At 75.2% G+C, this 113123-nt stretch carries 101 protein-coding genes and 1 pseudogene (2 of these 102 running past the window's edge); 36 read left to right on the plus strand and 66 right to left on the minus strand.

The features are described from left to right. From CLV92_RS00305 to CLV92_RS00320, 4 genes are all read right to left on the minus strand, one after another. Nucleotides 1-1764, minus strand: partial view of a putative bifunctional diguanylate cyclase/phosphodiesterase gene (locus CLV92_RS00305; RefSeq protein WP_158257082.1) — the 5' portion only. Its footprint begins 516 nt before the window's first position; the window shows 1764 of its 2280 coding nt (coding positions 1-1764); its start codon is at nucleotides 1762-1764; its stop codon lies beyond the left edge, outside the window. A 218-nt stretch (nucleotides 1765-1982) separates the two neighbouring features. Beyond that, nucleotides 1983-4844, minus strand: coding sequence for an aconitate hydratase (locus CLV92_RS00310; protein WP_281256873.1), 2862 nt, complete (start codon nucleotides 4842-4844; stop codon nucleotides 1983-1985). Nucleotides 4845-5021: 177 nt separating this feature from the next. Beyond that, nucleotides 5022-6410 carry a class I SAM-dependent RNA methyltransferase gene (locus tag CLV92_RS00315; protein ID WP_104430811.1) on the minus strand — a complete coding sequence of 463 codons (1389 nt, stop codon included), beginning with the start codon at nucleotides 6408-6410 and terminating at the stop codon, nucleotides 5022-5024. Beyond that, nucleotides 6407-8461 (minus strand): APC family permease, encoded by a 2055-nt coding sequence (locus CLV92_RS00320; protein WP_245886266.1) that lies wholly within the window; start codon nucleotides 8459-8461, stop codon nucleotides 6407-6409. Before CLV92_RS00320 ends, CLV92_RS00315 begins: the two co-directional genes overlap by 4 nt. A 151-nt stretch (nucleotides 8462-8612) precedes the next feature. On the opposite strand from CLV92_RS00320, the gene CLV92_RS00325 reads away from it, so the two are divergent. Both CLV92_RS00325 and CLV92_RS00330 read left to right on the plus strand, forming a co-directional pair. After that, nucleotides 8613-9278 (plus strand): potassium channel family protein, encoded by a 666-nt coding sequence (locus CLV92_RS00325; RefSeq protein WP_104431217.1) that lies wholly within the window; start codon nucleotides 8613-8615, stop codon nucleotides 9276-9278. Further along, nucleotides 9278-9949 (plus strand): potassium channel family protein, encoded by a 672-nt coding sequence (locus CLV92_RS00330; RefSeq protein ID WP_104430812.1) that lies wholly within the window; start codon nucleotides 9278-9280, stop codon nucleotides 9947-9949. Before CLV92_RS00325 ends, CLV92_RS00330 begins: the two co-directional genes overlap by 1 nt. A gap of 75 nt (nucleotides 9950-10024) precedes the next feature. Here CLV92_RS00330 and CLV92_RS00335 read toward each other — a convergent pair whose 3' ends face one another. Genes CLV92_RS00335 through dut form a run of 4 tightly spaced genes read right to left on the minus strand, consistent with a single transcriptional unit; the run spans nucleotide 10025 to nucleotide 12561 of the window. After that, nucleotides 10025-10756 (minus strand): DUF3159 domain-containing protein, encoded by a 732-nt coding sequence (locus CLV92_RS00335; RefSeq protein WP_245886270.1) that lies wholly within the window; start codon nucleotides 10754-10756, stop codon nucleotides 10025-10027. Then, nucleotides 10753-11148, minus strand: a complete 396-nt coding sequence (locus CLV92_RS00340; protein ID WP_245886271.1) for an OB-fold nucleic acid binding domain-containing protein — start codon at nucleotides 11146-11148, stop codon at nucleotides 10753-10755. The genes CLV92_RS00335 and CLV92_RS00340 overlap by 4 nt, the downstream gene beginning before the upstream one ends. A 60-nt stretch (nucleotides 11149-11208) precedes the next feature. Further along, nucleotides 11209-12045 carry a DUF3710 domain-containing protein gene (locus CLV92_RS00345; protein WP_104430813.1) on the minus strand — a complete coding sequence of 279 codons (837 nt, stop codon included), beginning with the start codon at nucleotides 12043-12045 and terminating at the stop codon, nucleotides 11209-11211. Nucleotides 12046-12048: 3 nt separating this feature from the next. Beyond that, nucleotides 12049-12561, minus strand: coding sequence for a dUTP diphosphatase (dut, locus tag CLV92_RS00350; RefSeq protein ID WP_104431220.1), 513 nt, complete (start codon nucleotides 12559-12561; stop codon nucleotides 12049-12051). Nucleotides 12562-12659: 98 nt separating this feature from the next. Between dut and CLV92_RS00355 the strand changes: the two genes are divergently transcribed. Then, nucleotides 12660-13139 (plus strand): DUF3093 domain-containing protein, encoded by a 480-nt coding sequence (locus CLV92_RS00355; RefSeq protein ID WP_104430814.1) that lies wholly within the window; start codon nucleotides 12660-12662, stop codon nucleotides 13137-13139. 48 nt (nucleotides 13140-13187) lie between these two features. On the opposite strand, the gene CLV92_RS00360 is transcribed toward CLV92_RS00355, so the two are convergent. Next, nucleotides 13188-13487: a DUF4193 domain-containing protein gene (locus CLV92_RS00360; RefSeq protein WP_104430815.1), complete on the minus strand. Its 300-nt coding sequence runs from the start codon at nucleotides 13485-13487 to the stop codon at nucleotides 13188-13190. Nucleotides 13488-14044: 557 nt separating this feature from the next. Between CLV92_RS00360 and CLV92_RS00365 the strand changes: the two genes are divergently transcribed. Next, entirely contained in the window at nucleotides 14045-14341 is a 297-nt protein-coding gene (locus tag CLV92_RS00365) for a hypothetical protein (protein WP_104430816.1), read from the plus strand. A gap of 81 nt (nucleotides 14342-14422) precedes the next feature. Here CLV92_RS00365 and CLV92_RS00370 read toward each other — a convergent pair whose 3' ends face one another. Together CLV92_RS00370 and CLV92_RS00375 are read right to left on the minus strand one after the other, a co-directional pair. Beyond that, nucleotides 14423-15289 (minus strand): inositol monophosphatase family protein, encoded by an 867-nt coding sequence (locus CLV92_RS00370; protein ID WP_104430817.1) that lies wholly within the window; start codon nucleotides 15287-15289, stop codon nucleotides 14423-14425. Continuing rightward, nucleotides 15286-16425 carry a ferrochelatase gene (locus tag CLV92_RS00375; protein WP_104430818.1) on the minus strand — a complete coding sequence of 380 codons (1140 nt, stop codon included), beginning with the start codon at nucleotides 16423-16425 and terminating at the stop codon, nucleotides 15286-15288. The genes CLV92_RS00370 and CLV92_RS00375 overlap by 4 nt, the downstream gene beginning before the upstream one ends. A 203-nt stretch (nucleotides 16426-16628) precedes the next feature. Between CLV92_RS00375 and sepH the strand changes: the two genes are divergently transcribed. Next, nucleotides 16629-18170: a septation protein SepH gene (sepH, locus tag CLV92_RS22695; protein WP_104430819.1), complete on the plus strand. Its 1542-nt coding sequence runs from the start codon at nucleotides 16629-16631 to the stop codon at nucleotides 18168-18170. A 72-nt stretch (nucleotides 18171-18242) separates the two neighbouring features. Here sepH and CLV92_RS00385 read toward each other — a convergent pair whose 3' ends face one another. The 3 genes from CLV92_RS00385 to CLV92_RS00395 all read right to left on the minus strand — a co-directional run bounded on the left by CLV92_RS00385 (nucleotide 18243) and on the right by CLV92_RS00395 (nucleotide 22869). Continuing rightward, on the minus strand, nucleotides 18243-19454 hold the full coding sequence (locus tag CLV92_RS00385; protein WP_104430820.1) for an alkaline phosphatase family protein: 1212 nt from the start codon (nucleotides 19452-19454) through the stop codon (nucleotides 18243-18245). Further along, nucleotides 19451-20071, minus strand: coding sequence for a DUF5998 family protein (locus CLV92_RS00390; RefSeq protein WP_245886274.1), 621 nt, complete (start codon nucleotides 20069-20071; stop codon nucleotides 19451-19453). The genes CLV92_RS00385 and CLV92_RS00390 overlap by 4 nt, the downstream gene beginning before the upstream one ends. 68 nt (nucleotides 20072-20139) lie before the next feature. Further along, nucleotides 20140-22869, minus strand: a complete 2730-nt coding sequence (locus tag CLV92_RS00395; RefSeq protein WP_104430821.1) for a bifunctional acetate--CoA ligase family protein/GNAT family N-acetyltransferase — start codon at nucleotides 22867-22869, stop codon at nucleotides 20140-20142. A 246-nt stretch (nucleotides 22870-23115) separates the two neighbouring features. On the opposite strand from CLV92_RS00395, the gene CLV92_RS00400 reads away from it, so the two are divergent. Together CLV92_RS00400 and CLV92_RS00405 are read left to right on the plus strand one after the other, a co-directional pair. Continuing rightward, a complete protein-coding gene (locus CLV92_RS00400) occupies nucleotides 23116-23763 on the plus strand; it encodes a nitroreductase family protein (RefSeq protein WP_104430822.1) in 648 nt (215 codons plus the stop codon). Between the two features lie 72 nt (nucleotides 23764-23835). Further along, on the plus strand, nucleotides 23836-26352 hold the full coding sequence (locus tag CLV92_RS00405; RefSeq protein ID WP_104430823.1) for a DNA gyrase/topoisomerase IV subunit A: 2517 nt from the start codon (nucleotides 23836-23838) through the stop codon (nucleotides 26350-26352). Between the two features lie 12 nt (nucleotides 26353-26364). On the opposite strand, the gene CLV92_RS00410 is transcribed toward CLV92_RS00405, so the two are convergent. Beyond that, complete coding sequence (locus CLV92_RS00410) at nucleotides 26365-26715, minus strand: hypothetical protein (RefSeq protein ID WP_104430824.1); 351 nt, start codon at nucleotides 26713-26715, stop codon at nucleotides 26365-26367. 489 nt (nucleotides 26716-27204) lie between these two features. Continuing rightward, nucleotides 27205-27708, minus strand: a complete 504-nt coding sequence (locus tag CLV92_RS00415; protein ID WP_104430825.1) for a SigE family RNA polymerase sigma factor — start codon at nucleotides 27706-27708, stop codon at nucleotides 27205-27207. A 70-nt stretch (nucleotides 27709-27778) separates the two neighbouring features. On the opposite strand from CLV92_RS00415, the gene CLV92_RS00420 reads away from it, so the two are divergent. Further along, nucleotides 27779-28903 carry a hypothetical protein gene (locus CLV92_RS00420; RefSeq protein ID WP_104430826.1) on the plus strand — a complete coding sequence of 375 codons (1125 nt, stop codon included), beginning with the start codon at nucleotides 27779-27781 and terminating at the stop codon, nucleotides 28901-28903. Between the two features lie 40 nt (nucleotides 28904-28943). Here CLV92_RS00420 and CLV92_RS00425 read toward each other — a convergent pair whose 3' ends face one another. From CLV92_RS00425 to CLV92_RS00435, 3 genes are all read right to left on the minus strand, one after another. After that, nucleotides 28944-30551 (minus strand): histidine kinase N-terminal 7TM domain-containing diguanylate cyclase, encoded by a 1608-nt coding sequence (locus CLV92_RS00425; RefSeq protein ID WP_104430827.1) that lies wholly within the window; start codon nucleotides 30549-30551, stop codon nucleotides 28944-28946. A 103-nt stretch (nucleotides 30552-30654) separates the two neighbouring features. Further along, a complete protein-coding gene (locus CLV92_RS00430; protein ID WP_104430828.1) occupies nucleotides 30655-32229 on the minus strand; it encodes a histidine kinase N-terminal 7TM domain-containing diguanylate cyclase in 1575 nt (524 codons plus the stop codon). Nucleotides 32230-32323: 94 nt separating this feature from the next. Beyond that, complete coding sequence (locus tag CLV92_RS00435; RefSeq protein WP_104430829.1) at nucleotides 32324-33922, minus strand: diguanylate cyclase; 1599 nt, start codon at nucleotides 33920-33922, stop codon at nucleotides 32324-32326. A 188-nt stretch (nucleotides 33923-34110) separates the two neighbouring features. On the opposite strand from CLV92_RS00435, the gene CLV92_RS00440 reads away from it, so the two are divergent. Then, a complete protein-coding gene (locus tag CLV92_RS00440; RefSeq protein ID WP_104430830.1) occupies nucleotides 34111-35466 on the plus strand; it encodes a M20 family metallopeptidase in 1356 nt (451 codons plus the stop codon). Nucleotides 35467-35481: 15 nt separating this feature from the next. Here CLV92_RS00440 and CLV92_RS00445 read toward each other — a convergent pair whose 3' ends face one another. After that, nucleotides 35482-37629 (minus strand): DNA gyrase/topoisomerase IV subunit B, encoded by a 2148-nt coding sequence (locus CLV92_RS00445; protein ID WP_104430831.1) that lies wholly within the window; start codon nucleotides 37627-37629, stop codon nucleotides 35482-35484. Between the two features lie 235 nt (nucleotides 37630-37864). Here CLV92_RS00445 and CLV92_RS00450 point away from each other — a divergent pair, with 235 nt between their 5' ends. Further along, on the plus strand, nucleotides 37865-38092 hold the full coding sequence (locus tag CLV92_RS00450) for a DUF7455 domain-containing protein (protein ID WP_104430832.1): 228 nt from the start codon (nucleotides 37865-37867) through the stop codon (nucleotides 38090-38092). A gap of 45 nt (nucleotides 38093-38137) precedes the next feature. Next, complete coding sequence (locus CLV92_RS00455) at nucleotides 38138-38626, plus strand: DUF456 domain-containing protein (protein ID WP_211290735.1); 489 nt, start codon at nucleotides 38138-38140, stop codon at nucleotides 38624-38626. A gap of 212 nt (nucleotides 38627-38838) precedes the next feature. On the opposite strand, the gene CLV92_RS00460 is transcribed toward CLV92_RS00455, so the two are convergent. The 7 genes from CLV92_RS00460 to CLV92_RS00490 form a co-directional block, all read right to left on the minus strand. After that, nucleotides 38839-40410 (minus strand): hypothetical protein, encoded by a 1572-nt coding sequence (locus CLV92_RS00460; protein WP_104430833.1) that lies wholly within the window; start codon nucleotides 40408-40410, stop codon nucleotides 38839-38841. A gap of 248 nt (nucleotides 40411-40658) precedes the next feature. Then, nucleotides 40659-42233, minus strand: a complete 1575-nt coding sequence (locus tag CLV92_RS00465; RefSeq protein ID WP_104430834.1) for an RNA polymerase sigma factor — start codon at nucleotides 42231-42233, stop codon at nucleotides 40659-40661. Between the two features lie 210 nt (nucleotides 42234-42443). Next, nucleotides 42444-42842, minus strand: a complete 399-nt coding sequence (locus tag CLV92_RS00470; RefSeq protein ID WP_104430835.1) for a universal stress protein — start codon at nucleotides 42840-42842, stop codon at nucleotides 42444-42446. Nucleotides 42843-42989: 147 nt separating this feature from the next. Further along, nucleotides 42990-44138: a DUF4192 family protein gene (locus CLV92_RS00475; RefSeq protein WP_158257083.1), complete on the minus strand. Its 1149-nt coding sequence runs from the start codon at nucleotides 44136-44138 to the stop codon at nucleotides 42990-42992. 115 nt (nucleotides 44139-44253) lie between these two features. After that, nucleotides 44254-44700 carry a DUF1232 domain-containing protein gene (locus CLV92_RS00480; RefSeq protein ID WP_104430837.1) on the minus strand — a complete coding sequence of 149 codons (447 nt, stop codon included), beginning with the start codon at nucleotides 44698-44700 and terminating at the stop codon, nucleotides 44254-44256. Nucleotides 44701-44827: 127 nt separating this feature from the next. Continuing rightward, nucleotides 44828-45556: an EcsC family protein gene (locus tag CLV92_RS00485; protein WP_104430838.1), complete on the minus strand. Its 729-nt coding sequence runs from the start codon at nucleotides 45554-45556 to the stop codon at nucleotides 44828-44830. 205 nt (nucleotides 45557-45761) lie between these two features. Then, nucleotides 45762-45989 carry a hypothetical protein gene (locus tag CLV92_RS00490; protein ID WP_104430839.1) on the minus strand — a complete coding sequence of 76 codons (228 nt, stop codon included), beginning with the start codon at nucleotides 45987-45989 and terminating at the stop codon, nucleotides 45762-45764. A 97-nt stretch (nucleotides 45990-46086) separates the two neighbouring features. On the opposite strand from CLV92_RS00490, the gene CLV92_RS00495 reads away from it, so the two are divergent. Then, nucleotides 46087-46983 carry a spermidine synthase gene (locus CLV92_RS00495; RefSeq protein WP_104430840.1) on the plus strand — a complete coding sequence of 299 codons (897 nt, stop codon included), beginning with the start codon at nucleotides 46087-46089 and terminating at the stop codon, nucleotides 46981-46983. 160 nt (nucleotides 46984-47143) lie between these two features. On the opposite strand, the gene gndA is transcribed toward CLV92_RS00495, so the two are convergent. The 3 genes from gndA to CLV92_RS00510 all read right to left on the minus strand — a co-directional run bounded on the left by gndA (nucleotide 47144) and on the right by CLV92_RS00510 (nucleotide 50840). Further along, nucleotides 47144-48589, minus strand: a complete 1446-nt coding sequence (gene gndA / locus CLV92_RS00500; RefSeq protein ID WP_104431223.1) for an NADP-dependent phosphogluconate dehydrogenase — start codon at nucleotides 48587-48589, stop codon at nucleotides 47144-47146. 221 nt (nucleotides 48590-48810) lie between these two features. After that, on the minus strand, nucleotides 48811-50175 hold the full coding sequence (locus CLV92_RS00505; protein WP_104430841.1) for an MFS transporter: 1365 nt from the start codon (nucleotides 50173-50175) through the stop codon (nucleotides 48811-48813). Then, nucleotides 50172-50840, minus strand: a complete 669-nt coding sequence (locus tag CLV92_RS00510) for a GntR family transcriptional regulator (RefSeq protein ID WP_104430842.1) — start codon at nucleotides 50838-50840, stop codon at nucleotides 50172-50174. Before CLV92_RS00510 ends, CLV92_RS00505 begins: the two co-directional genes overlap by 4 nt. A gap of 88 nt (nucleotides 50841-50928) precedes the next feature. Here CLV92_RS00510 and CLV92_RS00515 point away from each other — a divergent pair, with 88 nt between their 5' ends. Next, nucleotides 50929-51576 (plus strand): UdgX family uracil-DNA binding protein, encoded by a 648-nt coding sequence (locus CLV92_RS00515; RefSeq protein WP_104430843.1) that lies wholly within the window; start codon nucleotides 50929-50931, stop codon nucleotides 51574-51576. Nucleotides 51577-51670: 94 nt separating this feature from the next. On the opposite strand, the gene CLV92_RS00520 is transcribed toward CLV92_RS00515, so the two are convergent. Together CLV92_RS00520 and CLV92_RS00525 are read right to left on the minus strand one after the other, a co-directional pair. Next, nucleotides 51671-52552 carry a carbohydrate kinase family protein gene (locus CLV92_RS00520; RefSeq protein ID WP_104430844.1) on the minus strand — a complete coding sequence of 294 codons (882 nt, stop codon included), beginning with the start codon at nucleotides 52550-52552 and terminating at the stop codon, nucleotides 51671-51673. Nucleotides 52553-52562: 10 nt separating this feature from the next. Further along, nucleotides 52563-53480, minus strand: coding sequence for a pseudouridine-5'-phosphate glycosidase (locus CLV92_RS00525; RefSeq protein ID WP_104430845.1), 918 nt, complete (start codon nucleotides 53478-53480; stop codon nucleotides 52563-52565). A gap of 101 nt (nucleotides 53481-53581) precedes the next feature. Between CLV92_RS00525 and CLV92_RS00530 the strand changes: the two genes are divergently transcribed. Together CLV92_RS00530 and CLV92_RS00535 are read left to right on the plus strand one after the other, a co-directional pair. Further along, nucleotides 53582-54121: a Uma2 family endonuclease gene (locus tag CLV92_RS00530; protein ID WP_158257084.1), complete on the plus strand. Its 540-nt coding sequence runs from the start codon at nucleotides 53582-53584 to the stop codon at nucleotides 54119-54121. 101 nt (nucleotides 54122-54222) lie between these two features. After that, nucleotides 54223-55257 carry an aldo/keto reductase gene (locus CLV92_RS00535; RefSeq protein WP_104430847.1) on the plus strand — a complete coding sequence of 345 codons (1035 nt, stop codon included), beginning with the start codon at nucleotides 54223-54225 and terminating at the stop codon, nucleotides 55255-55257. A 100-nt stretch (nucleotides 55258-55357) separates the two neighbouring features. On the opposite strand, the gene CLV92_RS00540 is transcribed toward CLV92_RS00535, so the two are convergent. The 6 genes from CLV92_RS00540 to CLV92_RS00565 form a co-directional block, all read right to left on the minus strand. Further along, nucleotides 55358-56500 (minus strand): glycoside hydrolase family 53 protein, encoded by a 1143-nt coding sequence (locus CLV92_RS00540; protein ID WP_104430848.1) that lies wholly within the window; start codon nucleotides 56498-56500, stop codon nucleotides 55358-55360. A 125-nt stretch (nucleotides 56501-56625) separates the two neighbouring features. Continuing rightward, nucleotides 56626-57807 carry a glycoside hydrolase family 53 protein gene (locus tag CLV92_RS00545; RefSeq protein WP_104430849.1) on the minus strand — a complete coding sequence of 394 codons (1182 nt, stop codon included), beginning with the start codon at nucleotides 57805-57807 and terminating at the stop codon, nucleotides 56626-56628. Nucleotides 57808-57933: 126 nt separating this feature from the next. Further along, nucleotides 57934-59034 (minus strand): LacI family DNA-binding transcriptional regulator, encoded by a 1101-nt coding sequence (locus CLV92_RS00550; protein WP_425433550.1) that lies wholly within the window; start codon nucleotides 59032-59034, stop codon nucleotides 57934-57936. Between the two features lie 53 nt (nucleotides 59035-59087). Then, nucleotides 59088-60005 carry a carbohydrate ABC transporter permease gene (locus CLV92_RS00555; protein WP_211290737.1) on the minus strand — a complete coding sequence of 306 codons (918 nt, stop codon included), beginning with the start codon at nucleotides 60003-60005 and terminating at the stop codon, nucleotides 59088-59090. Between the two features lie 5 nt (nucleotides 60006-60010). Next, nucleotides 60011-60994 (minus strand): carbohydrate ABC transporter permease, encoded by a 984-nt coding sequence (locus CLV92_RS00560; RefSeq protein ID WP_104430850.1) that lies wholly within the window; start codon nucleotides 60992-60994, stop codon nucleotides 60011-60013. Nucleotides 60995-61165: 171 nt separating this feature from the next. Continuing rightward, nucleotides 61166-62485 carry an ABC transporter substrate-binding protein gene (locus CLV92_RS00565; RefSeq protein ID WP_104430851.1) on the minus strand — a complete coding sequence of 440 codons (1320 nt, stop codon included), beginning with the start codon at nucleotides 62483-62485 and terminating at the stop codon, nucleotides 61166-61168. A gap of 330 nt (nucleotides 62486-62815) precedes the next feature. On the opposite strand from CLV92_RS00565, the gene CLV92_RS00570 reads away from it, so the two are divergent. Then, on the plus strand, nucleotides 62816-65107 hold the full coding sequence (locus tag CLV92_RS00570; protein ID WP_104431226.1) for a beta-galactosidase: 2292 nt from the start codon (nucleotides 62816-62818) through the stop codon (nucleotides 65105-65107). 54 nt (nucleotides 65108-65161) lie between these two features. Here the strand turns inward: CLV92_RS00570 and CLV92_RS00575 are convergent, their stop codons facing one another. From CLV92_RS00575 to CLV92_RS00590, 4 genes are read right to left on the minus strand one after another with little or no spacing between them, the layout of a single operon-like run. Then, the gene (locus tag CLV92_RS00575) at nucleotides 65162-66232 is read right to left on the minus strand and encodes a LacI family DNA-binding transcriptional regulator (protein WP_104430852.1); all 1071 of its coding nucleotides are present in this window, start codon (nucleotides 66230-66232) and stop codon (nucleotides 65162-65164) included. A gap of 49 nt (nucleotides 66233-66281) precedes the next feature. Further along, nucleotides 66282-66929 carry a hypothetical protein gene (locus CLV92_RS00580; protein WP_104430853.1) on the minus strand — a complete coding sequence of 216 codons (648 nt, stop codon included), beginning with the start codon at nucleotides 66927-66929 and terminating at the stop codon, nucleotides 66282-66284. Continuing rightward, the gene (locus CLV92_RS00585) at nucleotides 66926-67699 is read right to left on the minus strand and encodes an ABC transporter ATP-binding protein (RefSeq protein ID WP_158257085.1); all 774 of its coding nucleotides are present in this window, start codon (nucleotides 67697-67699) and stop codon (nucleotides 66926-66928) included. Before CLV92_RS00585 ends, CLV92_RS00580 begins: the two co-directional genes overlap by 4 nt. 32 nt (nucleotides 67700-67731) lie before the next feature. Continuing rightward, nucleotides 67732-69234, minus strand: coding sequence for a mannitol dehydrogenase family protein (locus CLV92_RS00590; protein ID WP_104430855.1), 1503 nt, complete (start codon nucleotides 69232-69234; stop codon nucleotides 67732-67734). A 213-nt stretch (nucleotides 69235-69447) separates the two neighbouring features. Between CLV92_RS00590 and CLV92_RS00595 the strand changes: the two are divergent. The 3 genes and pseudogenes from CLV92_RS00595 to CLV92_RS00605 all read left to right on the plus strand — a co-directional run. Next, nucleotides 69448-70542 (plus strand): annotated as a pseudogene (locus tag CLV92_RS00595) (CDP-glycerol glycerophosphotransferase family protein); the annotation flags it as partial. Nucleotides 70543-70729: 187 nt separating this feature from the next. After that, entirely contained in the window at nucleotides 70730-72229 is a 1500-nt protein-coding gene (locus CLV92_RS00600) for a mannitol dehydrogenase family protein (protein ID WP_245886278.1), read from the plus strand. Continuing rightward, nucleotides 72226-73044 (plus strand): HAD family hydrolase, encoded by an 819-nt coding sequence (locus tag CLV92_RS00605; RefSeq protein ID WP_104431228.1) that lies wholly within the window; start codon nucleotides 72226-72228, stop codon nucleotides 73042-73044. Before CLV92_RS00600 ends, CLV92_RS00605 begins: the two co-directional genes overlap by 4 nt. A gap of 51 nt (nucleotides 73045-73095) precedes the next feature. Here the strand turns inward: CLV92_RS00605 and CLV92_RS00610 are convergent, their stop codons facing one another. Both CLV92_RS00610 and CLV92_RS00615 read right to left on the minus strand, forming a co-directional pair. Continuing rightward, on the minus strand, nucleotides 73096-73425 hold the full coding sequence (locus CLV92_RS00610; RefSeq protein ID WP_104431229.1) for a 4a-hydroxytetrahydrobiopterin dehydratase: 330 nt from the start codon (nucleotides 73423-73425) through the stop codon (nucleotides 73096-73098). Between the two features lie 44 nt (nucleotides 73426-73469). After that, a complete protein-coding gene (locus CLV92_RS00615; RefSeq protein WP_104430857.1) occupies nucleotides 73470-77171 on the minus strand; it encodes an ABC transporter ATP-binding protein in 3702 nt (1233 codons plus the stop codon). Between the two features lie 100 nt (nucleotides 77172-77271). On the opposite strand from CLV92_RS00615, the gene CLV92_RS00620 reads away from it, so the two are divergent. Further along, nucleotides 77272-78315 carry an LLM class flavin-dependent oxidoreductase gene (locus CLV92_RS00620; RefSeq protein ID WP_104430858.1) on the plus strand — a complete coding sequence of 348 codons (1044 nt, stop codon included), beginning with the start codon at nucleotides 77272-77274 and terminating at the stop codon, nucleotides 78313-78315. Between the two features lie 21 nt (nucleotides 78316-78336). Here CLV92_RS00620 and CLV92_RS00625 read toward each other — a convergent pair whose 3' ends face one another. Next, nucleotides 78337-78630: a YciI family protein gene (locus CLV92_RS00625; RefSeq protein ID WP_104430859.1), complete on the minus strand. Its 294-nt coding sequence runs from the start codon at nucleotides 78628-78630 to the stop codon at nucleotides 78337-78339. A 135-nt stretch (nucleotides 78631-78765) separates the two neighbouring features. Here CLV92_RS00625 and CLV92_RS00630 point away from each other — a divergent pair, with 135 nt between their 5' ends. Continuing rightward, entirely contained in the window at nucleotides 78766-79572 is an 807-nt protein-coding gene (locus CLV92_RS00630; protein WP_104431230.1) for an SDR family NAD(P)-dependent oxidoreductase, read from the plus strand. 55 nt (nucleotides 79573-79627) lie between these two features. On the opposite strand, the gene CLV92_RS00635 is transcribed toward CLV92_RS00630, so the two are convergent. Further along, a complete protein-coding gene (locus CLV92_RS00635; protein ID WP_245886280.1) occupies nucleotides 79628-80161 on the minus strand; it encodes a MarR family winged helix-turn-helix transcriptional regulator in 534 nt (177 codons plus the stop codon). A gap of 83 nt (nucleotides 80162-80244) precedes the next feature. On the opposite strand from CLV92_RS00635, the gene CLV92_RS00640 reads away from it, so the two are divergent. Next, on the plus strand, nucleotides 80245-81270 hold the full coding sequence (locus CLV92_RS00640; RefSeq protein WP_104430860.1) for an EamA family transporter: 1026 nt from the start codon (nucleotides 80245-80247) through the stop codon (nucleotides 81268-81270). Here the strand turns inward: CLV92_RS00640 and CLV92_RS00645 are convergent. The 3 genes from CLV92_RS00645 to CLV92_RS00655 form a co-directional block, all read right to left on the minus strand. Beyond that, nucleotides 81191-81721 carry a YfcE family phosphodiesterase gene (locus CLV92_RS00645; protein ID WP_104431232.1) on the minus strand — a complete coding sequence of 177 codons (531 nt, stop codon included), beginning with the start codon at nucleotides 81719-81721 and terminating at the stop codon, nucleotides 81191-81193. The genes CLV92_RS00640 and CLV92_RS00645 overlap by 80 nt on opposite strands. A 47-nt stretch (nucleotides 81722-81768) precedes the next feature. After that, complete coding sequence (serA, locus tag CLV92_RS00650; RefSeq protein WP_245886284.1) at nucleotides 81769-83025, minus strand: phosphoglycerate dehydrogenase; 1257 nt, start codon at nucleotides 83023-83025, stop codon at nucleotides 81769-81771. A gap of 152 nt (nucleotides 83026-83177) precedes the next feature. Next, nucleotides 83178-83567 (minus strand): TraR/DksA family transcriptional regulator, encoded by a 390-nt coding sequence (locus CLV92_RS00655; protein WP_104430862.1) that lies wholly within the window; start codon nucleotides 83565-83567, stop codon nucleotides 83178-83180. Between the two features lie 203 nt (nucleotides 83568-83770). Between CLV92_RS00655 and CLV92_RS00660 the strand changes: the two genes are divergently transcribed. Continuing rightward, entirely contained in the window at nucleotides 83771-84238 is a 468-nt protein-coding gene (locus tag CLV92_RS00660) for a pilus assembly protein CpaE (RefSeq protein ID WP_104431233.1), read from the plus strand. 40 nt (nucleotides 84239-84278) lie between these two features. On the opposite strand, the gene CLV92_RS00665 is transcribed toward CLV92_RS00660, so the two are convergent. After that, nucleotides 84279-85217 carry a PAC2 family protein gene (locus CLV92_RS00665; protein ID WP_104430863.1) on the minus strand — a complete coding sequence of 313 codons (939 nt, stop codon included), beginning with the start codon at nucleotides 85215-85217 and terminating at the stop codon, nucleotides 84279-84281. 860 nt (nucleotides 85218-86077) lie between these two features. Here CLV92_RS00665 and CLV92_RS21220 point away from each other — a divergent pair. Next, complete coding sequence (locus CLV92_RS21220; protein ID WP_158257086.1) at nucleotides 86078-86488, plus strand: DUF3618 domain-containing protein; 411 nt, start codon at nucleotides 86078-86080, stop codon at nucleotides 86486-86488. A gap of 117 nt (nucleotides 86489-86605) precedes the next feature. On the opposite strand, the gene nrdR is transcribed toward CLV92_RS21220, so the two are convergent. Together nrdR and CLV92_RS20830 are read right to left on the minus strand one after the other, a co-directional pair. Continuing rightward, nucleotides 86606-87106 (minus strand): transcriptional regulator NrdR, encoded by a 501-nt coding sequence (gene nrdR / locus CLV92_RS00675; protein WP_104430865.1) that lies wholly within the window; start codon nucleotides 87104-87106, stop codon nucleotides 86606-86608. Nucleotides 87107-87330: 224 nt separating this feature from the next. Next, entirely contained in the window at nucleotides 87331-87900 is a 570-nt protein-coding gene (locus tag CLV92_RS20830) for a LysM peptidoglycan-binding domain-containing protein (RefSeq protein WP_146099364.1), read from the minus strand. A 184-nt stretch (nucleotides 87901-88084) separates the two neighbouring features. Between CLV92_RS20830 and lexA the strand changes: the two genes are divergently transcribed. Beyond that, nucleotides 88085-88822, plus strand: coding sequence for a transcriptional repressor LexA (lexA, locus tag CLV92_RS00685; protein ID WP_104430866.1), 738 nt, complete (start codon nucleotides 88085-88087; stop codon nucleotides 88820-88822). Nucleotides 88823-88874: 52 nt separating this feature from the next. On the opposite strand, the gene CLV92_RS00690 is transcribed toward lexA, so the two are convergent. Together CLV92_RS00690 and hflX are read right to left on the minus strand one after the other, a co-directional pair. Next, the gene (locus tag CLV92_RS00690) at nucleotides 88875-90911 is read right to left on the minus strand and encodes an ATP-dependent DNA helicase (protein ID WP_245886288.1); all 2037 of its coding nucleotides are present in this window, start codon (nucleotides 90909-90911) and stop codon (nucleotides 88875-88877) included. Nucleotides 90912-91064: 153 nt separating this feature from the next. Next, complete coding sequence (gene hflX / locus CLV92_RS00695) at nucleotides 91065-92654, minus strand: GTPase HflX (protein ID WP_104430867.1); 1590 nt, start codon at nucleotides 92652-92654, stop codon at nucleotides 91065-91067. A 186-nt stretch (nucleotides 92655-92840) separates the two neighbouring features. On the opposite strand from hflX, the gene CLV92_RS00700 reads away from it, so the two are divergent. After that, nucleotides 92841-93536: a class I SAM-dependent methyltransferase gene (locus CLV92_RS00700; protein ID WP_104430868.1), complete on the plus strand. Its 696-nt coding sequence runs from the start codon at nucleotides 92841-92843 to the stop codon at nucleotides 93534-93536. Here CLV92_RS00700 and CLV92_RS00705 read toward each other — a convergent pair. Then, complete coding sequence (locus CLV92_RS00705; protein WP_104430869.1) at nucleotides 93508-94437, minus strand: LysR family transcriptional regulator; 930 nt, start codon at nucleotides 94435-94437, stop codon at nucleotides 93508-93510. The genes CLV92_RS00700 and CLV92_RS00705 overlap by 29 nt on opposite strands. An 84-nt stretch (nucleotides 94438-94521) precedes the next feature. On the opposite strand from CLV92_RS00705, the gene CLV92_RS00710 reads away from it, so the two are divergent. Then, nucleotides 94522-95676 carry an aminotransferase class V-fold PLP-dependent enzyme gene (locus tag CLV92_RS00710; protein WP_104431236.1) on the plus strand — a complete coding sequence of 385 codons (1155 nt, stop codon included), beginning with the start codon at nucleotides 94522-94524 and terminating at the stop codon, nucleotides 95674-95676. Here CLV92_RS00710 and dapF read toward each other — a convergent pair. From dapF to miaB, 3 genes are all read right to left on the minus strand, one after another. Further along, nucleotides 95663-96637 carry a diaminopimelate epimerase gene (dapF, locus tag CLV92_RS00715; RefSeq protein WP_104430870.1) on the minus strand — a complete coding sequence of 325 codons (975 nt, stop codon included), beginning with the start codon at nucleotides 96635-96637 and terminating at the stop codon, nucleotides 95663-95665. The genes CLV92_RS00710 and dapF overlap by 14 nt on opposite strands. Beyond that, nucleotides 96634-97581, minus strand: a complete 948-nt coding sequence (gene miaA / locus CLV92_RS00720) for a tRNA (adenosine(37)-N6)-dimethylallyltransferase MiaA (protein WP_104431237.1) — start codon at nucleotides 97579-97581, stop codon at nucleotides 96634-96636. The genes dapF and miaA overlap by 4 nt, the downstream gene beginning before the upstream one ends. Nucleotides 97582-97958: 377 nt before the next feature. Then, nucleotides 97959-99530, minus strand: coding sequence for a tRNA (N6-isopentenyl adenosine(37)-C2)-methylthiotransferase MiaB (gene miaB / locus CLV92_RS00725; protein ID WP_104430871.1), 1572 nt, complete (start codon nucleotides 99528-99530; stop codon nucleotides 97959-97961). A gap of 132 nt (nucleotides 99531-99662) precedes the next feature. On the opposite strand from miaB, the gene CLV92_RS00730 reads away from it, so the two are divergent. From CLV92_RS00730 to CLV92_RS00745, 4 genes are all read left to right on the plus strand, one after another. Then, entirely contained in the window at nucleotides 99663-100436 is a 774-nt protein-coding gene (locus CLV92_RS00730) for an amino acid ABC transporter ATP-binding protein (RefSeq protein WP_104430872.1), read from the plus strand. Nucleotides 100437-100522: 86 nt separating this feature from the next. Continuing rightward, nucleotides 100523-101416, plus strand: a complete 894-nt coding sequence (locus CLV92_RS00735; protein ID WP_104430873.1) for a glutamate ABC transporter substrate-binding protein — start codon at nucleotides 100523-100525, stop codon at nucleotides 101414-101416. A gap of 97 nt (nucleotides 101417-101513) precedes the next feature. Beyond that, nucleotides 101514-102164: an amino acid ABC transporter permease gene (locus tag CLV92_RS00740; protein WP_104430874.1), complete on the plus strand. Its 651-nt coding sequence runs from the start codon at nucleotides 101514-101516 to the stop codon at nucleotides 102162-102164. After that, nucleotides 102161-103057: an amino acid ABC transporter permease gene (locus CLV92_RS00745; RefSeq protein ID WP_104430875.1), complete on the plus strand. Its 897-nt coding sequence runs from the start codon at nucleotides 102161-102163 to the stop codon at nucleotides 103055-103057. Before CLV92_RS00740 ends, CLV92_RS00745 begins: the two co-directional genes overlap by 4 nt. A gap of 101 nt (nucleotides 103058-103158) precedes the next feature. Here CLV92_RS00745 and CLV92_RS00750 read toward each other — a convergent pair whose 3' ends face one another. From CLV92_RS00750 to CLV92_RS00760, 3 genes are all read right to left on the minus strand, one after another. Next, nucleotides 103159-103656, minus strand: coding sequence for a regulatory protein RecX (locus tag CLV92_RS00750; protein WP_245886292.1), 498 nt, complete (start codon nucleotides 103654-103656; stop codon nucleotides 103159-103161). Between the two features lie 98 nt (nucleotides 103657-103754). Further along, on the minus strand, nucleotides 103755-104789 hold the full coding sequence (gene recA / locus CLV92_RS00755) for a recombinase RecA (protein ID WP_104430876.1): 1035 nt from the start codon (nucleotides 104787-104789) through the stop codon (nucleotides 103755-103757). 290 nt (nucleotides 104790-105079) lie between these two features. After that, nucleotides 105080-105559 (minus strand): VOC family protein, encoded by a 480-nt coding sequence (locus CLV92_RS00760; protein WP_104430877.1) that lies wholly within the window; start codon nucleotides 105557-105559, stop codon nucleotides 105080-105082. A 107-nt stretch (nucleotides 105560-105666) separates the two neighbouring features. On the opposite strand from CLV92_RS00760, the gene CLV92_RS00765 reads away from it, so the two are divergent. Next, a complete protein-coding gene (locus tag CLV92_RS00765; protein WP_158257087.1) occupies nucleotides 105667-106197 on the plus strand; it encodes a class I SAM-dependent methyltransferase in 531 nt (176 codons plus the stop codon). A gap of 65 nt (nucleotides 106198-106262) precedes the next feature. On the opposite strand, the gene CLV92_RS21225 is transcribed toward CLV92_RS00765, so the two are convergent. Beyond that, nucleotides 106263-106439 carry a hypothetical protein gene (locus tag CLV92_RS21225; RefSeq protein ID WP_158257088.1) on the minus strand — a complete coding sequence of 59 codons (177 nt, stop codon included), beginning with the start codon at nucleotides 106437-106439 and terminating at the stop codon, nucleotides 106263-106265. A gap of 211 nt (nucleotides 106440-106650) precedes the next feature. On the opposite strand from CLV92_RS21225, the gene CLV92_RS00770 reads away from it, so the two are divergent. Both CLV92_RS00770 and CLV92_RS00775 read left to right on the plus strand, forming a co-directional pair. After that, on the plus strand, nucleotides 106651-106887 hold the full coding sequence (locus tag CLV92_RS00770; protein ID WP_104430879.1) for an RNA polymerase subunit sigma-70: 237 nt from the start codon (nucleotides 106651-106653) through the stop codon (nucleotides 106885-106887). Next, nucleotides 106887-107456: a Clp protease N-terminal domain-containing protein gene (locus CLV92_RS00775; RefSeq protein ID WP_104430880.1), complete on the plus strand. Its 570-nt coding sequence runs from the start codon at nucleotides 106887-106889 to the stop codon at nucleotides 107454-107456. Before CLV92_RS00770 ends, CLV92_RS00775 begins: the two co-directional genes overlap by 1 nt. A 118-nt stretch (nucleotides 107457-107574) precedes the next feature. On the opposite strand, the gene yidD is transcribed toward CLV92_RS00775, so the two are convergent. Continuing rightward, the gene (yidD, locus tag CLV92_RS00780) at nucleotides 107575-108045 is read right to left on the minus strand and encodes a membrane protein insertion efficiency factor YidD (protein WP_104430881.1); all 471 of its coding nucleotides are present in this window, start codon (nucleotides 108043-108045) and stop codon (nucleotides 107575-107577) included. Nucleotides 108046-108104: 59 nt separating this feature from the next. Here yidD and CLV92_RS00785 point away from each other — a divergent pair, with 59 nt between their 5' ends. Further along, entirely contained in the window at nucleotides 108105-108638 is a 534-nt protein-coding gene (locus CLV92_RS00785) for a GNAT family N-acetyltransferase (RefSeq protein ID WP_104430882.1), read from the plus strand. 28 nt (nucleotides 108639-108666) lie between these two features. Here CLV92_RS00785 and CLV92_RS00790 read toward each other — a convergent pair whose 3' ends face one another. The 3 genes from CLV92_RS00790 to CLV92_RS00800 are packed head-to-tail and all read right to left on the minus strand — an operon-like array spanning nucleotide 108667 to nucleotide 111313. Next, nucleotides 108667-109497 (minus strand): ABC transporter permease, encoded by an 831-nt coding sequence (locus CLV92_RS00790; RefSeq protein ID WP_211290740.1) that lies wholly within the window; start codon nucleotides 109495-109497, stop codon nucleotides 108667-108669. Next, nucleotides 109494-110333, minus strand: coding sequence for an ABC transporter permease (locus CLV92_RS00795; protein ID WP_211290741.1), 840 nt, complete (start codon nucleotides 110331-110333; stop codon nucleotides 109494-109496). Before CLV92_RS00795 ends, CLV92_RS00790 begins: the two co-directional genes overlap by 4 nt. Continuing rightward, a complete protein-coding gene (locus CLV92_RS00800) occupies nucleotides 110333-111313 on the minus strand; it encodes an ABC transporter ATP-binding protein (protein ID WP_104430883.1) in 981 nt (326 codons plus the stop codon). The genes CLV92_RS00795 and CLV92_RS00800 overlap by 1 nt, the downstream gene beginning before the upstream one ends. 272 nt (nucleotides 111314-111585) lie before the next feature. Here CLV92_RS00800 and CLV92_RS00805 point away from each other — a divergent pair, with 272 nt between their 5' ends. Further along, nucleotides 111586-113123 carry the 5' portion of a glycoside hydrolase family 13 protein gene (locus CLV92_RS00805; RefSeq protein WP_211290742.1) on the plus strand. Its footprint extends 286 nt past the window's final position, so only the first 1538 of its 1824 coding nucleotides appear in the window; the start codon lies at nucleotides 111586-111588; the stop codon falls past the right edge of the window.

Here is a 113123-nt window from a genome sequence, read left to right on the forward strand (position 1 = left end):
GCCGAGCCGGCGCAGCTCCTCCAGCGCCTCCTTGCACGCGGCCGTGTCCGTGAGCACCGCGGTCTCGGTGATCTCCAGGCAGAGGTCGCGCACCTGCAGGCCGGCGGCCTCCACGGTCTCCTGCACGCGCCGGGCCAGACCCGGGACCGCGAGGCTCACCGCGGAGAAGTTGACCGCGACCGTCGCGGGGGCGCGCTCACCCAGGCGCTCCCGCCAGGCGGCGAGGTCGCGGCAGGCCACGTGCAGCACGTGGGCGTCGAGGGCGGGGACGAGGTTGTTCTGCTCCGCCAGCGGCACGAACACGGCAGGGGAGATCGCGCCGAGCTCCGGGTGGCGCCAGCGGCACAGCGCCTCCAGCGACACGATCTGGTCCTCACCGGCCTGCGGGTCACCGGTCAGCACGACGGGCTGGTAGACGACGTCGAGGGTGCGCTGGGCCAGGGCCTGGCGCAGGTCCGCGACCAGGCGCAGGGACCGGCGCGCCTCGGCCACGGCGTCGGCGTCGGCCACCGCGAAGCGGTCCTTGCCCGCCGACTTCGCCGAGTACATGGCGATGTCGGCGTCGCGCAGCACCTGCTCGGCGGTGACGTGGGTGGCGTCCAGCACGACGATCCCGATGCTGGCGGAGGGGCGCACCCGCACCCCCTGCACGTCGACCGGGATGGAGACCGCGTCGATGATGCGCTGGGCGGCCACCGACGCGCCGGTGGGCCCGTCGAGGCCCCGGCAGAGGAGCACGAACTCGTCGCCGCCGAGGCGGGCCACCACGTCGTCGCCGCGGACCACGGCGGAGAGGCGGTGCGCGACCTCGATGAGCAGGGAGTCCCCGCACTCGTGGCCGAGGCCGTCGTTGACGACCTTGAAGTCGTCGAGGTCGAGCAGGAGGACCGCCAGCTGCTCCTCGCGCCGGCGGGGCGCCGGGGCCAGCACGGCCGTGAGCGCCTCCGTCAGCGCCGCGCGGTTGGGCAGACCGGTGAGGAGGTCGTGGCGGGCCTGGTAGGCGAGGCGGTGCTCCTGCGCGAGGCGCTCGGTGACGTCCTCGACGGTGCCGACGAAACCGGCAGCCTGCCCGGGGCTGTTGGCGGGGGCCAGCGTCACGTGGGCCCAGCGGATGTGGCCGCTGCGCTGGCGCAGGCGCACGTCGGCCTCGGCGTGCTGGCCCTCCAGCGCGGTGGAGACGCAGTCCAGCAGTGCCGCGAGGTCGTCGGGGAGGACGTGCTCCAGCCATGCGGTGCCGCACAGCTCCTCGGCGGGGGCCTCCAGCAGCCTGGCGAAGGCGTCGTTGACGTGGGCGAGGCGGGCGCCGACGTCGGAGACGACCGTGGGCGCCGGGGAGCGGGTGGACAGTGCGGCGAAGCGGTCCTCGACGCGCTGGGTGCGCTCCCGGCCGACGGGGGCGGGGCTCTCGATGCGCACCGCCCACCACTGCTCGTCCGGGTGCAGACCGCGGGAGGCGCCGGGGGTGGGCGAGGCGATGGCGTCGACGCGCTGCGTGGAGCCGTCGGCGTGGCGGGCCTGCACCGGCCAGCGCACGGACCGCTCCCGGCGCAGCCGGTCGGAGGCGGCGATGCCGTCGGCGGGTTCGAGGATGCCGTCGAGCTGGGTGTGGACGAGCTGGCTGACCTCGCGGCCCAGCAGGGTCGCGGCCGCGCCGTTGGCCCAGCGGACGGCGGGGGCACCGCGCTCGGAAGTGGCCACGACGAGCAGCGGCAGGTCCACGGCGGAGGCGAGGTGCACGAGAGCGGACGCGACGACCTCGTCCACGCTCCCCACCCCCTCGAGCCGCACCGCACCGCTGTCTGCTCCAGCGGTGTCGTTCTCTCATCGGCATCCGGCGGCGGAAGTTGACTGCCGTACCACCGGAGGGCCCCGGGGGGCGGTCGGGGGTGTCCGCGCCGGGCGCACGCGGCCCGGCCCCCACCCGCGGGGAACCTCCGCGGGTGGGGGCCGGGCCGGACCGGGTGGGGACCCGGGTGGGGCGCTCAGGCGCGGACCAGCGACCTCAGCACGTACTGCAGGATGCCGCCGTTGCGGTAGTAGTCCGCCTCACCGGGGGTGTCGATGCGCACGACCGCGTCGAACTCCACCGCGGCGCCGTCCTCCTTCGTGGCCGTCACGTGGACGGTGCGGGGCGTGGCCCCGGAGTTCAGCTCGGTGATCCCGCTGATGTCGAACGTCTCGGTGCCGTCGAGGCCGAGGGAGGCCGAGGTCTCCCCGGCCGGGAACTGCAGGGGCAGGACGCCCATCCCGATGAGGTTGGAGCGGTGGATGCGCTCGAAGCTCTCCACGATCACGGCCCGGACGCCGAGCAGCGCGGTGCCCTTCGCCGCCCAGTCGCGCGAGGAGCCCGAGCCGTACTCCTTGCCGCCGAGGACGACCAGCGGGATGCCCTGCTCCGCGTAGTGCTGCGCCGCGTCGTAGATCGTCGTCTGCTCGCCGCCCGCGGTGAAGTCGCGGGTGAAGCCGCCGGAGACGCCGTCCAGCAGGAGGTTCTTCAGCCGGATGTTGGCGAACGTGCCGCGGATCATCACCTCGTGGTTGCCGCGGCGCGAGCCGTAGGAGTTGAAGTCGTGGCGGGCCACGCCGTGCTCGGCGAGGTAGCGGCCGGCGGGGCTGTCCGGCTTGATGGAACCGGCCGGGGAGATGTGGTCGGTGGTGACCGAGTCACCCAGCAGGGCCAGCACCCGCGCGCCGGTGATGTCGGTGACGTCGGTGGGCTGGGCCGGCATCCCGTCGAAGTACGGGGGCTTGCGGACGTAGGTGGAGTCCGCGTCCCACTCGAAGGTGTCGCCCTCGGGGGTGGGCAGCGAGCGCCAGCGCTCGTCGCCGGCGAAGACGTCGGCGTAGCCCCTGCCGAACATCTCCTGCGTGATGGCCTCGCCGATCACGCGCTCGACCTCGGTGGAGTCCGGCCAGATGTCGCGGAGGAAGACGTCGCGGCCCTCGGAGTCGGTCCCGATGGGGTCGTTCTCCACGTCCCAGTCCATCGTGCCGGAGAGGGCGTAGGCGATGACCAGCGGCGGGGACGCGAGGTAGTTCATCTTCACGTCCGGGTTGATGCGGCCCTCGAAGTTGCGGTTGCCCGAGAGCACCGCGGTCACCGCGAGGTCGTTCTCCTGGACCGCGGCGGAGACCTCCTCCGGCAGGGGGCCGGAGTTGCCGATGCAGGTCACGCAGCCGTAGCCGACGAGGTGGAAGCCGAGCTTCTCCAGGTAGGGGATCAGCCCCGCCTTCTCGTAGTAGTCCATGACGACCTTGCTGCCCGGGGCGAGCGAGGTCTTGACCCACGGCTTCGCGGTGAGGCCGCGCTCGACGGCGTTCTTCGCGAGCAGCGCGGCGGCCATCATCACGGAGGGGTTCGACGTGTTCGTGCAGCTGGTGATCGAGGCGATGGCCACGGCGCCGTGGTCGACCTCGGTCTGCGTGCCGTCGGACATGGTGATCGGCACCCGCTTGCGGGGGCGCCCGCTCACCGCGTCGGCGTCGGTCACGACGTGCGGGGCGTCCTCCGCCTCGTTCCCGCTCGGCTGGACCGGGTCGCTGGCGGGGAAGGACTGGGCCGAGGCCTCGTCGGCGGCCGACTCGACGCCGTAGGGCGTGCCCTGCTGCGGAACGCCGGGCTTGCGGTCGTCGGTGCCGGTGACGTCGTCGCTGACGTAGTCGGCCAGCGCCGTGCGGAAGGCCTCCTTGGCCGAGGTCAGCTCGATGCGGTCCTGCGGGCGCTTGGGGCCGGCGATGCTCGGGACCACCGTGGACAGGTCCAGCTCGAGGTACTCGGAGTACTGCGCCTCGCGGCTGGGGTCGTGCCAGAGGCCCTGTTCCTTGCAGTACGCCTCCACGAGGGCGACCAGCTGCTCGGAGCGGCCGGTCAGGCGCAGGTACTCCAGCGTCACGTCGTCGATGGGGAAGATCGCCGCGGTGGAGCCGAACTCCGGGCTCATGTTGCCGATGGTGGCGCGGTTGGCCAGCGGCACCGCCCCGACGCCCTCGCCGTAGAACTCCACGAACTTGCCCACGACGCCGTGGCGGCGCAGCAGCTCGGTGATGGTCAGCACCACGTCGGTGGCGGTGGCGCCGGCGGGGATGGAGCCGCTGAGCTTGAACCCGACCACGCGGGGGATGAGCATGGAGACGGGCTGGCCGAGCATCGCAGCCTCGGCCTCGATGCCGCCGACGCCCCAGCCGAGGACGCCGAGGCCGTTGACCATCGTGGTGTGGGAGTCGGTGCCGACGAGGGTGTCGGGGTAGGCCAGGCGCTCCCCACCGACCTCGCGCTCGAAGACCACGCGGGCCAGGTGCTCGATGTTGACCTGGTGGACGATGCCGGTGCCCGGGGGCACGACCTTGAAGTCGTCGAAGGCGGTCTGGCCCCAGCGCAGGAACTGGTAGCGCTCCTTGTTGCGGCCGTACTCGATCTCGACGTTCTTCTCGAAGGCGTCCTGGGTGCCGTAGACGTCGGCGATCACGGAGTGGTCGATGACCAGCTCGGCGGGGGCCAGCGGGTTGATGCGCGTCGGGTCGCCGCCGAGGTCGGCGACCGCCTCGCGCATGGTGGCGAGGTCGACGATGCAGGGGACCCCGGTGAAGTCCTGCATGATCACGCGCGCGGGCGTGAACTGGATCTCGGTGTCCGGCTCGGCCTGCGGGTCCCAGCCCGCCAGTGCGCGGATGTGGTCGGCGGTGATGTTGGCGCCGTCCTCGGTCCGCAGGAGGTTCTCCAGGAGGATCTTGAGACTGAAGGGCAGCCGCTCGGCGCCCTCGACCGCCGCGAGGCGGAAGATCTGGTACTCCTGGTCCGCTACGCTTAGGCTAGCCTTAGCTCCGAAGCTGTTCTGGCTGCTCACCCTGAGCTCCTCACTCGTCGTCCGCGTCGTTGCCGACCGTCCGGTCCGGGCCATCCTGCCGCATCCGACCCGTCCGCTCACCAGCAGTTGTCTCGACGTCAAGATATCACGGGGAGGGCGCCCGGCCCAGGCCCCGCCGCGCCCCGAGCCCCCGCCGCGGCGGGACGCGGCAGGCCCTCAGGACTCCCCGGCCGGCACCAGCAGCGCCACGCACTCCACGTGCTGCGTCATCGGGAACAGGTCGAACGCCCGCAGCGCCTGGAGCCGGTAGCCGAGCTCCCCGAACGTCGCCACGTCCCGCGCCAGCGCCGCCGGGTCGCACGCCACGTACGCCACCGCCCGCGGCCCCAGCGCCGCCAGCCGCTCCACCACGCCGCGCCCGGCGCCCGAGCGCGGCGGGTCCAGGACCACCACGTCCGCCCGCTCCCCCGCCTCCCCGCCCGCGAGCGCCTCGTCCACCCGCGACGCCACCAGCCGCACCTGCCCCTGGCCGTGCAGGTTGCGGCGGGCGTCGCGCACCGCGCGGGCGTCCGACTCCACCGCCAGCACCGTGCCCGTCACCCCCACGGCCTCGGCCAGGGCCGCGGCGAACAGGCCCGCACCCGCGTACAGGTCCAGCGCCCGCTCGCCGGGCTGCGGACCCAGCGCCCCCAGCACCGCCTCCACCAGCACCGCCGGAGCGCCCGGGTGCACCTGCCAGAAGCCCGCACCGCTCACCCGGAAGCGGTGCTCGGCCCCCGCCGCGACGACCCGCTCCTCCAGCCACGTCCGGCCACCGCGCTGCTCCAGCGTCCCCGGGGCCGTCCGCACCGCCAGCGACGCCTCCCGCAGGCGCGGCAGCGGCAGCCGCCGCGGCACCGCCTCGCCCTCCGCGGGCGTCACCACGACCAGCGGCGCCCCCTCGCCGGAACCGACCGCCACCTCCACCTGCGCGGCGTGCTGCCAGCGCTCCTGCAGCACCCCGGTGCCGATCACGCCGCCCTCGGTGATCGGGCAGTCCTCCAGCACCACCACCTCGTGGGAGCGGTGCCGGCGCAGGCCCGCCCGGCCCTCGGCGTCGACCGCGAAGGCCGTCCGCGTCCGCCAGCGCAGCCCGTCCTCGTCCCCCGGCACGGCCTCCACCACCACGGGCAGCTCCAGCCCCGCCAGCCGGCGCAGCTGCTCCGCCACCACCGCCGCCTTCAGCTCCCGCTGCGCGGGCAGCGCCACGTGCTGGAAGTCGCAGCCGCCGCACAGCCCCGGCCGCGCCACCGGGCACGGCTGCTGCACGCGGTCCGGGCTGGCCTCCAGGACCTCCACGGCGTCGGCGCGCCAGAACTTCGAGCCCTCCCCGCCCTCGGTGACCCGCACCCGGACCCGCTCACCGGGGATCGTGTGGCGGACGAAGACGACGCGACCGCCGTGGCGGGCCACGCAGTGGCCGCCGTGCGCGACCGGGCCCACCTCGACCTCGAACTCGGTCCCGACCGCGGAGTCGTCGCGCTGCCGCTCCTGCCGCTGCGGGCGCCCGCCCGCGCGCCGCACCGGGCGCCCGCGCCGCGGCCCGGCCCCGCCGTCGCGGCTCATCGCCCACCCCGCCGGGGCCGCTCGTCCGGCGTCGGGCCGAAGGTCCCCCGCCGCACCGCACCCGGCGCGGACCGCTCGATGCGCTCCTCCGCACCCGCCGACGAGCTGAGCTGCCACGGCACGCTCGCCACCATCACCCCCGGCGTGTAGCGCAGCCACGTCCGCAGACGCAGCGCCGACTGGTTGTGCAAGAGCGCCTCCCACCAGTGACCCAGCACGTACTCGGGGATGTAGACGGTGACCAGGTCGCGCGGGTAGCGCGCCCGGATGTCCTTCACGTGCTGCACGACCGGGCGGATGATGTCGCGGTAGGGGGAGTCCAGCACCGTCAGCGGCACCGGGATGCCCGCCTCCTCCCACTGCCGCTGCAGCGCCGCGGCCTCCTTCGGGTCCACCGCCACCGTGACCGCCTCCAGCGCCGTCAGCCGCGCCGCCCGCGCGTACGCCAGCGCCCGCAGGGTCGGCTTGTGCAGCTTCGACACCAGCACGACACCGCGCACGCCCGAGGGCAGCGCGCGGGCCTGCGGGGAGTGCTGCGGCTCCAGCTCCCGCGCCACCGCCGCGTAGTGCCGGCGGATCAGGCGCATGTTGACGAACAGGAACGCCATCGCCACCAGCGCCAGCCACGCCCCCTGCATGAACTTCGTGGTCAGGACGACGACGAGCACGAGTCCCGTCAGGCTCACGCCGACGGTGTTGATGGCCCGCGAGCGCCGCATCCGCCGCCGCTTCACCCGGTCGGTCTCGGTGCGCAGCAGCCGCGTCCAGTGCCGGACCATCCCCAGCTGGCTGATCGTGAAGGACACGAAGACGCCCACGATGTAGAGCTGGATCAGCTCGGTGACGCGCGCGTCGAAGACGACGATCAGGACGATCGCCGCACCGGCGAGGGCGATGATGCCGTTGGAGAAGGCGAGCCGGTCCCCGCGCGTGTGCAGCTGCCGGGGCAGGAAGCCGTCCTTGGCGAGGACGGAGGCCAGCACCGGGAAGCCGTTGAACGCGGTGTTGGCCGCCAGCACCAGGATGATCCCGGTCGCCGCGGCCACCAGGTAGAAGGCCGGCGAGAAGTGGTCGAAGATCGCATCCGCGAGCTGCCCGATCACCGGGGTCTGCACGTAGTCCTCGCCCACCGGCACGCCGTCGCGCAGCAGCTGCTCCGCCGGCACCTCGGCGTAGCGCAGACCCGTCAGGTTCGCCAGCGCCACGATGCTCATCAGCATCGTGGTCGAGATCAGCCCGAGCAGCAGCAGCGTGGTCGCCGCGTTGCGGCTCTTCGGCTTGCGGAAGGCCGGCACGCCGTTGCTGATCGACTGCACGCCGGTCAGGGCGGCGCAGCCGGAGGAGAAGGCCCGCAGGATCAGGAAGCCCCCGGCCAGACTGGTCAGCCCGGCCGTGAAGTGGTCCTCGGCCCGCAGCTCCAGCTCCGCGCTGGCCACCTGGGGCAGGTCCCCGAAGAGGTAGCGGAGGAAGCCCCACGCCGACATGCCGAGGACCGCGACCATGAAGAAGTAGGTGGGGATCGCGAACGCCGCGCCGCTCTCCTTCATCCCGCGCAGGTTCGCCGACATCAGCACCAGCACCAGGCCCACCGCCACGAGCGTCTCGTGGCCGCGCACGAACTCCAGCGCCGTGGCCGCGTACTGCGCGGCCGCGGCGATCGACACCGCCACCGTGAGCACGTAGTCCACCAGCAGCGCGCTGGCCACCCCCAGTCCGGCCGTGGGCCCCAGGTTGACCGTCGCGACCTCGTAGTCGCCACCGCCCGAGGGGTAGGCGTGCACGTTCTGCCGGTACGAGGTGACCACCACGAGCATCACCAGCAGCACCGCGAGCGTCACCCACGGAGACACCGTGTAGGCCGCGATGCCCGCGATGGACAGGGTGAGGAAGATCTCATCGGGCGCGTAGGCCACCGACGACAGGGCGTCGGAGGCGAAGACCGGCAGCGCGATGCGCTTGGGCAGGAGCCTCTCCGACAGCTTCTCGCTGCGGAAGGGGCGCCCCACCAGCAGCCGCTTGGCTGCGTCGGTGAGATCTGCGACGGAGGGCACGAACGGCCATGCTAGGCGCCTGCCGCGCTGCGCACCGGCCGGGCACCGGGGTGCACTCCGACCGGCCCAGCGGGCGGCGCGGTAGCGTTTCCGCCGCCGGACCCGGGCCGGTGAGCAGGACCGCCACAGGCCGAGGAGAACCGGAGCGGCAGTGCACATCGTGATCATGGGGTGCGGGCGCGTGGGCTCCACACTCGCCGTCACCCTCGAGCGGCTCGGCCACCGGGTCGCCGTCATCGACCAGGACCCGGACGCCTTCCGCAGGCTCGGGTCCGGTTTCGGCGGCCGCCGCGTCACCGGGGTGGGCTTCGACCACGACACCCTCCTCGAGGCGGGCATCGACCACGCCGGCGCCTTCGCCGCCGTCTCCAGCGGCGACAACTCCAACATCATCGCCGCGCGGGTGGCGCGGGAGAAGTTCGGCGTCGAGACGGTCGTCGCCCGCATCTACGACCCGGGCCGCGCCGAGGTCTACCAACGCCTCGGCATCCCCACCATCGCCACGGTCCGCTGGACGGCCGACCAGGTCCTGCGACGCCTCCTGCCCGACGGGCCCGTCACCGAGCACCTCGACGCCAGCGGCCGGGTGGCCCTCGCCGAGGTGCCCGTCCACATCGCCTGGGTCGGGCAGCGGCTCTCCAGCCTGGAAGAGGCCGCCGAGGTCCGCGTCGCCTACCTCACCCGCCTCGGGGTCGGGCTGCTGCCGACCGCCGCGACCGTCTACCAGGAGGGCGACGTGCTGCACGTCGCCTGCGACCAGACCCGGATCGCGGAGGCGAGCGCCGTGCTGGCCGCACCGCCGGCGGAGGAGGACTGATGCGCGTCGTCATCGCAGGAGCGGGCATCGTGGGACGCTCCATCGCCCGCGAGCTGCTGGCCAACGGCCACCGCGTCCTCCTCGTCGACCGCTCCCCCGCCGCCATGAAGATCGCCAGCGTTCCGGACGCGCAGTGGCTGCTCGCCGACGCCTGCGAGATCTCCAGCCTCGACGAGGCGCGCGCCGCCGAGTGCGACGTCGTGGTCGCCGCCACCGGCGACGACAAGGCCAACCTCGTCGTGTCCCTGCTCGCCAAGACCGAGTACGGCGTCCCGCGGACCGTGGCCCGCGTGAACAACCCGAAGAACGAGTGGCTCTTCGACGAGGCGTGGGGCGTCGACGTCGCGGTCTCCACGCCCCGGCTGATGACGGCCCTGGTCGAGGAGGCGGTCAGCGTCGGCGAGCTCGTGCGGCTCTTCACCTTCCAGCAGAGCCGCACGACGATGTCGGAGTTCACCATCGACGAGGGCAGCCCCGTCCTCGGCTACACCGTCGGGCAGGTGCACTTCCCGCACGACACCGTCCTGCTCGCCATCGTCCGCAAGGACCGCCCCACCGCGCCGTCGGCGGACGACGTCCTCGAGGCCGGCGACCACCTGCTCTTCCTCAGCTCCCCGGAGTCCGAGCCGGAGCTGCAGTCGCTGCTCGCCCCGGCCCGCGACGGCGACTGACACCGGCCCCGCACGCGGATGGGCCCCCGGCGCACGACGCGCCGGGGGCCCATCCGCGTGCGGGGCCGGTCCGGCTCAGGGCTCGGCGCGGGTGGGGGCCGCCGCCCCCGTCGGGGGGCCGTCCTCGGGCCGGTCCTCGCCCAGCGCCGAGACGTCGGTCAGCGGGGTGTGCCCCCGCAGGAGGATCGCGGCGATCACGGCCACGCCTGCCACCAGCAGCGGCCAGCCGAGCACCAGCTTGGAGACGGCCAGCGCCGTGGTGTACCCGGCCAGCAGCAGGGGCAGCTGCACCACCACCCGCAGCAGGTACATGGCGAGGAAGACGCCCGTGACCCGCTGGCACAGCCGCACCACCCCCGGGTCCCGCCGCCAGGCCGTCACCTCCCCCGCCACCGAGCCGACGAGGAAGCCGAGCACCGGCCAGCGCGCCAGCATCGAGGCGGCGAAGACCACGGCCAGGCCGGCGTTGTAGAGGATGCCGGTGAGGAAGTAGTCCTCCGTCCGCCCGGTGCGGGCCGCGATGGCCGCGGCGATCGCGATGGCAACGATGCCCCCGAGGGCGTGCTGCACCGTCTCCCGGCGCGCCAGCCGGATGACGACGGCCACGACGAGCACCGCCACCGCGGCGGTGATCGCCGTGCGCAGGTCCTCCCGCCACAGCCAGGCGAGGAGGAAGGCCAGCGCCGGCGCCGCCGACTCCGCCATCCCCCGCCAGCCGCCGAGGGCGCTGTCGAGGCGGTGGCGGACGACCTCCTCCACCGTCGTCGGCACCACCGCCGACCCGCCGGCGCCCGCGGCGGCGGTCACACCGCCTCCGAGCACAGCAGCTCGTAGCGGGGGTTGAAGATGACGCGGCGCCCGTCGTCCTCCACGACCATCCCCTCGGCCATGATCCGGCGGCCGACGTCCACCCCGGCGATGCGGCGGCGGCCCAGCCAGACCAGTTGCACCGTCCCCGAACCGTCGAACAGCTCCGCCTGCAGCGTGGGCACCCCACCGCGCGGCTGCAGCGTCACGGAGCGCACGGCCCCGCAGACGCAACCGCGCTGCCGCAGCGGCAACCGCTCGCACAGGGTTCCCCCGTGCCGGGCGGCCACCTCCTTCTCGTCCGCGGCGGCCAGGTCCAGCTCCGAGGCGGTGAAGCGCTGCAGCACCCGGCGCCAGCGCGGCCCGGTGCTCATCGACGAGGACTTCGACACGGCACCAGCGTAGGCGCCGCCTCCCCCGCTGGGGAGGCGGACCCGCTGGCAGACGCCCGGTCAGCGCACCTCGGTGATCTCCGGGCCCCGCTCGAAGGGCTGCAGCGGGTCGCGCCCGCCCTCCGGCGCCTCCGCGGCCGGCTCGCCCTCGGGCTGCTCGGCGCCGGGCTCGCCGCCCTCCCCCGGAGCCGGCGGCAGCTGCGGCAGCTCGAAGAACAGGACCTCGCGCGGGGCCATCGCCTCGCTGCCGCGCACCACCACGACGTCGCGCAGCACCGACTCCAGCGGCTCCGCCGCCGCCGGGTCGTGCGCCGCGGGCCCGACGAAGACCGCGCGCAGGAACCAGCGCGGCCCGTCGATGCCGACGAACCTGGTCGGCTGGTGACCGGTGCGCCCGTCGGAGGTCCGCACCGGCAGCCGGGCCACCAGCTCCCGGCCGAAGGTCCCGTCCACCTCGTCCACGGAACCGCCCTGGGCCACGGCCGACTCGGCGATCTCGGCCCGGATCTCGTCCCAGACGCCGAGCGTGCGGGGGGCCGCGAAGACCTGCAGCTGCACCTGGGATCCGGCCAGCCCGACGATCAGCGCGATCGGCCGCTGGCTCTCCTCCTGGATCTCCATCCGGATCTCCATGCCCTCGCGCCCGGGCAGCCACACGGCCCCCAGCGCCAGCCGCTCCCCGCGGCCCTCGACCTCAGAGACGTCGAAGGGACCGGAGGAGCGGTCGAAGCTGCTGCCCGCCTCCGCGGCCTGCTCCGTCTCCGGGGCGTCCTGCTGCGCCACGTCCGCGGTGGTCTCCGCGGCGGTGGTCCCGGCAGCGGTCGTCTCCGCGGCGGTGCCCTCCGTGCCCGGGGCGCCGCTCGAGTCCTCCGAGCGGCGGCGTCGGAAGATGCTCATCCTTCAGCCCTCTCTGCTGTTCCTGTCGGTGCTGCCCCGATGTCCTGCTGCCCCGATGTCCTGCCGCGCGCCGACCAGGGCCGAGGCCCCGCCCGTCGAGCCGTGCCCGCCGGTGCCGCGCTCGGACTCCGGCAGCCGCGCCACCTCCACGAACCGCACCCGCTCCACCCGCTGCACCACCAGCTGCGCGATGCGGTCGCCCGCCCGCAGCTCGACGCTGCGCTCGCGGTCGGTGTTGAGCAGCGTGACGCGGATCTCGCCGCGGTAGCCGGCGTCGACGGTGCCCGGCGCGTTGAGCGTGGTGACCCCCAGCCTGGCGGCCAGTCCGGAGCGCGGCACGACGAAACCGGCGAACCCCTCCGGCAGGGCGAGCGCCACCCCCGTGGGCACCGTCACCCGCTGGCCCGGCCCCAGGGTGACGTCCACCCGGGTCGTCAGGTCGGCGCCCGCATCGCCCGGGTGGGCGTAGGAGGGCACCGGGACCGCCGCGTCGGAGCGCACCAGGGGCACCTCCAGCGTCCCCGCGGGGGAGCCGGAGGGCGGGGCGGCGCTGGACCCGTCCGGTGTGCTCACGGTCGCCGACCCTACTCCCCGCCCGTGAGACGCTGACCGGCATGAGCAGCAGCGCCGGTCCCGCCGGGGCGGGCACCTCCGCCGGCCCGGGCCACCGCGAGCGACTCTCCCCCTCGGCGGGCACCTGGGTGGCCTGCCTCGGCATCGCCCTCACCGCGGGCTTCGTGCCGCTGCCCGTCCTCGGGCCGGCCGGCGCGCTGGTGGCCGCCCTGGTCGCCGCCGCAGCCGTGACCGCGGCGCTGCTCGCGGCGTCGGCGCGCGTGGAGGTCTCCGGGGGCACGCTCGTGGCGGGCCGCTCCCGGATCCCCCTGCACCACCTCGGGCGGGCCGAGCCGCTCGACGCCGGCGCCATGCGCCGGGTGATGGGCCCGGACGCGGACGCGCGCGCCCACCTCGTCACGCGCGGCTGGGTGCGCACGGGAGTGCGGGTCGCGGTCGAGGACCCCGAGGACCCCACCCCCTACTGGCTGATCTCCACCCGGCGGCCCGCGGAGCTGGCCGCCGCGCTGCGCCGCCCGTAGCGGGCGCCCCGCCCGGCGGACCGGGAGGAGCGCCCGCCGGGCGCCGGCTCAGGCCGCGCACTCCTTGCAGACGAAGGAGCCGTTGCGCTCGCCGGCGAGCTGGCTGCGGTGGTGCACCAGGAAGCAGCTGGAGCAGGTGAACTCGTCCGCCTGGCGCGGGAGGACCCGCACGGACAGCTCCTCGTTGGAGAGGTCCGCCCCGGGCAGTTCGAAGCCCTCGGCAGCCTCCGTCTCGTCCTCGTCGACCGTGCTCGAGGACTTGTCCGTGCGCCGGGCCTTCAGCTCCTCGAGGGAGTCCTCGTTGAGCTCGTCGTCGGTCTTGCGCGGTGCGTCGTAGTCGGTGGCCATCGCGTGCCTCACATTCCGAAATCTCTCGTCCGGCCCTCCACCTGGCGTGGCCAGTCGTGACGGTGCCGCCGGAGCAACGTCTGGCGCTCCGGATCCATGCCCGACCGTTCCCCGTGAGCGCCCGCCGACACGTGGGCGGACGGTGGAGGTGGTCCACCGCGGCGGGCTCCGGGGAGGCCGGGCGACCACGGATTGTGCCGCACCTCGGCGATCACTTCGACTCGGGTGCCGTCCCGGCCGGTGAGCCGCCCGGGTGGCCGGTGCCGTGCCGACTTGGTCCACCGCACCGCGCGACCGTACGCTCGTCCCACTGGCAGCCGAGGCCGCCGGAGTCTCCCAGACCCGGTGCAGCCGGAGCCAGCAGGACACGCCGCGACGTGATCGGGCAGGATGCCGCCGTCCGAGGATCTCGCAGCACCACCCCCGCCCCACCGACAGTGCCCCACCCGCGACACCCCGCCGCCAGCGGGGCAGCGAAATCCCCCCACCCCGCACGCCGCCCGGCGCCGCGGGAGCTGCCCCAGGGCCGCCCAGCCCCCACCCAGGAGGTGCCCGCCATGTCGCTCCCCCAGACGACCCCCGTGCCCGAGGCCGCCGCGACGGCGCGCCCGTCGCACTTCCAGCAGGAGATCGAGGACCGCGCCCAGCGTGCGCGCGCCTCCATCGAGCGCGCCACCGCCGAGGGCGAGGACTACCTCGCCGAGGTCCACCTCGCCGAACTGGAGTCCCTGGTCCGCCTGGCCTCCGAGAACGACGTCGACCTGCCCGCCGCCCGCGACTACCTCCGCGCGCAGCGGGTCATCGACCTCACGGCGCTGGAGGAGCGGGCCGCAGCGCCCTCCTGCGGCGCCTGAGCGCCCTCCGCACCGACGACGGCGCCCCCCTCCCCGGCCGGGGAGGGGGGCGCCGTCGTCGTGCGTCGTGCTGCCGCGGTCTCAGGCGCCGGCGTCGGCCAGCGCCTGCAGCAGGGGGGCGTGCAGGGCAGGGCGGGCCGCCAGCAGGCCCGCGCCACCCGCCGGGCCGCCCGCGAAGTCCGTGACCCGCACGCCGGTCTCCGTGGCCACCAGCAGGGCGGCCGCGAAGTCCCACGGGTTGAGCCCCCGCTCGTAGTAGGCGTCGGTGCGCCGCGCGGCGACCCCGCACAGGTCCAGGGACGCCGTGCCGATGCGCCGCACGTCGCGCACCCGGGGCAGCAGCCCCGCCAGCACCGCCGCCTGCTCCGCACGCCGCACCGGGTCGTAGCCGAACCCGGTGGCCACCAGGGCCGTCTCCAGGGACGCCTCGGCCCCCTGGGGGCCCTCGCTCCGCTGCAGCAGGACCCCGTCCAGCCGGGCGCCGAGGCCGGCGCCGGCCGTCCACGTCTCCGCACCGGCCGGGTTGTGCACGCAGCCGGCCAGCACCCGCCACGTCGCCGGGTCCGGCGCGCGGTCGGGACCGGCGGCGGGATCGGCCACCACGGCGACGCTGACGGCGTAGGCGGGGATGCCGTAGAGGTAGTTGACGGTGCCGTCGATCGGGTCGACCACCCACGTCAGGCCCGACGTGCCCGGCTCGTAGCCGTGCTCCTCGCCGAGGACGCCGTCGTCGGGACGCAGGGCCGCCAGCTCCTCGCGCAGCAGCTGCTCCGCCGCGGTGTCCATGGCCGTCACGACGTCGGTGACCGTGGACTTCGTGGCCGCGACCTCCACCCGCGCCGGGCGGCCCTCGTGCACGAGGCGCCCCGCCGCGCGCGCCACCCGCTCGGCGACCGCGAGCAGGTCGGCCACGGACGTCCCGTCGGGCGTGCGGGCCGCGCCGCTCACGCGCCGCCCCCCTGCCCGGTCGGCGGCACCACGGTGGGCGGGACGTAGTCCGCGCCCGTCGCCGCCGGCAGGTCCGCGCGCAGGTTGCGGCAGCAGCCGACCGGGCACACCTCGTGGGAGGGGCCCAGCGACCCGGCGGCGGGCTTCGCGGGGCTGCCGCCGCGGGCCAGCGCGGCGCGCTCCTCCACCAGGTCGACGAGACCCGCGACGAAGTGCGCGTCCGTGCCCACGGTCGCGGCGCGGGCGCACGGCAGGCCCAGCTCGGCGGCCGTCTCCAGCGCCTCGGTGTCCAGGTCGAAGACGACCTCCATGTGGTCGGAGACGAACCCGACCGGCGCCAGCACCACCGCGGCGGCCCCCTGGCCCGCCAGCTCCCGCAGGTGGTCGTTGACGTCGGGCTCCAGCCACGGCTGGCTCGGCGGGCCGGAGCGGGAGCAGTAGACGAGGTCCCAGGCGTGCTCCCGGCCGGTGGACTCCGCGACCCGGGCGGCCACGGCGGCGGCCACGTCGAGGTGCTGGCGCACGTAGGCGCCGCCCTCGGGTCCGGACACGTCGTTCATCGCGTCGGGGACGGAGTGGGTCACGAAGACCAGCCGGGCGGAGGCGCGCACGCCCTCGTCCAGCCCCTCCAGCGCGGCCAGCACCGCCCGGGCGTTGGTGTCGACGAACGCCGGGTGGTTGAAGTAGTGCCGCAGCTTGTCCACGGCCAGGGCCCGGCCCTCCGCCGCCAGCTCCGCCACCGACCGCGCCAGGTCCTCCCGGTACTGCCGGCAGCTGGAGTACGAGGAGTAGGCGCTCGTCAGGACGGCCAGCACCCGGCGCGCACCCCCCTCGTGGACCTCGCGCAGGGCGTCGGTCAGGTACGGGGCCCAGTTGCGGTTGCCCCACACCAGCGGCACGTCGAGGCCGCGGGAGCGCAGCTCGGCGCCGAGGGCGGCCAGCAGGGCCCGGTTCTGGTCGTTGATCGGGCTGCGGCCGCCGAAGTGCAGGTAGTGCTCGGCGACCTCCTCCAGCCGCTGGCGCGGGATGCCCCGGCCGCGGGTGACGTTCTCGAGGAACGGCATGACGTCGTCGGGACCCTCGGGGCCGCCGAAGGACAGCAGCAGCAGGGCGTCGTACGGGCGGACATCGCTCACAGGAGGAGTCTCGCAAGCACCGGCGCCTCCCGCGCGGGCGCCTCCCGCGCAGGCGTCCGCGGCCCCTCCCGGCCAGCGCCGGACGCTGCCGGAGCAGACTGCTGCCGGGGCTGGCTTCGTCAGGGCCCGCGGAGGTGGCAGAGTTCGTCCGCGAGGTTCCGGGGGCAGCCGGGCCCGCTCGCCACTGCTGGGAGGACCCCGCCATGCACGACCTGAGGCTCGTCGGAGTGCACGACGACGGTGAGCACGTGGTCCTCGTCGGCAGCGACGGCAACCGCTACCGCCTGCGAGTGGACGAAGCGCTGCGCGCGGCGGTGCGCCGCGACCGCGCGCGCCTGGGCCAGCTGCAGATCCAGTCCTCGGGCGACCTGCGCCCGCGGGAGATCCAGGCCCGCATCCGGGCGGGTGAGACGGCGGAGGAGATCGCGGAGAGCGCGGGCATCCCGGTGGCCAAGGCCCGCCGCTACGAGGGCCCGGTCCTCGCCGAGCGCGCGCACGTGAGCGACCTCGCCCGGCGCACGCCGTTCGGACGCCGGGACGCCTCCGGTGCGGCCCCCACCCTGGAGGAGCTGGTCGTCCAGCGCCTCACCGCGCGCGCCGTGGACCCCGACGGGGTCCAGTGGGACGCGTGGCGGCAGGAGGACGGCACGTGGAACGTCCAGGTGGAGTTCGTGGCCGGCGGCCGCGGCCGCCTGGCCCGCTGGGGCTTCGACGTGGGCGCCCGCTCCCTCACGGCCGCCGACGACGAGGCGCGCTGGCTCTCGGAGGAGGCTCCGGCCGAGAGCGGGCCGCTGCCGCCGCGGCGGCTGACCAGCGTGGACGACGGGGCCCGGCGGGCGCGCGAGCGCGTCTACGACGTCGAGGCCGACGGCGGCGTCCGGGCGGGCGGCGCGCGTCGCAGCGCGACGGAGGACCTGCTGGACAGCCTCAGCGAGCGCCGCGGGCAGCGTCCCCCGGCCGGTGGGGAGCCGACCTGGCGGCCCCGCCCCGGTGAGGAGCCCGCACGTGCCCGGGCGCTGGACCCCGCTCGCCTGCCGCAGGCGCCGGGAGCCTCGTCGTCCCCGGTGCCCGGCACGGGTCCGGGCGCGCCCGACGAGCTGGAGGTCCCCGCGGCCCACCCGGCGGCCTCGCACCCGGAGGACCTCGTCGACGACCGGGTCCTGCCGCCGGCGGACCTCGGGGACGAGGAGCTCTCGGAGGAGGAGCGCCTGGCCGCGGAGGTCGTGGAGGGCGAACTCCTCGACGGCGGGGTCCTCGACGGCGGGGTCCCCGACGGTGGGGTCCCCGACGGCGAGGTGCTGAGCGGACAGGTCCTCGACGAGCAGGTCCCCGAGGAGACGGCCCTCGACGGCACCGTGCTCGACGGGACCGTCCTGGACGAGGCGATCCTGACCGGTGAGCCGGTCGGCGAGGTGGCGGTCGACGCGCCGGTCGAGGTGCCCGTCGTGGCGCCGGTCGTGGCGCCCGCCGTCGCGGCCGCGCCCGCGGTTCCGGACGAGGTCGTCGACGACGCCGCCGCGGGGATGACCGGCGCCGAGCCGCCCGCCGTCCCGGCCGCGCCGCAGGAGGCGCCCGCGCCGGAGGACGCCGCCGACGCCGGGCGCACGGCGGCACCGCAGCCCGCGGCGCCCCGCCCGCGCCCGCCGCGCGGTGGCCGCGGCAGGCAGGGCGGGCGCAGCAACGCCAAGCAGCGCCCCAGCGTGCCCAGCTGGGACGAGATCATGTTCGGGGCCAAGCGGGACTGAGCGCGTCGCCCGGGGCGGAGCGCCCCGGGCGACCACCGGGATCAGCCCGGCGGTGGACCACCCCGGTGGTGCTCAGCCCGGAGTCACGAACAGCGGCACCAGCCGCTCCTGCGGGGTCAGCGCACCGTGGTGACCGAGCAGGCGCAGCACCTGCGGCCGCTGCCGTGCCGAGTTCACGACCGCCGTGTCCGTCCGCATGACGGCCAGCACGTCGCCGATGCGTTCCGCGACCCCGGCAGCCACCGGCCCGAACCACCCCGCCGCCACCGCCTCGTCACGGGTCAGCACCCAGGCCTCCTCCCCCAGGCGCCGGCGCCAGCGCTCCAGCACGTCCCCGGCCGCGTCCGGCTCGCAGTACAGGTGCAGCGCGCGCGGCTCCCCGCCGGCGTGGCGGACCCCTGCCGCCAGCTCCGGCTCCGCGGCCAGGTCGAGGCGGCGGGCGAAGGGCACGTCAACCATGCCGTGGTCGGCGGTGACCACCAGCCGGCAGTCGCGGGGCAGCCGGCGCGCCAGGGCGGCCAGCGCCGCGTCGACCCGCTCCAGCTCGTCGCCCCACTCCCAGGAGCCGACCCCGGAGCCGTGCCCCGTCCAGTCCAGCTGCCCCCAGTAGACGTAGACGAGGGAGCGCGCGGAGGCTCGCACGGCGCTCACGGCCGCGTCCACCCGCGCGTCGAGGGAGTCCGGCGTGCCCACGAAGCGGCCGCCGCGCAGCACCGCCTCGGTCAGGCCGGAGCCGTCGAAGTGGGGCGGCCCCACCCGCACGACCTCCACGCCGGCGGCCTGCACCTCCTGCAGCACCGTCGGGTGCGGCTGCCACCGGCGCGGGTCCAGCTCCGCGTCCCAGGCGAGCTGGTTGACGAGCACGTCGCGGGCCGGGTCCAGGACCTCGTAGCCGACGAGGCCGTGCCCGCCCGGGGGCAGGCCGGTGCCGAAGAGGCCCATGCTCGTCGCGGTCGTCGTAGGGAACCCCGCCGTGATGGCGCGGTGCGCGCCCTCGCCGCGCAGCCGGCGCAGGAACGGGGCGTGCCCGCCGCGGTCGGCCAGGGCCAGCTCCCCGAGGCCGTCGACGAGCACCACGCAGGCGCGGGCGCACGACGGGACCACGAGGCCGTCCCCGCCGCTCCCGACGGGCCGGCCGGGGAGCTCCACGCCCAGGGCGCGGGCGACGGCGGGCAGGACGTCCGCGAGGCTGCTGGAGCCGTACGGCGGTGCCGCGGGCAGCCCCGTGCCCTCCCGGGACCCCCCGGGCCCGTCCACGCCCGGGGTGCCGACGCCACCGCTCATGCCCGGGCTGTCGCCTCCGACAGCGCCCGCGCGAACGCCACCGCCGCCTGCACCGCCCCCGCGCCCTCCGCCGCGGCGCTCACGCGCAGGGTGAGGTCGTCGCCGCTCAGGGAGCCGGTGTAGCCGTGGTCGGCGTCGCACTCGGTGTCGGCGCAGCCCGCCGGCTCCAGGTCGACACGGCGCACCGCTCCCCAGCCCACGGTGAGCGTCACCTCGTGCGGGGTGGACCCGCTGCGGTGCTGGTCCGGACGGGTGACGACGTGGGAGACCACGACGGACTCCACCCGGTGCAGCGCCACCGCCTCGGTGGAGGCCACCGCGTAGTTCTCCGGGGACGTCTCGTCGGGGCCGTGGTCGTCGGCGTGGGCGATGACCAGCCGCGACGGCGTCAGCGCCAGCACCGTCACGTGACGGCGGACCTCCGCGCTGTCGAACGTCGTCTCCAGGTGCACCAGGTGCGCCTGGACCGGCTCACCGGCCAGGGCGGAGCGCAGCACGTCGGTGACGAGCTGGGGGTAGTACCCCGCCCGCTCCACGTCGGCGATCAGCTCGGGTGGCAGTTCCGCTGCTGTGCCGCCGTCGGGGACGTGGCGACGGGACGTGGTGCGCTCGCGCATCCCGCCATCATCGCGCACTCCCCGCGCGGCGGGGCGCACCCCGTCCGCGGGCCCCGCCGGGCCGCGGTTCAGCTCGGCAGGACCCTGCGGTCGGCGTCGGCGCGCCCGGGGGGTGTCGCCACGCGCACCGCGGCGTCCAGCACCGAGGCGCCGCGCTCGGCCACCAGCACCGGCCCCAGCTTCAGGTCGGCGATCTCGGGGAGTGCATCGGCCAGCACCGCGACCCGCGCGATGACGTCCTCCAGCGCGGGCACGTCCAGCACGGGCGCACCCCGGTGGCCCAGCAGGCGCGGGGAGGCCTTCACGCAGCGGACGAGCTCGGAGACGTCGACGTCCGTCAGCGGCGGGATGCGGTAGGCGATGTCGTCGAGGAGGTCCAGGGGGTCGCCCTCCAGCCCGAAGCTCACCACGGGCCCGAACAGCGGGTCCTCCATGCTCCGCACCTGGCACGGCACCCCCAGCGGCGCCATGGGCTGCACCACGAGGCGGGTGGCGTCCGGGCCCAGGGCCTCGCGCATCTCGTCGAAGGCGGCGCTCAGCGCGGCGGCGCTGCCGAGGCCGAGGCGCACCCCGCGCAGGTCCTGCCGCTCCGACAGCTCCCCGCCCGCGGTCTTCAGCGCCACCGGCCAGCCGAAGCGCAGGGCGGCCGCGACGGCCTGCTCCCGGGTGGAGACCTCCTCCCGCGGCCACAGGTGCAGCCCCGCCGTGGCCAGCAGCGCCGCGACGGAGTCCCGGTCCAGCTCCCCGTCGTCCGGCACGGCAGCCAGCAGCCGCTTCACGAGCTCGCGGGCGGCCGGCAGGTCCACCCCCTCGGGGGCGACCACGCGGCCCGGGTCCCGCCTGCGCCACTCGGCGTAGCGGACGGCGGAGGCCAGCGCGCGCACGGCATCCTCGGGGGTCGGGTACGACGGCACCACCCGGTGCACCCGCCCGTCGGACTGCGCCGCGGTGGGACCGGGCAGCGTCTCCGTCGAGCGCACCGTGCGGGTGCCGAGGAAGCAGGTCACGCACGTCTTGCCCCCGCGCAGGGCCGCCTCGGCGACGGCGGCGGCGACTGCGGTGTCCACGGTGGCGGTCGGCGGGACGTAGCTAGCGACCACCGCGTCGACCTCCGGGTCGGCCATGGCGTCCTCCAGGGCGCGCACGACCTCCTCGACGCCGGCCTCCGGGTGCACCGACGTCGGCCCGTGCACGACGCGCAGGCCCCAGCTGACGGCGGCGTCGGCGGCGAGGGTGGCCAGGGCGTCGGAGTTGCCGACGACGGCGACACGGTCCCCGGTGGGCAGCGGCTGGTCGACGACCACCTGCGCCACGTCGAAGAGCTGGTGGACGTTCTCCACCCGGATCACCCCGGCCTGGCGCAGCATCGCGTCGAACGCGGCGAACGGCACCCGCGAGGGGCGCACCGCGTGCCCGGGCGGCACGCCGAAGCTGGACATGCCGGACTTCACGACGACGACGGGCTTGCGGCGGGAGAGGGAACGGGCGACCCGGCTGAACTTGCGGGGGTTGCCGACGCTCTCCAGGTACAGGCCCACGGCGGTGGTGCGCTCGTCCTCCGCCCAGAAGTGCATGCAGTCGTTGCCGGAGACGTCGGCGCGGTTGCCGGCGGAGACGAACGTGGACACCCCGAGGCCGCGCCGCGCCGCCGAGGACAGCACCGCGACCCCGAGCGCGCCGGACTGGCTGAACAGCCCGAAGCGCCCGGCCGCGGGCAGCTCCGTGTTCAGGGAGGCGTTGAGCCGCACCTCGGGGTCGGTGTTGATCAGGCCGAAGGAGTTGGGCCCCACCACGCGCATGCCGTTGGCGTGGGCGGCGCGGACGAGCTCGCGCTGCAGCACCAGCCCGTGCGGGCCGGTCTCGGCGAAGCCGCTGGAGACGACGACGAGGCCGCGCACCCCCAGGGCGGCGCACTCGGCGACGGTGGCGACGGCGCAGGACGGGGGCACGGCGATCACGGCGAGGTCCACCGGTGCGGGCACGTCGCGCAGGCTGCGGGCCAGCGGCACCCCGAGCAGCTCCCGCTCATCGGGCAGGGCGTCGGCGTTGACGGCGTGCACGCTGCCGCGGAAGCCGCCGGAGACGATGTCGGCGAGGAGGCGGTGCCCCACCGTGCCGGGGTTGCGGCTGGCACCGACGACGACGACGGAGGCGGGGGCGAGCAGCGACGCCATGCTGCGCGCCTCGGCCCGCTGCTCGCGGGCGCGCATGACGTCCACGGAGCGCTCGGTGGGATCGATGGCGAAGGAGACCTCGAGCACGCCGTCGGAGTAGCCCTGCCGCACCTCGTAGCCGGCCTCCCGGAAGACGTTGATCATCTTTCCGTTCTGGGGCAGCACGTCGGCGGTGAAGCGCCCCACGCCGCGCTCGCGGGCGGCGGCGGCGAGGTGCTCCAGCAGCACGGAGCCCAGGCCGCGGCCCTGGTGGGCGTCGGAGATGTTGAAGGCCACCTCGGCCTCGACGGGCCGCCCCTGGCGGCGCGGCGCCGCGTCGTAGCGGGCGATGCCGACGATGTCGTCGCCGACGGTGGCGACGAGGGCGACCCGCTCGTCGTGGTCGACGACGGTGAAACGCTGCAGGTCGCGCGCGGACAGGCGCGGCATGGGCGCGAAGAAGCGCAGGTAGCGCGACTCGTCGGACTGCCGCTCGTGGAAGCGGGCGACCGCGTCGGCGTCGGCGGGGGTGATGGGCCGCACGTGCGCGGTGCCGCCGTCGCGCAGCACCACGTCCGCCTCCCACCGCGTCGGGTACGGCTCCGCACCGGCGGTGGGTGCAGCCGCGGGCGGTTGCGTCCCCATGGCCGGAGCCTATCGGCGGGTGTGTGCGACGCCTCTGGAGGAGGGCCCGGCGGGCGGGGACCTCCGGCGACGACACGCCGGCGCGTCGGCTGCGAGACGTCCCCGCCACGCCTGCTCGCCCGGCGGGGCGGGGACCTCCGGCGACGACACGCCGGCGCGTCGGCTGCGAGACGTCCCCGCCGCGCCGCGGAACGCACCGTCCCCGCCGCGCCGTGGACGCCGCGCCGCCGCGGCAGACTGCGCGGCGTGGAGCTCTCCGAGGCGGTGCGCCGCCGCCGCATGGTCCGCAGCTACGACCCCTCCCGCGAGGTGGACGGCGCCTGCCTGGACCGGCTGCTGCGCGAGGCCCTGCGCGCACCGTCGGCGGGCTTCGCGCAGGGCCGGGAGTTGCTGGTGCTGCGCCGGGCGCAGGAGCGGGAGCTGTTCTGGCGGCTGACCGCCGAGCACGGCGCGCCGCCGCCGCGGGCCGGTGCGGGCGACGGGGGCGGGCGCTGGCTGGCGGGGATGCGCACGGCGCCGGTGCTGGTGGTGGTGCTCAGCTCCCCCGCCACGTACCTGGAGCGCTACGCGGAGCCGGACAAGGGGTGGACCGACCGCGACCCGGGGCGCTGGCCGGTGCCGTACTGGGACGTCGACGCCGGCATGGCCGCGCACCAGCTGCTGCTGTCGGCCGTGGACGCCGGGCTGGGTGCCTGCTTCTTCGGGGTGCCGTCCGGGGCGCACGCGGCGGTGAGGGAGAGCTTCGGCGTGCCGGCGGAGCGGCGGCTGGTCGGGGTGGTGAGCCTGGGGCACCCGGCGCCGGACCGGCGCTCCCCGTCGTTGCGGCGGGGGCGGCGCCCGGCGGCGGAGGTCGTGCACGACGGGCGCTACGGCGGCGGGTGGCCCGCGGGCTGAGGGGGCTCCCCGCGCGCGGGTCCCCGGCACGCCCTGCGCACCGGCGTCGGCGGCGGCGGGCAGGATGGCCCCATGGCACGTCGCACCACCGAAGCCCCCCCGCCCCCGCCGACTCCGGAGCGCATCGTCGACATCGACGTGCAGCAGGAGATGCAGGGGGCGTTCCTGGAGTACGCCTACTCGGTCATCTACTCCCGGGCCCTGCCGGACGCCCGCGACGGCCTGAAGCCCGTCCAGCGGCGGATCCTCTACATGATGCACGACATGGGCCTGCGCCCCGACCGCGGTCACGTGAAGTCGGCGCGCGTGGTCGGCGAGGTGATGGGAAAGCTGCACCCGCACGGCGACACGGCCATCTACGACGCGCTGGTGCGCCAGGCGCAGCCGTTCACGATGCGCCTGCCGCTGGTGGACGGCCACGGCAACTTCGGCTCCCTGGACGCCGGCCCGGCCGCGCAGCGCTACACCGAGGTGCGCCCGGCCGAGGCGGCCCTGCTGATGACGACGAGCCTCGACGAGGACGTCGTCGACTTCGTGCCGAACTACGACGACCGCCTCACCGAACCGGGGGTGCTGCCGGCGGCGTTCCCCAACCTGCTCGTCAACGGGGCCAGCGGCATCGCGGTGGGCATGGCCACGAACATGCCGCCGCACAACCTCAACGAGGTCGTCGCCGCGGCGCGGCACCTCATCGACGACCCGAAGGCCACGACGGCCGACCTGATGCGCTACGTGCCCGGTCCGGACCTGCCGACGGGCGGGCGCATCGTCGGGCTGGAGGGCATCCGCGAGGCGTACGAGACGGGCCGCGGGACGTTCCGCACGCGGGCCACGACGCGCATCGAGAACATCACCCCTCGCCGCAAGGGGATCATCGTCACGGAGCTGCCCCTCGGGGTGGGCCCGGAGCGCCTGACCGAGAAGATCAAGGACGCGATCACCGCGAAGAAGCTGCAGGGCATCGCGGACGTCGTCGACCTCACCGACCGCACCCGGGGCCTGCACTTCGTCATCGAGGTGAAGAACGGGTTCGTGCCCGAGGCGGTGCTGGAGCAGCTGTACCGCCTCACGCCGATGGAGGAGTCCTTCGGCATCAACAACGTCGCCCTCGTCGAGGGGCAGCCGCGGACCCTGGGGCTGCGGGAGCTGCTGCAGGTGTTCGTCGGCCACCGCATCGACGTGGTGCGGCGGCGCACGGCGTACCGGTTGCGCCGCAAGGAGGAGCGGCTGCACCTGGTCGACGGGCTGCTGGTGGCGATCCTCGACATCGACGAAGTCATCCAGATCGTGCGCACCAGCGACGACGCCGAGGCGGCCCGGGCCCGGCTGATGCAGGTGTTCGACCTGTCCGACGTGCAGGCCCGCTACATCCTGGAGATGCAGCTGCGGCGGCTGACGAAGTTCTCCCGGCTGGAGCTGGAGAAGGAGCAGAAGGAGCTCAACCGCGAGATCGCCGCGCTGCGGGCGGTCCTGAACTCCGAGCGCAGGCTGCGCGGCCTCGTCAGCGACGAGCTGGCGCAGGTGGCCGCGGAGCACGGCACGCCCCGGCGCACGGTGCTGCTGACCTCGGACGGGCCGGCGACGGGGACGGGCGCGGCCCGCAGCGGCGCGCGGGGCGGCGCGGCGCTGGAGGTCGCCGACGACCCGTGCCTGGTGCTGCTGTCGTCGACGGGCCTGCTGGCGCGCACCGCCGGTGACGAGCCGCTGGGCAGCGAGGGCCGTCGCACGAAGCACGACCTGGTGGTCTCCACGACCCCGGCCACGGCGCGCGGCTGGGTGGGGGTGGTGACCTCCCGTGGCCGGCTGGTGCGGCTGCCGGTGCTGGATCTGCCCGCGCTGCCGCCGACGGTGGGGCGCCCCTCCTTGTCGGGCGGGGTGTCGGTGAAGGAGTTCGTCACCCTCGCCAAGGGCGAGCGGGTGCTGTGCCTGGCCACGCTGGCCGACGAGCCGGCCGGGCCGGGCCTGGCGCTGGCCACCGCGCAGGGCGTGGTGAAGCGGGTCGCGCCCGAGCCGATGGGCAACCGCGAGGAGGTCGACGTCATCGCCCTGAAGGATCGCGACGAGGTCGTCGGCGCGGTGCAGCTGACCACGGGCGAGGAGGACCTCGTGTTCGTCAGCTCCGACGCGCAGCTGCTGCGCTTCCCCGCCGGGAGCGTGCGGCCGCAGGGCCGGGCCGCAGCGGGCATGGCGGGCATCCGCCTCTCCCCCGGGGCGCGGGTGGTGTTCTTCGGGGCGGTCGCGCAGGACGCCCCCGGCAGCGGCGACGCGGTGGTGGTGACGGTCGCGGGTTCCTCGCAGGCGCTGGAGGGGATGCACCACGGCACCGTGAAGGTGACGCCGCTGGCGGAGTACCCGCCGAAGGGGCGCGCCACGGGCGGGGTGCGCTGCCACCGGCTGCTGCGCGGGGAGGACGGTCTGCTGCTGGCGTGGGCCGGCGCCGGTCCCGCCGAGGCCGCCACCCCCACGGGCACCGCGGCGCCGCTGCCGGAGGCCGTGGGGCGCCGCGACGGCAGCGGCGTGCCGGCGGAGAAGCCGATCGCGGCGGTGGCGGGAGCGCCGGCCCCGGCGGTGGCCCCGCCGGTGGCCTGAGCCGGCGGCGCCTCACCAGCGCAGGCGCGGGTCCTGCGCGAGGTCGCCGAGGACCGTGACGTCGACGGGGCGGCGGTCCGCGACCCGCTCCGCGGTGGGCGTGTCCATGACGTGGCTCGTCACCCGCACGATGTGGCGGCTCGCAGCGAACGCCGCCCCGGTGCCGCCGTCGGCGGGCGCGTCGACGGTGGCGAGCACCCCTCCCGGCACACCGGTCTGCGTGCACGTTCCCCCGGGGGCCTCGCTGCCCGGGTCGGCAGCGGTGAGCCAGTCGCAGAGGTCGACGGCGGTGGAGCCGGTGCCGAGGCGGTGGGTGGCGACGAGCACTCCCGCGCCGTGCTCGGTCAGGTACGCGGTGCCCACCAGCCCTTCGCCGGCCGGCCCGGAGCCCCCCCTCCCCGGCCTCGCCACCGGCGTCGGCCCACCGCAGCAGGCTCGCCCGGCGCAGCCCGCGCTGGTCCAGCGCCTCCTCCACCCCGGTGAGGAAGCCCGCCGGCGGCGGCGCGTCGAGACCGAGGCCGTCGAGGACGGCGCGCTCTTCCGCGGCGGGCAACATCGGCGGCGGCAGCGCCGGGCTCGGGAGGGGCGCGCCCGCCGGGGGGCGCTCCGTCGTCGTGGTGCTCCCGCCCGCCGGGCCGTCCGGTCGCGGGGACGTCGGCTGCCCGGTCACGAGCGCCACCACGGCGACGGCGGCGGCCCCGACCAGTGCGGCGCCGGCCGAGCGGCGGCGCAGCGCGGTGCGGCGCAGGACCCGCACGCGCTCGTCCACGCCGGCCAGCCGCTCCTCGTGCGAGATCCGCGGAGCGGAGGCCTCGGCCTCCGCGCGCAGCCGGGCACGCATCTCCTCCACGTTCACCGCTCACCTCCGATCCCCGTGCGGTCGCCCAGCACGTCGTCCACCCGCAGCTTCGCCAGCGCCTTGCTGGCCTGGCTCTTGACCGTGCCGACGCTGCACCCGAGCAGCTCGGCGACCTCCGCCTCGGGGAGGCCCTCGACGTAGCGCAGCACCACCACGGCGCGCTGGCGGACGGGGAGGCGGCCCAGCGCCCCGGCGAGGTCGAGGCGGTCGTCGCTGGCCCGGTAGGTGTCCGGCGTCGCCTCGTCCGGGGGGTCGTCGTCCGGGTGCTCGCCCCACCACCGCCGACGCCTCGACGTCAGGAATTCGTGGACCAGGATGCGGCGCACGTACGGCTCCGGGGCCCCGTCGACGCGGTGCCACGCGATCCAGGCCCGCGCGAGCGCCGTCTGCACGAGGTCCTCGGCGAGGCCGTGGTCGCGCGTCAGCAGGTAGGCGCTGGTGTGCAGCCGTCTGCCTGCCGCCACCACGAACGCCTCGAAGTCACCCCGGTCCCGCATCCCGCTCCCTCCGTCATGAAGGTGTACGACCTGGGACGCTCGTGGGGTTGCCCGCGTCCGAGGAGGTTCTGTGTCTGATCCACTCTCGCTGGGGAACTCGCTGCAGCGCCTCGTCGCCGAGGGGCCGGAGGAGGCCTTCGACGTCCGGCTCGTCACGGACCTGCCCCACCCGGAGGCACTGCGCCGCTGGCGGGCCGTCCGCGAGCTGGCGGCGGTCCGGTCCGAGGAGGACGAGTCCGGTGACTTCGACGACCTCCTTCCCCTCGTGGGCGGCGATGCCCTGCTCCCCGACGGGTTCGCCTTCAGGATCACCGACTACCACGACCTCGCCGGGGGGATGGCGCTGCTCGTGGAACTCATGGCGGAGGCGGGGCTCAGGGGGCGCCTGGACCTGGTGGAGCTGCCCGCGCCGCACCTCGTGGGCGCCACGTGGACGCCGCTCCTGAGCACCCGTCTGAACGTGCGCGCGCGGCACGAGGTCGAGGGGGTCGCCGTGCTGAGGACGGTGGCGGACGCGGAGTCGCTGGCGGCGGTGGCCCGGGACCTCGCCGGCCGCGCCCTGCGCTCCTGCACCGGTCGCGTCCAGGTCGGTGCCGGGTTGCCGTGGACGTGCGCTCCGGCTGATGCCGCGGACGTCGTCGAGGACGCCCTCGGGCACGGCCGGGGCTTCCGGCTGGTGACGGACGAGGAGGGGGTGCGACGGGTGCTGGAGGTCCCGCCGGACGGCCGGGTGGTGTCCACCGTCGCCGACAGCGAGTGGCGCAGGCACCTGGCGGGGGCTCGCGAGGACCTGCTGCGCAACGCGGCGCACCTGGAGTACGGGCGCATCCGCGCCGTCGTGGGCTGGACCGCCACTCCCGTCGAGGACACGGAGCAGACGTCCTGGCCCGGGAGGCTGGCGGCCGCGGCGCCGTTCCGCGCGCTCGCCGAGACCGTCGGGGTCGCCGACGTGTTCGCGGTGCAGGTCGTGCGCGAGGAGCTGGCGGCACGCGTCGACGCGGCAGCGTGGCGGCACGTCGCCGCGGCGGGCGGGATGGTGCTGGTGGAGCACCGGGACCCCGCCGTCTGGTTCGAGGGGCCGCAGCCCGACCCGGCGGTGCTCGAGGCGGCCCGCCACGACTGGCGGACGGTGGTCGCGGACCAGGGGACGGTCGACACCCTCGCGGCCGGTCTTCCGCGGACCGGCGGGGAGTGAGCGCCGGGCACCGGGCGGGCGCCGCGGCGATGCCGCCGGCTCAGCCGGCGAGGACCAGCCGGTCGCGCCCGCCCGCCTTGGCGGCGTAGAGGGCGGCGTCGGCCGCCGCGATCAGTGAGCGGGCGTCGGCCCCGTCGGCGGGGAAGACCCCCACGCCGGCGGAGAGGGTCACGGTGATGCTGATCCCGTGGCCGGTGGCACCCGGGAGGCTCCCCGACTCCGGCGAGCGGCACGGGAGGGGAACGGGAACCGGACGGGTGCTGCAGCCGGCCCGCAGCTCCTCCGCCCGCCGCAGTGCGGTGTCGCGGTCCGCGGCGTCGAGGAGCACGACGAACTCCTCCCCGCCGTAGCGGGCCACGGTGTCCCCGTCGCGGGTGCCGGCCCGCAGGGACTGCGCGACCGCGCACAGCACCTCGTCGCCGGTCTGGTGGCCGTGGGTGTCGTTGACGGACTTGAAGTGGTCCACGTCGAGGATGACCAGCGCCACGGGCCGCCGCTCGGCCAGGGTGGTCTCCAGCACGCTCATCAGGTGGCGGCGGTTGTGCAGGCCGGTCAGGGCGTCACGGATCGCGTCCTCGCTGAGGCGCTCCTGCAGGGCCTGGATGGTGCTCAGCTGCTCCCGCAGGCGCCGGTCGGCCACCACGGACTCGCTGACGTCCCGGGCGGTGACGACCCGCGCCAGCACGGCGCCGCGGGAGTCCTGCTGCAGGCGGCAGCGCACGTCGAGGTGCAGGCCCTCGGCGGCCTCCAGGGTCTGCTGCCCCTCCCCCGCGGCCAGGGTGCGCAGGCGGGGGTCGGTCAGCACCGCCTCGGCGGGCAGGCCCAGCACCCCGGCGGGCAGCGCGGGCTCCAGGCGCCTCAGCAGGGTGTCGGCGGCCGGGTTGGCGTCCACGAGGCGGCCGCAGTGGTCGAGGACCAGCACGGCGTCCTCGAGGGCCTCCACGATCTGCGAGCGCGCCAGGGGCACCACCCGGCGCCGGGCCTGCCGGGCGATGACGTAGGCGAAGAGGAGGGCCGTGACGAGGAAGAAGAAGGGCGTGCCGTCGACGCCGCGCAGGTCGGCGGGGAGGCTCAGCGCCACGACGTTCAGCGGGACCGGCAGCAGCGTGGCGAGGATCGAGAAGCCGATCGGCTTGCGGAACACCCACGAGGCGCGCCACCACGCCCGCGCCAGCCGGCCGAGCCCCACGAGGAAGAGGCCGTAGCAGTAGGCGGCGTGCACCCAGAACAGCGGCCCGAACTCCCACGCCGACGCGGCGTCGGGGCCGCTCGGCACGAGGAACGCGCGGTGCCAGGGGTTCGTGGCCACGAGGGCGAGGATCACCGCGGGGGCGGCGGCGAAGCGCGTGACGGTGGTGCGGGTGGGCCGCCACGTCGGCTCCGCCACCGACCAGGCCACGCAGACCAGCGCCGCCATGGCGGCGTTGATCGCGGTGTACTGGACCACGTGGAGGACGGCCTCGACGGCGGGCGAGGCCGCGAGGCGGGCGAGGCCGTCGCTCGCGGTCCACAGGCCGATCGCGGTGAGGGCCGCCGTCAGCGACCCTGCGGTGCGGATGCGGCGGCGCCCCCGCCACGCCCAGGTGGCGGTGAGCACAGCCACGGCGGTCGCGACGGAGAACGCGGCGGCGATCGCTGTGCCCGTCACGTCTCCACCTCCTGCGGCGCCCTCGGTCCGGACGCCCTGCTCAATTCATCGGTACGTTCGGGCGCTTGCCTGAGCGGGCCGCCGCGGGCGCCGCCGGACGGGCTCAGGAGGTGGCGCAGACCACGCGGTTGCGGCCGCCGGCCTTGGCGGCGTACAGCGCGGCGTCCGCGGCGGCCACCAGGGCGCGCGCGTCGGCGCCGTCGGCGGGGTGGACGGCCACCCCGGCGGAGATCGTCACGGACAGCGTGCGCGGGTCCTCGCCCACGATGATCGGGACCTTCGTCGCCTGGCAGCGGGCGCGGATCTGCTCGGCCCGCCGCATGGTGGCCTCCACCCCGGCGCCGGGCAGCAGCACGACGAACTCCTCCCCGCCGTAGCGGGCGACGGTGTCGCCCTCGCGGGTGCCCTCCAGCAGCGAGTGCGCCACGGCGACGAGCACGTCGTCGCCGGTCTGGTGGCCGTGGGTGTCGTTGACGGACTTGAAGTGGTCCACGTCGAGGATCACCAGGCCCACCTGGTCGCCCGTGGCCAGCACGGCGTCCAGCACGGCCATCAGGTGCCGGCGGTTGTGCAGCCCCGTCAGCGGGTCGCGGATCGCGTCCTCCTGCAGGCGCTCCTGCAGGTCCTGGATGGTGCTGAGCTGCTCGCGCAGCCTGCGGTCGGCCAGAACGAGGTCGCTGACGTCGCGGGCGGTGACGACGCGCGCCAGCAGGTGCCCGCGGTCGTCCAGGTGGACGCGGGAGCGCAGGTCCATGTGCAGGCCCCGGGCGAGTTCGAGGGTGCGCTGGCAGTTGTCCTCCAGCAGCGGCCGCACGGCCTCGTGGTGGAAGATCTCGTCCGCCGAGAGCCCGACGATCTCCTCGGGCAGGTCCTTGCGCAGACCCCTCACCAGGCTGCGCGCGGCGGTGTTGGCGTCCACCAGGCGGCCGGAGTGGTCGATGACGAGGACCGCGTCCTCGAGGGTGTCCACGACCTGCGAGCGGGCCACCGGCACGACCTGCAGCAGGCCCTGGCGGAAGAGGGCCCGTGCCATCAGCGCGCCGGTGAAGACGAAGAAGACGGGCGTGTAGTCGACGCCGTGGAAGATGACCCGCTGGCTCAGCGTCACGGCGTTGAGGCCGGTGGGCAGCAGCGTCGCGAGGATGATGCTGCCGATCTGCTTCCGGAAGATCGACGACGCCCGCCACCACTCACGGCCCAGCCGGACGAGGATGTAGCCGAGCAGCGCGTAGGAGTACGCCGTGTGGGCCCAGAAGGCCGGACCGAACTCGACCTCGGGGTAGACGCCGGTGGGCGCGATCGCGCGGAAGAACTGCCCGTGGAGCGGGTTGGTCGCCGCGACCAGCGTGACGAGGACCGGCACGATCGACAGGCCGACCACAGTGCGGCGGCGCGGCCGCCACGCGGGGTCGACCACCGCCCAGCTCAGCATGACCGTGGCGGCGATCATCACGTGCTTGGCGGGGTAGGCGAGGACGACGAGGGCCTGCTCGAGGACCGGCGGCATGCCGGCGTGGAGGACGCCGGCGCTGGCGGCCCACGTGGCGGCGCCGCTCAGGAGCACCGCGAGCGCGGTGGCGGCGGGGGTGACGTCCCGGCGGCGCCACGATCCGAACGCGGTGCCGACGCAGATGAGCGCTGCGGCGAGGAAGACGGCGACGACTACTCCGGTGGTCACCGGTTCCTCCTCGTGGCACGGGGCCCGCGGACGCGGGCTGCTCCCTGTCTCATCGGCAGCCGCGGGACGGAGCCTGAGCGGATGGCGGCGTTCGTCACCGGGCGAGGACGACGCGGTTGCGCCCGCCGGCCTTGGCGGCGTACAGCGCGGCGTCCGCGGCGGCCACCAGGGCGCGCGCGTCGGCGCCGTCGGCGGGGTGGACGGCTACCCCGGCGGAGATGGTCACGGACAGGCTGCGGGGCCCGTCGGCGCCCACCAGCGGCACGACGGTGGCCTCGCAGCGGGTGCGGATCTGCTCCGCCCGCCGCATGGTGGCCTCCACCCCGGCGCCGGGCAGCAGCACGACGAACTCCTCCCCGCCGTAGCGGGCGACGGTGTCGCCCTCGCGGGTGCCTGCCAGCAACGAGTGCGCCACCGCGCACAGCACGTCGTCGCCGACCTGGTGGCCGTGGGTGTCGTTGACGGACTTGAAGTGGTCCACGTCCATCAGCACCAGGCCCACCGGCTCGCCGGTGGCTGCGGCGTCCGCCAGCGCCCGGTCCAGGGAGGCCATCAGGTGCCGGCGGTTGTGCAGGCCCGTCAGCGCGTCCCGCACCGCCTCCTCCTGCAGCTGCTCGCGCAGCTCCTCGATGGTGGCCACGTGCTCGCGCAGCGCCCGGTCCGCGGCGACCGCCTCGCTGACGTCGCGGGCGGTCACCACCCGCGCCAGGAGGTTGCCGCGCGCGTCGACGTGGACGCTGGAGCGCAGGTCCAGGTGCAGGCCGGGCGCCACCTCGACGATCCGCTGGCAGGTCTCCTCCAGCAGCGGCCGCACCTCGGGCCGGCGCAGGACCTCCCGCGCCGGCAGGCCGACGAGCTCGGCGGGCAGGTCGGGGCGGATCCGTCGGATCATCGTCTGCCCGGCGCGGTTGACGTCCACGACGCGCCCGGCGTGGTCGACGACGAAGACGCCGTCCTGCAGGGTGTCCACGACCTGCGCCCGCGCGACCGGCACCACCTGCAGCAGGCCCTGCCGGAACAGCGCCCGCGCCATGATCAGGCCGGTGAGCACGAAGAAGACGGGGGTGTAGTCGACGCCGCTGAAGACCTGCGGCGCGCTGAGGGTCACGGCGTTCAGCGCGGTGGGCAGCAGGGCCCCCGCGATGAGGCTGCCCAGCTGCTTGCGGAAGATCGACGACGCCCGCCACCAGCCGCGCACCAGGCGCGCCATCGACCAGGTCAGCAGCGCGTAGCAGTAGGCGGAGTGCGCCCAGAACGCCGGCCCGAAGACCAGCTTCGGGTACCCGGCGGTGTCCTCGTAGCCGCTGTAGAAGAGGTGGTGCCAGGCGTCGGTGGCCACGACCAGCACGACGACGGCCGGGACCAGCGCGAGCACGGCGAGCGTGCGGCGCCGCAGCCGCCAGGACGGGTCGACGACCGCCCACGTCATGCACAGCGTCGAGGCGATGAGCAGGTGGATCGCGGCGTAGTTGACGACGTGGACCACCCGCTCGGCGAGCACCGGCACGCCCAGGTGCAGGAGCCCGGCGCACGCGGCCCAGCCCCCCGCCCCGGCCATCAGCGCAGCGAGCGCCGTCGCGGCGGGGGTGATCCGCCGGTGCCGCCACGACCATCCCGCGGTGGCCCCGCAGAGCAGGGCCGCGAGGAGGAAGACGACGATGCCCGCCGATGGGATCTCCGCTGGTGCGCTCATCGTGACCTCCTCCCCCGTCCCGCCCCCGGCGGCGCCGAGAGTCCTGGGAGGACATCGGCACGCGCGGGGCGGGAACTGAGCCCCGGGACCGCGAGGGCGGGGCGGCTGCGTGCGACCGACCGGGTCCCGGACCGGCGCGGTCCGCCCGCCCCGCCACCGCGGCCGCCCTGCTGCTACACCTGTCGGGCATGACGCGTCTGACCGGCGGAAGCGACCCGTCCCTGCCCGAGCGCCCCGGCACCGCCCACCTGGACGCCCTGCGCGACGCCGCCGACAGCGCGGCCGGGCGCGCCACTCCCCTCCCCAGCGGGTACTCCGGCGCTCCGGCCGCGCTGCTCGACGCCGCCGAGTCCGCGGTGGAGGCCGCCGCGCCCGACCTCCTCGCCCTCAGCCGCGACCTGCACGCCCACCCCGAGGAGGGCTGGGCCGAGCACCGCTCCGCGCGGGCCCTGGCCGACCTCCTCGCCCGCCACGGCGTCGACGCGCAGGTGGGCGTCCACGGCCTCGACACGGCCCTGCGCGCCACCACGGGCGCCGGCGGGCCGGTCGTGGCGGTCCTCGCCGAGTACGACGCCCTGCCGGGCATCGGTCACGGCTGCGGCCACAACGTCATCGCCGCCGCGGCCGCCGGGGCCTTCCTCGGCCTGCACGCGGTGCTCTCCGGCTCCGGGGACCGAGCGCTTCCGGGCACGGCGGTGCTGCTGGGCACTCCCGCGGAGGAGGGCGGCGGCGGCAAGGAGCTGCTGGCCCGCGCGGGCGCGCTGGAGGGGGTGGACGCCGTCCTGATGGTCCACCCGTTCACCTACGACGTGGCGGTGCTGCCCTTCCTGGGCCGGCGGCAGGTGCGGGCCACCTACCGGGGGGTCGCCGCCCACGCCTCGGCGCAGCCGTTCATGGGGCGCAACGCCCTCGACGCGGTGGTGGCCGGTTACCAGGGGATCGCCATGCTGCGGCAGCACATCCCGTCCTCTGACCGGGTCCACGGCATCGTCCTCGAGGGCGGTGAGCGGCCCAACGTGGTGCCGGAGCGGGCGGTGGCGGAGTACTACGTGCGCTCGGCGCGGCCGGAGACGCTGGTGGAGCTGTGCACGCGGGTGGAGGCGGTGCTGGTCGCGGCGGCGGCGATGACCGGCTGCGGCTACGAGCTGGAGTGGGACCGGCAGCCGGCGTACCTGCCGATCCGGGCGAACCTGGCGATGGCGGCGCGCTGGACCCTGCACCAGCGCCGGCGCGGGCGCACCGCACTGCCGCCGGGGGTGGTGCCGGAGTCGCTGTCGGGCTCGACGGACCTGGGCAACCTCAGCGTCCGGGTCCCCGCGATCCACCCCATGATCGCCATCGCGGGCCCGGAGGAGTCGCTGCACACGCGGGGCTTCGCCGAGGCGGCGGGTTCGGAGGCCGGCGACCGGGGTGCGCTGGACGGGGCGGTGGGGCTGGCGCTGACGGCCCTGGACCTGCTGGCCGACGCGGACCTGCTGGCCGCCGTCCGGGCGGAGTTCGCCGCTGCCGGGGGCGCCCTCGACGTGGAGGAGTACCTCTCGTGAGGGCGCCCGGGCGGCTCAGGCGTCGATGCGCTCCCGGTCCAGCTTCGCCGCCCCGGCCACGATGAAGTCCTTGCGGGGTGCGACCTCGTTGCCCATCAGCAGCTCGAAGACGTCCTCGGCCCCCTGGGCGTCGGCGATGGTCACCCGCCGCAGGGTGCGGCGGCCCGGGTCCATCGTCGTCTCGGCGAGCTGGTCGGCGTTCATCTCGCCGAGGCCCTTGTACCGCTGGATGGGCTCCTTGTAGCGGCGGCCCTTCTTGGCCAGGTCCGCCAGCAGCCGCCGCAGCTCCGCGTCGGAGTACGTGTAGACGACCTCGTTGGGCTTGCGCCCGGCGCCGATCACCTCGATGCGGTGCAGCGGCGGGACGGCGGCGAAGACCCGCCCGGCGTCCACCAAGGGCCGCATGTAGCGGAAGAACAGGGTCAGCAGCAGGGTGCGGATGTGGGCGCCGTCCACGTCCGCGTCCGTCATCAGCACGATCTTGCCGTAGCGGGCGGCGTCGACGTCGAAGCTGCGCCCGGAGCCGGCGCCGACGACCTGGATGATCGAGGCGCACTCGGCGTTCTTGAGCATGTCCGCCACGGACGCCTTCTGGACGTTGAGGATCTTGCCGCGCAGGGGCAGCAGCGCCTGGTACTCCGAGTCGCGGGCGACGTTGGCCGTGCCGAGCGCGGAGTCGCCCTCCACGAGGAACAGCTCGGTGCGGGCCACGTCGTCGGAGCGGCAGTCCTTGAGCTTTGCGGGCAGCGAGGAGGTCTCCAGGGCGTTCTTGCGCCGCTGCGTCTCCTTGTGCTGGCGGGCGGAGACGCGGGCCTTCATCTCCGCGACGACCTTCTCCAGCAGCATCGACGACTGCTGCTTCTCGTCGCGCTTGGCCGACGTCAGGATCGCGGTCAGCTCCCGCTCGACGACGCGGGCGACGATGGGACGCACGGCCGCGGTGCCCAGCACCTCCTTGGTCTGCCCCTCGAACTGCGGCTCCGCCAGTCGCACGGTGACCACCGCGGTCAGCCCTGCGAGGACGTCGTCCTTCTCGATCTTGTCGTCCTTGCCGCCGGCCTTGAGGCGCCGCGCGTTGACCTCGACCTGCTTGCGCAGGACCTTCAGCAGCGCCGCGTCGAAGCCGGCGAGGTGGGTGCCGCCCTTGGGGGTGGAGATGATGTTGACGTAGGACTGCACGGTCGTCTCGTAGCCGGTGCCCCAGCGGACGGCGATGTCCACGTCGCACTGGCGCTCCACCTCGGTGACCGTCATGTGCCCGTCGTCGTCGAGGACCGGCACGTTCTCCCGGAAGTGGTCGGTGCCCTGCAGCCGCCACACGCCGGTGACGGGCGCGTCGGGTGCGAGGAAGTCGGCGAACTCCCCGATGCCGCCGTCGTGGCGGAAGGTCTCCTCGTGGGGGCCGTGCTCGGCCGGCGTGCCGGGCAGGCCGCGCTCGTCGCGGATGACGATGGACAGCCCCGGCACCAGGAACGAGGTCTGCCGGGCGCGGGCGACGAGGTCGGAGTAGGAGAACTCCGCCTCCTTGAGGAAGATCTGCTTGTCCGCCCAGTAGCGCACCCGGGTGCCGGTCACGCCCCGCTTGGCGCGGCCGACGACCTCCAGGCCGGTGGTGCGCTCGAACGGCGCGTCGGGGCCCTCCCCCGCGAAGCGCCCCGGCACGCCGCGCCGGAAGCTGGTGGCGTGGGTCTTGCCGCCCCGGTCGACCTCGACGTCCAGGCGCGCAGAGAGGGCGTTGACGACGCTGGCGCCGACGCCGTGCAGACCGCCGGAGGCGGAGTAGGAGCCGCCGCCGAACTTGCCGCCCGCGTGCAGGTGGGTGAAGACGACCTCCACGCCCGACAGGCCCGTGCGCGGCTCCACGTCCACGGGGATGCCGCGGCCGTCGTCGCGCACCTCCACGGAGGAGTCGGCGTGCAGGACCACGACGATCCGGGAGCAGTGCTCGCCCAGCGCCTCGTCCACGGAGTTGTCGATGATCTCCCACAGGCAGTGCATGAGGCCGCGGGAGTCGGTGGAGCCGATGTACATGCCGGGGCGCTTGCGGACCGCTTCCAGCCCCTCCAGCACCAGCAGGTGGGCGGCGGTGTAGCCGTCCGGCTCCTTCTTCGCGGGACGCCGCCCGGCAGGGCTCGCGGCGGGATCGACGGGCTCAGCACTCACCCGGCCAGGTTAGGCGACGCGGGCGACACATCCGGCGGGGCACGCGCGTCGGGCGAGCGCCGGGCACCCGTCCGAGGCGCGATCGCTCCTGGCGAACGGGCGACATGGCGATGCGGGAACCAGCGGGGGTGGTTGGATGTTGGAGCACAGTGGAGGCGGCAGGCAGCCGCCTCCCCGCGAGCCCCGGCCGGCGACGGACGGTGCCCGCACAGCCGAGCACTCCGGAAGGAGCCCCGTGACCACAGCTCTTGCCCACGACCCGCTGACCGCCGCCGACCGCTGCGACCGCTGCGGCGCTCAGGCCTACGTGCGCGTCGTCCTGGGTACCGGCGGAGAGCTGCTCTTCTGCGGCCACCACGGCCGCGAGCACCGCGAGGCCCTCCAGGGCGTCGCCCGCCAGATCCAGGACGAGACCGGCCGGCTCACCGCGACGCCGGCCTCGTCGCAGGACGACGAACGCTGAGCACCGCAACCACGCACACCGGAGCCCGGCTCCACCCACCGACCCGTGGGTGACGCCGGGCTCCTGCTCGTCGCCCTCGTCATGGCCGTGGGGGTGGCGGGCACGCTGCTGCCCGTCCTGCCGGGGGCGCTGCTCGTGCTGGCGGCCGGCCTGGCCTGGGCCTGGCTCACCGGCGGGGCCGCCTGGTGGGTGCTGCTCGGCATGGTCGTCGTGCTCAGCGGCGGGCAGGTCGCCAAGTACCTCCTGCCCGGCCGGCGCATGCAGGAGCTGGGCATCCCCAACCGCACCCTCTTCGTCGGCGCCGCCCTCGCGGTCGCCGGCTTCTTCGCCGTCCCCGTCGTCGGCCTGCCCCTCGGCTTCGTCGCGGGCGTCTACCTCGCCGAGTCCGCGCGCCTGCGCGGCGGGGGCGCGGAGGCCTGGCGCTCCACGGTGCACGCCCTCAAGGCCGCCGGGCTGAGCATGGCGATCGAGGTCGCCGCGGCGCTGCTGGCCGTGGGGGGCTGGGCCGTGGCCGCCCTGGTGCTGCGCGGCTGACGGGGCGGCGCGGGGCGCGACCGCAGATGGGGGTGGTGGCCGTCGGGTCGCCACCCCCACCTGCGTGGTGGTGCGGTCCGGTCCGTGCGGGCCGGTGTCCCGTCGACGGCGGCCGCAACGGCGGAGGCCCCGCCCCCCCGTCCAGGACGGGGGGCGGGGCCTCCGCTGTCGGTGCGGCCGCGCGGCAGGGGGACGCTCAGCCGCGGCCCGGGTCAGTCGACCTGACGCTCCACGTCGACGTGGATGCCGTAGTTGGCGGTGTTCGCGAGGCCGCTGATGGTGATCGAGTCGCCCGTGGCAGTGCGCTTGACGGAGAAGGAACCGACCTTGACCTCCTTGGTGGGCACCGTGCTCAGCGGCTGCACCTTCACGTTCTCGAGGACGCCGGCGAAGCGGTAGCCCTTGTCCAGGACGATCGTGAGGCTGGTGCTGTTGCTGGCCAGCCCGCGGCTCGCGGTGACCTGACCGGCGTCGAAGTGCTGGCCGGCGACCAGGTCGACGCCCGTGCCGTTCGACAGCGCGCTGTAGGACGAGTACATGAACCAGTTGCCGCTCCCCGGGTACGCGGTGCCGCGACCGGTGGCGGTCTCCCCCTTCCACGTCGCGGGGTACTCGCAGTTCAGCGTCACCGACGCGCTGCCGTGGAGGGCGGTGCCGCCGGTCGGGGTCAGCACCGCGGTGTTCTCCACCGTCGTGGTGAACTTGCGGAAGGCGTCGTAGGCGCTGCGCTCCGTGGGGCAGGTGTCGGTCCGCGACTCGACGATCGCGGCGCTGTTCCCGATGGTCTCGCTGTAGCTGAGCAGGTCGTCCCTGAGCAGCGCGCTGTCGGAGCCGTCGAGGTTCTCCGTGAACTCCACGGCCGCGGTGGTGGTCTTGACGCCGTCCTCGTTCTCGCCGAAGCCGATGAAGCCGACGTGGCCGGCGGGCACGGTCTCCACGGTCGTGACGGTGGCCGTGTTCAGCGTCGCCGAGGTCCCGCCGGGAGCGGCACGGTAGAGGCAGTCGACGCCCGCGCCCGCCGCGAGGGTCAGGGTAACCTGAGCCCCCTCGGTCCCGGGGTCGCAGTCGAGGTCGACGCGGCTGCCGTCGTCCAGCGTGTCGGCGACGTTCACGGTGGCCTGCATGTTGGTGCCGTTGGTGACCGTGATCTTGCCGGTGATGAGGTGGTCGCGGGGGCCGGAGTCGGCCTTGGTGGCCTGCACGTTCCACGTCGAGGTGAAGGACTGACCCGGCGTTCCGCTGTAGGTGACGTCTGCCTGGCCGGCTTCGCTGCCCGCGGTCAGGACGTCCTTGGTGAGGGCCCAGCTGACCTTGCGGTCGTAGGTGGCGACCGCGGTCTTGCTGACCGTCAGCTCACCGGTCGGCTTGAAGGGCAGGTAGCAGAAGGAGACATGGCTGATCTCCTGCCCCGTCGACGTGGTGAGGCCGTCGTCACCGAACGTGCCCTTGAGGGTCGTGTAGTTGTAGACGTTGAACGCGGACTGCGTGCCGCCCTTGACCACGATGACGAGGACGGGCAGATCGGAGACGAAGTCGAAGGTGTTGCCGGTCACCTTGGTGATCGTGACCGGGCCGGCCTCGTCTCCCACCTGGGGCGCCCTGTCGATCTTCTCTTCGAGCGCCCCCGAGGTGAAGTCACCGCACGTGGGGTTGTCCTTCGTGCCGGAACTCGGCTTGACGTCCGGCCCCGTGGGGGTGGTCGCGAAGGCGGGGGCCGCGAGGCTGCCGCCGAAGATCAGGGAAGTCGTGGCGAGCGCCGCGAGTGCTGCTCGGGTGGTGCGCATGGTCCCTCCAGGGGCTGTAGCTCCGTCGCGTCGCAACTGTCGCGGGCTGAGCCGTTGAGGACATGACCACCTGTGACTAGCTGGAGTTCAACTTCCTAAACGCCGGAACGACGGTTGCGGTCTCCGTGATCGGAGCATCACCCAGCGCATGCAGAAAGCCCCGCTCCTCCGGGAGAACCGGAGGAACGGGGCTTCTGCACGAACTCGCCGCGAGCGGGTCGCCGCGTGACGGCCCGCCGGGGCGGCGCTCAGTCCAGGTAGTCGCGCAGCACCTGCGAGCGCGAGGGATGCCGCAGCTTCGACATCGTCTTGGACTCGATCTGGCGGATCCGCTCGCGCGTGACGCCGTAGACCTTGCCGATCTCGTCCAGCGTCTTCGGCTGCCCGTCGGTGAGGCCGAAGCGCATCGACACCACACCCGCCTCGCGCTCGGAGAGCGTGTCGAGGACGGAGTGCAGCTGCTCCTGCAGCAGGGTGAAGCTCACCGCGTCGGCCGGCACGACGGCCTCGGAGTCCTCGATGAGGTCACCGAACTCCGAGTCCCCGTCCTCGCCCAGCGGCGTGTGCAGGGAGATCGGCTCACGCCCGTACTTCTGGACCTCGACGACCTTCTCCGGGGTCATGTCGAGCTCCTTGGCGAGCTCCTCCGGGGTGGGCTCGCGCCCGAGGTCCTGCAGCATCTGGCGCTGGACGCGGGCCAGCTTGTTGATGACCTCGACCATGTGCACCGGAATGCGGATGGTGCGGGCCTGGTCGGCCATCGCGCGCGTGATGGCCTGCCGGATCCACCAGGTGGCGTACGTGGAGAACTTGTAGCCCTTGGTGTAGTCGAACTTCTCCACCGCGCGGATCAGGCCGAGGTTGCCCTCCTGGATGAGGTCCAGGAAGAGCATGCCGCGGCCGGTGTAGCGCTTGGCGAGGGAGACGACGAGGCGCAGGTTGGCCTCGAGCAGGTGGTTCTTGGCCCGGCGGCCGTCCTCGGCGATCCACCACAGCTCGCGCTTGAGCTTGGGCTCGATCTTGGCGCCGGAGTGCAGCTTCTCCTCGGCGAAGAGGCCGGCCTCGATGCGCTTGGCGAGCTCGACCTCCTGCTCGGCGTTGAGGAGGGCGACCTTGCCGATCTGCTTGAGGTAGTCCTTGACGGGGTCGGCCGTGGCGCCGGCGGTGGCGACCTGCTGGGCGGGCGCGTCGTCGTCGTCGTCGGTGAGGACGAAGCCCCCGGTGGTCGGGGACTTGCCGCGCTCGGTGGTCTCGGCGTCCGGCTCGGCGTCGGCCGCGATCTCCTCGACCTCCTCCAGCGCGCCGGCCGGAACGTCCGCGAGGGCGTCGTCGTCGATCGCGACGTCCTCGACCGCGCCCTCCGGCTCGTCCTTCGAGGAACCGGCCGTCTTGCGGGCCTTGGCGGGCGCGGCGGGCCCGGTGCCCTCCTCGGCAGCGGCGCGCTTGGCGGGTGCGCGGGTCGTCTTGGCGGCCGCCTTGGCCGGTGCGGCCTTGGCGGCGGCGGTCTTGGCCGGAGCCGCCTTCGCGGCGGCGGACTTCGACGCGGCGGTCTTCGACGCCGTGGCCGTCGACGTGGCGCGGCGCGTGGAGGCGGCCGCCACGGCGCGCTTCGGCTGCTCCTCGACGCGGACGGTGACGCCGGCGTCGTCCAGGGCGCGCAGGACGGCCTTCATGCGCTGAAGGGGCAGCTGGGCCTCCTCGCAGGCGCTGCGCACGGCGTGCGCCTCGACGTAGCCGCGAGCAGTCCCCTCCCGCATGAGCTGCTGGAAGGTCTCGTGAGCGAACTCGGGCGGGAGCGGCCGGGAGGTCGATGCCGACGACACGAACTGCCTTTCGTCGAGGGGCGGAACGGGTCGCGAGCAGCGACCGTGATGGCAACCGGTGTCCACAACACCTGGCCGGGCGGGAACATGCCCAGTGGAGACATCAACTGCCAATTGTGGCACGCCGGACCGGGTCGCGGCGCGTCCGGCGCGCGACTGCCCTCGAACGGCGGCGCGCGAGCGGCCCGCCCGGCTCGGGGGGCCTCGACCTCAGGGGGCCTTGACGGCGAGGACCGGGCAGGGCGCGTCGAGGAGGACGCGCTGGGCGCTGGCGCCGAGGATGAGCTTGCCCACGGGGGTGCGGCGGCGCAACCCGATCACGACGAGCTGCGCACCCGTCTCCTCCACCGCTGCGATGAGGTCCTCCGCGGCGTCCAGGCTGTCGGGCACCTCCCGCACGTCGTGCGCCAGGCCGGCCGCCTCGAGCTGCGCGCGGACCCGGGAGTGGACCGCCTCGAGCTCGGCGACCTCCTCGGCGTCCTGCTCACGCCCCGGACGCAGGCTGCGCACGGCGACGAGCGCGGTCCCCTCCCGCACGGCGGCCTCGGCCGCCTGTTCCAGGGCGGTCCGCCCCTCGGGGGTGGGCACCAGGCCGACGACGATCGCCATGCAGTCCTCCGGGCACGGGCTGGCGGGGCAGGGCCCGGAGCGCCGTGCGCCGCCCGGACCGGAGGCCGACCGTACCCGATGGCTGCCGCGGCGCTGTGTCCGCCCGGCTCCGGAGCGCAGCGGCCGGGCGGGAGGGCCTTCGCGAGATCAGGTGGGGCGCCGCCCGGACACCGCGCGCGCAGCCAGCCCGGTGGTGACGGCGCGCGCGACGAGCGCCGCGAGGCTGTGGCCGGGATCACGGCGCAGCGCCTCGGCGGCACACTCCCCCGCGACGACGCAGGACCCGCCCCACCAGGACGCCCACGCCGCCACGGCCAGCGCCGCCGCACCCGCGGCCCCGTCGCAGCGTGCCGCGAGGTCGCAGGCCAGCCGCACCGTCGCCGCGACGTCGCCGGGCACGGGGGGCCGGGACAGGGCGTCGGCGACAGCGCCGGGCGCTCCGCCGGCGGCCACCCGGTCGGCGAGGACGGCGGCGCCGGCTGCGAGATCCACGAGCGCGGCGTCGCGGACGCTCACGTCGCGGACGGCGGCGAGCAGCCGGGCACTCTCGGTCACGTCCACCCCGGGCCCGCCCCGCCGGTAGCGCTCCCGCACGAGCCGCCAGTCCCGCCACGCCCCGGCCCGCCACGCGGTGCGCCCGTCCGCGCAGGAGGGCGGGGCGGCGGAGGCCCCCGCCCTGCGGACGGCCTCGCGCACGTGCTCCCCGGCGAGGGTGAGGTCGGGGAGCACGTCGGCACGGGAGGGCGCCGCGACGAGGCCCCGCCAGACGGCCTCCGCGGGCACCGTCCCGCCGGTCAGCTCCCCCACCGGCCACCCCGGCGCGGGGCAGCAGCCGCGCGCGCCGTCGCAGAGGTAGGAGCGGTAGGTGCGGGCCCCGACGTGCCAGGCGTCCAGCACCTGCGCGCCGGAGACGGCCAGCGCGCGGGTGAGCGCGCCGAGCAGCGAGCGCCGCGGGAGCGGTCCTCCCCGCTCGACGCCCGTCGCGTCGTACACGGCGACGACGGCCCAGGGCGCGCAGGCGGCGGCCGTCGCCGTCAGGGCCCGGACGACCTCCCGTTCCCCCGCCGGGCCCGGGGGCGGCAGGTCGACCCGGGCGAGCGCCGTCACCCCCAGCCGCCCCGGAACCGCCGGGCCGTGGCCCGGCACCTCCGAGCCCCCGTCGCGGGGGGCACCGGGCTCCGCCGCCGAGTCGAGGTGGACCACCACCAGGCTGTCCACGGGCACGAAGCCCAGCTGGTAGGGGATGCTCGCGAGGAGGTCGCGGGGGGAGGACAGCAGCAGCGGGGTGGTCGTCACCCGCCGAGCGTGGTGGCGCCGCCCGCCTCGCAGCGTGGCGTCCACCGGCGGAGGACCGCAGCGGCCCCGGGCACGGACTGTGCACGACTCGCCGAACCGGGTCGCCCCCGGGGCCTCAGCCCCTGCGCCGCCGCGAGGCCGACGTCGCGGACGGGGCCGGTTCCTCCGACACCACCACCTCGTGCGTCACGACCTGGCCGGGGACGGTGCGCGGCGCGGCGCGCTCCCAGCGCAGGAAGTCCTCCGTGGCACTGAGGAGGGTTCCCGCCACCCAGGCGGCGAGCACCGCGTCGTCGACGGTCCCGAGCATCCCGAGGAGCGCCTCGGGCAGGGGGTCCAGCGGCGAGAGGACGTAGCCCGCCGCGGCGCCAGCCGCCAGCAGGCGCAACCGGCTGGTTCCCCGGTACTCCCCGCGTGCCGCCGCCGAGACCATGCGCGGCAGGGCCTGCAGGCGCTGCCCGACACCGGGCTCCCCCGCCGGGGTCCCGTGGCGCACGGTCCGCCACATGACCGCCAGGGCGGCGCCGCGGCGCTTCAGGAGTGCTGTCCGGGCGGCGTCCACGGGTCCTCCCCTCTCCCGCCGGGTCGAGCGGCGGGCTGCTGCGGGTGGGCGCCGGCGAGCGGCCGGTGCCCACCCGGTCAACGGCACGGCGGGTCCGGCGGTTCCCCGGGGCCCCGCCGTCGAACCCTCAGCTGCCCCCTGCCGCGGCCTCCCCGGCGACGGGGACCGCGGAGTTGCTGCGGGGTGTGAACTCGCGCTCGGCGTGCTTGGCGATCCGGCGCAGCAGCAGCAGGTCGGCGCCCGCACCGACCACCCCGCCCAGGACGGGCAGGATGCGCGAGGTCTGCAGGGCGCCGAAGCTGCCGAGACGGGCCAGGAGGCGGAAGCCGACCCCCTTGTTGACGATCATGAGGACGTCCTTGGGGAGCCGCCGCTGCGCCAGCAGGGCCAGCGGCCCACCCGTGGGCAGTCCCGCCGAGCGGAGGACCTGCCCGGCGTCGGAGCCGAGGAGGCAGAGCAGGACGGCGCTGCGCACCTCGGGCCGGGAGACGTCGTAGCCGCGCAGGTGTGCGATGGCGGCGACCATGCGCGTGGCCAGGACGTAGAAGCCGACGATGTTGGCGGGCAGGGCGACCGGCATCGTCACGAGACCGCCCACGCCCGTGGCGAAGCCGCTCCCCGCGGCCATCCGCCCGTGCCGGCGAACCACCACGTGCACGGCGGACTCGGCGCTCGGATGCCCGGCGCGGGCCCGCTCGGCGACCGACACGGCCGAGGCGAAGGGCCCCGCGCCGTCGACGCCCGTGTCGATCAGCCGCTGCACGAGCGCAGTCGCCTTCGACTCCTCCGCGCCGGGGGCGCGGCCCTCCACCTCGGCGTCGTCGCGCGTGCGACGGCCCCACAGCCGTTCGAACATGATCCCTCCCGCGGTCCTGCGGCCGGCGCCCGCAGTCGCTGCCACGGGCCGGTCCGGGGATCGACGCTAGGGGGATCGGGCGCTCGGCGCTCGCGGGACCGGTGACGGCGGGGGGCGCCGGTGCCGACGGGAGAGCGCGAAGGCCGTGGCAGGACCGCGGTCAGGGCCACGGCCGGGCCACGGTCAGATCCGGGTCGGGTCCGGGTCAGGCTGTGCGGTCCTGCTGCGCCAGCCAGGTGTCGACCTCGGCGAGACCGTCCTCGACGTAGCGGCGGCGGGAGCGGCCGCGCGGCATCGGGATGCGGGCCGCGTGCGGCGGGGCGTCCACCGCGGGCAGCAGGTACGGGCTGGCAGCGCTGCGGCGGGCACGGCGTTCGAGCGCCGCGGGAACGAGGAAGCAGGCCAGCAGAGCGATGAGGAGGAAGGTCGCCATGCTGAGTACCTCGGCAGGAGCGGGCGATTCCTTCAGTCCCGATGTTCGCGGGGCCGCCGGGAGGACCCCGATCGGGCCACTGGGAGGATGGGCTCCCGTGGCCCGACCCCGCCGCCCGTCCCCCTCCGAGGGCGAGGCCCTCATCACCACCGGCACGGTCCGCTTCGAGCGCGACCGGGACGACCCCGACGGCTGGCTGGTCCTCGTCAACGGGGTCCCCAGCTCCTACGTCGACCTCGCGGACCCCACCCGCCTGGACTTCGAGTACCAGCAGTGGACCGCTGCCGTGCTCGCTGCCGTGCACCCCGCACCGGCTCCGCTGCGCGCCGCGCACCTGGGCGGGGCGGGCTGCGTGCTGCCGCGCTGCCTGGAGGTGACCCGCCCCGGCTCCAGCCAGGTGGTCTTCGAGGTCGACGAGCGCCTCGTGGAGCTCACCCGCCAGGCGTTCGGGCTGCGCTCCCACCCGCGCTTCCGGCTGCGCGTCAAGGACGGCCGCGACGGCGTGGCCACCCTGCCCGACGCGAGCCAGGACGCCGTCGTCCGCGACGCCTTCGCCCACGACCGGGTCCCCGCCCACCTGTGCACCCGGCAGTTCCTCGCCGACGTCGCCCGGGTGCTGGCCCCCGGCGGGATCTACGTGGCCAACCTGGCCGACCGGCCGCCGATGCCGCGCTCGCGCGCCGAGCTGGCCACCGCCCTGGACGTGTTCGAGCACGTGGCGCTGGTCGCCGAGCCCGCGCAGCTGCGGGGGCGCCGCTACGGCAACGTGCTGCTGCTCGCCTCCTCCGCACCCCTGCCCGCGCAGGCGCTGGTGCGCGGCCTGAGCGGCGGCGCGGCCCCGGCGCGGCTGCTGCACGGCGAGGACGCGCGGAACTACGCGGCCGGGGCGGCCGTCATCACCGACGAGGCCCTGGAGGCGGCCGCCGCCGGATCCGCTGCCCCCGGGACGGCGCGGGCGCGCGGCGGCGCGGACGAGGAGGAGGCCCGGCCGTGACGTCCCCGGCGCTGCCGCCGGCCGGCGACCGGGTCCAGCAGGAGCGGACGGGGCCGGAGGCGGGGGTCGCGGTGGTGCCAGCGGCACCCGGCGCCGGCACCACCGGTCGCCTCGCGGCGCCCGGAACCGCTGCGGGTCCCGGGCGCCGCGACGGCGGGCGTCAGGAGAACTGCGACTCCGACAGGTCCCCGCTCCAGTCGATGTGGAAGGAGCCGGGACGGTCGACGCGGCGGTAGGTGTGGGCGCCGAACAGGTCGCGCAGCCCCTGCACGAGGGCCGCGGAGGAGCGCTCCCGGCGCAGGCCGTCGTAGTAGGCGAGCGCCGAGGAGAAGCCGGGCGCGGGGATGCCCGACTGCACGGACTGCACGACGACGCGGCGCCACGCCTCCTGCCCGGCCGCGACGGCACCGGCGAAGTACGGGTCCACGAGCAGCGACGGCAGGTCCGGCTGCTTCTCGTAGGCCTCGCGGATGCGGTCGAGGAAGCGGGCTCGGATGATGCAGCCGCCGCGCCAGATGGTGGCCATCGCACCGGGGTCGATGCCCCATCCGTACTCGACGGAGCCGGCGCGGATCATGTCGAAGCCCTGGGCGTAGGCCACGACCTTGGACGCGTACAGCGCGGCGCGCACGTCCTCGACGAAGGACTCCGCGTCGGCGGCGTCGACGAAGCCGCCGGCCCCCTCCTCGCCGCCGGGCTCGCCGACGGCCGGCACCTCGGCCGGGCCGGGCAGGACGCCCTGGGCGGCGCGGCGCTGCGCGGCGGAGCCGGACAGCGCGCGGGCGAAGACGGCCTCGGCGATGCCGGAGACGGGGGTGCCGAGGTCGAGGGCGGTCTGCACGGTCCAGCGGCCGGTGCCCTTCTGCTCCGCCTCGTCGACGATGACGTCGACGAGGGGCCGCTCCGGCTGCGAGGGGTCGCCGGCGCGCAGCACGCGCGCGGTGATCTCGATGAGGAAGGACTCCAGGTCACCGGAGTTCCAGCTCTCGAAGACCTCGGCGAGCCGCTCGGGCGTCCAGCCGAGGCCGTGGCGCAGCAGGTCGTAGGCCTCGGCGATGAGCTGCATGTCGGCGTACTCGATGCCGTTGTGCACCATCTTCACGAAGTGCCCGGCGCCGTCGGGACCGACGTGCGTGGAGCAGGGCGTGCCGTCGACGTCCACCGCGATGTCGGCCAGGATCGGGCCGAGCTTGGCGTAGGCGTGCTCGCTGCCACCGGGCATGATGCTCGGCCCGAGCAGGGCGCCCTCCTCGCCGCCGGAGATGCCGACGCCGGCGAAGTGGATGCCGCGCTCCCGCAGGGCGACCTCGCGGCGGCGGGTGTCGGCGAAGTGCGCGTTGCCGCCGTCGACGAGGATGTCGCCCTCCTCCAGGAGCGGCGCGAGCTCGTCGATGACGGCGTCGGTGGGCGCACCCGCCTTCACCATGATGATGATCGTGCGGGGCACGGTGAGGGAGGCGACGAACTCCTCGGCGGTGGCCGCGGGCACGAAGGTGCCCTCGTGGCCGAACTCGCCGACGAGGGCCTTCGTCTTCGACTCGGTGCGGTTGTGGACGGCGGTCACGTAGCCGTGCCGGGCGATGTTGCGCGCGAGGTTGCGCCCCATCGTGGCGAGTCCGGTGACGCCGATCTGCGCGGTGGGGGTGTTGGTCACGCCGCGCAGCCTGCCATGCCGAGGTGACCGGCGGGACGGCCCCGTGTTACGGAGCGCTCACAGCGGGTCGACGCGGATGTGCGCCGGGCTGCCGGGCCGGTACCGGGGGTGTTCACCCGGTGACGATCCTGCGCTAGGGTCGTGCCCGGCGGGAGCGCAGCGTCGCGGTCCCGTCACTCACCTCCTCGTCCGCCGCGCCGGGCCGCGACCTCGCGTCGCAGCACCTCGCGCACCGGCGGAACGACGAACCCCTCCGCCGCGAGCTTGCGCCGGGTGGCCGCCCGGGCCCGGAGGATCGCCACGACCCCCAGTCCCCACAGCGGGAACTGCACCGCCATCGCCGTCTTGAAGGCGCCCAGCGTGTAGGTGTCCGGCGTGCCGGCGCCCTGCAGGTCGAGGGCCACGCCGATGAGCAGCATCACGAGCAGCGCGGAGAAGAACCCGCCGACGTTGACGATGCCCGTCGCGCCCCCGAGGCGGCCCGCCGGGTTGGACGTGCGGGCGTAGTCGAAGCCGATCATCGAGGCGGGCGCCCCGGCGGACATGGCGACCACCAGGACCACGAGCAGCGGCAGCGGGGCGCGGCCGGGCCAGGCCAGCACCGCCGCCCACGCCAGGGCCTGCGCGGCCACGATGCTCAGCACCAGCCACGAGCGGCGCAGCGGGTGGCGGCCGACGAGCGCGCCGAGGGCGGGGCCGATGGCGGCGCCGGAGCAGACGAAGAGGGTGAGCAGCGCCCCGGCGCCGGCGGGGCTGAGGCCCTGCGCCGAGACGAGGAACGGGTAGCCCCACAGCAGCACGAAGGCGGTTCCGGCGAACGGCGTCGCGAAGTGCGAGTACAGCCCGAGCCTCGTGCCGGGATGGCGCCAGGACGCGCGCAGGTCCGCGGCGACGTCGGGCAGGGGCTTGCGGGCGCGCGGGGGCGCCACGCCGGGCGGGGCGTCGCGCAGCACCAGCCAGGCCAGCACCGCGGTGAGCGCGCCGAGGGCCGCGGCGCTGCCGTAGGCGGTCGTCCAGCCGCGGCTGTGCAGCAGCGCCATGAGCGGGAAGACGCTGGCGATCTGCCCCACCTGCCCGAGCAGCCCGACGAGCTGGACGAGGACGGGGGTGCGCCGCGGCGGGAACCAGGTGGAGACGATGCGCAGGACGCTGACGAAGGTCATGGCGTCCCCGGCGCCCAGCAGGATGCGCGCGGCGACCGCCGTCTCCACCTCGGTGGCCACGGCGAGCCCCGCCTGGCCGGCGGACATCAGGACGGCTCCGGTGACGACGAGGACCCGCGCGCCGAAGCGGTCGATGAGGACCCCGACGGGCACCTGCAGCGCCGCGTACACGAGGAGCTGGAGGACCGCGAAGGTGGAGAGGGAGCCGGCGCCGATCCCGAAGCGGGTGGAGGCGTCGATGCCGGCGGCGGACAGGGAGGTGCGGTGCAGGACGGCGACGCCGTAGGCGAGGGTGCCGACGGCGAGGACGAGCCGGGCGCCGCGGGGCGCGGCGGGGGGCGCGGCGGAGGGTGCGGTGGCGGTGGCGGAGGTCACCGGGCGCCCCGCAGCCGGTCGCCGGCGCCGCGCAGGTGCTCGCGGGTGAGGCCGCGCCAGGTGTCCTCGTCCCCGCTGCGGGCGGCCTGGAGCAGCGTGGTGTGCTCGCGCAGGGCGATGGTCATGCGCTCGGGCTCGTCCTCCATGCGCGTGACGCCCATCCGCATCTGCCGGTCGCGGAGGCTGTCGTAGAAGCGGGTGAGGACGGCGTTGCCGGCGGCGGCGACGACGGCGGCGTGGAAGGCGCGGTCGGCGCCCATGAAGGCCCAGGTGTCGCCGTCCTGCGCGGCGGCGTGCATGGCGGCGAGGTGGTCGGCGAGGACGGGGGCGAGCTGGTCGCGCCGGGGCCAGGCGACTGCGGCGGCGTGGGTCTCGACGAGCTCGCGGGCCTCGAGGACGTCCTCGACCTCCTCCGGGGAGACGGGGACGACGAGCGCGCCGCGCTTGGGGATGAGCTTGAGCAGCCCCTCGGCCTCCAGCCGCAGCAGCCCCTCGCGCACGGGGGTGCGGGAGACGCCGACGCGCTCGGCGATGTCGCCCTCGGTGAGCAGCTCCCCGCCGGGGAGGGAGCGGTCGAGGATCGCGGCCTTGACCGCGGCGTAGACGCGCTCGGCGGCCGGTGGGGCGCCCGGCTCGCGGACGGACGGCGAAGCGGAGCGCGACATGAGAATCCCTGCTGCATCCATGATGTATCTATGATGCCACGGGTTCTCCGATGGCCGCGCCACCCCCGCTGGGACACGCTCTGGGGCCATGACCACGATCGAGCGCCCCGGGGCCCGGCAGTGGGTCCCCGCCGACGGGGACGTCGAGGCCCTGCGCACCGCCGTCGGGCAGTGCCGCGGCTGCGAGCTGTGGGAGCCCGCCACGCAGGCCGTCTTCTCCGCCGGCTCCCCCACCGCCCGCCTCGCCCTCGTCGGCGAGCAGCCCGGGGACCAGGAGGACCGCCGCGGCATCCCCTTCGTCGGCCCCGCCGGGCGGCTGCTGCAGCGGGCGGTGGACGAGGCCGGCATCGACCGCGCGCAGGTCTACGTCACCAACGCCGTCAAGCACTTCCGCTTCGAGCAGGCCGGCGAGGGCGCGCGCCGCATCCACAAGAGCCCGGAGCTGGCGCACATCACCGCCTGCAAGCCGTGGCTGGCTGCGGAGCTGGCCCGTGTCGACCCGGACGTCGTCGTGTGCCTCGGTGCCACCGCCGCCAAGGCGCTGCTGCCGAAGGACTTCCGCGTGACCCGGCAGCGGGGGCAGCTGATGCGGCTGGCCACCTCGCGCGGGGAGAAGACGTTCCTGGGCACCATCCACCCCTCCGCGGTGCTGCGGGTGCCGGAGGAGCAGCGGCAGGAGGCCTACGACGCGCTCGTGGCCGACCTGCGGGTGGCGGCGGGCGCGCTCGCGGGCTGAGCGCCTGCTGACACCCCTGCTGCACCGGGAGCGCGACATGCCCGGGGCGGAACCCCGTGGGACGGCGCGCCGGGCCCTCGGTGCAGCCGGGGTGTCAGCCGACCAGCGGCACGCCGCTGCCCGCCTGCCCCAGGACGTGCGCGGCGGCGGCGTGCCCCGCCTCGCAGGCCGCGTACGGGTCGCCGCCGCGCAGCCACCCGGCGAGGAAGCCCGCGGCGAAGGCGTCGCCCGCGCCGGTGGTGTCGCGCACCCGGGGCACCGGCGGGACGGGGACCCGCACCGGCGCGGCGCTCGGGGGCAGCACCGTGCTCGGGCGCGGGCCGTCCTTCACCACCAGGGTCGCGGCGGGCAGCGCCGCGGCCGCCGCCCCCCGCCCCCCGTCCCCGACGAGGCCCAGGAACTCCGCCTCGGAGCGGTTGGCGAAGACCAGGTCCGGCCGAAGCCGGGCGAGCAGGGCGAGGAACTCCTCCTCCCCCACCGCACGCATCAGGCCGGTGGAGGCGACGTCGACCGACACCGCGCCGCCGCGGCGGTGGACCGCCTCCGCGGCGGCCAGCGCCACCGCCCCCAGCCCCGCCGGGTCGAAGGCGTACCCGGAGACGTGCAGGTGCTCCAGGTCCGCCAGCCAGCGCTCGTCCACGGTGGACAGCGACTGGGACGCGGCGCGGTCGGGGAACATCGACCGCTCCCCCGAGGGGTCCACCAGCACCACCACGGTGCCCGTCCGCCCGCGCCGCTGCACGCGCACGTCCACGCCGTGGGAGGCCAGCTCCCGCGCGAGGGCCTCCCCCGCCGCGTCCTCGCCGACGCAGCCGAGGAAGCGGGTCGGCACCTGCCGCGCTGCGTGCACGGCGACGTTCGCGGCGCTGCCCCCGCGGGTGCGCACGACCGTGCACGCGGTGTCGGTGGCCGCCTGCAGGGGTTCGCCCAGCCAGACGACGACGTCCTCCACCAGGTCGCCGAGGATCCCGAGCACGACGGCGCCCTCAGGCCGCGAGGGCGCGGGCGATCTCGGCGCCGAGGCCGACGTTGCCCCGGTAGACGGCCACGTTGACGTCGAGGCTGCGCCCGCCCGTGGCGCGCTGGAAGTGGTCGAGCAGGAACGGCGTGGCGTCGTGGCCGGTGATGCCCGCCGCCTCCGCCGCGGCCAGCGCCTCCGCGAGCACGCGGTCGTGCTCGGCCGGGTCGAGCTGCGCCGCGGCGGAGACGGGGTTGGCGACGAGCAGGGCGGCCTCCAGGTCGAGCTCGTCGCGGGCGCGCACGAGGTCGGCGGCCTCCGCGGCGTCGGCGACGGAGTGCTCCAGGCCGTGGCCGGAGTCGGCGACGTAGAAGCCGGGGAAGCGGGTGGTGCGGTAGCCGACGACGGGGATGGACAGCGTCTCCAGCCGCTCCAGGCTCGCGGGGACGTCGAGGATGGACTTCACCCCCGCGCTCACCACCACGATCGGGGTGCGGGCGAGGACCGGCAGGTCGGCGGACTCGTCGAAGGTCTGCGACGCCCCGCGGTGCACTCCCCCGAGCCCGCCGGTGGAGAACACCCGGATCCCGGCGCGGTGCGCCAGCAACGCGGTGGCGGCGACGGTCGTGCCGCCGCTGAGGCCCTTGGCGGCGGCGACGGGGAGGTCGCGCACGCTGACCTTGACGGCGCCGTCCTCCTGCGCGAGGCGGGTGATGAGGTCCTTCCCGAGGCCGACGACCGCCTGCCCGTCGACGATGCCGATGGTGGCGGGCACCACCCCGGACGCCCGCACCCGCTCCTCCGCCTCCAGCGCGACCTCCAGGTTGCGGGGCCGCGGCAGCCCGTGGGTGAAGATCGTCGACTCCAGCGCCAGCACGGGCCGGCCGGCGGCGACGGCCTCGGCGACCTCGTCGGAGACGACGGTGCGGGGGCGGGACTGCGTCACGGGGAGCTCCTTCGCTCGGGTGGGGACGGGACACCATGCACCCCCCGGTGCCGCCGGTCCAAGTCGCGTCGCAGCCCACCTCGCGGAGGTACCGTGACGGCATGTCGGCTGAGGTGGTGCACGAGGTCCCGCGGGACGGAGCGTCGTCGCGGCCCATGTCGTGGGAGGACTACGAGGCGCTGGGGGACGACGTCCGTGGCGAGTACATCGACGGGTGCCTCGTGATGGTGCCCTCTCCGAGCAGGCGCCACCAGCAGGCCGCGCGCCGCCTGGCGAACCTGCTGGAAGGCGTCGTCGAGGGGCACGAGGTGACGACCGAGTGGGCCTGGAAGCCGGGTCGGAACGAGTTCGTCCCCGACGTCATGGTGTTCCCCGCCACGGACGAGGACGTCCGCTTCACCGGCACCCCCCTGCTCTGCGTGGAAGTCCTCTCCACGAACCGCTCCGATGACCTGGTGCGGAAGGCGTTCAAGTACGCCAAGGCCGGCCTGCCGAACTACTGGGTCCTCGACCCCGTCGAGCGGGCCCTGCACGCCTACGCCCTGCAGGAGGGCATCTACGAGGAGGCGGCTGTCGTCGCGCCGCGCGGCAGCGTCCCCGGCTGGGACGTGCAGATCGACGTGGAGGACCTGCTGCGCTGACGGGTCCAGCCGGCTCGGCGGCCGGCTGCGGTGGCCGGATCCCCCGGAGGGGGCCAGCATGGCGCGCGACCCACGCCACCCCGTCCTCCGGAGGCAGCACGATGGAGTACCGCACCCTGGGGAGCAGCGGCTGCGCCGTGTCCTCCCTCGCCCTGGGCACCATGACGTTCGGGCAGGAGACCGACCCCGACGGCGCGTTCGCGCAGCTCGACCGGTTCGTGGAGGCGGGGGGCACCCTCGTCGACACCGCCGACGTCTACGCCGCCGGCACGTCGGAGGAGATCGTCGGCCGCTGGCTGTCGCAGCGGCCCGCCGACGTCACCGACCGGGTGGTGCTCACGACCAAGGGCCGCTTCCCCACCGGCTCCGAGCCCAACGCGGTGGGACTCTCCCGCCGCCACCTCACCCGGGCGCTCGACGACTCGCTGCGCCGGCTGGGGGTGGACTGCGTGGACTTCTACCAGGTGCACGCCTGGGATCCGTGGACGCCACTGGAGGAGACCCTGCGGGCGCTCGACGACTTCGTCAGCGCCGGGAAGGTCCACTACTACGGCCTGTCGAACTTCACCGGCTGGCAGGTGCAGAAGGCGGTGTGCACCGCCGACATGACCGGCGTCCCGCGGCCGGTGACGCTGCAGGCGCAGTACAACCTGCTGGCGCGCGAGGTGGAGTGGGAGATGGTCCCCGCGTGCGAGGAGAACGGGCTCGGCGTGCTGCCGTGGTCCCCGCTGGGCGGGGGCTGGCTGACGGGCAAGTACTCCCGCGACACCGAGCCGAGCGGCGCCACCCGCCTCGGGGAGGACCCGGGCCGCGGCGTGGAGGCGTACGCGGGCCGCAACGCCCGCCAGCGGACCTGGGACGTGGTCGCGGCCGTGGAGTCGGTGGCCCGGGGACGCGGGGCGACGATGGCGCAGGTGGCGCTGGCGTGGCTGTCGGCGCAGCCGGTGGTGTCCTCCGTCATCCTCGGCGCCCGCACGCTGGAGCAGCTCGAGGACAACCTCGGCGCGGCGGACCTGCAGCTCACCGAAGACGAGATGGACCTGCTCGACGCCGCCAGTGACCCGGGGGCGGCGGACTACCCCTACGGCGGCCCCGGCCGGGAGCAGCGCAGCCGCAAGCTCACCGGCGGCCGCTGAGCGGACCGGAACGGCCGCGAGGGGCGGCCCGGGCGGGAAGGGGTTCCGCCCGGGCCGCCCCTCGCGGGTCAGCCGTCGCGCCCGGAGGTGACGGCAGTCGTCACGGAGTCCAGCGCACGTGCGGGTTGACCCGGCCGTTCCAGTCGAACACGGCCATGTTCTCCCACTCGTTGCCGCTGCCGTTGATGTCGTCGGGGTTCCAGCCGTTCCCCTTCACCGCGGTCCAGGTGGGTTCCCAGTAGAAGACACCGAGCGCACCGGCGTTGCGGGCGGTGTTCTGCACCCACGTGAACTGCTTGGCCTGCCCCTCCCACGTGGCAGGGATCCCGTCGCAGGTCGTCGTGCCCGGGATCGAGTTGTGGAACCCGTCGGCATCGGCGGTCGTGAAGGGGTACGCCGTTTCCACGATCACCACCGGCTTCCCGTAGCGCGTGCGCAGGTCGACGATGTTGTTGTAGAGGTTCCCCAGCGTGCCGTGCCACATGCAGTAGTACGACTGCCCGGTGATGTCCCACCTGACGCCCTGGGCGGTGATGCCGTCGAAGAACCAGCGCGCCTTCGCGTTGCTGTCCGCGTGCGCGGTGTGGATGATCACCTGGGTGCCGGCGTTGCAGGCCTTCGTGGCGTTGTAGCCGGACTTCAGCAGCGCGGCCAGGGGGGCGAACTTGCTGTTGACGACCTTGCCCTCGTTCCAGAGCATCCCCACGTTGATCTCGTTGCCGATCTGCACGCTGTCCGGGGTGGTGCCCTGGGCCTTCAGTGCGGTGCAGACGTCGTACGTGTGGTCGTAGACGTCCTTCTGGAGCTGGGTGAGGCTGTGGGTGGACCAGGCGGCCGGCTTGTACTGCTTGCCGGGGTCGGCCCAGGTGTCGGAGTAGTGGAAGTCGATCATGACCTTCAGGCCCTTGGCCTTCAGCGTCCTGGCCTGCTGGAGGACCTTCGCCTTGTTGTTGTAGCCGCTCTTGGGGTTGTGCCAGATCCGCAGGCGGGCGTAGTTCATGCCGGCGCCCTTGAGCACGTCGATCGGGTCGCTGACCGTTCCGGCGGCGTTGTAGTACTTGAACGTCGTCGCCCCGGAGTGCTGCAGGTCCTGGGTGCGCTGCAGCGTCGAGACGTCACCGCCCAGCATGGTCATCACGTTGGCCGCCGAGGCGGTGGGGGCGGTGGTGCCGGCCACCGCGACCGGGACCGCCAGGGCGCAGGCCACGAGTGCGGCCCGGAGCGGGTTGATCCTGCGAGACATGTCTCTCCTTCGAGTCAGTCCTGGGTGCCCGCCGCGACAGGGTTCCGACGGCGGGCGGATGGGGCGGTTCGTGCAGTTCGGGGCCCACCGGGTCCGGCCGGGCCGCGTCGTGGGGACCGGCCGGGTCAGCGGGCCGGGCGGAAGGCGCGCAGCGCGGGCAGCGCCGCGCCGGAGCGGTCGAACATCGTGAGGTTGTCGTTGGGGTTGCCCTCGCCGGGCGCCCAGCCGACGCCGGGCAGCCACTCCGGCTCCCAGGCGAAGAATCCGAGCCCGCGGCCGCCGGGGATGCCGACGAGGACCGCGCGCAGCGCCTCGAAGTACGCCGCCTGTCCCTCCGGGCTGGCGGGGAAGCGGCCGCCGTCGGGCAGCTGCGATGGCCGGTAGATGAAGTTCTCCAGGCCGTCGCCGTTCTCCAGCGTCCACGGGTACGCGGTCTCGACGAGGACGACGTCCCTGCCGTAGCGCTCGGCACTGTCCGTGAGGTTGGCGCTCAGGTCGGCGAAGGAACCGTGCCAGAACGGGTAGTACGACTGCCCGATGACGTCGAACTCGACGCCCTCGGCGAGGACGTTGTCGAAGAACCAGCGGGTGTGGTCCATCCGGCCGCCGCGGTCGATGTGCAGCATGGTCGGGATCCGCGCCCCCGTGGCGGTGGAGTCGTGCACCCCGGCGATGCCGGCCTTCAGCAGGGTGGTGAACTCCTTCCACTTCGGCGCCCCGGAACCGTAGAGCTTGCCGATCGGCCAGAGCATCCCGGCGGTGATCTCGTTGCCGACCTGCACCATGTCGACACGGCCGCCGGCGGCCTCGATCTGCTCCAGGCTGGTGCGGGTGTACGAGCGGACCGTCTCGGCCAGGGCGGCGAGGTCCTGCCCGCGCCAGGCGGCGGGGATCGTCTGGTGCGCGGGGTCGGCCCAGAAGTCGGAGTAGTGGAAGTCCAGCAGCACCTTCAGCCCGGAGCGCTTGGCGCGCCGGGTCATCTCGATGACGCTGGCGATGTCGCTGTAGCCGGCGGGCGGGTTCACCCACAGCCGCAGGCGGATCCAGTTGGCGCCGTTGGCGCGGAGGATGTGCTCGATCGGCCGGACGTGGCCGCCGTCGCTGAAGGTGATGCCGGCCGCCTCCAGCTGGGGCGTGAAGGAGATGTCGGCACCGCGGATGCTCAGGGCGTGCCCGCGCCCGGAGCTGCCGGCGGCCGGACCGGCGGCGGTGGCCGGTGCGGCGCCGAGGGCCACGGCACCGGCGGCGACGGGCAGGGCGGACAGCAGCCCGCGGCGGGTGAGGGCGGTGGTGCGCTGGGTGGACATGTCGCTCCTTCGCGGCAGTCGTCACAGGGGGGAGGGAGTTGCGGGGGGCTGCGCGGGGTCGTGCGCTGCGTCGTGGCGTCGCGCGGGGTGGTGTGCGACGCGGTGGTGCGGTTCGGGTGGTCCGGTTCAGGTGGCCCGGTTCGGGTGGTCCGGTTCAGGTGGTCCGGTTCGTCGCCGGGCGGAGATGGCGGGCAGGTCCGCGGAGGCGCGGACGACGAGCTGGGTCGGGATGGTGACCGAGACGGGTGCGCGGCCGGCGACGCGCTCGGAGATGAGGCGGACCATCTCGTCGCTGATCCGCTCCAGCGGCTGCCGGACGGTGGCCAGCGGCGGGTCGAGCGTCGCCGCGAGACCGGAGTCGTCGAAGCCGACCACCGCCACGTCGCCGGGCACCTCGCGCCCGGCGTCGCGCAGGACGGCGAGGGCGCCGGCGGCCATGAGGTCGGAGGCGACGAAGACGCCGTCGACGTCCGGCGCCACGTCGAGCAGGGCCCGCATGGCGGCGGCACCGCCGTCGCGGCTCCAGTCGCCGTGGGTGATGAGCAGGTCGTCGAGGGGCAGGTCCGCGGCGCGCAGCGCGTCGCGGTAGCCGTCGAGCCGGTCCACACCGCCGGAGGTGTCCAGCGGCCCCGTGATGGTGGCGATCCGGCGCCGGCCGGCGGCGATCAGGTGCGCCACGGCGGAGCGCGCCCCGGCGCAGTCGTCGGCGGCGACGGAGGAGATGACCTGCTCGTGGCCGAGGGCCCGGCCGCAGGCGACGACGGGCACGTCGGCGCTCACGAGCTGCTCCAGGAGGGGGTCGCCGGAGTGCGAGGAGACGACGAGCACCCCGTCGACGTGGCCGCCCGAGAGGTACGTCAGCGCCCGGCGGCGCTCGTCCGGCGTACCGGCGATCATCAGGACGAGGGTGAGCTCCCGCTGCGCCAGCGCCTCGGCGACACCGCGCAGGAGGATCGAGAAGTTCGGGTCCTCGAACAGCAGGTGCTGCGGCTCGGTGAGCAGGAAGGCGATGGAGCCGGACCGGCCCGTCGCCAGCGACCGGGCGTGCGGGTTGGCCGTGTAGCCGGTGCGGGCGATCGCCGCCCGCACTGCCTGCGCGGCGTCCGGGCTGACCCAGTCCCGGCCGTTGAGGACGCGCGAGACGGTCGCGTACGACACGCCGGCCTCGCGAGCCACGTCCCGGATGGTGGGGCGCTTGCGGGGGACCACCTGGTCGGGAGGGGTGATCCTGCGGGTCGGCACGGGTGCCCCGGCACCGGGGGCGACGCCGGGGATCGTGGTCACGACTTGACCGCGCCCGCGGCGAGGTCGACCTGCCAGTACCGCTGCAGGCAGAGGAAGAGCGCGACCAGCGGGAGGATGGACAGCAGGGCACCGGTGACGACCGTCGTGTACATCGCCGGCTGGGACGCCCCCTGGTTCAGCAGGCCGTGCAGGCCGACGGTGACGGGGAAGAGCCGGTCGTCGCCGAGCATGATGTAGGGCAGCATGAAGTTGTTCCAGATCGCGACGAACTGGAACAGGAAGATCGTGACGAGGCCGGCCTGCATCATGGGCAGCACGATCCGAGCGAAGATGCGCCCGTCGCGGGCCCCGTCGACGCGGGCCGCCTCCAGCACGTCGTCCGGGACGGCCGCCGCCGCGAAGATGCGCGACAGGTAGATGCCGTACGGGCTGATGATGCTGGGCAGCAGCACCGCCCAGTAGGTGTTCGTCATGTCCAGCTTGGCCAGCAGCAGGTACTGCGGGATCGCGAGGATGACGCCGGGCACCAGCACACCGGCCAGCAGCATGTTGAAGACGGCCGACTTGCCGGGGAAGGTGTACTTCGCCAGGGCGAAGCCGGCCATCGCGGAGACGAGGGTGGACAGCAGCGCCCCCACCCCGGCGTAGAGCGCGGTGTTCAGCATCCAGCGCCAGTACAGGCCGTCGCGGTAGGCGCTGAGGTCGGCCACGTTCTGGAACAGGTGGGTGCTGGGCGCGAAGGTGAACGTCGAGAACAGCTCGGCGGCGCTCTTGGTGGAGGCGATGAGCACCCACAGCACCGGCAGGAGGCAGTAGGCGGCGCCGAGCAGCAGGAGGATCGTCACGGCCGCGTTCGAGCGGCGGGGCTTGCCGGGGCTGCTGTCGCGGTGGGTGGCGCGGGAGACGCCGTCGACGGGGGCGGGCGGCGGCGCGGTGATCGAGGTGGTGGTCACGGTTCTCACTTCTCCTGGTTGAAGGCGCGCGAGCCGACGAGCTTGAGGAACCCGAAGGAGAGCACGAACGTGGCCAGCGCGATGAGGACGGACGTCGCAGCCGCCGAGTACACGTCGTTGCGGACGAAGGCGTCGCGGTAGACCTTCATGAGCGGGGTCCAGGTCGTGGAGATCGTGTTGCTCAGGGGGCGCAGCGTCATCGGCTCGGCGAACACCTGGAGGGTGGCGATGAGCGAGAACACGAAGGTCATGATCATCGACGGCACCACGATCGGGATCTTGATGCGCAGCGCGATCTGCACGTCGCTGGCGCCGTCGAGCCGGGCCGCCTCGTAGATGTCGCTCGGGATCGACTTCAGCGCCGTGTACAGGACGATCATGTTGAAGCCCGTGCCGCCCCAGACCGCGATGTTCGCGACGGCGAACATGATGAGCTGGGAGGACATGACGTTCGGGGCCGAGACCCCGACGAGGCCGAGGACGTCGACCACCGGGCTGACGCGCGGCAGGTAGAGGAAGCCCCACAGCAGCGAGGCCACCACGGCCGGCACGGCGTACGGGAGGAAGATCGCGGTGCGGGAGAACCCGCCGACCCGGGTCCGGCCGGAGTCGAGCAGCAGCGCGAAGAGCAGAGCCAGGCCAAGCATCGTGGGGACGACGATCAGGCCGTAGAGGGCGACGCGGCCGACACTGGCGAGGAACTCGGGGTCCGCCACGGACCGCACGTAGTTCTCCATGCCCACCCACTGCTCGGTCCGGGACCCGGACCCGAGGCCGAGGCCCTTCACCTTCGCCGCACGGAAGCTCAGGTAGAGCGAGTAGAAGATGGGGGCCGCGAGGAACGCGACGAAGAGCAGGATCGCGGGCGCGAGGAAGGCGTACGGGACGGCGGCGTTCGACGCCCGGTAGCGGGGCTGGGTCGCCCGCGTCAGCGCCGGCGCGGGATCGGTCCCCGCCGGCGCGATGAGCGACGGTGCTCTGGTCGACATGGTCTGGCCTTCCTGCGATCAGCGGTGGCGGGGACGGGCCGTGGGCTCGCAGCGCCGGGACGGTGGGGGGGACCGGGGCGGGACGGGGGCGGCAGCCCCGCCCCGGTCGGCTCAGGGAGCCGGCGCCGGAGGGGGGGAACCTCCGGCGCCGGGGCGTGAGGGGCCGGGGGGTCAGCCCTCGACGTTGAAGCCGCTGTTCTGCATGTCCTCGACGGTCGTCTCCTGGACGGCCTCGACGGCCTTCGGGAACTCGGCGGCGGACTTCGCCTCGGCCGCCTTGCCGAAGGCGTCCTTGTAGGCGCTGTAGGCGACGTTCACGTTCGGCCCGTAGGTGAACGGGTTCGCGGCTTCGGCGGCCTCGGCGGCGATGTCGTAGAAGTCGGGCTGGTCGGCGAAGAAGGCCGGGGGCTCGGTGAGCGCGTTGGCGCGCGCGTCCGTGGCGGCCGGGTACACGTTGGCGGTGCCGGCCAGCAGCTTGACGGCCTCGGGGTCGGTGTTCAGCCAGGTGATGAACTCGGTGGCCGCCTCGGGGTGCTTCGACTGGCTCGTCACGCTGGTGGCCGAACCGCCCCAGTTGCCGTTGGCGGGGGTGGCGGCGTCCCAGTTGGGCAGGGGCGCGACCTTCCACTTGCCCTTGGTGGACTCGGCGTTCCCCTCGAGCACGCCCGGGCCCCACACGGCGCCGAGCCACGCGACCTGGGTGCCGTCGTTGAGGGCGGCGTTCCACTCCGGGGTGTACATCGGGGTGTTGTCGATCACGCCTTCCTCCACGAGCCCGCCCCAGTAGGAGGCGACCTTCTTCGTGGCCTCGGAGTCGACGTCGACCTGCCAGGTGTCGCCGTCCACGCCCCACCAGGACGCGCCGACCTGCTGGGACAGGCCGGTGAACCAGCCCGGGTCGGCGGCCGAGAAGGTGCCGAGGAACTTCGACGGGTCGGCGGCCTTGATCTTGCGGGCGGCTTCGGCGTACTCGTCCCACGTGGTGGGGACCTCGATGCCGTACTGCTCGAAGAGGTCGGCGCGGTAGAAGAACATCATGGGCCCGGAGTCCTGGGGCACGCCGTAGACGGCGTCGGAGCCGAGGGTGACGGCCTCCCAGGCGGACTCGGGGAACTTGTCCGCGACGTCGCCGTCGAGCTCCTCGGAGATGTCGGCGAGGGCGTCGGCCGCCACGAGGGTCGGCACGGCCTGGTACTCGGCCTGCATGATGTCCGGCGCGCCGCTACCGGCCTTGATGGCGGTGAGCAGCTTGGTGACCGCAGCGTCGCCGCCGTCCTGCTTGTTGACGGTGACCTGGACGTCGGGGTTCTGCTCGTTCCACTTCGCGACGACCTGGTCCATGTTCGGAGTCCAGGTCCAGTAGGTCAGCTTCACCGGCTCGTCGCTGCCGCCGCTGCCGCTGGCCTCGGTGCTGCTGCCGCTGCACCCGGTGGCCAGGAGCATTGCCGCCGCCACTGTCGCCAGGGCCTTGGCTGCCGTCTTGCTTCGCATGGATCCTCCTCGATCGTGGCCGCCGCGTCCTCGCAGCGGGTGCCTGGCGCTCCGGTGGAGACGTCGCCGGCCTGTGACCGGTTACAGTGCGGATTTCCGGCGCGACTGTCAAGCCCGCTGCGGGATATGGGGGAATCCGCGCAACCCGGGGGCGACCTCCTCGTGTGACCGGTTACAGTCGGGCGTACCCGACTGCCGGCTGCTGCGGTCTCCGCAGCGCGCCGAACCGCTCCCCTGGAAGGAGCCCCCGTGACGACGCCCGCCACCCCGGCGCCCGCTCCCCTCGTGGCCCGCCACCAGCCGTGGGGCTCCCCCCTGCGACTGCCACGCATGAGCAACGAGGAGGACGCGCGCCCCGGACTGTCGCTGACGAACCGCTACCTCCTCCAGGACGGCGTCCCGGTGATCCCCGTGTCCGGGGAGGTGCACTACAGCCGCATCCCCCGCGCCCGCTGGGCCGAGCGGCTGCGCCTGGTGCGCTCCGGCGGCGTCACGGTCGTCTCGTGCTACGTCTTCTGGCTGCACCACGTCGAGCAGCGGGGCGAGCCGCGCTTCGACGGCAACCTCGACGTGGCGGCGTTCGTGGACCTCTGCCACGAGACCGGCCTCGAGGTCGTGCTCCGCATCGGCCCGTGGGTCCACGCCGAGGCGCGCAACGGCGGCTTCCCGGACTGGGTGCAGGCGGCCCCCGTGGCGCACCGCACGGACGACCCGGGCTACCTGGAGCTCGTGCGCGAGTGGTTCGGGCAGCTCGCGGGCGCCCTGCAGGGCCGCGCCTCCGCCACCGGCACCGTGCTCGGCATCCAGCTGGAGAACGAGCTCTACGACCAGCCCGGCCACCTCGTGACCCTCAAGCGCCTGGCCCGCGACGCCGGGATGTCGGCGCCGCTGTGGACGGCAACCGCCTGGGGCAGCGCGGACCTCCCGCCCGGCGAGGTGCTGCCCCTCTACGGCGGCTACGGCGACGGCTTCTGGGTCGACACCGACGCCCCCTGGGACCCCAGCTTCCGGGACCACTACTTCTTCTCGCACGTCTGGGACGACCCGGGCATCGGCGCGGACGTGCGCGCGGCCGCGGGCGTCGCCGCGGCGGGGCACCCGCGCACGCCGTCGGAGGAGTTCCCCCCGGCCACCTGCGAGCTCGGCGGAGGGATGGCCACCGCCTACCACCGCAGGCCGCGCCCGCACGCGCTCGACATCGCGACCATCGCCCACTGCAAGATCGGCAACGGGTCCGCCTGGCAGGGCTACTACATGTACGCCGGCGGAACGAACCCGCGCGGCCTGCCGGGCGTCCACGACGGGATGCAGGAGTCGCACGCGACCGGCTACCCCAACGACGTGCCCCGCCTCGGCTACGACTTCCACGCCCCCATCGGGGAGGCGGGCACCCTCGCCCCCAGCCACGCCGAGCTGCGCCGCCAGCACGCGTTCCTCGCCGCCTTCGGGGCCTCGCTCGCCGAGATGCCCTCCAGCCTGCCGGAGGTGCGCCCGACCGGGGTGGAGGACTCGGCCACGCTGCGCTGGGCGCTGCGCTCCGACGGCTCCTCCGGCTTCCTGTTCCTCGCCTGGCACCAGCCCCACGTCCCCCTCGACACGTACCGGGGCGCGCGCTTCCGGCTGGAGCTGGAGGACCGCACCGTCACGCTGCCCTCCCGGCCCGTCGACGTGCCGCCGGGCACGCTGGCGCGCTGGCCCGTCGGTCTGGAGGCCGGCGGCGTGCGGGTGGAGTGGGCCAGCGCCTCGGCGCTGACCCTGCTCCCCGGCCCGGACGCGCCCGTCCTCGTGCTCGCCGCCGAGGAGGGCATCGACGTCGAACTGGCGACCGACTCGCGCGTGAGCGCCTACGGCCTGGTGACCAGCGAACCGTCGGCGGAGGTCCCCGGGCTCACCGTGCACGAGCTCTCCCCCGGCAGCCCGCCGGTGCGCCTCGCCGGACCCGCCGGCACCCTCGACGTCCTCGTCCTCGCCGCCGACCGGGCGCGCGAGGCGTGGGTGTGCGAGGACGGGGCGGCGCGGCGGCTCCTGCTGTCGCCCGAGGAGCTGTCCTGGGGCCCCGACGGGCGCATCTCCGTGCGCTCCGCCTCGGTCCGCCCGGAGGTGCGCGTCTACGACCCGGAGGCGCGGCGCTTCCTGCCGCTCCCGCTGCGGACGGACCAGCCGGCCACCGCCTCCTGCACCGTGGGGCCGGAGCAGCTGCGCCCGGCCGCCACCGCCGTGCCGGTGGTGCACGGCAAGCACGACGGCCGCCAGTCGGCCCCCGCGCCCGAGGCGTTCGACGCGATGGCCGCCGTCCACCGGCTCCCGCTCCCGGACTGGGCGGCCGACCCGGCCGGCGACGCCCTGCTGCACCTCACCTGGGCGGGTGACGTCGCCGAGCTGCGCATCGACGGCCGGCCGGTCACGGACCGCTTCTGGGACGGCTCCCGATGGACGGTCAGCCTGCGCGACGCCGGGCTGCGCAGCGGCTCCGCCGTCACGCTGCACCTGCTGCCGCTGCCCGCGGGCTCCCCCGTGCACCTGCCGACGGACGCCGCCGAGCGGCTGGCCGCGCAGGAGGGGCAGCTCGAGGCGATCGACGAGGTGCTCGTGGTCGGGAGGCGGCTGTGGCAGGAGGCCTGACGAGCCGGCCGCCGCACGGTCCCGGGGTCCGGCCGGCACCGGGACCACCGGCCCTCACCCGGGAGCCGACTCCCGCACGACGAGCTCGGTGGGCACGGTGACCGACAGGGGCCGCTGCCCGGAGAAGCTCTCCGTGAGCAGCCGCACCATCTCCTCGCTGATCCGCTCCAGCGGCTGGCGCACCGTCGTCAGAGGCGGATCCAGGGTGGCGGCCAGGCCGGAGTCGTCGAACCCCACCACGGCCACGTCCGCGGGCACCGACCGGTCCCCCTCGCGCAGGGTCGCCAGCGCCCCGGCGGCCATCAGGTCGGACGCGACGAACACCGCGTCCAGCTCCGGGTCCGCCGCCAGCAGCGAGCGCATCGCCTCCGCACCGCTCTCGCGGCCCCAGTCCCCGTGCGCGACCAGGTCCTCCCGGTACCCGGCCCCGGCGGCCTCCAGCGCGTCGCGGTAGCCGCTGAGGCGGTCCACGCCCCCGGAGGTGTCCAGCGGGCCGGTGATGGTGGCGATCCGGCGCCGCCCGGTGCCCAGCAGGTGCCGCACCGCCGCGCGGGCTCCCGCCCGGTCGTCGGCCGCCACCGACGCCATCTGCTCCTCGTGGCCCAGCGGGCGCCCGCACGCCACGACCGAGACCTCCGCCGCCACCAGCTCGTCCAGCAGCGGGTCCCCCGCGTGGGAGGAGACGAGGAGGACGCCGTCCACGTGCCCGCCGGACAGGTACGTGAGGACCCGCCCGCGCTCGTCGGGCGTACCCGCGATCATCAGGACGAGCGTCAGCTCCCGCCGGGAGAGCGCCTGCGCGACCCCGCGCAGGAGGATCGAGAAGTTCGGGTCCTCGAACAGCAGGTGCTGCGGCTCCGTCAGCAGGAACGCGATGGACCCGGACCGGCCGGTGGCCAGCGACCGGGCGTGGTGGTTGGTGGTGTAACCGGTGCGGGCGATGGCCGCCTTCACCGCGCGCGCGGCCTCCGGGCTCACCCAGTCGCGGTCGTTGAGCACGCGGGAGACCGTGCCGTAGGAGACGCCCGCCTCCCGCGCCACGTCGCGGATGGTCGGGCGCTTGCGAGGCCCGCCCGGCCCCGGCGCGGTACCGCGCCCGTCCTCGGGCGCACCGGTGTCGGTCACGCTGGGATCTTAGGCGGCCACCTCGGCGGTGCCGGGGCAGGCGGCGGGGTCAGCGGGCGTGGCGCGCGCCGAGCAGCAGGCCCGCCGTGGTCGTGACCGCCGCGAAGCCCCCTGCCAGCAGCACGGCCACGACCCGCTCCCCCGGCCCGGATCCTGTGGCGGCGAACGCCTCCAGCACCGGGCCGGCCGGCGGCAGCCAGCCGAGGACCAGGGAGGCGAGGGTCCAGCCGGTGACCGCGAGGACCGCCGCGCCGGCGCGCACCCGCAGCGGAGGCGAGACCAGCACGCCGAGCCCGGCGCCGGCGAGGGCCAGGAGCAGGTGCAGGGCGAGCAGCAGGAGCACCGTCGGCACGGGGTACGGGTGGGGGTTGGCGGCGGCGGCCCAGGCGACCGCGACGACGGCGAGCGCCGCGGCGACCAGCAGTCCCGCGGCCAACCGGGCGAGCTGCTGGCGCCGCCGGCCGCCGACGCGGACGAGGCCGACGTCGGCGAACGGGCCGCTCTCGGCCGTCGCGGCGAGCCGCTGCAGCCACGCGCTGACCGGCACCAGCAGGGCGGCGGTGAGGGCGCCGGCGGGCACGGGCGGGCCCGCGTCGGAGGCGTAGAACACCGCCAGCAGCACGAGGTAGAGCAGGACCGCCGGCACCGCGCTCTGCCGCAGCGCCAGCAGCCGGAGGTGGTGCACGACCCCGCTCACGGCACCTCCCGGGGAGGGGCCTCGCGCACGGCCAGGACCTCGCCGCCCGAGCTCAGCACGGCCAGCAGCGTCGCGTCGCGCTCCCGCGCGGGGACCACGACCGCGCGGGCCACCTGCCCCGGCCGGCGCAGGAGGAGGTGCCACGAGGCCTCCGCGCCGTCGCCGGCGACGGCGCGGGAGGCGGTGACCGCCCCGCCGGCCAGGTCGGCGACCACCCCGGCGAGGTCCGCCGCGGCGGCACCGTGGTCGGTCAGCAGGACGGCCGCACCCCGTTCCGCGGCCCGGGTCACGAGCCGCGCGGCGACCGGGACGGAGCCGGCGTCCAGCGCCGCGAACGGCTCGTCGAGCACGGCGAGCCCCGTGCCCGCCGTGAGCGCGGAGGCCAGCAGCACCTTCGCGAGGGAGCCGCCGCTGAGCTCGGCGAGCGGCCGGTGCGGGGCCGGCCCGCCGAGCTCGGCGAGCATCCGGCACGCCTCCTCGCGGCGCCTGCCCGTGGTGAAGCCGAGCCAGGTCCGCACCGCCAGCCGCGGCGGGGGCTCACCGCCGGTCTGCGGCTGGTAGCCGACCGGGCCGAACCGTTCGGCGCTGCCTGCGTCCGGGGCCAGGATGCCCGCCGCCACGCGCAGCAGGGTCGTCTTGCCGCTGCCGTTGCCCCCGCGCAGCAGCACCACCTGCCCGGGCTCGACGTCGAGGTCGACGCCGCGCAGGACCTCCGGGCCGCGCCCGAAGCGCCGCGAGACCCCGCGCAGGCGCAGGGCGGGTGGGGGCACGGCTCCAGCGTAGGCAGCGGGCCGGGCCGGGCTCAGGCGGGCCGGCGCTCCGCTGGGCGCAGCGCGGCCGTGAGCCGCTCCAGCGTGCGCCGCGCGCCCACCTCGTGCAGGGAGCGCAGCGCGTCCAGGTAGGCGGAGACGAACCGGTCGTCGTCGGCGAGGTCCCCGAACAGCTCCCGGTCCTCCAGGAACGCCGTCGGATCGTGGTGCTGGCGCGCCGCAGCCGCGGTCAGCCTGCCCCGCTGGCGGTCCACGACCTCGATCGGCTCGCCCTGCTCGTCCACCCCCTCGGCGTAGCGCGCCCACGACGCCAGCACCGCGGCCGAACGGCGCACCTCGCCGCCGTGGGAGAGCTGGTGCCGGATGACGGGGAGGAGCCACTTGGGGATGCGGTCCGAGGTCTCCGCGCACAGCCGCGCCAGGGTGTCGCGGATCTGCGCGTTCCCGAACCGCTCCAGCAGCTGCCGCTGGTAAGCGGCGAGGTCGATGCCCGGCACCGGCGGCAGGCTGGGCTGCGCTTCGTCGCGCATGTAGCCGAGGACGAACTCCGCCAGGAGCGGGTCCCGGGCGGCCTCGTGCACGAAGCGGTGGCCCACGAGCCGCCCGAAGTAGGCCAGCGCCTGGTGACCGGCGTTCAGCAGGCGCAGCTTCATCAGCTCGTAGGGCTCGACCTCCCCGACCACCTGCACACCCACCTCCTCCCAGGCGGGGCGCCCGGCCGCGAAGGAGTCCTCCAGCACCCACTGGCTGAAGGGCTCGCAGACCACGGGCCACTCGTCGCGCACCCCGAGGATGCCCGCGACCTCGTCCCGCTCCGCGTCCGTCGTCTGGGGGGTGATGCGGTCCACCATGGAGTTGGGGAAGCGGACGTTCTCCTCGATCCACGCGCCGAGGCCGGGGTCGCACGCGGACGCGAACGCGCAGAAGGCGTGCCGCGTCACCTCGCCGTTGCCCTGGACGTTGTCGCACGACATGACCGTGAAGGGCCCGACCCCGCGCTCGCGGCGCCGGGCGAGGGCCGCCGTCACCAGGCCGAACGTCGTCCGCCAGGCGGCGCCGGGCTGCAGGTCGTGGACGACGTCGGGGTGCTCGAGGTCGAACCGGCCCGTGACGGCGTGGATGTTGTACCCGCCCTCGGTCACCGTCAGCGACACGATGCGGACGGCGGGGTCGGCCATCCGCTCGACCACCGCCAGGGGGTTCGCGGGGGCCAGCGCGTACTCCACGAGGGATCCGACGACCCGGGCCTGCCGGTGCCCGTCGGGGTGCTTCTCCAGCACGGTGTAGAGGCAGTCCTGGGTGGCCATGACGTCCCGCATCCGCGCATCCGCGGAGAGGACGCCGACGCCGCAGATCCCCCAGTCGTGCGCCCCGCCCCGACGCAGCAGGTCGTCGACGTAGACGGCCTGGTGAGCGCGGTGGAAGCCGCCGACGCCGATGTGCACGATGCCGGGCCGCACGCGGGCCCTGTCGTAGTCCGGCACGGGCACCCGAGCACCGACGCCCGGCGACGTCCCGGAGCACAGGAGTTGCATGCAGTCCTCCCTGGTGGGTGCGTCCGTCCATCCTGCCCCATCGCGCAGGAAGCGGCCGGGAACGCCGCCGGGCGCCTCGACGGCACCACAGCCCGCTCCCCGGGGGAACCCTGAGTGGGCCGCAGTGCCGTTCACGGGCATCATGGGGAGCCCGTGCGCCGTTGATGGGGTTGGGCAGCAGCCCCGAGGAGCGCCCGCAGAGCACAGAGGTGTTGCGTGACCAAGAGGTCCAAGGTCGTCTACCACAGCTTCGAAGGCAGGTACACGGATTCCCCGCGTGCCGTCTACGAGTCGCTGCTGGCACGAGGCGACGACCTCGAGCACGTGTGGCTGTCGGCGCCGGCCCACGCCCACGGGTTCCCGCCCGGCATCGTCACGGTCCCCTACGGCGGCGAGGAGTGCGTCGCGGCGCTGGAGTCCGCGGACGTCGTCGTCTCGAACACCCACATCGACCTGGACTGGCACAAGCCCGCCGGCTCGACGTACGTGCAGACCTGGCACGGCACCCCGCTGAAGACCATCCACTGGGACGTGCTCTTCGCTCCCGAGGGCCGGTTGGCGCGGCTGGACCAGGACATCGCCCGCTGGGACGCGCTGCTCTCGCCGAACACCGCCAGCACCGGCCCGCTCCGCGGCGCCTTCCGCTTCGCGGGACCCGTGCACGAGACGGGCTATCCCCGCAACGACGTGCTCAACGCGCCCGACCGGGAGGAACGGCGAGCGAAGATCCGGGCGGCCCTGGGGATCGCGGAGGGAACCACCGCCGTCCTGTACACGCCCACGTGGCGCGACGACGACGTCTTCGGCGACGGCCCGGACTTCTCCCTGCACCTGGACCTGGAGGCGTTCGCCGAGCGCCTCGGGCAGGACCACGTCCTGCTGCTCCGCCTGCACTACATGGTCTCCGGGGCCCTGGGCACGGTCGACGTGCCCGGCGTCCTCGACGTGTCGTTCCACCCGGACATCGCCGACCTGTACCTCGCGGCCGACGCGATGGTGACGGACTACTCCTCCACGATGTTCGACTTCGCGGTGACGGGCAGGCCGATCCTGTACTTCCCGTACGACCTGGAGCACTACCGCTCGAAGCTGCGCGGGTTCTACTTCGACTACGAGGCGATCGCCCCGGGCCCCGTCCTGCGCAGCAGCGAGGAGGTCGTCGACGCCGTCGCAGACCTCGACGCCGTCGCCGCCCGGCACCGGGACCGCTACGCGCGGTTCCGCGAGACGTTCTGCCACCTGGAGGACGGGCACGCGACCGAACGGGTCCTCGACCTGTTCTTCCCGCAAGCCGCAGCACGTGGCTGAGGGCGTCGCACACCGGCGCGGCTCCGCACCGACCGTCCCCACCGGGGACCGGCCGAGGAGTTCCGGTGCGCTCGCGGCGCTGGAACCGTCCCGCGGGAACCACGCGCCCGGGACCGGTCCCGGGCCGTCGAACCCCGCAGCGGGAAACCTGGAGCCGGGAAACCTGGAGCCGGGAAACGTCGAGCCGGTGAACGTCGAGCCGGTGAACGCCGGGGCGGGAGGCGCCGGGCTGTCGAACTCCGCGCTGCACGGCCTCCCCGCCGCCGTCGCGGTTCCCCGTTACGACCGGGACGGACTCGTTCCCGCGATCGTGCACATCGGCGTGGGGGGCTTCCACCGAGCGCACCAGCAGGTGTACTTCGACGAACTCTGCCGCCGCACGGGAACGCCCGGATGGGGCGTGATCGGCGTGGGCCTGCACCGTCCCCTGATGGGCCAGGTCCTGCGGGCACAGGACGGCCTGTACACCGTGGTCGTGCGCTCCGCGGAGGGCGACGAGGTGCGCGTGGTGGGCTCCCTGGTGGACTACCTGTTCGCCCCCGACGACCCGGAGGCGGTGTTGGGCGTCCTGGCCGACGAGCGGACGCGGATCGTCACCCTGACGATCACCGACACCGCCTACCCCGACGGGGAGGTGGACGTCGGCCTCGACGAGGTCCGCGCCGACGTGGAGCACCCCGAGGCGCCGGGAACCGCCTTCGGCTACCTCGTGGAGGCGCTGGCACGGCGACGCGGGGCCGGCCTGCCGCCCCTGACCGTGCTGTCCTGCGACAACGTGCCCCACAACGGCGGCGCCACCCGCGCGGCCGTCGTGTCGACCGCCCGGCTGCGCGATCCGGAGCTCGCCGACTGGATCGACCAGCGGGTGTCCTTCCCCTCCTGCATGGTGGACCGGATCACCCCCGAGACCACCCCGGAGCTGCGGGAGGAGGTCGCTGCCCGCCTCGGCGTCCGAGATGCGTGGCCGGTGGTCACCGAGCCGTTCTCGCAGTGGATCATCGAGGACGACTTCTGCAACGGCCGTCCGCCGCTGGAGCTGGCGGGAGCGCAGTTCGTCGAGGACGTCGCCCCCTACTCGCTGCTGAAGACGCGGCTGCTCAACGGCGTCCACAGTGCCCTGGGACACCTGGCGCGCCTGAGCGGTTTCGGGACCGCCCCCGAGGCGCTCGCCGATCCCGTGCTGCGCGACTACGCGGTGGGCTACCTGCACGAGGTCGCCGCCCTGCTGCAGGCGCCACCGGGCGTCGATCTCGCCGCCTACTGCGACGCCACGATCGAGCGGCTCTCCAACCACCGCCTCGCCGACCGCATCCCCCGCCTCTGCCGGCGGGGGTCCACGAAGATCCCCGCCTACGTCCTCCCGTCGCTGCGCAGCGCCCTCCGGCGGGACGCCCCGCGGGCCCACCTCGTCCTCGCCACCGCGGCGTGGATGCGGGCCCTGCGGGGCACCGACCACCGCGGGCGGCCGTTCGAGCTCGACGACGCCGACGGCCTGCGGCTGCAGCCGGTGGCACGGGCGGCGGGCACGGACCCGCGCCCCCTCCTCGACCGGCGGGACGTCTTCGGCTCCCTCGGCGACGACCCGCGGGCGGTGCGCGAGCTGCGCGGCGCGCTCGAGGCGCTGGACCGCGACCCGCTGGCCGCGGCGGTGCTGGCGCGCAGCGGCGCCAGGGGGTGGGCCGCGTGACCACGCAGACCCCGGTGCGGGCGCTCCTCCTCGACGCCGACGGCAACCTCTTCCCGTCCGAGGAGCCCGCGTTCGTCGCCTCGACGGCCGTCGTGAACCGCTTCCTCGCCGCGCACGGCGTGGATCACCGCTACGAACCGGAGCCGCTGCGACGCGCGGCCGCGGGCAGGAACTTCCGCGCCACCGCGCTCCTCCTCGCCGGACAGCACGGCATCCGGGTCGAACCGGGGCTCGACGCCGCGACGGCCGGGACGGACGCCGACGGGATCCCCGGTACGGCCCCCGTCCTGACCCGCGAGGCGCTGGAGCGGTGGGTCGAGGAGGAACGCAGCGCGGTCGTGGCGCACCTGCGCAGCGTGCTGCAGCCGGATGCCGCCGTGCTGGAGGCACTGAACACGCTCGTCGCCCGCTACGAGGTCGTGGTGGTGAGCAGTAGCGCCGACGCCCGCCTCGCAGCGTGCTTCGAGGCGACCGGCATGGCCGAGTTCTTCCCCGCCGAGCGGCGCTTCAGCGCGGAGGACTCCCTGCCCCGTCCCGTCAGCAAGCCGGACCCTGCCGTCTACCTGCACGCGCTGGAGCGCCTGGGGCTGCAACCGCACGAGGCGGTCGCGGTCGAGGACTCCGTGACCGGCACCCGCTCAGCGGTCGCCGCGGGCATCCGGACCATCGGCAACGTCCTCTTCGCGGCGCCGGGCGAACGCAGCGCGCACGAGGCGGAGCTGCGGGCCGTCGGGGCCGCGCCGGTCGTCGCCTCCTGGGCCGAGGTGGTGCAGCTGCTCCCCGGGCCGGCCCCGCGGGAGCCCGCGACGCACTGAGGGGTTGCGCCACCTGCCGGGGCGCGACCCCGCCGCCGGGACGGCAGCGGCTCAGGGAACGGCGCCACCCACCGCAGCGCCGCCGGCCGCCGCGACCGCCAGTTCGCTGACCCGCGCCGCGAGCGCGGTGTCGCGAGCCGTGACGCGGCCGCCTGCGCAGTGCGTCGTGGTGCGCACGACGACGAGGCGGTAGCGCCAGTCGACGTCCGGGTGGTGGTCGGCGTCCTCGGCGTCCGCGGCCACGGCGGTGAGGAAGCGCACGGCCGCCGCCGACGTGGCGAAAGAGAACTCCGCCCGCAGGGCGTCACCGTCGAGGCGCCAGTCCGGCAGGCCGGCGAAAGCGGTCTCGACGTCGGCGGCAGGCAGCGGGGTCAGGCCCATGCCGGCCGAGTCTGCCGCCCGGCGCACCGCACCACCAGCGGTCCTCAGCCGACGGGCGCGCCGCCCGCGGTGAACGCCGACCACAGCCGGGCGTACGGACCGCCCGCGGTGACCAGCTCGGCGTGCGGGCCCTGCTCCACCACCCGCCCCTCGTGCAGGACGACGACGCGGTCGGCGCGGGCGGCGGTGGTGAGCCGGTGCGCCACCACCAGGGTGGTGCGCCGGTGTGCCAGGGCGTCGCTCGCACGCGCCACCACGGCCTCGGTCGCCGGGTCCAGCGCCGCCGTGGCCTCGTCGAGCAGCAGCACGTCCGGGTCGACGAGGTGGGCGCGGGCCAGTGCCACGAGCTGGCGCTGGCCCGCGGAGAGGTTGCGACCCCGCTCGCCCACCTCGAAGCCGTAGCCGCCGGGCAGCGCGCGGATGACGTCGTCGGCGCCCACGGCCCGGGCGGCGGCCACCACCTCGTCCTCCCGCGCCTCCGGCCGCGCGTAGGCGATGGCCTGCGCGACCGTCCCCTCGAACAGGTGTGCCTCCTGCGGCACCACCCCCAGCCGGTGCCGGTACCCGGCGAGGTCGAGGTCGCGCAGGTCGTGGCCGTCGGCGCACACCACCCCGGCGGTGGGGTCGTGGAAGCGGGCGACGAGCTTGACCACGGTCGACTTGCCCGCTCCCGTCTCCCCCACCAGGGCCACCGTCTCCCCCGCTCCCACGTGCAGGTCCACGTCGGTCAGGGCGGGCTGCCCCGTGCCGTAGGCGAACGACACCGACCGCAGCCGGATCTCGCCGCGCAGGCTCCGCACCGGCAGGGCGTCGGCCCGCACCGGGGTGCTGGTGGGGGTGCGCAGCAGGTCCCGCAGGCGGCGCAGGCCCACCGACGCCTGCTGGTAGCCGTCGAAGACCTGCGAGAGCTGCTGGATCGGGGCGAAGAACAGGTCGACGTAGAGCAGGAAGGCGACGAGGACGCCGATGCTGATGTCGCCGTCGCGGACCATCGCGGCGCCCGCCACCAGCACCAGCGCGGTGGTGGCCTCGTTGAGGAACTGCATGAACGGGAAGTACGTCGCGATCATGCGCTGGGCGCGCAGCCGGGAGTCGAGGTACGCCGCACCCGCGGCCCGGAACCCGTCGAGGGCGGCGTCGGTGCGCACGAACGCCTGGGTGAGGCGGACGCCGGCGACCCCCTCCTGGAAGCGGGTGTTCACGACGCTGACCCGCTCCCGGGACTCCGTGTAGGCGGGTCCGGAGCGGCGGCGGAAGACGACCGTCGCCACCACCAGCACCGGCAGCACCGCGGCGGCCACGAGGGCGAGGTCGGCGTCCAGCAGCAACATGGCCCCGAGCACGCCCAGCACCGACAGCACGCTCACCATCGCCTGCGCCACGCCCGTCTGCAGGAACGTGGAGAGAGCGTCGATGTCCGTCGTCATCCGCGTCATGATCCGGCCGGCCTGCTCGCGCTCGTAGTAGTCCAGGCCGAGGCGCTGCAGGTGGGCGAACGTCTTGACGCGCAGCACGAGCAGCAGCCGCTCCCCCGTGCGCCCGGTCACGCGGGTCTGCACGACGACCACCGCCCACGCGGCGGCGACGACCAGCGCCGCGGCGCCCGAGGCGAGCAGCAGCGCGGAGAGGTCCCGGCCGAGGACGCCCGCGTCCACGCCGGAGCGGATCAGCAGGGGCAGGACGAGCTGCGCCGCGGCGTCGAGCGCCACCAGCAGCAGCCCCACCGCCAGGGACCGGCGGAACGGGCGCAGCAGACGGGCGAGCGTGAACGCCGGATCCGCCTCCCGGGCGGCGGCGGGGTCGACGTCGGGCGCGTCCCGCGCCGGGGGCAGCGCCGCCAGCCGCGCCAGCAGCTGCGGGTCGGGCGGCATCGTCCCGGCGCCCGGGACACGCCCCGACCGGCGGCCCGAGCGCGGCGCCCTGACGGCCTCGACGACGGGCTCGACGACGGGCTCGACGACGGGCTCGGCGGGGCCGCTGCGCCGCAGCTGCCGAGCCGCGTCCGAGGAGGCGGGGTCGAAGAGGCGGCGGTACAGCTCGCAGCGCGCGGACAGCTCCTCGTCGGTGCCGGAGTCCACCACCCGGCCGCCGTCGAGGACGACGATGCGCTGCGCCAGCCGCAGCGTCGAGCGCCGGTGCGCGACGAGGATCGTGGTGCGCCCGGCCAGCAGCGGGCGCAGGTTGGCGACGATGCGCTCCTCCACCCGCGCGTCGATCGCCGAGGTGGCGTCGTCGAGCAGCAGCAGGCGCCGGTCGGCGAGCAGGGCCCTGGCGAGGGCGAGGCGCTGGCGCTGACCGCCGGACAGGGTGAGGCCCCGCTCGCCGACGACGCTGTCCCACCCGCGCTCCAGCCGCTCCACGAAGCCCAGGGCGTCGGCGGCGACCAGGGCCGCGCGGACCTCCTCGTCGGTGGCGCCGGGGCGGCCGTAGGCGACGTTGTCACGCACGGAGGCGGAGAACAGGAAGCCGTCCTCGGGGACGAGACCGACGGCGCCGCGCAGCTCCGCCGACGACAGCTCCCGCACGTCGACGCCCTCGACGAGGACGCACCCGCCGTCGGGGTCGTAGAAGCGCGGCAGCAGCTTCACGATGCTGGACTTGCCGGAGCCCGCCGTGCCCACGAGCGCGACCGTCTCCCCCGCCGCCACCCGCAGGCTCACCCCCTGCAGCACGGGGCGCTCGGGGTCGTAGCCGAAGACGACGTCGCGCAGCTCCACGCCGAGGGGGCCGGCGGGCAGCGGCCGCGGGACGGGTGGATCGGTGACCTCACCGGTGGCGTCCACGACCTGCAGGACGCGCTCCATCCCGGCACGGGCCAGCTGGCCCACCGTCAGCAGCGCGGCCACCTGGCGCACCGGCGAGACGAGCGCCGCCAGGTAGGTGGAGAACGCCAGGAACGTGCCGATGGTGATGTCGCCGCGCAGCGCCAGCCAGCCGCCGAGCGCCAGCACCCCCACCTGCCCCAGCGCCGGGACGGCCTGCAGCGCCGGGGCGTAGCGGCTGTTCAGCCGCACCACGCGCATGCGCTCGGCGAACAGCTCGGTGACGGCGCCCTCCAGCCGGTGCAGCTCGGTGTCCTCCTGCCCGAACCCCTTCACCACCCGCACGCCCGTGACCGCCGCCTCCACCCGCGAGGCCACCGCCGCGGCCCTCGCCTGCGCGGAGTAGTTCGCCGGGAACAGGTCCCGGCGGCTGCGCACCGCGATCCAGGCCAGCGCCGGGCCCACGGCGAGTGCGACGAGGGTCAGCAGCGGTGAGAGGACCGCCATGACGACGAGGGAGGTGCAGAACAGCACGACGTTGCCGGCGAGGCGGGCGGCGAACGCCAGCAGTCCCTGCACGAGCTGCACGTCGGTGATGGACCGGCTCACCACCTGCCCGGTCTGCAGGGCGTCGAGGCGGCGCCCGTCCATCCGCTGCACGGCGGCGAAGACGTCGTCGCGCAGGTCGAGCTGCACGCCGAGGGAGAGCCGGCCGGCGGCGTAGCGGCGGGCGAAGCCGAGCCCGAAGACCAGCACCCCGGCCGCGAGGAGGAGACCCGCCCACGGCAGCAGCGAGGCCCCCTCGTCGGGGAGGACGGAGTCGATGACGTGACGGACCACCAGGGGGACGAGCGCGGCGACACCCGAGCCGAGGACGGCGCAGCCGAAGGTGGTGACGACGTCACGGGGGTGGCGCCGGCAGTACCCCGCGAGGCGGCGCAGCCAGCCCCGCCCGGCGGTACCGGCGCGGGGCTCGGCGGACACGAACGCCCATGCTAGGCAGCCCGGGACCCCGCGGCCCGCCGGGGAGCACGGCCCCGCGGGCCGCCGGAACAGCGGGCACGCCGCCCGGGTTGCGGCAGCCGTGAGCACCGCCGAGCAGCCCTGGGCCCTGTCCGTCCTCGACCTGTCCCCGGTCCCGTCGGGGACGGCGCCGTCGCGGGCGCTGCACGAGACGGTGGAGCTGGCGCGGCACGCCGAGCGCCTGGGCTACCGCCGGTACTGGCTGGCCGAGCACCACAACATCCCCAGCGTCGCCAGCACGAGCCCCGAGGTGATGATCGCCACGGTGGCGGCGGCGACCACCACGATCCGCGTGGGGTCCGGTGGCGTGATGCTGCCCAACCACTCCCCGCTGAAGGTGGCCGAGACGTTCCGGGTGCTGGAGGCGCTGCACCCGGGCCGCATCGACCTGGGGATCGGGCGCGCCCCCGGCACGGACCCGCGCACCGCGGTGGCGCTGCGGCGCTCGCGGGAGCTGCTCGGCGCGGACGACTTCCCCACCCAGTTCGCGGAGCTGCGCGGCTACGCCGACGGCTTCGACGGCCCGTCCCCGTTCTCCTCGGTCCGCGCGATGCCCGACGACGTGCCGCTGCCGCCGGTGTGGATCCTCGGGTCCAGCACGTACGGGGCGGAGGCGGCGGCCGACCTGGGCACCGGGTACGCCTACGCGGGGCACTTCGGCTCCGTGGACCCCGCCGTGGCGCTGCGCACCTACCGCAGCGCCTTCCGGCCGTCGGTGCACTGGCCACGGCCGCACGCGATCCTCGCCGTGGCGGTGCTGTGCGCGGAGACGGAGCAGCGGGCCGAGGAGCTGGCGGTGGCCTCCGACCTGTCGTTCCTGCGGCTGCGCTCCGGGCGGCCCGCGCCGCTGCCCAGCCCGGAGGAGGCCGCGGCGCACCCGTGGACGGAGCTGGACCGGGCGCTGGCGGCGGAGCACCGCTCACACCTCGTCGCCGGCACCCCGGAGCAGGTGCTGGCGCGGTTGCGGGCGCTGCAGGAGGCGACCCTCGCCGACGAGCTGATGGTGATGACGCACGTCCACGACCCCGCCGAGCGGCGCCGCTCCTACGAGCTGCTCGCCGAGGTCGCGGGGTTGCCGGCGGTGAGCGGGGTCGCGTTCGGCTGAGCGCCGCGCGGGCGCCCCGCCTCAGCGCGTCTCGAGCAGCTGCTCCAGCCCGGGGGCCACCCGGGAGGGGACGAACTCCTCGACGGCGTACTCGGCCAGGCCGCGCATCCGGAACGGGTCCCCGGCCAGACGCCGCTCCAGCTCGTCGCGGGTCAGTCCGGCCGCGAGGATGACGCCCCCCACGCGCGGCACCCGCCGGCCGCTGGCCGCGAAGACCCCGTCGTCGTACTGCCGGCCGAGCCAGGCGACGTGCTCCGCGAGGGCGGCGTCGACCTCCGCCAGGTCCGCCGTGTACGTGAGCGTCACCAGGAACATCGCACCAGCGTAGTGATCGGCTGCCGACGTCCGGAGCCCGCCGGGGCGGTGGGACCGGGCTCGTGGCAGGGTCGGAGGTCGGGCGCGGTGCGGCTCGTGACCGGCCCTCGGGACGAGGCGTGGAAGGGGCGTGGCGTGGCGCCGTTCGCGGACTTCGAGGATCGGGTCGCGGTGCTGACCGGCGCCGCGTCGGGCATCGGGCGCGAGCTGCTGCTCGACCTGGTGGGGCGCGGCACGCACGTCGCCGTCTGCGACGTGGACCGGCGGGGACTGGACGTGGCCGTCCGCCGCGCCCGCGCCGTCAACCCCGCGGTGCGGGTGAGCGCCCACGTGCTCGACGTCTCCGACGCGGACGCGGTCGCCCGGTTCCGGGACGAGGTGGCGCTGGCGCACGGCGGCGATGCGGTGCACCTGCTGTTCAACAACGCCGCCGTCGCGCACGGGGGTTCCTTCGTCACCGGCGGGCGTGAGGACTGGGAGCGGACGTTCGCGGTGTCGTGGTACGGCGTCTACCACTGCACCCGGGCGTTCCTGCCGATGCTGCTGGCCGCCGACCGGGGCGTCGTCGTCAACACGGCGTCGGTGAACGCGCTGTGGGCCAGCCTGGGGCCGGGGGCACCGCACACCGCCTGCTCGTCGGCCAAGTTCGCCGTCCGGGGCTTCACGGAGTCGTTGCTGGTGGACTTCCGGGTGCACGCCCCGCACCTGTCGGCGGTGCTGGTCCTGCCCGGTCACGTCCGCACCGGGATGCCGTCGCCGCCCCGGACGTGGCGGCGTGCGCTGGGCTCGCTGTTCGCGGGCTACCAGCCCGTCTCCAGCGCCACCGCCGCGGCGCTGATCATCGACGCGGTGCGCAACGGCCGCTGGCGGGTCGTCATCGGCGACGACGCCGCGGCCGTGGACGAGCGCGTCCGGGCGGACCCGTGGACGGCCTACGACTGAGGAACCTCGTGGCGGGAGCCGTCGGGGCTCGAGCCGCCCGTTCCCGCCGCACCGCTCAGTCGTGCTCCGCGGCTTCCACCGACGCCACGAGCAGGCGCAGCGCCGCCACCACGGAGGCGCGCTGGTCCTCGTCGAGCCCTGCCAGCAGCCTGCCCTCCACGTCGAGGTGTGCGGGCAGGACGCGGTCGAGGACCTCGTGGCCGGCGGGGGTCAGCTCGACCTCCACGCCGCGGCGGTCGGTGGGGCTGGGCGTGCGCCGCACGAGGCCCTCGGACTCCAGCCGGTCCAGCCGCTGCGTGACGGCCCCGGAGGTGACCATGGTGCTGCGGCCGAGCTGACCGGGGGTGAGCCGGTAGGGGGCGCCGCTGCGGCGCAGGGTGGCGAGCACGTCGAAGGACGCGCGGTCGAGGCCGTGGGCGGCGAAGTTGCGGCGCAGCGCGACCTCCACCGCCCGGTGCGCCCGGGACAGCCGCCCGATGACCGCCATCGGGGAGACGTCGAGGCCGGGGGCTTCGGCGCGCCACTGGGCGAGGACCTCGTCGACGTGGTCCGCGGGGTCCTGGTCACCGGCGGCGTCGGGAGCGGGCACGGGCCGACCCTAGCGGGACGCGCGCCGCCCTAGCAGGAAGCTCAGCACTGAGGTACTTTTGCTCAATGCTAAGAGTCTTACCGATGAGCAACCGTGCGCTGCTCATCGCCACCACCGCCGTCGCCCCGCTCGTGTGGGGCAGCACCTACCTCGCCACCACCGAGCTCCTGCCGCCCGGCAGGCCGCTGCTCGCCGCCCTGCTGCGCGCCCTCCCCGCCGGCCTGCTCCTCGTCCTCCTCGCCCGCAGGCTGCCCACCGGCTCGTGGTGGTGGCGCGCCGCCGTCCTCGGGGCCCTCAACATCGGCGTCTTCTTCGCGCTGCTCTTCGTCGCCGCCCACCGCCTGCCGGGCGGGGTCGCGGCCGTCCTCGGCGCCGTGCAACCGCTGCTCGTGGCCGCCCTCGCCCCCCGCCTGCTCGGAGAGCGCACCACCGCCCTCGCCGCCGCGGCCGCGGGCACCGGCTTCCTCGGCGTGGCGCTCCTCGTCCTGCGCGCCGACGCCCGCCTCGACGCCCTCGGCGCCACGGCCGCCCTCGCCGGGGCCGTCGCCATGGCGTTCGGCACGGTCCTCACCCGGCGCTGGGGGCAGCCGGCCCCGCTGCTCGCCACCACCGGCTGGCAGCTCGTCGCCGGCGGGCTGCTGCTCCTGCCGCTGACGCTCGCCGTCGAGGGGCTGCCGGCCACGCTGAACGCCACCCACGCCGCGGGCTTCGCCTACCTGGGCCTGCTCGGCACCGCGCTCGCCTACGTCCTCTGGTTCCGCGGGGTCGCGGCCCTGCCCGCCACCGTCGTGGCCCCGCTGGGGCTGCTCAGCCCGCTCGTTGCGACGGTCCTGGGCTGGGCCGTGCTGGGTCAGTCGCTGACCGGTGGGCAGCTCCTCGGCGCCGGGCTGGTCCTGACCGCCCTCGCCGCCGCCCAGCTCGCCGGTGCCCGGCCCGCCGTCCGAGCCGCTCTCGAGTCCGACCCCCGGCCCGCTCCCCGGCCCGCTCTCCCGCCGGTCGCCGGGCGGGTCGCGCCGGCCGCGGCCCGGGTCAGCCGCGCGCGGGCGTGCGCGGCGGCAGCCGGTGCAGGACCACGTCCGCCAGCCGCCCCCCGTGCGCCCGTGCCGTGAGGTAGGTGCAGTGCCGCTGCCGCCGGCGGTCCGTCGGCGAGCCCGGGTTGAGCAGCCGCAGCCCCGAGGGCGTCGTGGAGTCCCACGGGATGTGGGAGTGACCGAACACGAGGACGTCCACCGGCTGCGGCGAGCCCGGGCCGAACAGCTCGTCGCAACGCCGCTCCCGCCCGGCCGCCGAGCCGGTCTCGTGGACCACGGCCAGGCGGACGCCCCCGACCTCGGCCCGGGCGACCTCCGGCAGCCGCGCCCGCAGCCGGGGCCCGTCGTTGTTGCCGTGCACGCCGACCAGCCGCCGCGAGCGCGCCAGGAGGGCGTCGAGGGTCGCCTCGTCCACCCAGTCCCCGGCGTGCACCACCACGTCGGCGGCCTCCACCGCCGCCCAGACCTGCGCGGGCAGCTCCCGGGCCCGCTTCGGCAGGTGCGTGTCCGCCAGCAGCAGCAGGCGCACCCCCTCACCGGGCACGGGAGCCTCCCCCGTCGGCACCGGGCGCCGCGTCAGGAGATCCGGCGCAGCCGCACGGTCTCCGGCAGCGCCCGCAACTGCTCCATGAGCTCGGCGTCGACGTACCCGGCGATGTCCGTCACCACGTAGCCGAACTCCCCGCGGGTGGAGAGCTGCTGGCCCTCGATGTTGACGCGGGCGTCGGCGAGCACCTGGTTGATGCCGGCGAGCACACCGGGGACGTTGTGGTGCAGGTGCGCCAGCCGCACCGTGCCCACGCGGTCCTCCGCGGACAGCGCCGGCATGTTGACGCTCAGCGTCGTCGAGCCGTGCGCCGCGTAGTCACGCAGCTTCGCCGCCACGAACCGGCCGATGTCCTCCTGCGCCTCCTCCGTCGAGCCGCCCACGTGCGGGGTGAGGATGACGTTGGGCAGGCCCCGCAGCTCCGACTCGAACGCGTCGCCGCGGCCCTTCGGTTCCTTCGGGAAGACGTCGACGGCCGCGCCCGCGAGGTGCCCGGACACGATGTGCTTGCGCAGGGCGTCGTGGTCCACGACGAAGCCGCGCGAGAGGTTGAGGAAGATGGCGCCGGGCCGCATCCGGGAGAACTCCGCCTCGCCGAAGAGGCCCGAGTTCCCCGCCCGCCCGTCCACGTGCAGGGTCACCACGTCGGCCACGTCGAGGACCTCGCCGAGGCTGCCGCAGCGGCGCGCGTTGCCCATCGCCAGCTTGTCGGCGGTGTCGTAGAAGAAGACGTGCATGCCCAGCGCCTCGGCCACTACCGACAGCTGCGAGCCGATGTTGCCGTAGCCGATGATCCCGAGCCGGCGGCCGCGCACCTCGTGGGCGCCCACGGCCGACTTGTCCCAGACGCCGTCGTGCATCAGGCGGTCCTTGACCGTCAGCCGCCGCGTGAGGGCGATGATCTCCGCGAGCGCGAGCTCCACGACGCTGCGGGTGTTGCTGTAGGGCGCGTTGAACACGGCGACCCCCCGGGCGGCGGCGGCGAACAGGTCGATCTGGTTCGTGCCGATGCAGAAGGCGCCGATGGCCTCCAGGTCCGGGGCGGCGTCGAGCACCTTCTCGGTGACCTGGGTCGTGGAGCGGATGCCCAGCAGGGAGACCCCCGCCAGCCGCTCGACGAGTTCCACCTCGTCCAGGGCGCCGGCCACCGTCTCCACGTCCCACCCGGCCTCGGCCAGCAGGACACGCGCGTCAGCGTGGATGCTCTCCAGCAGCAGGGCGCGACGGCGGCGGGCGGGGTCCGCGCCGGTCGGCGCGGCGTTCTCGACGGGGGCGTGCACGGGCACGGGTCCTCCTCCTCGACGGCGGAAGGCCATTGTCCTGCACGCGGGGCGGTGCCCGTGACGACCTCGACCGCGCGCGGACGAATCCGCCGCGGGCCGAGCGGGGACCCGGGTGCGGGCCCCTGCGACGCCGGCGCCCGCCCCCGCCGCCGGGGTCAGTCCGTCCCGCGGACGTCGCCGGCACCCACCCGGGTGCCCTGGAGGTAGGCGTCCTCCTCGTCGGCCTTGTAGAGGGCGTCCGGCCGCACCTCGAGGCGCTCCTCGGGGATCGGCTCGCCGGAGACGACGGAGATGCCGTAGGTGCCCTCCTCGACGCGGCGCAGGGCCTCGTCCACGTCCTCCATCCGCCGGCGGGCGGCCTGCACGAGGGCGGCCGTCTCCTCGGCGATCTGCTCGTGCGCCGCCGCGTCACCGCGGTCGCCGCCCCCCTCGGGACCGTCGTCGGCGCTCACGCCGCCCTCCCGGGCGGACTCGATGCCCGCGATGTCCTCCTCCAGCTGGGCGCGCAGCGACAGCAGCCGCTCGCGGGCGGTGTCGGCGTCCATGGATCCTCCTCGTCGCTCCCTCCGTCGCCGGTCGCCTCGGGCGCGGCCATGGCGGCCCGCGGCGCGGGCCGGCCCCCATACCTACCGCGCTCAGGAGGACGGGGCACGGCGGGACAGCTCCCCCGCGCTCCCGGCGCGGCGCGGCGCAGTGCCGCGCCCGCGTGGGCGTGCACCCGCGCGGGCGTCGGCGCATGCTGGTGAGCATGATCTCCGTCGAGCTGGCGCTGGAGCTGCGCGCCGCCGGCCTGCGCTGGCGCCCCGCCGCAGGCGACCGCTTCGTCATCCCCGGCCGCGGGATGGACGAGGACGTCTTCACCCTGGCCGAGATGACGGTGGAGGTGCAGGACCACCCCACGGGGCGCGTCATCGGCTTCAACGGCACCACGGAGTGGGCCCTCGACAGCGTCGACGAGCCGGACGCGGTCTGGATGCCCGCCGAGCACCAGCTGCGGGACCTGCTCGGGGAGCGCTTCTCGCGCCTGGAGCGGCGTGACGTGGGCGCCGGCGACACGGCGGGCGAGGTCTACCGCGTCGTCGTCCTCGACGAGCACGGCGGTCAGGTCTTCGAGGACGACGACCCCGCCCGCGCCTACGCCCGCGCGGTGCTGGACCGGCTGCGCCGCACCGGCACGGGCACCGGGCCCGCCCGGGAGCGCTCCACCGCCGGCTGATCCCCGGACGCCGGAACGCCCCGGGGATCAGCCGCTCGGCTCACGTGCCCCCCTGGCCCCCGTCGTCCTTCGGGTCGTCCACGGCGTCGGCGAGGAACCTCTCGAACTCCGCGCCGAGCTCGTCCGCGGTCGGGATGGGCTGCCCCTCCGCCACGAGCCCGCCGGCCAGGTCGGCGGCCTGCGCGTCGTAGTCCTGCTCCAGCGCCCGCACCACCGCACCCACCTCGGCGGACGCCTCGACCTGCGCGTCCACCTCGACCCGCGTCGCCGCCGCCGCGCTGAGCAGCTCGTCCACGGGCAGGTCGAGGCCGGCCCGGCCGCCGAGGCTCGTCAGCAGCGCCGCCGCCGCGTCGGGGTACTCGCCCGCGGCGAGGTAGTGAGGCACGTGCGCGACCAGCGACAGCACGTCGCGGCCCCCCTCCGCGCCGCGGAACTGCAGCAGCCCCGTGGCGTGCCCCGGCACCTGCGCCTCCACCGCCCACGTGCGCACCCCCTCGAGCAGCTCGGGGCGGCTCGCGCTGCCGGTGACGCCCGTGGGGCGGGTGTGCGGCACGGACGTCGGAGCGGCGGTGAGGACCACCACGAGCGCCGCGCCGACCTGGTCCGCGAGCTGCCAGAACGCCGCGTTGAAGCGCTCCCACTGCACGTCCGGCTCGGGACCGGAGAGCAGCAGGAACGAGCCGCCCGACGCGTCGTGCAGCCGCCGCAGCGCCAGCTCAGGCGCGTCGTAGGCGCTCCAGTGGTCGGTCGCGAACGTCATCGTCGGCCGGCGGGCGCGGTAGTCGTGCAGCTGGTCGACGTCGAAGCGGGCGAGCACCTCGTGCGGGAAGTGCTGCAGCAGGTGGTCGACGGCCAGGCGCACCCCCGAGCCCGCGTCGACGAACCCCGACAGGGCCACCACGAGCGGTGGCTCGACCATCACCGGGGACGCCCCGTCGTCCGGGGACTCGAAGCGGTAGAGCTCGGCGGGATCCAGCATGCGCCCATTGTCGCCCCGGCGGCAGCCGCCCCCCGTTCCGGCCACCCGCCCGGCGGCCGGTCACCGGTGCCGGTGTTTCCCCCCGGCTGATCGGGGTAGATCACTGGGCATGCGGCGCGACCGAGGGCCCGGACGCGACCGCCGCCGCGTCCACCCGGCGCCGGCGCACCGCGCCGAACCGGCGCTGCGGGCGCCGACGGGCCCGCGGAGGAGGGACTGCACCGGTGAGTGACGAGACGGTCGGGAACGAGAGCGGGAACGGAACCGAGGACGCCGCGGCCAGGACGGGCGGGCGGAGCGCGACCCCTCGGAAGGCGTCCCCCGCGCGACGGGCCACCACGGCGACCGGTGCGGGCGAGGCGAGCACCCCGGACACGCCGCTCGCGGCCGGCGCAGTCACCGAGGCGGCGGGAACGACGGAGGGCGCCGCGGGAACGCCTCGACGGGCCCCCGCCCGTCGGGCCACCGCGCGGCCGCCGGCGGCAGCCTCGTCACCGGAGGGAGTCGAGACGGTCGCGCAGACCCCCGCGGCGGCGAAGCGCTCCGGTCGCCGTGCCACGGCCCCCGAGGCCACCGCCGCGGAGGCCGCGCCCGTCGCGGCCCCGGACGCCGGCGCCGAACCTCCGGCGCAGAAGGCTCCGCCGGCTCCCCGCGCCCGGGGTCGCGGCCGCCGCGCCCTGCCGCCCCCCGAGGAGACCGCGGCCGACGCTGCCGTCACCGACGCTGCCGTCACCGACGCTGCCACCCCCGACGCCGCCATCGCGGACACCGCCCTCCCCGAGGCTGCCGTCCCGGACACCCCCGTCCTCGGGACTGCGACCGCTCCCCCGAACCCGGCGCCGGCCGCGCCCCCTCCGCCCGTGAGCGCCCCGACGGCGACGGAAGCCGCCGGGGACCCGGGAGTCGCTCCTGCCGCCGCGGCCGAGACCCCGCCCTCCACCCCCGCGCCGGACGCCACCGACGAGCGGGACGTGCTGGTCGCCGAGATCGAGGCGACCCGCGAGCACCTGGCCGCCACCGTCGACGAGCTCGTCGCGAAGGCCGACGTCACGGCGCAGGCCAGCCGCGCCCTGCACTCCGCCCAGGACCGGGTGACCACCTCGGTGACGGAACGGGCCGGAGCGGCGACGACGCAGGCGCAAGCCGCAGTGGCCCGTGTGCAGGAGCGCGCCCCCGGAACGCCCCGGCAGCAGTGGATCCTGAGCGGGGTCGTCGCGGTGCTGGCGGTCGTCACGTGGCGGGTCACCAAGAGGCGCCGGTCCAGGTCGTGACGGTCCCCTCGGTCCGCTGACCCGGAGCAACCGGCCCCGGGGGGGGCGACGGGCTGCCGGGCGTCGGTCGGGCGCACGCCCCGAGCGGAGGACGGCCCCGGAGCGGGACGTTCCCGACTAGCCGGCCTGCGCGCCCGCAGCGGGCGACGGCGCGCCGGCCACTTCGGCGGTCCCGCGCTCGCGGCGCAACTGCCCGATCGCCCGCTCGAAGTCGGCCAGGGAGTCGAACGCCTGGTAGACGGAGGCGAAGCGGAGGTAGGCCACCTCGTCGAGTTCCCGGAGGAAGGGGAGGATGGCCAGTCCCACCTGGTGGGCGTCGACCTCGGCGGCCCCCTGCGCGCGGACGACCTCCTCGACCCGCTGAGCCAGCAGCGCGAGGTCGTCCTCGCTCACCGGCCGCCCCTGGCAGGCCTTCCGGACCCCTGTGACGATCTTCTGGCGGCTGAAGGGCTCCGCAGCACCGGAGCGCTTGACCACCGTCAGGCTCGCGGTCTCGGCGGTGCTGAACCGACGGTTGCACTCCGGGCACTGACGGCGGCGGCGGATCGTGCTGCCGTCGTCCGTGACGCGGGAGTCCACCACCCGCGAGTCGCGGTGGCGGCAGAACGGGCAGTGCATGCCGGACCCTTCCGGGTCGCCGCAGGACCCACGACCGGCCTCTGCTGTTCGCGGCCCGTCGCGACGGTCGCACCCCGGTGTCCTTGACGCCCCCGGGGTCACGGGAACCGCAGCGCCCGGCATCCCGGGCGCTCGATCAGCGGCGACCACTACATCTCGGGTCGCACGCTAGGTGCAGGCACGACACCCGTGCAAGGAGCGCCTCCCCCACCGACCCGACCGGCTCAGTCGGCCTCGGGCAGCACGAGGCGCTGCCCGGCCGACAACTGGGAGCTGCCCAGCCGGTTCGTCCGGCGGATCTCGGCGGCGACGTCGCGCCAGTCCTCCCCCGGCCGCCACTGGGAGGCGATCGCGGAGAGGGTGTCCCCCGGCATCACGGTCACGACCGTGGCCGGGCGCGCGGCCGGGCTGGCCGAGGCCGGGGACGTCACGAGCAGGGCGGTGCCGGCGGCCACGGAAGCCAGGAGCGCGGCGGCCCCGCAGGTCAGGACGAGCCGGCCCCGGCGCGTGATGCGCAGCGGCGCGGCGGCCGCGCGGGTGACCCGCTGGTCGAGAGGGCGGACCGCCTGGGCAGCCGCGGGGCGGGCCCGCCGCGGGATGGTGCGGGCCGCCCCGCGAGCCTGGGGGACGCGGTGACCGGTGACGTCCGTGCTGCGCGCGACGACCGGCCGCTCGGTCCGGACACCCGCCGGGCGGGGGCGCGGCTGCGGCAGGGAGATCGGGAGGGAGAGGGCGACCCCGGGCCGGGGCAGGGCGATGGCGCTCACGAGCAGGACCTCCAGGGCGGCCGGCACGCGTTCGAACGGATGTTCGAACTCTTCGAACACGAGTTCTACCAGCCCGGTCCGACACGAGCCAGATCCGTTCGAACATGTGTTTGATCCGGGCCGCGGCGGGCACTAGGTTGATCTCGGGGCCGGCGGACTCCGGCCGCACCAGCGCGAGGGCGGGCCGCCCCGCACGTCGGACGAGGAGCGGATCGTGGCGGGACGCAAGGGGTCGGTGCACCAGCTGCCCGACGGCCCCCAGGACGGGACCGGACTCACTCCGCGGCAGCGCCTCGTGCTGCAGACGATCACCGAGGCCGTCGAACGCCGCGGCTATCCGCCCAGCATGCGCGAGATCGGCCAGGCGGTCGGGCTGACCAGTCCCAGCAGCGTCGCCCACCAGCTCTCCACCCTCCAGCGCCTCGGCTTCCTGCGGCGCGACCCCAACCGCCCACGCGCCATCGAGGTGGTCCTGCCCGCCGGCACCGACGCCCCCGCGGCGGCCGCACCGGTGGACGACCTCGCGGCGGACGTGGCGGGCGAGGGTGCGGAGGCACCCGGCGACCTGCGTCCCGCTGCCGCCTACGTCCCCCTCGTGGGCCGCATCGCCGCCGGTGGCCCGATCCTCGCCGAGCAGGTCGTCGAGGACGTCTTCCCCCTCCCCCGCCAGATCGTCGGCGAGGGCTCCCTCTTCCTGCTGGAGGTCTCCGGCGACTCGATGGTGGGAGCCGCCATCTGCAACGGGGACTGGGTCGTCGTGCGCCAGCAGCCGACGGCCGACAACGGCGACATCGTGGCGGCCATGATCGACGGCGAGGCCACCGTCAAGACCTTCCGCCGCCGCGACGGGCACGTGTGGCTGCTGCCGCACAACGACCTGTACGAGCCCATCAACGGCGACGAGGCGACCATCCTCGGCCGGGTGACCGCGGTGCTGCGCCGCGTCTGACGGACCGGCACGGCCACCCCGAGCCCGGCCCGTCCCCGGCGGGCACCGCGGGTCAGGAGGCGGCCGACGCCTCCGCGGCGTCGCTGTCCAGCCGGCGCAGTGCGCTGCGGACCACGTCGCCGGACGTCGTCGACCAGAAGTCCGGCAGGCTGCGCCGGAGGAACTCCCCGTACCGCGCCGTGGCGAGCCGCGCGTCCAGCACCGCCACCACCCCGCGGTCGGCGCTGCTGCGCACCAGCCGGCCGGCCCCCTGCGCCAGCCGCACCCCCGCGTGCGCCGCCGAGACGGACATGAAGCCGTTGCCGCCGGCCGCCGTGACGGCCTCCGCGCGCGCCGACATGAGCGGGTCGTCGGGCCGGGGGAACGGGATGCGGTCGATGACGACCAGCTGGCACGACGGGCCCGGCACATCGACGCCCTGCCACAGGGACATGGTCCCGAACAGCGACACCGCGGGATCGGCGCTGAACTGCCGCACCAGCCGCGGCAGGCGGTCCTCGCCCTGGCACAGCACCGTCAGACCGGTGCGGCGGCGGACCTCCGAGGCGGCGAGCTCGGCGGCACGGCGGGAGGAGAACAGCCCCAGGGTGCGGCCCCCCGCGGCGGCCACCAGCTCGCTCAGCTCGGCCATCGTCGACTCCCCGGCGCCGTCGCGTCCCGGCGGCGGCAGGTGGCGGGCGACGTAGAGGATCCCCTGCCGGGGGTAGTCGAAGGGGCTGCCGACGTCGAGGCCCGTCCAGGACACCGAACTCTTCCCGTCCGAGGCGCGCCGCAGCCCGAACTGCCCCGCGACCGGGTCGAAGGAGCCGCCGACGGCCAGGGTCGCGGACGTGCAGACGACGGTGCGCTCGGCGAAGACCCGCTCGCGCAGGAGACCGGCCACCGACAGCGGGGCGATGTGCAGGGCCGCCCCGCGCACCTCCGAGGAGGAGACCCAGGCGACGTCGTGCTCGGCGTGCTCGGCGAGGCGCTCCGCGACGGAGAAGACGTCCGACACCGCGGCACGGGCCAGGTGCCGTCCACCGCGGGCCTCGGCGCCCTCCTCGGCCCCGGCGGCGTCGGCCTGCTCCTTCAGCTCGCTGAGGAGGCCGCGGGCCGCGTCGCGCACCGCCGCGACGGCCGCCGTCAGCGCCTGCGGCCACTCGGTCAGCCGCCCTGCGGGGACGCCCTCGAGCACCCCGGCCAGGTCGTCGGCGGCCTCCTCCAGCGGCGCCGGCGCGTGCCCGGCGCCGCGGCGGACCCGCCGGGTGGCCGCGTGCACCGACGCGCCGGAGAGCTCCTTCGAGCCGACCGCCGTGACCCGGTCGGCGAGCTCGTGGGCCTCGTCGACGACGAGGAGGTCGTGCTCCGGGAGGGTGGCGCGGCCCTCGACGGCGTCGATCGCGGTGAGGGCGTGGTTGGTGATGACCACGTCGACCTCGCGGGCGCGGGCGCGCGTCCGCTCGCTGAAGCACTCCGCGGCGGCGGGGCAGCGCTGGGCGCCGAGACACTCCCTCGCGCTCACCGACACCTGCCGCCAGGCGCGCTCGCTGACGCCCGGCTCGAGGTCGTCGCGGTCGCCGGTAGCGGTGGTGCCCGCCCACTCCCGCAGCCGGAGGACCTCCCGGCCCAGCCGGCCCGTGGCGTCCGCGCCCTCGGCCCCGGCGGCCTCCGGGGGGTCGAAGAGGGTGGCGTCGTCGCCGAACCCGCCGTCCAGCTTGTTGCGGCAGAGGTAGTTGGCCCGGCCCTTGAGGAGCTGCCAGGTGGGCTCGCGGTGCAGCACGGGAGCCAGCGCCGCGGCCACGCGCGGCATGTCCCGGGTGGCGATCTGCGCCTGCAGGGCGAGGGTGGCGGTGCTGACCACCACTGCCCGTCCCTCCTGCACCGCGTGGGCCACGGCGGGCACGAGGTAGGCGAGGGACTTGCCGGTGCCGGTGCCGGCCTGCACGAGCAGGTGGCGGGAGGTGCGCAACGCGTCGGTGACCGCGCACGCCATCTGCTGCTGGCCCTCGCGGGCGGTGCCCCCGACGGCGCGGACGGCCAGGTCCAGCAGTTCGGTGGTGCGCCGGTCGGTGCCCGGCTCGCGGACGGGGGCGGGACGTTCGGGCACCGCAGGAGTCTGCCCTACGGAGGTGACATCCCCCGACGACGTGCCCGCTGTCGTGCCCCGCGGCGCCCGCCGGGCCGGGTCGTGACCCGCGCGCCCGCACGCGCGAGCACCCCGCGGCCCAGGGCCACGGGGTGCTCGCCGGTCGGTGCGGCGTCAGGACGCGCGGTACTCCGACAGGTCACCGGCCAGCCCGGCGGGCACGCGCGCCTCCAGGCGGGTGCCCTCGGCGGTGTGCTCGGCGCGCACCACCTCGCCGTACTGGTGCACCCGGTTGACCAGGTCGCCCCGGTCGTAGGGCAGCACCACGTCCACGGCCACGTCGGGGTGCGGCAGCTCCTCGGCGATGATCCGCCGCAGCTCCTCCATCCCCTCGCCGGTGCGGGCGGAGACCGCCACGGCGAGCCGCTCGCGACGCAGGAGGCGCCGGACGACCTCGGGGTCCGCAGCGTCGATCTTGTTGATCGCCACGACCTCCTTCACGGAGCCGGCACCCACCTCGCCCAGCACCTCGCGCACGGCCGCGAGCTGCCCCTCGGGGTCGGGGTGGGAGCCGTCGACCACGTGGACGACGAGGTCGGCCCCGGAGACCTCCTCCAGCGTCGAGCGGAACGCCTCGACGAGCTGGTGGGGCAGCTGCCGGACGAAGCCGACGGTGTCCGCGAGGACGATCGGGCGGCCCTCGGGCGTCTCCGCCCTGCGCACCGTCGGGTCCAGGGTGGCGAACAGCGCGTTCTCCACCAGCACCCCCGCCCCGGTGAGGCGGTTGAGGAGGGAGGACTTGCCGGCGTTGGTGTAGCCGGCGATGGCGACCGTGGGCACTCCGCTGCGGTCGCGGGACCCGCGCTTGGTGTCGCGGGCGGTCTTCATGTGCTTCAGGTCGCGGCGCAGCTTCGCCATCCGGGTGCGGATGCGGCGCCGGTCCAGCTCGATCTTCGTCTCACCGGGGCCGCGCGAGCCGATCCCCGCACCGCCGGCGACACGTCCACCGGCCTGCCGGGACATGGACTCACCCCAGCCGCGCAGGCGCGGGAGCAGGTACTCCATCTGCGCCAGCTCGACCTGCGCCTTGCCCTCCCGGGACTTGGCGTGCTGGGCGAAGATGTCGAGGATCAACGCGGTGCGGTCGACGACCTTGACCTTGACGATGTCCTCCAGGCCGCGTCGCTGCGAGGGGCTGAGCTCCCCGTCGCAGATGACGGTGTCGGCGCCGGTGGCCGCGACGACGTCGGCGAGCTCGGCGGCCTTGCCGGACCCCAGGAAGGTCGCCGGGTCGGGGTTGCCGCGACGCTGGATCATGCCGTCGACGACCTCGGAGCCGGCCGTGGCGGCCAGCGCGGCGAGTTCCTGCAGGGACACCTCGGCCTCCGCCGAGCTGCCCTCGGTCTGGAGGCCGACGAGCACGACCTTCTCCAGGCGCAGCTGCCGGTACTCGACCTCGGTGACGTCGGTGAGCTCGGTGGACAGGCCGGCGACGCGGCGCATCGCGCGGCGGTCGGCGAGGTCGAGCTGGTCGCCGTCGTAGTCGACGTCGTCCGCTACGTCCTCGAGGCGCTCGCCCTCGCTGCCGTCGGTCCCGGTGCCCTCGTTCCCGGTGCCGGCCGCCCCGTCCTCGGTGCCGTCGGCTCCCGCCCCTGCCGAACCGTGCCCCGCCAGGATGCGAGCCAGGGCGCGATCGACCTCCGCCTCCTGGTTCCCCGCGCGATCGTGCTGCACGGCCACGGTGGGCTGGGTGTTGTCGTTCATGGACCTCCTCGGTCTCACCTGCCGGCTCCGCTGCCGATCAGCGGTGGCGCGACGTCGCGCCCGGCACCCGCAGGCTCTCAGTGCAACGGGCGCGGGCACGAGTCAATTCCACCGCACGGCTCTCTCCTAGGCTGCGGGGCACCGCCGGGACACGCCCGCGGGCAGGGGTCGGAGGGCTTGCGGGACATGGCGGAGGACAGCACCGGGGACGTCGCGGGGGACGCGGCGGCGGGCGCAGGGCAGCACTACTTCACCGCGCAGCCGGCCGCCCCGGACGAGCGGCGGCGCCTGCGCGTCCACCTGGCGGGGCGGTCGGTGGAGGTGGAGACGGCACGCGGCGTCTTCAGCGCCGAGCGCCTGGACCCGGGCACGGCCGTGCTCCTGCCCCACCTCGACGCCGCGCACGAGGAGGACGCCCCCGACGAGGCGCAGGGGGACGCCCCGGTGCTGGACCTGGGGTGCGGCTGGGGGCCGGTGGCGCTGAGCCTGGCGCTGCACCGGCCGCAGCGACCGGTGTGGGCCGTCGACGTCAACGAGCGGGCCCTGGACCTGCTGCGCTCCACCGCCGCGCGCCTGGGCCTGGACGCCGTGCACTGCGCGCTGCCCGACGACGTGCCGGCCGAGGTGCGGTTCGCGTCGATCTGGTCCAACCCGCCGATCCGCATCGGCAAGGCCGAGCTGCACGCCCTGCTGCAGCGGTGGCTGCCGCGGCTGCGCCCGGGCGGGGCGGCCCACCTGGTCGTGCAGCGCAACCTCGGCGCGGACTCCCTGCACCGGTGGCTGGCCGAGGGCGGGGTGCCGGGGACGGTGGTGGAGCGGGAGGGCAGCTCCAAGGGCTTCCGGGTGCTGCGGGTCACCGCGTCGGGGACGGCGCCGGGCTGACGCCGGCCGCTCGCCGCAGGGCGGTCGCGACGGCCGCGGAGGACCCGGCCGGGCCCGGGAGCAGGTGCACGCTCCGGCGGGGCGCCGCCCGCAGCCCGACGACCGCCACCCCGGGGTCGCGCACGGCGCACAGCGCGAGGCCCGGAAGGAGGGCCACCCCGACACCGGCGGCGACGAGCTTCTGGGTGACGACGTAGTCGTCGGTGCTGTGGTGCACGTCGGGCTCGAAGCCGGCCTGGGCGGCGGTGCGCAGCAGGTGGGCGCGGCACCCGGGGCAGCCGGCGATCCAGCGCTCGCCGGCGAGGTCGGCCAGGTGCACGGGCGTCCCGGGCGCACCGGCGCGCGGTGCGAGGGCGTGGCCGCGGGGCAGGACGAGGTGCAGCGGGTCCTGCAGCAGGAGCTCGCCGCCGGGCGGGGCTTCGCCCCCGTGCTGGAAGACCACGGCGACGTCGACGTCGCCCGCGTCCAGGAGCTGCCGGGCCTCCTCGGGTGCGGCCTCGGTGAGGCGCACGTCGGGTGGGTCGCCGCGTCGCCGCAGGTCGGCGAGGGCCGCCGGCACGAGGGTGGCGCAGGCGGAGGGGAAGGCGGCCAGGCGGACGCGGCGAGCCTGCGCGGCGCCGAGGGTCGCCAGGTCGTCGGCGGCGAGGCGCAGCCGGTCGGCGATCACCTCGGCGTGGGCGGCGAGGGCGCGTCCGGCGGGGGTGAGGCTGACGCCGCGGGGCGTGCGCAGGACGAGGGCGCAACCGGTGGCCCGCTCCAGGTGGCGGACGTGCTGGGCGACCGCCGGCTGGGTCCACCCGAGGGCCTGGGCCGCGCGGGTGAGCGACCCGCGGCGGGCGACCTCGGCGAGGACGAGCAGCCGGCGGGGGTCCAGGTCCCGGGTGCCGCCGCCGAGCGTCATGGTCGGCGATCCAAGCAACGCTTGGGTCCGCCGTCGAGGAGGACGCCCTTCCGCCGCGCCCGGGCGGTGGCACAGGGTGGCGGCATGGGCGACGACGGCACGCAGAGCAGGGGTCCGGTCGGGAACGGAGGCGCGGACGGAGCCGGGGGCGCGGACCGGCTGGCGGCGGCGCAGGCCGAGTTCCGCCCGGAGACGACGTACCTGGACAGCGCCACGGCGGGCCTCCCCCCGGCGCGTGCCCTGCGCGCCCTGGCGCAGGCGCAGGAGCGGTGGGCCGCCGGGCGGGTGGACGCCCGCGGCTACGACGTGCCGGTGGAGGCGGCGCGCGCCGGCTACGCGGGGCTGGTCGGGGTGCGTCCGGCGGACGTGGCCGTGGGCAGCCAGGTCAGCGCCTTCGTGGGGGTCGTGGCCGCGTCGCTGCCCGACGGCTGCGAGGTGGTCGTGGCCGAGGGGGACTTCACCAGCGTCCTCTTCCCCTTCCACGCCCAGGCGGGGCGCGGGGTGCGGGTGCGGGAGGTGCCCCTGGAGGAGCTGCCGCAGGCCGCCGCGGACGGCGCCGAGCTGGTGGCCTGCTCGGCCGTGCAGTCCGCGGACGGGCGCGTGGCGGACCTGGACGCCCTGGCCGCCGGGGCGGACGCCAGCGGGTGCCGGGTGCTGCTGGACACGACGCAGGCCACGGGCTGGCTGCCCGTGGAGGCCGCGCGCTTCGCCTACACGGTCGGCGGGGGCTACAAGTGGCTGCTCGCGCCGCGCGGGACGTGCTTCGCGACGGTGCACCCGGACGAGGTCGAGCGCCTCGTTCCGCAGGCGGCGGGCTGGTACGCGGGCGCGGACCGCTGGAGCAGCATCTACGGCGGGCCGCTGCGGCTGGCGGAGTCGGCGCGCCGCTTCGACGTCTCCCCCGCGTGGCACTCGTGGGTGGGGCAGGCGGCGTCCCTGGAGCTGCTGACGGAGGTCGGGACGGCGACGCTGCACGCCCACGCACTGGGGCTGGCGGACCGGGCGAGGGCGGGGCTGGGGCTGCCGCCGGGGAACTCGGCGATCCTCAGCCTGGACGTGCCGCCGGAGGCGCTGGAGGAGCTGGCCGGGGCGGGTGTCGTCGGCAGCGTGCGCGCCGGACGGCTGCGGGTGTCCTTCCACGTGCACAACACCGCCGCCGACGTGGACCGGCTCCTGGGGTGCCTGGAGCCGCACGCGCGGGCGGGGCGGGTGTCGACCCGGAAGCTCAGCCCGCGCTGAGCACGCCCGCCTCCAGGACGCCGGCGGCGAGCACGCCGTCGGCCACGATCACGGCCGGGCCGGTGAGCAGGCACGTCCCCGCCTCGACGCTGCCCCCCGGCTCCACCGTCACGGTGAGCTGGCCGCCGGGGACGTCCACCCGCCACACGTCGGGGGCGCCGGCACCGGCCCAGAGGCGGGTGGCGAGCGCGGCGGCGCAGGCGCCCGTGCCGCAGGAGCGGGTCTCCCCCACGCCCCGCTCGTGGACGCGCATGACGACCTCGCCGATGTCCGGGCGGGAGTCGCCGGTGACGTCGACGGAGTGCAGGGGCACGACGAGCTCGACGTTGGTGCCGTAGGGGGGCACCGGCTCCACGACGGGGGCCCGGGTGAGGTCGGCCGCCGCCAGCTCGTCGGTGCCGGCCAGGGCGACGACGGTGTGGGGGTTGCCGAGGTCGAGGCTGAGGGCCGGCCGCGGCACGCCGTCGAGGCCGGGCACGCCGACGAGGGCGTCGCTGGCCGTGCGGGCGGCCTCGGCGCCGCCGCTGAGGCGCCAGGGGCCCATGTGCACGGTCCACTGCCCGTCGGCCTCGCGCCGCACCCGCTTGATCCCGCCGCGGGTGGCCACGGACCACCAGCGGCCGTCCCCGGCCTCGGCGGGCACGAAGCCCTCGCGCAGGAGGTACTCGGCGTAGACGCGCACGCCGTTGCCGCACATCTCCGACAGCGATCCGTCGGCGTTGCGGTAGTCCATGAACCACTCGGCCTCGGCGGCGAGGGGGACGCCCGCGCCGAGGGAGGCGCTGCGCACGGCGCGGATGAGCCCGTCGGCGCCGATGCCGGTGCGGCGGTCGCAGATCACCGCGACCTCCTCGGGCGAGGGGTCCCACTGCCCCGCGGGGTCGGGGACGAGCACGAAGTCGTTGGCGGTGCCGTGGCCCTTCGCGAAGGTCCTGCCGGTGGGGGCCGTGGGGGCGGTCACCCCGAGAGCGTACGGCCGCCGGCCGGGGTGGCGGCGAGGACCTGCCAGGCGTCGTCGGCGAGGTCCTGCGCGCCGCGCCCGTCGGGAGCCGCGATCCAGTGCACCCGCGGGTCGCGGCGGAACCACGACTCCTGCCGTCGGGCGAACTTCCGCGTCGCCCGCGCCGTCTCGGCGGCCGCCTCCTCCAGCGTGCAGCGGCCGTCGAGGGCGTCGAGCACCTGCGCGTAGCCGAGCGCGCGGGAGGCGGTGAGGCCGTCGCGCAGCCCCCGCGCGGCCAGGGCCTCCACCTCCGCCACGAGCCCGGCGTCCAGCATGCGCCGCACCCGGGCGTCGATGCGGGCGTCGAGCTGCTCGCGCGGCACCGCGAGGCCGATCTGCACCGCGGGGACGGCGTACTCGTGCTGCGGCATCGACGCCGAGAAGGGCCGCCCGGTCAGCTCGACGACCTCCAGCGCCCGCACGACGCGGCGGCCGTTGGAGGCCAGGATGCGCTCGGCCGCGACGGGGTCCAGCTCCGCCAGGTGCGCGTGCAGGGCGGGGGCGCCGACCTCCGCGAGGCGCTGCTCCCAGCGCCTGCGCACGGCGGGGTCGGTGCCGGGGAACTCCAGCCGGTCCAGGGCGGCGCGCACGTAGAGGCCGGAGCCGCCGACGAGCAGCGGCACCGCCCCGCGCGCCGCGATCTGCGCGAGGGCGGCACGGGCCTGTTCCTGGTAGGTGGCGACGTCGGCGGTCTCGGTGACGTCGAGGCGGTCGAGGAGGTGGTGCACGACGCCGCCGCGCTCGGTCTCGGACAGCTTGGCGGTGCCGACGTCCATGCCCCGGTAGAGCTGCATGGCGTCGGCGTTGACGACCTCGGCGTCGCGGCCGGCGGCGCGCAGGCGCAGGGCGAGGGCGACGGCCACGTCGGACTTGCCCGCCGCGGTGGGGCCGACGACGGCGACCACCCGGTCGACGCCCGCGGCGACGTCGGCGTCGGGGAGCGGGGTCGCGGCGGGAGCGGACGGCGGTGCTGCGGAGTGGCCCACGGGCGCATCGTGGCAGAGGATGGTTGACCGACCGGACGCCGAGAGACCGGGAGGTCACCGTGCAGCTGGACTCGATCCCCACCCCGGGGACGCCCGACTACCCCACGCCGCCGTCGCCGACGCCCCACCCTGGGCAGCCGGGGGAACCCCTGCCCGAGCCCGGCCCCCCGCCGCTGCCGGAGCCCGGCCCCGCGACGGTCCCCGATCCCAGTCCGCTCTCCGACCCGCACCCGGGCGGCGACCCCAAGCCGGGTCCGGCCGGGCCGCGGTCCGACCCCGCCTGAGGCGGGTGCGCCTCAGCGGCGCAGGGACGGCAGCCCGAGGGACACCGGGCGCGGCCCAGCGCCGGGAGGCGCACCGCAGCCGCCGCCCGCGGGCTCCTCCGCGGCCGGGCGCTGCTGCCGGGCCTGCCACGCGTCCCCGGCGCGGGTGCTGCGCACGGCCCACGCAGCGTGCACGTCCGCCTCGAGGTGGTGCGGCGCGCCGCGGGTGATCGTGACGGTGGCCATGTCACCGGGGCGCGGGACCTCGGAGCCCTCCGGCACGGAGAAGTGGACGAGGCGGTTGTCCGGGGCGCGCCCGGAGAGCCGGCGGGTCGCGGTGTCCTTGCGGCCCTCCCCCTCGGCCACCAGCACGTCGAGGGTGCGGCCCACCTGGGCGCGGTTCTCCGCCCAGGAGATCTCGTCCTGCAGCGCGACGAGGCGCTCGTAGCGCTCCTGCACGACGGCCTTGGGCACCTGGTCGGGCATCGTCGCGGCCGGGGTGCCGGGCCGCGGGGAGTACTGGAACGTGAACGCGCTGGAGAAGCGGGAGGCGGCCACGACGTCCAGGGTCGCCTGGAAGTCCTCCTCGGTCTCACCGGGGAAGCCGACGATGATGTCCGTGGTGATCGCCGCGTCCGGGATGGACGCGCGGACCCGGTCGATGATGGAGAGGAACCGGGCGCTGCGGTAGGAGCGGCGCATGGCGCGCAGGACGCGGTCGGAACCGGACTGCAGCGGCATGTGCAGGCTCGGCATCACGTTGGGGGTCTCGGCCATCGCGTCGACGACGTCGTCGGTGAAGGAGGAGGGGTGCGGGCTGGTGAAGCGCACCCGCTCCAGGCCCTCGATGCCCCCGCACGCGCGCAGCAGCTTGCCGAAGGCGAGGCGGTCGCCGAACTCCACGCCGTAGGTGTTGACGTTCTGCCCGAGCAGGGTGACCTCGAGGACGCCCTCGCCGACGAGCGCCTCGACCTCGGCGAGGATGTCACCGGGACGGCGGTCCTTCTCGGTGCCGCGCAGGCTGGGCACGATGCAGAACGTGCAGGTGTTGTTGCAGCCGACGCTGACGCTGACCCAGGCGGCGTAGGCGGAGTCGCGGCGGGTGGGCAGCGTGGAGGGGAAGACCTCCAGCGACTCCAGGATCTCCACCTGCGCCTCGGCGTTGTGCCGGGCGCGCTCCAGCAACGCGGGCAGCGACCCCACGTTGTGGGTGCCGAAGACGACGTCGACCCAGGGCGCGCGGCGGACGATCTCGCCGCGGTCCTTCTGCGCCAGGCAGCCGCCGACGGCGATCTGCATGCCGGGGCGGCGGGCCTTGACGGGGGCGAGGTGGCCGAGGTTGCCGTAGAGCTTGTTGTCGGCGTTCTCCCGGACCGCGCAGGTGTTGAAGACGACGACGTCGGCGTCCGTCCCGGCGGCGGTCCCCCGCTCGTCGAGGCGCACGTAGCCGGCGGCCTCGAGCAGGCCGGAGAGGCGCTCGGAGTCGTGGACGTTCATCTGGCAGCCGAAGGTGCGCACCTCGTAGGTGCGCGCGGGGGCCGTCGACTCGTCCGGGCGGGGCTCGGAGGGGCCGGGCGCGGGCTGCGGGAGGGTGCTCGTGCTCATGAGGCTTCCAGGGTAGGTCACCACCCCCGCTCCGGGTGCTGGCGCGGCCCACGTCACGCGTGGGTCACGATCTGCGCAGTCCCGCTCGCGCCTACTGATCAATTCGCGCGCCGAGGGGTACGGTCAGGCCGCATGACGGGCAGTGAGAGCAACGTGGCTTCCACCGGTCGGCGGCCGCTCGTGGAGTTGCGGGACGTCGACAAGCACTTCGGGGCCCTGCACGTCCTGCGCTCGGTCGACCTGACCGTCGGCGAGGGCGAGGTCGTCGTCGTCATCGGTCCCTCGGGGTCGGGCAAGTCGACGCTGTGCCGGACCATCAACCGCCTCGAGACCATCGACTCCGGCCGCATCACTCTCGACGGCAGGGAGCTGCCCGCCGAGGGCAAGGAGCTCGCGAAGCTGCGCGCCGACGTCGGCATGGTCTTCCAGTCGTTCAACCTCTTCGCCCACAAGACGGTGCGCGACAACGTCACCCTCGGACCGGTCAAGGCGCGGGGCAAGAGCGCCGCGGAGGCGAGGAAGAAGGCGGACGAACTGCTGGAGCGGGTCGGGGTCGCCAACCAGGCCGACAAGTACCCCGCCCAGCTCTCGGGCGGGCAGCAGCAGCGCGTCGCGATCGCACGGGCCCTGGCGATGGAGCCGAAGGTCATGCTGTTCGACGAGCCCACCTCCGCCCTCGACCCCGAGATGATCAACGAGGTCCTGGACGTGATGATCTCGCTGGCGAAGTCGGGCATGACGATGATCGTGGTCACGCACGAGATGGGCTTCGCCCGCCGCGCCGCCGACCGGGTCGTCTTCATGGCCGACGGGCAGATCCTCGAGGACGCCGAGCCCGAGCAGTTCTTCACCGCGCCCCGTCACGAGCGGTCGAAGGACTTCCTGTCCAAGATCCTCACCCACTGACCTGTCCCGGACGTCCCCACCCACAGCGCGGGGCCGAGCCGCCGTCCCACGAGGACGGCCGAACCACCACCACAGGAGGAACTCCCATGAGACTCATCCGCAGCGCAGCTCTCGCCGGCGCGGTCGCCCTCGCCCTCTCCGCATGCGGTGGCGGTGAGGACATCGAGGCGGAGGCTCCCGAGCCCGTCGCCGCCGAGGAGGCGGAGTTCGAGGCCGGCAGCACGATGGCCGAGCTCAGCGAGGCCGGCGAGATGACGATCGGCACGAAGTTCGACCAGCCCGGCTTCGGGCTGCGGGGTCTCGACGAGACCCCCGACGGGTTCGACGTGCGGATCGCCCAGTACATCGCCGCGCAGCTCGGGATCGAGGCCGACAAGATCAAGTGGGTCGAGTCGCCCAGCTCCCAGCGCGAGGACCTCATCGTCAACGGCGACGTCGACATGGTGGTCGCGACGTACACCATCAACGACAAGCGCAAGGAGCGCATCACCTTCGCCGGCCCCTACTACGTGGCGGGCCAGCAGATCATGGTGAAGAAGGACGACTCGACGATCTCCGGGCCGGAGGACCTCAAGGCCAACCCGGACGTCAAGATCTGCTCCGTCACCGGCTCCACCCCGGCGGAGAACATCCGCGAGTACCTCGCGAGCCCCGACCAGCTCGTGACCTTCGAGGTCTACGACGACTGCGTCACCCAGCTGGAGAACGGCCAGGTCCAGGCGGTGACCACCGACAACGTCATCCTCGTCGGCTACGTCGCGGAGAACGAGGGCAAGTTCAAGCTCGTCGGCGAGCAGTTCACCGAGGAGCCCTACGGCATCGGGATCGAGAAGGGCGACACCGCCTTCTGCGAGTTCATCAACGAGTCGCTGGAGAAGGCCGCCGAGGAGGGCTACTACGAGGAGGCCTGGAAGGAGACCGCCGGCGCCTACGAGGGCACCGAGGTCCCCGAGCTCCCCGAGCTCGAGCCCTGCGCCTGACAGTTCCGCAGGGGTCGGTCCCTGCACCACCTCCGGCCGGGGAGGGTGACGACGTCGTCGCCCTCCCCGGCCGCACGGACCGCGCGGAGGCGGCGACGTGGAGTTCCTGACCGAGCACTTCGACGACTTCGTCAACGGCTTCTTCCGCTCGTTGAGCATCGCCCTGTGGGGGGCCGTGGGCAGCCTGCTGCTCGGCACGCTGCTGGCGGTGTTCCGGGTGTCTCCCATCCCGGTGCTGCAGGGCTTCGGGGCGGCCTACGTGACCCTGGTGCGCAACACGCCGCTGACGGTGCTGCTGTTCGGGATGGCCTTCGGCGTCCCCGGCCTGGGCATCAACGCCTCGTTCTACCTGTTCGGCGTCGTCACGCTCATCCTCTACACGGCCGCCTTCGTGTGCGAGGCGATCCGCAGCGGCATCGCGACGGTGCCGATCGGGCAGGCGGAGGCGGCGCGCGCGATCGGCCTGACCTTCGGCCAGTCGCTGGGGCTGGTGATCCTGCCGCAGGCGATGCGGTCCGTGGTCCCGCCGGTGGGCAGCGTCATCATCGCGATGATCAAGAACTCGGCGGTCGTCGGTGCGGCGGGGGTCGGCAGCGACCTGTTCAGCGTCTACAAGCGGATGACGAGCGCCCTCGGCTACGCGCCGCTGCCGGTCCTGACCGCCGTGGCCGTCGCCTTCCTGATCATGACCTTGTCCACGGGGGCCCTGCTGGCCCTCGCCGAGCGACGGATGGCGGTGGCCCGGTGAGCGCTCCCCAGGCGGTTCTCTTCGACGCGCCGGGGCCGCGGGCCCGCCGGCGCATCCTCATCGCCAGCGTGGTCGCCGGCCTGGCGGTCCTCGCGCTGCTGGTCGTCGCAGTGCTGCGCCTGGTGGAGCGCGGGCAGTTCGACGCGGAGAAGTGGGCTCCCCTCGTCGACCCCAGCACGAAGGAGTTCCCGCAGGTGTGGGGGCTGCTGCTCGACGGCCTGCTGGTGACGCTGCAGGCCGCGGCGCTGGCGGTCGTGGCGTCGCTGCTCATCGGGGTGACCCTGGCCGCGGTCCGCCTCAGCCTGGGGCGCGCCGGCCGGATGCCGCTGGTGGCGCTCATGGAGCTGCTGCGTGGCCTGCCCGTCGTGGTGACGATCCTCTACGTGTACGTGGTGTTCCTGGCCACGGGGCTGGACGTGGAGCAGTTCTGGGCGCTCGTCGTCGGGCTCACCCTCTACAACTGCGTCATCATCGCGGAGATCACCCGGGCCGGTGTCCAGTCGCTGCCCAAGGGGCAGGTCGAGGCCGGACTCGCGGTCGGGCTGACCAAGTCCCAGGTGATGCGGCTCATCCAGCTGCCGCAGGCGCTGCGGGCGATGCTGCCGGCGATCATCAGCCAGCTCGTCGTCATCCTCAAGGACACCGCGCTGGCGATCGTGGTGCTCAACAGCGTGCACGACCTCATGTGGCACGCCAACAAGATCCGCATCTTCCTGGACAACCCGCTGCAGACCTACTTCGTGGTCGCGGTCATCTACATCCTGCTGAACCTGGTCCTTGACCGCCTGGCGCACTGGACGCAGCGGCGGCTCAGCCGGGCGGGCACGGAGAAGGTGGTCGACGAGGCCAATGCGCCCGTGGAGGGCGAGCCGCGCCGCTCGACGACCGCCTGAGGGCTGATCTGACACCGAGGGCGCCGGGGATCACCTCGGCGCCCTCGTCCACGTCCGAGGAGCCGCAGGTCGAGCGCTGCTGCGCGCGGCGCCGTGCCGGGTCAGAACTCCGGCACGGCGTCGTCGCCGCCCCCGGCGCCGCCGACGTCTCCCTCTTCCGCCAGGGTTTCGCGGACGACCCGGTAGGCCAGCCCGGCCCCGTAGCCCTTGCGCGCCAGCATGGCTGCGAGGCGCTGTGCGCGCTTGGCGGGTTCCACGCCCCTGGTCGAGCGCAGCTTCCGCCGGACCAGCGCGCGGGCCGCGGCCTCTTCGTCCTCACCGGTGACGGTCTCCAGGGCGGCGCGTGCGGTCTCGTCGTCGACGCCCTTGCGGCGCAGGTCCTGGGCGAGGGCTCGCCGGGCCAGTCCCTTCGTCTGCTGCCGGGAACGCACGAGCATGTCGGCGAAGGCGGCGTCGTCGATCAGGCCGACGTCGGTGAAGCGGTCGAGCACGGCCTCGGCGACATCGGCCGGGACGTTCTTCGTCGCCAGCTTCTCGGCGAGTTGCGCACGGCTGCGGGGAGCCATCGTGAGCTGGCGCAGCACGACAGCGCGCGCCACCGCGACGGGATCCGCGTCGGCGTCCTGCGGCTCGTCGGGGGGCGCGTCGCCCCGCCGGCGCCGAGACCCCCGCTGGGGAGTCTCGGCGCCGGGGTTGCTCAGAAGTCGACCTCCGCCTCAGCGGGGGCGTCGACGCGCGGGCCCACGCCGAGCTTCTCCTTGATGCGCTTCTCGATCTCGTCGGCGAGGTCGGGGTTGTCGCGCAGGAAGGCCCGGGCGTTCTCCTTGCCCTGGCCGAGCTGGTCGCCCTCGTACGTGTACCAGGCGCCGGCCTTGCGGACGAAGCCCTGCTCCACGCCCATGTCGATGAGGCCACCCTCACGGGAGATCCCCTGGCCGTAGATGATGTCGAACTCGGCCTGCTTGAACGGCGGGCTGACCTTGTTCTTGACCACCTTGACGCGGGTGCGGTTGCCGACGGGGACGGTGCCGTCCTTCAGCGTCTCGATGCGCCGGACGTCCAAGCGGACGGAGGCGTAGAACTTCAGCGCCTTTCCACCCGTCGTCGTCTCGGGCGAACCGAACATGACGCCGATCTTCTCGCGCAGCTGGTTGATGAAGATCGCCGTCGTCTTCGAGTTGCTCAGGGCGCCCGTGATCTTCCGGAGCGCCTGCGACATCAGGCGGGCCTGGAGGCCGACGTGACTGTCGCCCATCTCGCCCTCGATCTCGGCGCGCGGCACGAGGGCCGCCACCGAGTCGATGACGATGATGTCGAGCGCGCCGGAGCGGATCAGCATGTCCGCGATCTCCAGCGCCTGCTCACCGGTGTCGGGCTGGGACACCAGCAGGGCGTCGGTGTCCACGCCCAGCTTCGCGGCGTAGTCGGGGTCGAGCGCGTGCTCGGCGTCGATGAAGGCGGCGATGCCGCCCGCCCGCTGGGCGTTGGCCACGGCGTGCAGGGCCACGGTCGTCTTACCGGACGACTCGGGGCCGTACACCTCGATGACCCGGCCGCGCGGGAGCCCGCCGATGCCGAGGGCGACGTCGAGGGCGATGGCGCCGGTGGGGATGACCTCCATCGGCGCGCGCACTTCGTCGCCCAGCCGCATGACGGAGCCCTTGCCGAACTGACGGTCGATGCTGGCGAGTGCGGCGTCGAGGGCCTTCTCGCGGTCTGCAGGAGCGGGCATGTCCTCACCTCGGGTTGAGCGGCCGACTCCTCGGCCTGCGTCTCGTTCGTCGGTTCCTCTCCGACACCCCCAGACGCTAGACGGCACCTCCGACACGACCCCCGGACGCCGGGAGGCTGTGCACGGAGCGCTGCCGCTGGGCCCCTGTGGAGTGGTCGAGCGTATCCGAACACGTGTTCGAGGGCGAGTGGCCGCGCCCGGCGCGTCGCCGGGCGCCGGGGCTCGCGCGGCCACCCGCCCCACGGGCGCGCACCCGCCGCCCGTCGGCGTCGGGGTGGCGGGGCGCCGCGTCAGGCGGGGACGCCCTCCACCGCGCGGCGCAGCTCGGCGATGTCGATCCTGCGCATCCCGAAGAGCGCCTGGACGAGCCGCTGCCCGGCCTCCCCCCGCGCCGAGGCCAGCAGGTCGGGCAGCTCCGTCGGCACCACCTGCCAGGAGACGCCGAACCGGTCCTTGAGCCAGCCGCACTGCGCCTCCTCACCGCCGTCGGTGAGCGCGTCCCAGTAGTGGTCGACCTCGGCCTGGTCCGCGCACATGATCTGGAAGGAGACGGCCTCGGAGAAGGTGAACTGCGGGCCGCCGTTGAGGGCGACGTAGCGCTGCCCGTCGAGGCTGACGTCGACGGTCATGACGCTGTCCTCCCGGCCGGGCATCCCCGGGCCGTAGCGGGTCACGCCGAGGACCTCCGAGTTCGGGAAGATCGACGTGTAGTGCTCGGCTGCCTGCTCGGCCTGGTCGTCGAACCACAGGCACGGGATCGTGGTGGGCATCGCTGCGTCCTCTCTCTCCTGGGATGCGGGCCCGGTGCGGGTCCGCTCACCGGTGCAGACCGCGGGCGCGGCGGGAACTCATCGCCCGCGCGAGGTGGAGGTCCGGAATGACGGGCAGCGGAAGGGCACCGGCGCGCCTGGTCTGGGCGGTCGACCTGCTGGGAGTCCGGCCGGACGACGAGGTCCTGGAGGTCGGCTGCGGACGCGGCGTGGCGGCGGAGCTCGTCTGCCAGCGGCTGGGCTCGGGGCGCCTGACGGGCCTGGACCGCTCCGCGACGGCGGTGGCCGCGGCCGAGGCGCGCAACGCCCCGCACGTCGCCGCCGGACGGGCGCGCTTCGTCAGGGCCGCACTGGGCTCGGCGGATCCGGCCTCGCTCGGGACGTTCAACGCGGTCCTCGCCGTGAACGTGAACCTGTTCTGGACGGACCCCGCCGCGACGGAGCTGGACCTGCTCAGGCGGCTGCTCGTCCCCGGAGGGCGGCTCCTGCTCGTCTACGAACCGCCGTCGCGGGACCTCCTGGAACGGCTCGACACCACGGTGACCGGAAACCTGCGCACCGCAGGGTGGTCCTGCCGGTCCCGGCGGGGTGGGGGCGAGGCGCCCCTGCTCGGCGTCCTCGCCACCCCTGCGGGCTGACGCGGCCCGGAAGTGTGACGGCGCGGACGGGGCTTCTCAGGCGGGGCGGGCCAGATGGGGCGCCCTCAGTCCATGCCGCCGATCATCGCGGCCAGCAGGGCTGCCAGCGCGCCCGTGCCGGCGACGAGGACCCCGAGGCCCGCCAGGGCGGCACGCGCCACCCCGAGGCGGGGCCGCAGCAGGACGGCGGCCGCTCCGGAGGCGACGAGGACGAGGATCATCGCGGTAAAGGTGAACGGCACGGCAGACCTCCCCGCCCCGCGGCCGGGTGCCACCGGGGCCGGGCCCGATGCTGGCAGCTCCGCAGTGCGGGGCGGGGGTGCGGTCGCAGGATCCCCACCAACCCGCCCCCTCCGGACCACCCCACCGGAGGACGGAGCGTCCCCACGGACGTCCGACCACGTCGTCAAGAATGGTTGACGACAGCATGGTCGTCAACTTACATTGACGACCATGCCGGAGCACGAGCAGGTGCTGGAGGACAGCACCGCCCCCGACCCCGCGATCGGACTGCGGGGCGTCGCCGCACTGCGGCGCCTCGCCGAGCGCCTCGAGGACCTCCAGGTCGACAGCGCCCGACGGCAGGGGTGGTCGTGGTCGGAGATCGCCGCGGCACTCGGGGTGTCCAAGCAGGCGGTCCACAAGAAGCACGCGGCGCGCCTGACGGCCGCCGGGGACAGGAGGACGTGATGTTCGAACGGTTCAGCAGCGCGGCGCGCCGGGCCGTCGTCGAGGCCCAGGAGCACGCCCGCGCACTGCACGCCCCCGAGGTCGGTGCGGAGCACCTGCTCCTCGCCGTCGCCTCGCTCGGCGACCCGGTCGCAGCCGCCGCCCTCGCGGACCTGGGCCTGGACGGCGCCACCCTGCGGGAGGAGGTGCAGGCGCTCTCGCGACCCGACGCCGCGGCACTGCGCACGCTCGGGATCGACCCGGACGACGTCCGGCGTCGCGCCGAGGAGGCCTTCGGCGCGGGAGCGCTGGACTCCCCCGCACCCACCCCCGCCCGGCGCGGCCCGCTCCAGCGCCTGTTCGGCCGCGACGGCGGCCACATCCGGTTCAGCGGCGCCGCGAAGGAGGCGCTGGAGAACTCGCTGCGCGAGTGCCTCGCCCTGCACCACGACGCGATCCGCCCCGAGCACCTCCTGCTGGGACTGCTCAGCAGCGGGCGCACGCCGGTCGCCCACCTCGTGCGGCAGGCGGGCGTCGACCCCGCCGCGATCAGGTCCGCCGTTCTCGACCGCCTCCGCGGCGCCGCCTGACGCCGCCTGCGCCACCGGCCCACCCGGCACCACCCGCCACGTCGCCGCGCCTTCCGCTGCGCCCCGGCCTTCGGCCGCCCTTGACGGCCCGCCTCGGCGACACACACCAGCGGGAAGGTCAGGCCGTCCCCCGGTCCGCACGGGCCGCCGCGCGGCAGTCGTCCAGCCGCTGCGCCACGAGCAGCACCCCGCGCAGCGCGCCGTGGGAGGACAGGGCTCGCAGGGCGAAGCGGGAGCAGCTCGGGGACAGCCGGCACACCGGGCGCGCCCTGCGGACCGAGACCTCCAGCTGGTAGGTGCGCACCGCACGCCAGAGGAACCGCGCCGCGACCGTGGCCGGGGCCGCCGTGTGCGGATCGGCGCCACGGGCCGTCAGGGTCAGCAGGCAGACCCGCGCCAGGCATAGCGGGGAGAGGAGCAGCAGCAGGCAGTCACCAGCGCCGGTGCAGCCCTCGCACCCGCAGTCGCCGCAGCCGTCCTTGACGTCGCGCTTGAACCGCCTCCAGCGGCCGCCCGGTCGGCGGTGGCGGTGGCGGTGGCGGTGGCGGTGGTCCACGGGCTCTCCGGTCTGCGGAACGGGAACCTGCATCCTGGCGCACCGCCGGCCGGGCGGGAGCAGCGGCGGGTGGCCCCTGCGACCATGGCCGGATGGCGCAGCTGCGCACCCTGCACACCAGTGACCTCGACACCGGCCTGCGCCGGGGCGTGCGCGCCCTGCTCGACGCCGCCTTCGGGGGGGACTTCGGCGACGCCGACTGGGACCACACCCTCGGCGGGATGCACGCACTCGTGCTGGCGGACGGGGAGCTCCTCGCGCACGGTTGCGTGGTCCAGCGGCGGTTGCTGCACTCCGGGCGGGCGCTGCGCACCGGCTACGTCGAGGGCGTCGCGGTGTGCGCCGACCGGCGCGGGCGCGGGCACGGGGCCGCTGTGATGGCGGAGCTGGAGCGCATCGTGCGCGCCGGCTACGACGTCGGCGCGCTCAGCGCCGCCGACGGCGTGGGCGGTTTCTACGTGCGGCGCGGCTGGCGGCCGTGGCGAGGACCCACGTCCGTTCTGGCGCCCGCGGGGATCACGCCCACCCCCGACGACGACGGAGGCGTGCACGTGCTGCCCGTCTCGGGCGACCTCGACGTCGGCGGCGCTCTCGTGTGCGACTGGCGGGAGGGGGACGTCTGGTGAGGTCGGCGCCCGCGCGTCGGCGGCGCGCTCAGGACAGCAGGAGCCGATCCAGGCGCCGGGCGGCCACCACCAGGCCGGCGGCCGCCATGACGGCGAAGACCGCGGCGTGGCCGAGCAGGCCCCAGCCCACGTCGCCCAGCAGCAGGGAGCGCTCCAGCTGCACGGCGTGGAACAGCGGGGTGGCCTGCACCAGCCACTGCACGGCCGGCGGGTAGGTGCTCAGCGGGTAGAACGTCGCGGAGAACAGGAACATCGGCAGCACCGCGAGCTGCACGAACTCGAAGTCCGTCCACGTCCGCATGTACGTCGAGGCCGCCATGCCCACGGCCGCGAAGCCGAAGCCGATGAGGACCGCCGCGGGCAGTGCCAGCAGCGCCCACCAGGACGCGACGAACCCGGCGGCGACCAGCACCAGCAGGAACGCCCCCGCGTAGACGGCCCCCCGCAGCAGGGCCCAGCCGATCTCCGCCACGGCGACGTCCCACGGCCGCAGCGGCGTGGAGAGCACCGACTCGTACAGCCGGGTGTACTTCAGCTTGAAGAACACCGAGATGGTGGAGTCGAACACCGCCCCGTTCATGGCGCTCGCGGCCAGCAGCGCCGGGGCCACGAACATCGCGTAGGGCACGCTGCGCCCGGGTTCCACCTCGATCGGGCCGACGAGCGCCCCGAGGCCCACGCCGAGGGACAGCAGGTAGAACACCGGCTCGAAGAACCCGCTGGCGATGACGATCCAGTACCGGCGGGCGGAGCGGGCGTTGCGCTCCAGCAGCCGCCACGCCAGGCCCGCGCCCAGCGGGAAGGGGACGGAGCGCGCCACGGCGCGCAGCGCACCGCCCGGGGGTGCCTGGACGCTCACCGCTGCAACCTCCTCGTCAGGGTCCGGCGCGCCACGAGCAGCCCGCCGAGGAACCACAGGAGCAGGTACGCCACGTGCAGCGCCGCCGGGCCCGCCTCGGGGGTGCCGAGGCTGAGCTGCCGGCACAGGTCCACCCCGTGCCACAGCGGTGTCGCGTAGGCGAGCTGCTCCAGGACCGGCGGCAGGTCCCGCGCCGGGAAGAACGTGCCGGAGAACAGGAACAGCGGGGTGACGACGAGCCGGAACAGCAGCATGAAGCCGGTGTCGCGCTCCTGCGTCGCCGAGAACGCGAACACCGGCGCGGCGTGCGCGAGCCCGCACAGCAGTGCCGCCGGCAACGCGAGCAGCGCCCACGGCGAGAGGACCGCGCCCAGCAGGGTCGCGACCGCGAGGAACACCGCGGCCGTGGCGAGGATGCGCACCGCGATGAACGCCATGTGCCCCAGCAGCACATCGACGACGGTGAGCGGGGTGGCCAGCATCGCGTGGTACTGCCGCTGCCACTTCACCGCGGCCATGACGGGGAAGGTGGACTCCCCCACGCCCGTCTGCATCGCCGTGGCGGCCAGCACCCCGGGGGCGACGAAGGCGACGTAGGCGACGCCCATCGCCGGTCCCCCCGGCCCCGCGTCGACCAGCGCCCCGAGGCCGAAGCCCATCGAGGCGAGGAAGAGCACGGGAGCCAGGAAGGAGCTGATGGCCGAGCCGAACCAGTTGCGGCGGTAGTTCACCAGCCAGAAGGAGAACGCCCGTCCCGCCATGAGACCGGGCCGCGGTGGGCGCGCGGGCGCCGCGGATCCGCGCTGGGAGGCCGTGCCGGCCGTGGCGCCGCCCATCAGTCCACCAGCGTCCGGCCGGTGAGGTGGAGGAAGACGTCCTCCAGCGTGGAGCGGCGGGTGAGGGCGGAGACGACCGCGAACCCGCGCTGCTCCGCCTCGGCCGCCGCGGCGTCGGCGTCGTCGGTGTAGACGAGCACCCGGTCGGGCAGCACCTCGGTGCGCCGGGCGTCGCGGGCGAGCAGCTCCGCGACCCGGGCGGGCTCGGACCCCGCCACCCCGTCCGCCAGGCGCAGCTCCAGCACCTCCCGGGTGGAGTACTGCCGGATCAGCTCCCGCGGGGAGCCCTCCGCGGCGATGCGTCCGCCGTCCATCACGACGAGCCGGTCGCACAGCTGCTCGGCCTCGTCCATGTAGTGCGTGGTGAGGACGAGGGTGACGCCCTGGCGCTTGAGGCGGAACAGCCGGTCCCACAGCACGTGGCGGGCCTGCGGGTCGAGGCCGGTGGTGGGCTCGTCGAGCAGGAGGATGTCGGGGTCGTTGACGAGGGCGCGCGCGATGGTGAGGCGGCGCTTCATGCCTCCCGAGAGCGGCTCGACGCGGTCGTCGGCGCGCTCGGTGAGCTGGGCGAACTCCAGCAGCTCGTCGGCCTTGGCCCTGGACTGCGCGCGGGAGAGGCCGAAGTAGCGGGCGTAGACGACGACGTTCTCCCGGACGGTGAGCTCCTCGTCGAGGGTGTCGCGCTGGGGGACGACGCCGAGGCGGGCGCGGATCGCGGAGCCGTCGTGGACGGGGTCCAGGCCGAGGATGCGCAGCGTGCCCGCGCTGGGCGGGGACACGCAGCCGACCATCCGCATGGTGGAGGACTTGCCGGCGCCGTTGGGGCCGAGGAAGCCGAAGGCCTCTCCCGCGGCCACGGAGACGTCGATGCCGTCGACGGCGGTGAACCCCCCGAAGCGCTTGACGAGGCCGCGGGCCTCGATGAGGGGGCCGGCCGGAACCTGCCCGGCGAGGGTGCCGGCGGGGGCGGGGCTGGTCACGTCGGACGACCCTAGCGGGCGGCCCCGGCGCGGTGAATCGGTTTAGAGGCGCCCGGGACCGCGTCGCGGGGCGCCGCCGCAACGTTTGCAAGAAGCGTTGCAGAGCTGCAAGAAGTTCCATAACCTGCCGCTGCACGGTTCCTCCCGCCCGACCGTCGCGCCGCCGGTGCAGCGCACCCGCGGCCTCGATGACGAGGCAACGCGGCTCGGAGGGGACGGCTCGCCCCGCCGGCTCCGCCGCCGGGGTCCACCGCGTCGCACGAGAGGCACCTGTGAAGATCTCGCTCACCCCCCACCACGACGGCTCGCCCCGCTACGTCCCCCGCCTGCCGAGCGCACTCGGCGAGACGGTGCGGCTGCGGGTCCGGGTGCCGCGCTCGAGCCCCTACGCCGGCGTCGCGCTGCGGTGGGTCACCGACGGCGAGGCGGCCGCCGAGACGGCCACCGTCGTCGCCGAGGACGAGAGCGACACCTGGTACGAGGCGCAGCTCCCCTTCGAGAACCCCGTCACCCGCTACCGGTTCGTCCTGCTGCGCGCCGACGGCGGCTTCGACTGGCTCAACGGCAGCGGCGTGCACTCCTACGACCCGCCGGACACCTTCGACTTCGCCCTCACCCGCTTCGGCACGCCCCCGCAGTGGGCCCGCGCGGGCGTCGTGTACCAGATCTTCCCCGACCGCTTCGCCCGCTCCGCCGACGCGGACGCCCGCCCCGTGCCCGCGTGGGCGCAGCCCCAGCCCTGGGACGCGGAGCCGGCCGCGCGCGGGCACCTGACCTCGCGGCAGTTCTACGGCGGCGACCTCAGGGGCATCGAGGAGCACCTCGACCACCTCGCCGAGCTCGGCGTCGGCACCGTCTACCTCACCCCCGTCTTCCCCGCCCGCTCCTGCCACCGCTACGACGCCGCGAGCTTCGACGAGGTCGACCCCCTCCTCGGCGGCGACGAGGCGCTGGCCTCGCTCAGCGCCGCCCTGCACGAGCGCGGCATGCGGCTCGTCGGGGACCTCACCACCAACCACACCGGCGACGCCCACGAGTGGTTCACCGCCGCACGGGCCGACGCACGCTCCGTCGAGGCGGGCTACTACCTGTGGCGCTCGCACCCCGACGACTACGTCTCCTGGCTCGGCGTGCCCTCGCTGCCGAAGCTGGACTGGTCCTCCCCCGAGCTGCGCAAGCGGTTCGCCGACGGCGCGGACTCCGTGGTCGCCCGCTGGCTGCAACCGCCCGTCTCCCTCGACGGCTGGCGCATCGACGTCGCCAACATGACCGGCCGCCACCGCGACACCGACCTCGCCCACGACGTGGCCCGCACCGTGCGCGGCACCATGGAGGCGGTGCGCCCCGACGGCCTGGTCGTCGGGGAGCTCATGCACGACGGCACCGCCGACCTCACCGGAGACGGCTGGCACGCCGGCATGAACTACGCCGGCTTCACCCGCCCCGTCTGGACCTGGCTGGCCGCGCCCGACAACGGCGTGGGCTACCTCGGCATGCCGGTGACCATCCCCCGCCGATCCGGCGAGGACTCCGCCCGCGCGATGCGGGAGTTCTCCGCGATGGTCCCCTGGCAGGTCGCCACCTCCCAGTGGAACAGCCTCGACTCCCACGACACCCCGCGGCTGCTCACGCTCCTGCGCGACGAGGCCCTCGTGGAGGTCGCCGTCGGCCTGCAGATGACCTACCCCGGCACCCCCGTCGTCTACGCGGGCGACGAGTGGGGCCTGCAGGGCGAGACCGGCGAGCACGGCCGGGTGCCCATGCCCTGGGACGACCCCGCGCGGCGCGACCCGCGCCTGCACGAGCTCTA

It is taken from the genome of Kineococcus xinjiangensis, assembly GCF_002934625.1.
In the GTDB taxonomy this organism is placed as follows: Bacteria; Actinomycetota; Actinomycetes; order Actinomycetales; family Kineococcaceae; genus Kineococcus_A; species Kineococcus_A xinjiangensis.

Coding starts and splice junctions, on each gene's coding strand:
- CLV92_RS00395 (WP_104430821.1), bottom strand. CDS start 22,869: ATGGGGACGCAACCGCCCGCGGCTGCACCCACCGCCGGTGCGGAGCCG.
- CLV92_RS00515 (WP_104430843.1), top strand. CDS start 50,929: ATGACCACGATCGAGCGCCCCGGGGCCCGGCAGTGGGTCCCCGCCGAC.
- CLV92_RS00385 (WP_104430820.1), bottom strand. CDS start 19,454: ATGAGCGGTGGCGTCGGCACCCCGGGCGTGGACGGGCCCGGGGGGTCC.
- recA (WP_104430876.1), bottom strand. CDS start 104,789: ATGCCCGCTCCTGCAGACCGCGAGAAGGCCCTCGACGCCGCACTCGCC.
- CLV92_RS00735 (WP_104430873.1), top strand. CDS start 100,523: ATGAGACTCATCCGCAGCGCAGCTCTCGCCGGCGCGGTCGCCCTCGCC.
- CLV92_RS00435 (WP_104430829.1), bottom strand. CDS start 33,922: ATGAGCGCACCAGCGGAGATCCCATCGGCGGGCATCGTCGTCTTCCTC.
- CLV92_RS00710 (WP_104431236.1), top strand. CDS start 94,522: ATGGGCGACGACGGCACGCAGAGCAGGGGTCCGGTCGGGAACGGAGGC.
- CLV92_RS00705 (WP_104430869.1), bottom strand. CDS start 94,437: ATGACGCTCGGCGGCGGCACCCGGGACCTGGACCCCCGCCGGCTGCTC.
- CLV92_RS00535 (WP_104430847.1), top strand. CDS start 54,223: ATGGAGTACCGCACCCTGGGGAGCAGCGGCTGCGCCGTGTCCTCCCTC.
- hflX (WP_104430867.1), bottom strand. CDS start 92,654: ATGAACGACAACACCCAGCCCACCGTGGCCGTGCAGCACGATCGCGCG.
- CLV92_RS00365 (WP_104430816.1), top strand. CDS start 14,045: ATGTCGCTCCCCCAGACGACCCCCGTGCCCGAGGCCGCCGCGACGGCG.
- CLV92_RS00355 (WP_104430814.1), top strand. CDS start 12,660: ATGAGCAGCAGCGCCGGTCCCGCCGGGGCGGGCACCTCCGCCGGCCCG.
- CLV92_RS00405 (WP_104430823.1), top strand. CDS start 23,836: ATGGCACGTCGCACCACCGAAGCCCCCCCGCCCCCGCCGACTCCGGAG.
- CLV92_RS00510 (WP_104430842.1), bottom strand. CDS start 50,840: ATGTCGCGCTCCGCTTCGCCGTCCGTCCGCGAGCCGGGCGCCCCACCG.
- CLV92_RS00730 (WP_104430872.1), top strand. CDS start 99,663: ATGACGGGCAGTGAGAGCAACGTGGCTTCCACCGGTCGGCGGCCGCTC.
- CLV92_RS00565 (WP_104430851.1), bottom strand. CDS start 62,485: ATGCGAAGCAAGACGGCAGCCAAGGCCCTGGCGACAGTGGCGGCGGCA.
- CLV92_RS00785 (WP_104430882.1), top strand. CDS start 108,105: ATGGCGCAGCTGCGCACCCTGCACACCAGTGACCTCGACACCGGCCTG.
- CLV92_RS00795 (WP_211290741.1), bottom strand. CDS start 110,333: ATGGGCGGCGCCACGGCCGGCACGGCCTCCCAGCGCGGATCCGCGGCG.
- CLV92_RS00460 (WP_104430833.1), bottom strand. CDS start 40,410: ATGCGCACCACCCGAGCAGCACTCGCGGCGCTCGCCACGACTTCCCTG.
- yidD (WP_104430881.1), bottom strand. CDS start 108,045: ATGCAGGTTCCCGTTCCGCAGACCGGAGAGCCCGTGGACCACCGCCAC.
- CLV92_RS00570 (WP_104431226.1), top strand. CDS start 62,816: ATGAGCAACGAGGAGGACGCGCGCCCCGGACTGTCGCTGACGAACCGC.
- CLV92_RS00590 (WP_104430855.1), bottom strand. CDS start 69,234: ATGCAACTCCTGTGCTCCGGGACGTCGCCGGGCGTCGGTGCTCGGGTG.
- CLV92_RS00560 (WP_104430850.1), bottom strand. CDS start 60,994: ATGTCGACCAGAGCACCGTCGCTCATCGCGCCGGCGGGGACCGATCCC.
- CLV92_RS00765 (WP_158257087.1), top strand. CDS start 105,667: ATGACGGGCAGCGGAAGGGCACCGGCGCGCCTGGTCTGGGCGGTCGAC.
- CLV92_RS00775 (WP_104430880.1), top strand. CDS start 106,887: ATGTTCGAACGGTTCAGCAGCGCGGCGCGCCGGGCCGTCGTCGAGGCC.
- sepH (WP_104430819.1), top strand. CDS start 16,629: ATGCACGACCTGAGGCTCGTCGGAGTGCACGACGACGGTGAGCACGTG.
- CLV92_RS00700 (WP_104430868.1), top strand. CDS start 92,841: ATGGCGGAGGACAGCACCGGGGACGTCGCGGGGGACGCGGCGGCGGGC.
- CLV92_RS00665 (WP_104430863.1), bottom strand. CDS start 85,217: ATGCTGGATCCCGCCGAGCTCTACCGCTTCGAGTCCCCGGACGACGGG.
- CLV92_RS00360 (WP_104430815.1), bottom strand. CDS start 13,487: ATGGCCACCGACTACGACGCACCGCGCAAGACCGACGACGAGCTCAAC.
- CLV92_RS00770 (WP_104430879.1), top strand. CDS start 106,651: ATGCCGGAGCACGAGCAGGTGCTGGAGGACAGCACCGCCCCCGACCCC.
- CLV92_RS00440 (WP_104430830.1), top strand. CDS start 34,111: ATGACGCGTCTGACCGGCGGAAGCGACCCGTCCCTGCCCGAGCGCCCC.
- CLV92_RS00660 (WP_104431233.1), top strand. CDS start 83,771: ATGATCTCCGTCGAGCTGGCGCTGGAGCTGCGCGCCGCCGGCCTGCGC.
- CLV92_RS00760 (WP_104430877.1), bottom strand. CDS start 105,559: ATGCCCACCACGATCCCGTGCCTGTGGTTCGACGACCAGGCCGAGCAG.
- CLV92_RS00610 (WP_104431229.1), bottom strand. CDS start 73,425: ATGGGCCTGACCCCGCTGCCTGCCGCCGACGTCGAGACCGCTTTCGCC.
- CLV92_RS00485 (WP_104430838.1), bottom strand. CDS start 45,556: ATGTTCGAACGGCTGTGGGGCCGTCGCACGCGCGACGACGCCGAGGTG.
- CLV92_RS00315 (WP_104430811.1), bottom strand. CDS start 6,410: ATGAGCCGCGACGGCGGGGCCGGGCCGCGGCGCGGGCGCCCGGTGCGG.
- CLV92_RS00345 (WP_104430813.1), bottom strand. CDS start 12,045: ATGAGCATCTTCCGACGCCGCCGCTCGGAGGACTCGAGCGGCGCCCCG.
- CLV92_RS00540 (WP_104430848.1), bottom strand. CDS start 56,500: ATGTCTCGCAGGATCAACCCGCTCCGGGCCGCACTCGTGGCCTGCGCC.
- CLV92_RS00640 (WP_104430860.1), top strand. CDS start 80,245: ATGAGCAACCGTGCGCTGCTCATCGCCACCACCGCCGTCGCCCCGCTC.
- miaB (WP_104430871.1), bottom strand. CDS start 99,530: ATGAGCACGAGCACCCTCCCGCAGCCCGCGCCCGGCCCCTCCGAGCCC.
- gndA (WP_104431223.1), bottom strand. CDS start 48,589: ATGGGGCGCAACCTCGCGCGCAACATCGCCCGGCACGGCTACGTGACC.
- CLV92_RS00470 (WP_104430835.1), bottom strand. CDS start 42,842: ATGGCGATCGTCGTCGGCCTGGTGCCCACCCCCGAGGGGCGGACCGCC.
- CLV92_RS00415 (WP_104430825.1), bottom strand. CDS start 27,708: ATGCGGGACCGGGGTGACTTCGAGGCGTTCGTGGTGGCGGCAGGCAGA.
- CLV92_RS00625 (WP_104430859.1), bottom strand. CDS start 78,630: ATGTTCCTGGTGACGCTCACGTACACGGCGGACCTGGCGGAGGTCGAC.
- CLV92_RS00655 (WP_104430862.1), bottom strand. CDS start 83,567: ATGGACGCCGACACCGCCCGCGAGCGGCTGCTGTCGCTGCGCGCCCAG.
- CLV92_RS00490 (WP_104430839.1), bottom strand. CDS start 45,989: ATGGCGACCTTCCTCCTCATCGCTCTGCTGGCCTGCTTCCTCGTTCCC.
- CLV92_RS00530 (WP_158257084.1), top strand. CDS start 53,582: ATGTCGGCTGAGGTGGTGCACGAGGTCCCGCGGGACGGAGCGTCGTCG.
- CLV92_RS00390 (WP_245886274.1), bottom strand. CDS start 20,071: ATGCGCGAGCGCACCACGTCCCGTCGCCACGTCCCCGACGGCGGCACA.
- nrdR (WP_104430865.1), bottom strand. CDS start 87,106: ATGCACTGCCCGTTCTGCCGCCACCGCGACTCGCGGGTGGTGGACTCC.
- CLV92_RS00330 (WP_104430812.1), top strand. CDS start 9,278: ATGCGCGTCGTCATCGCAGGAGCGGGCATCGTGGGACGCTCCATCGCC.
- CLV92_RS00545 (WP_104430849.1), bottom strand. CDS start 57,807: ATGTCCACCCAGCGCACCACCGCCCTCACCCGCCGCGGGCTGCTGTCC.